Raw genomic sequence first — 115343 nt, 5'->3', positions numbered from 1 at the left:
GTTTAATCGCCAGCCTATTTTCTCAAGCCAGTCCTGTTCGTCAAGAAAATGCCCTTCAAATGATGTGAGCAAAGGATATGTTTCGACAAGCTGATCCCAAGCACGTTTCGCTCCTGCGCTTCTTTCCAAAAGGTCAGAAACGGCAGCGGAAAACCATGGAAGATCAATTTCCTTAACCGTTTTATCCTTCGGCTTCCAGCCCATCTTTCCTTTTTGCCAAGATGAATAGTCAGGCATGAAGTTACCGGTCTGAACAAGCTGAAAAATCAGTTCAGCTGTTTGCAATGTATAGGCAAGATCGCTGGAAAAGGAAATATTGAGCAAAGAGTTGACCGGTTGTTTGCCAAAAAATTCGACCGCCTGCCACGGCGAAAGCAGAATACAATTGTCTGATACACGCAAATCGGTGCCATAAAAGGAAGAAGTATGCCAAATAAATGCGTATTGCTGCCATTGCTTAAGCGAAAGAAAGGTGCCAGCTTCATCTGTACACCAAATGCTGTATTGATGATCTCCGATTTTCTCAGCACAAATCACAAGACTAGTTGTGGTGAACATGTCCCCACTTCCTTTTCTGTTGAATACTTTTGATATTTAAGCTGTGTATTACATCAATTTTCCTTTTACGAGCTCCTCTTGAAAAGCGCGAAGGCGTTTATACTCGCTCGTAATATGCTGAAAATAGTGTTCCCAAGTGTCCATATCGCCCATTTTTTTATAAACGCGTTTCAGCCTTTTTAAATATTTCACAGCGTCTTTGTAGCTTGATCGGTTTTTTGCAGCGATTTTGCCGGCAATTTCTTGATGCAATAGGGGAAGCAGCACACCGGGTGCTTTTTTTTCAATGACAGTAAGAAGCCGGCTCTCTACATCATCTAGAGAGAAACCGATCGAAAGCTGAAGCTCCGCCCATGTATGAAACAGGCCTCTTTCAATTAAATATTCATGATAAACTGCATAGCTGTACGGAAGAAGCTTTCGGCAAGCGTGTTCGAACGTCTCGTCATCCCCAACTTGAGCACGGTAATGTTCAAACTCATTTAATAAATAATATATCGTTTCTTGTCGATCGTAAAAATATTCTACTTGAATATACAAATTGGCTTGATCAAGAATTACCGGAACCCATTTTCGGAACCGTTTAAATTCTTTTCTTTTATTCATCGATATAATCCAATCAAACAATAACGGCAAAAGTGGAAGCTCAGTTTCGTTCAAATAATGGATGATGCGGTCATCGTTTTTGTCCAAAAAATCAAAATGGAAAATAGCGAGTTCGCATTCAAGAATGAACAAACCGCCTTTTTTCATTTCATCATCTTTTCGATGTTCAAGAATCGTCCGCTCTTCTTCCATCCACTTTTTTCGGTTCAGTAAATACTCCCAGATGATCCGGTAAATAACGACTCGCTCATAGAGAAAAGCTTTGCCGCAAAACAAAAGCTCGCGGATGTGATCCCTCATGTCATGTAAAATGGGATCAGCGGAAAAAGGTAAAGGCGTTGTTTTTATTTGCTTTACATGTTCAATGATCTCAAGCTGCAATTCTTCTATCACTTGAGCAGCGTATTGGAAAAGAGCTGGCGAATTTGTATTTGTTTCGTTTTGATGGCAAAAGCGGCAAATTTCAACAAGCAGACTACTTGCCAGCATGATATGGTAGAGAGGTTTTAACCCTCGGTTTTTAGGCTCCTTCTTTTTCAGAAGAGGATACACTTTATACCAAATCGCGTAAATTCTTTGTGTACCGAAGAGTGTTTCAACATTGTCCAGTTCGCCTTTAAAAAGCTCCGCCCAATCGTCGGCCGGTTGTTCACTCGGCTTCATTCCTTTTTGAATCAAGCCTTCCTCCTTCAACACGGCCAGCTTTTTATTCGGTTTTTCTTTCCACTTGTTAAAAAAGTCACCGAGATCGTCTGTTAATGCATAAATATATAAAAAAACAGCAATGAGATGACGGCATGGAAACTCATTAGAACAGGAGCAGCTTGACAGCTGGAAATATTCCAAATCAAGCTTGACATATGCGCGCTTTACGTCCTCAACTGCCGCCGTAATAAATATTCCTTCTTGCTTGACATTAAACACGTTTCCTTGTCTATATAAAAGAAACCCTTTTTTCATCCATTCACGTTGTTCCTCTGTTTCAGGGGAAAGCATGTTTATCACTTGTTCTGAACAATGAAGCACTAATTGTTTATCGAAAATATGGGAAGGCATGAGAAGTCCGCTCCTTTGTCGTTTATAGCAACACGTTCCTTACGATTATAGCGCAAAATGCGAAATCGAACACTATTCTTGTCTAGTAAACTATTGCAACTTTGATTTGATGTTAGTATAATTGTCATATCTTGCTGTTTAATTTTGTAAAAATTTGAAGAAAGGAAATTTTTCAGAATGAAAGAGACAAAGAAGATCCAGGACGAATTTCTGAAAATTCTCCTTAATGCGTATAAGCAAGGTGAAACAAACGAACATGTCACTACGAAAGAATTATTAAAACAGCTTGAACACGAGATTAAAAAGGTGTATGTATCATAGCTGTGGGATTGTGGCATTATCCCGCAACATACTGAAAGTAGCTGGCATCCGCGAGATACTTTCAAACAAAAATAGAAATATACGAAATCAAGTAGAGAAAAACGGTTTGTTTTTCTCTACTTGATTTATTTTAAGTGACTTATCTGACATCTCCTTTCATTCTGCATGTTTTAAAAGCTAGGGAACGTTTGATTGTTCTATCTCCACCGAACTAAAAATAAGCCTTTTTTCCTGTAAACATCATAAGGCGGCTGACCGATATGGGTAATGTAGTTCTTACTTCATATTATTTTTGTAAGGATTTGTGAAGTTTTTGATGACGCTTTCTTGGTATTTGCTAGGAGAAGCGCATCAGGGGAAGGGGAGGGTGAAGGGTTGAAAGGTCAATGGTTGACACCGGAAGAAATCGAGGCGAGAAGAAAAATTAAAAAAATGTGCCTTTATATCATTTTTCCGGTTTTTGCTGTTGCCATTGGGGTGGCTTCTGCAATTTTGCTGAATACGATGTAGGAAGAAAGTGTCAGGAGGTGAATTGAAGCGATTCGCCTCCTTACGCTTTTTTCTGAAAAAGGACAAAATTCTCTATAAAAATTGTCGAATCAACTAGATGTTGGAAGAATTTAATATTATAATAAATTGATAGGTAATGACATTTTTTGCAACGGAGGTAAACATGGAAGAAACAATTAGTTTAAAAGAGATATTGGATACATTGAAAAAACGGATCAGCTTAATTATTCTCATTACGGCGATTGCAACGGCGGCAAGCGGCATTGTCAGCTATTTTTTTATTACTCCGATTTATCAAGCTTCCACCCAAATTTTAGTCAACCAAACGAAGGATGACCAAGCCGCTTTTCAATACAACGAAATTCAAACGAATTTGCAGCTTATCAATACATACAATGTCATTATTAAAAGTCCAAGAATTTTGGAGCTGGTGATTGAAGAGCTGGGTTTAAACGAGACGGTCGACGAATTAAATGAAAAAATTACAGTCGGAAGCGAAAAGGACTCGCAGGTCGTCAACATTTCCGTTCAAGATCCTGACCCGAATCACGCAGCAAATATTGCCAACACGATCGCGAGCGTTTTCCAAAAGGAAATTAAAAATATTATGAACGTTGACAACGTCAACATTTTGTCGAAAGCGGAAGTGAAAGAGAATGCTTCCCCTGTCAAGCCGAAGCCTGTCTTAAATATGGCGATTGCGTTTGTTGTCGGATTGATGGCCGGCGTCGGACTTGCGTTTTTGCTTGAGTATCTTGACAACACGGTAAAGACGGAGCAGGATATTGAGAAGCTTTTGGAGCTTCCTGTGCTTGGGGCAATTTCTGAAATGGATAATGAAATGAACAGTTCGACAATGAATCAAGCGGTAAAAAAATCGAGAGTCAGGGGTGAGACGTATGGCGCCTAGAGCGAAAGGAATGAAGCAAAAACAGCGCACATTGATCACGGCGCTCAACCCGAAATCGCCGATCTCTGAACAATACCGGACGATTCGGACAAACATTCAATTTTCATCTGTTGACCATGAAATTCGTTCGATCATGATTACATCAACTGGCCCTGGAGAAGGGAAGTCGACAACGGCGGCAAACTTGGCTGTTGTATTTGCTCAGCAAGGGAAGCAGGTGCTGTTAATTGACGCCGATTTGCGCAAACCGACAGTTCATTATACATTCCGGCTGCAAAACATTCACGGATTAACGAGCGTGCTGTTAAGAAATGCGACTTTACAGGAAGCTGTGTCGATAAGTGAAATTGATCATTTGGACGTTTTAACGAGCGGACCGATTCCTCCGAATCCAGCCGAGCTTTTGTCATCGAGAAGCATGGTGGAGCTGCTCAAAGAAGCTTATGATCAGTACGACATTGTGCTTATTGATTCTCCGCCTCTTTTAGCGGTAGCGGATGCGCAAATTTTGGCTAATCAAGTCGATGCGTCGATCATGGTGGTGGCAAGCGGAAAAACGGAGAGAGAAGCAGCGTTAAAAGGAAAAGAATCATTGTTGTCGGCAAAAAGCAAGCTGTTAGGAGTTGTATTAAACGGCAAGCCGCAGAAAGACAGCCATTATTACTATTATTACGGCGGGAAAAATTAGGTATTTTTTCCTATTTTTCTTTGAAAAAAACAGTCTACTTGTTTAAAATGAGAATATCTGATTTTTTTCCGTGATTTGAAGGATGGTGTCGTATGATGATTGATCTGCACTGTCATATATTGCCGGAAGTGGACGATGGAGCGAAGCATTTGACTGAAAGTATCGAAATGGCGCGAGCGGCTGTCCGTCAAGGGATTTCGGCCATTACCGCTACACCGCACCATAAAAACGGGAAGTTTGACAATGAATGGAGCTTCGTTAAAGAAAAGACAGAAAAATTGAATGAAACATTGAAACAGGAAGGAATTCCGCTTACAGTTGTTCCCGGCCAAGAGATCCGGCTGTACGGGGAACTGCTTGAAGACTTTTCGGCTGGGAACTGCGGCGGTTTAAATCAGTCAAACTATATTTTAATTGAGTTTCCTTCAAACCATGTGCCAAGATATGCGGAACGGTTGATATTTGATATGATGATGGCCGGGCTGAATCCGATCATTGCCCATCCAGAGAGAAACAGCGAAATTGCGCAAAATCCCGACCTTTTGTATAAGCTTGTAAAGCAGGGAGCGGCAGCCCAGCTGACAGCAGCAAGCATTACGGGAACGTTTGGCAGCAAAATTAAAAAATTTTCTTTCGAGTTGCTAAATTCCAATCTTGTTCATTTTATTGCTTCAGATGCGCACGATTTGAAGTATAGGAGCTTTCACATGCAGGAAGCTTTTGCGGAAGTGGAAGAACAATTTGGCATAGATGCGGTCGAATATTTCAAAGAAAACGCCGACTGCGTCATTCGAAACGAATCGATTTACAAAGAACCTCCCGAGCGCATCAAAAAAAAGAAGTTTTTTGGAATTTTCTAAACTACAATATATGACTGGCTATTTGACAGATTGTTTTGTGAAATAAAAGATGCCTTAAAAAGGTGATGTCTCTTTACCTTTATCAATAGAGGCACTCGGCCGCGCTGTGGGTGCATCAAAAAGAACACCTTAGACGCTAGTCGTCGATGGTGCGGTGTGAGGGCGGGTTAGATGCCCGGTTTATTAACAAAAGAAATTCATTGGTGGGTGCCAAAATGAACCAACACCTGCAAAGTATCCTTTGATCTGTATTAAAGAAGGATAATACTAATTCATGATGATAAATGTGAAACAAGTGCAAAAAATAGAAAACGTCGAGGAATGAAGCATCGTAATACATAAGAAAAAATTTTTTGATAAAAACTTGCTCAAAAAGATATTAAGCTTTGATCATAAATGAGATGCCTGAAAAACATACAGAATAGAAAGCAAAACAATTACTGAACTAGGGAGAGCTATGGATGGTGTATTTTAGCAAAAAATGTTAAAACTAAGAAGTAAACTGGAAAACCACTGGGGACGACATCAAGTGGTTATTTTTTTTCAAAACCGATATGTATCTACGTATGCTCTATGGATGAATAGATTATACGTAGGTCCGTATAAACAAAAAGTACAAAGGGAAGAGAGTGAGTATGTTGAAAAAAGTGAGGAAAGCCATCATACCAGCTGCGGGGCTCGGAACAAGATTTTTGCCCGCAACGAAAGCGATGCCGAAAGAAATGCTGCCGATCGTTGATAAACCGACGATTCAATACATAGTAGAGGAAGCGATCGAATCCGGAATTGAGGACATCATCATCGTCACCGGAAAAGGAAAAAGAGCGATCGAAGATCATTTTGACAACAACTTTGAGCTTGAACACAATTTAGTGGAAAAAGAAAAATTTGATCTCTTGGAAAAAGTGCGCCAATCTTCCAAAGTAGATATTCATTACATACGGCAAAAGGAACCAAAAGGGCTTGGACATGCCGTCTGGTGTGCCCGAAAATTCATCGGCGACGAACCGTTTGCGGTGCTTCTTGGAGATGACATCGTGCAGGCGGACAAGCCTTGCTTAAAACAGCTGATGGACGAATATGGAAAAACGGGAGCATCGATCATCGGCGTACAGCCTGTTCCTGAAGAAGAAACACACCGCTACGGCATCATCGAGCCGCTCGAACAAACGGACCGCCGATACGAAGTCAAAAACTTCGTCGAAAAACCGGCAAAAGGAACCGCGCCATCCAATCTCGCCATCATGGGTCGGTACATACTGACACCTGAAATTTTTCTGTTTTTGGAAGAACAAAAAATCGGAGCCGGCGGCGAAATCCAGCTAACAGACGCCATCCAAAAACTGAACGAAATTCAGCGTGTCTTCGCCTACAACTTCGAAGGAAAACGGTATGATGTCGGAGAAAAGATCGGATTTATTAAGACGACGATTGAGTTTGCGCTGCAGCATGATGAATTAAGAGATGATCTTATTTCATTTATGGAAGAAATACTAAATGATGTGAAAGCAGAGGTGAAATAAAGGGGGGAGATTGTTGAAAAAAGTACGAAAGGCAGTCATTCCAGCAGCAGGGCTCGGCACGCGCTTTTTGCCAGCAACGAAAGCGATGCCGAAAGAAATGCTGCCAATCGTTGATAAGCCGACGATTCAGTATATTGTTGAAGAAGCAGTAAATTCCGGAATAGAAGATATTATAATTGTAACAGGGAGAAGCAAAAGAGCAATTGAAGATCATTTTGATAAAAACTACGAATTGGAATCTAATTTGGAAGAAAAGAATAAAATAGATCTCCTCAAAGTTGTTCAAGATATTACAAATATGGTTGATATTCACTATGTCAGACAAAAGGAAACGCTAGGTCTTGGGCATGCCGTTTGGTGTGCACGTAAATTTATTGGAGATGAGCCATTTGCAGTATTATTAGGTGATATGGTGATCGACAGTGAAGTCCCTTGCTTAAAACAGATGATAGACATTTATGAAGAGAAGCAAAGTTCGATAATTGCTGTTGAACCTGTTGAATGGTCAGAAGTTCATAAATATGGTGTAGTAGATGGTTACAATGTAGGAGATAATTTAACTCTTATAAGAAGTTTAGTAGAGAAACCTAAGCATAATCCTCCTTCAAATTTGGCTATTATAGGAAGATATATTTTAGATCCTATAATTTTTGATATATTAGAGAATACAAATCCAAGTGTAGGCGGCGAGATACAGTTAACAGATGCATTGCAGGAGTTAGCGTTGCAAAAAGAAATGTATGCTTTCCAGTTCAATGGTAAATTATATGACGTTGGTAGCAAGTTAGGTTTCTTACAAGCTACAGTTGAATTTGCTTTAAGAGATAATACTTTAAAAAATGAATTTTACAATTACCTTATTAAATTTTTGGAAGAAGTCAAAGTGCAGGTAAATAGATAGGATTGGTTATGATGAAAGTCACTTTTTTAAATAATAAAATCAGTAATAATATCACTAATATCGTGATTAAAAAACCTGAGGGGGCTTATTTTAATATCATAAAACCAACTTTAGATATTTTAGCTGCAATTATTTTACTAGTTATTACTTTACCAATTTGGTTAATTATATCATTATTTATCAAATTAGATTCCCCCGGTCCTATAATCTTTAAACAAGTTCGAATAGGAAAAGATGGGAAAGAATTTTTAATTTATAAATTTAGAACAATGTATCAGGATGTTCTCTCACAGGGACGTTCTCCGACTAGTGATGATGACCCGAGAATTACGAGAGTAGGAAAACTTTTGAGAAAAACAAGTTTGGATGAATTGCCACAATTAATAAATATTATAAAAGGTGAAATGAGTTTTATTGGACCAAGGCCGGAACAAAAGTTGATCGTTGATAAATATTATACAAATTATGAGAAACAAAGATTTCTAGTTAAACCTGGAATAACAGGGTTATGGCAAGTAAGTTTAGATAGAACTAAGCCAATTCATGAAAATCTACAATATGATTTTACCTATATTAATAACGTATCATTGTTTATGGATCTGAAAATACTTTTTAAAACTATAGTAATTATGTTTAGAAGTAACACATTTTGATGATTTTCGGAAGAAAGAGACGGTTATTATGACAATTGCTAATGAAAGTGTTTCACATAATTTAAAAGAAAAAGTGTTACAGGGTGGCTTATATTTATTTTTCAGGCAATCTATGGGGTTAATTATTAGTGTAGGCGGGATGTTTCTTTTAACAAGAATAATAGGTCCCAAGAACTATGGAATATATTCCTCTGTTATAGCGATTTTAATGTATGGTGTTAGCATTGGTGGTCTTGGTATAAATGTATATTTAGTTCGGAATGAAAAAAAATTATTAGAAAGTGATTACAATCAGGCTTTTACTGTTTTATTCTTTACCAATACCATTATTACCATTTTAGGTTTATTATTTGCTAATTATTTAGGAAAATGGTTAAGTAATCCAGATATAATATATCCTTTTGTAGTATTAGTATGTACACTGCCATTACAATCTTTTATAATACCAGGTACTGCTAAAATTGAGAGATCGCTAAATTATAAAGCAATAGCATATATTGAGTTAGTGGGTCAAATAACATATTATTCAACAGCAATATTTTTAGCGTATATGGATTGTGGAGTTTGGGCGCCTGTTGTTGGTTATTGGATACAGCAGATTATGATATCAATAGGAACATTGTGGGCATCTAGGTATATGCCCCGATTAACTAAAAATTTAAATGATTTAAAAGATATGGTCCAATACGGTATTGGTTATTCGTCTTCTATGTGGGTTTGGCAGATCAGGAGCTTGATTAATCCTTTAATCGTAGGGAAGTTTTTAGGTGCAGAGGCTGTGGGGATAGTTGCTTTAGCTATAAGGGTAGTTGAGGCACTAAGTTTTGTAAAAAAGATAACATGGAGAATATCTATATCTGCACTTGCTAAAGTACAAGGTGATAACAAAAAACTAAAAGATGCAGTAGATGAAGGTATGATGGTGCAAGTAATAGCTGTTGGTCCTTTTTTAGTTGGATTTTCTTTACTGTCACCCTATATAATTCCTATTGTATTTGGACAGAAATGGATGTCACTAAGTATAATTTTCCCTTTTATTGCTTTAAGTTATTTAATTAATTCTGTCTTTAACATGCACTCTTCGGTCCTTTATGTTAAGAAAGAAAATTGGTCAGTAACGTTATTCCATATGGTTCATGTAATTATTTTTTTCATCTCTTCGATTATATTTGTACCGCTACTTGGAGTTGCAGGATATGGTTGGGCTGAAGTTGCTGCTTTTTTAGGGTACATTGTTATTCATTATAAATTATCAAAACATATGAAAGCTTCCTATAAAAAAGCTGTTCCTTGGATTATTGGATTCATTCCTTTATTATTTGTGAATTTTGCCAATAATATATTTGTTATCTTATTAATGTTTCTACCATTATTAATGGTAATTATTAACAAAAATTCTAGATATGCTGTTTTGAAATATAAAAACTATATAATTAGGAGATCGGTATGAGAGATAAACCATTAGTGAGTATACTTATAAATAATTATAATTATGGAAACTATATTTCGGAAGCAATTAGGAGTGCACTAAATCAAACATACCGTAATATTGAGATAATAGTTGTTGATGACGGTTCAACTGATAACTCAAGGGACATAATCAATAGCTTCAGGGGTATATTACCAGTTTTTAAAGAAAACGGTGGCCAAGCTTCTGCTTTTAATATAGGTTTTAAGTATTGTAAAGGTGAAATAATTTGTATTTTGGATTCAGATGACATATTTCATCCAAATAAGGTGGAAATAATTGTAGAATACTTCAAAAATAATCCAGGTTATGATTGGCTAATTCATAAAATGAACCATATTGATAATAACTCAAATAATGTATTAATTGCTGAACATGAAGATATATCTAAATTGCTATCAAAATCAGGAGATTACAGAAAAAAAGCAAAGTATGGTCAAATTGATTTTTATTTACCTGCTACATCTGCTCTAGCATTTAGAAAGTCTCTCATACAAAAAATTACACCTATTCCTGAAAAATTAAGAATAACTGCTGATAACTATTTGAAGTATGCATCTTTAATGTTAAGTCCTGTACTTGTATGTAATCAAGTATTAAGTTCACAACGAATTCATGGAAACAACCTTTATACAAATCAAAATCGTAAGACAAAGGATTTTAGAAAAAAGTCTAGGTTTATTAGATATCATGTAGCCTCTGGTTTATGGAACCTAGAAAAAAAACAATTACAATCAGGTAGAATTGCCTTTCAAGTGTTAAAGTCATCGATTCGTGATTTTGATGTGCCAATGTTGATAAAATCAGGATTTTTATTAATTAAATGTCTTATAGGAAGGATTTTCAATGAAGAAAGATACTAATAATGCAATATTAATATATAGGGATAGAATACTTCCACCTTCTGAAACCTTTATCCTTGAGCAGGTTAAGGGATTACAAAATTTTTATCCTTATTTCTTAGGTTCTCGCTTAGTTGAAGGTTTAGATATTCCATATGAAAAAATAATAATAAATAACGGTGGATACCTAGGGAGAATGCAAGAAATATATTTTAAATTAGTGGGTAGAAGTCCCAATGTTGAGAAAAAGCTTAGGTTGATAAATCCAAAACTAATTCATGCTCATTTTGGTTTTGGGGGGGTCTTATCTTTAGAACTAGCAAAATTATTTGGTATTCCACTTTTAATTACATTTCATGGGTCTGACGTAACAATAAAAGACCATTACCTAAAAAAAATGTCCTATGTGCATAATCTCTATGTAAAAAAACGTGAAAAAATACAAAAATATGGTACGTTATTTATAGCTGTTTCTGATTTTATTAGAAACAAATTAATCGAACAAGGATATCCTCCTAATAAAGTGATAAAACATTATATAGGTGTGGATGTAGAATTTTTTTCTCCTAATCTTTATAATAACAGAGAACCTATCGTATTATTTGTAGGACGTTTAGTTGAAAATAAAGGGTTAGATTATCTTATAAAAGCTATGAGGGAAGTTGAAAAAAAGGTACTTAATGTGAAATTGATTATTATTGGTGATGGTCCTCTACGTGAAAAATATTATAAGCTCGCAAAAGAAAACATAAAAAATTATGAATTTCTTGGTGTTCAGTCACATGAGAAGGTTCGTTTATGGATGAATAGAGCAAAAGTATTTTGTGTTCCGAGCATAACTGTTGAAACAGGAGCATCCGAAGGGTTTGGAATGGTTTTTGCTGAAGCTAATTCAATGGGACTACCAGTAGTAAGTTTTAAGACAGGGGGGATTATGGAGGCCGTATCCCACGGTGAGACAGGGTTATTAGCAGATGAAAAGGATTATAAGCAATTAGCTCTATATATAGAAGAGTTATTAACAGATAATTCCCTTTGGAAAAGGTATAGCCAGAACGGAAGGGAACGAGTAAATGAATTATTTAATTTGAAAAAACAAACTAAGAAATTGGAGTCTATTTATGAAGAAGTTGTAAATAATGACAAGTAGCCTTCTAACGCTTTTTAGTTCCGGGAGGAAAATATGAATATTGCTATATGTGTTATCACTTATAAGAGACCTAAAAGTTTAGAACAACTTATTTTAGGGTTAGATAAAATGAGATTCACAAAAAATAGTATACCAAACATTAAAGTTGTGGTAGTTGATAATGACACCGAAGCTTCATCGAAAAAACTTTGTCAAGAATTAAATAAGATAATAAAATGGGAAATTATTTATGATATAGAAAGTAAACGCGGTATTCCTTTTGCAAGGAACAAAGCAGTAAATATTATAAAAGATTACGCTGATCAAGTAGTTTTTATAGATGATGACGAGATACCTTCACCTCAATGGTTAGATGAACTCTTATATACACAAAAAAGATTTAATGCTGATGTGGTTACAGGGCCAGTACTCCCCGAGTTTAGGGAAAACGTCCCGAGTTGGATATTAAAGGGAGGATTTTTTGAAAGATTTAGATATTCAACTGGAACGAGGCTCGATTATGCTGCCACTAACAATGTCATTATAAAAATGGATGTTTTTAAATCTATGGATAAACATTTCAATGAACGATATGCTTTAACTGGTGGTAGTGATACAGAATTTTTTATGAGGGTAAATCAATCGGGATTTAAAATAATATGGAGTGACGAAGCTATTGTGACTGAAATAGTACCCAATAGTAGGGCAAATCTTCGTTGGATATTACAAAGAGCATATAGATTGGGAAATACAATTGCTAGATGTGAGGTAGATGTCATTTCATCAAAAAAAGTATTGATTATTAGGTTTTTAAAGGCCTTTATAAGGCTTGTACAAGGATTAGTATTTCTTCCGTTTAGTGTATTTTTTGGTAAGCATAAAATAGTTAAAAACTTAAGATATATTTGGAGGAGTATAGGTATTTTTAATGGCCTATTAGGAATTAAGTATGAAGAATACAAGAGGCATCACGGGGAATAAATAAATTTGCTCTAAAATTAATTATGTTTTTTAGTTTCTATATAAATCTAACTTAAAAATCCATCATATGAGTAGGTCTGACTTTTTGAAATACTTTTTCATCTAAAATAATATATTCTAGAATTGGGAAATATAAGATTGTGAACATGATGAAAAGTCAAATTGGACTTATATAGTAATGTTCTTTGCCTAATATTCGTTGGAGGGAATTATGAAATTATTGTTATTTAACAGAGAAATAGAAATCAAACAGATACCGTCCGTATTATTTACTATATTTGGTATAATATTATTTTCTAAAGGAATTACTTTACTTCTTTTTAACTTAGATCCCGTTTTTGGTAAAATAACTCAGATACAATGGTATATTTTATATTTTATAAGTCTGTTTTATGTTATCACAAATTATAAAAAAACAGTTCAAATAATAAAGAAATCATTAGGGATTTGGATATTAACGTTTTTGTGTTTTATTTCTATGTTATGGTCAAATGATCCGAAAATATCACTTATAAGCACTTTTGAACTAGTAGGTTCTACTCTTTTTGCGTTATTTTTAGCAACAAAGTATAAATTAGAAAAATTTTCAAAAGTAATTTTCATCTCTTTTGCAGTTATGTGTATATTGTCTGTTTTTTTTTCAATTATGTTACCTGATCTAGGGGTTCATCAAGATGTTTATCATAGTGGTGCTTGGAGAGGAATCTTTTTACATAAAAATACTTTAGGAAGAATTTCGATACTAAGTTCAATCTTCTCTCTAATTTACTTTTTAGAATACAAAAAGACTAGTGGGTTGATTTTCTTTATTTTATCCGTACTTCTTGTAATTTTGTCAACATCAAGTACTGCGTTAATTATGCTAATAATTTTAATAATTGTGATACCATTTTTTAAATTTGTCCGAAAAACCTCGAGAATTATTATTCCTTCCTTGATATTAGTTAATATTTTAAGCGGATTAGTCTTCTATTTAGTTATTAGTAACTTATCAGATATCTTGGACTTATTAGGAAAAGACATAACCCTTACTGGGAGAACAGAATTATGGTTAGTGGTATGGGGATTTATAGAAAAACGCTTATTTTTAGGATATGGTTATAATGCTTTTTGGTTAGGATGGGAAGGCTTGCAGTCCAACTATATATATAGAGTAATAGGTTGGACACCTTACTACTCTCATAATGGGATACTAGAATTATTATTGCAGGTAGGTTTACTTGGTACAACCATTTTCCTAATAATTTATATTAAGACATTTTTTAAGGCTGTTAAGTTAATAATATTAGGAAAAAACTATTATTTAATGCTGCCTCTGTTATACTTGTTTTACGAGCTTACTGGCAATATAACTGAAAGCGATTTGTTGAGTATTAACTCTATTTATTGGATAATATTTGTTTACTTTTATTTTATACTTAGTTCAGATAAAGGAACATTTCAAAAATGATTTTTGAACTCGACAGTCGATCTGTCATATAAGGTTGGTAGAGAAAGTCAATCGATGTATTGAAGTAAAGCCTGTAAAAGAAGAAAATTTTTTGCTATTCATTGCATGCTCGATAACAAAATTGGAAATCATGATCATGTCTGTCTCTTGGAACTTTGTTTTTTGGTTAATGTAATATACTCAACTTTCGCACACAGAAATATTTAAGCATTGCTTGATATAATTAGGTATAGTGGCCAACCATTTATTCATTTGATTTTTAAAGATGTCCATGTTCAAAGAAACCTCGGCTTCCGCCAAAGTTTGGAAAAGGTCAATAAGTGATTGAAGGGCAGTAATAAAATCTATGTCTTTTACATCTTCGCAAAGGATGTAAAAAAGGTTGCCAAGCGTCTTAGGATCCTCCTCTTTGCGCATTTGCCAAGCAATGAGAATATATCGTGTAAAAACAATGGTTGTATGGCTAATTAACATGTCGTAGGAACGTCCCTGGAATTCTTTCTCTAAATTTAAAAGGGATTTATTGCATTTGAAGAAGACTTCAATGTCCCAACGCATGCCGTAAATACGAATGATCTCTTCATTTTCTAATGTTGTATCTGTGCTGAGAATGGCAAGCCATTCGCTCCGTTTATTACGGTTTCGTACAAATAGAATTTTTACTGGAATTCCATTGTCTAAAGTAGCATAAACGGATCCGAGAATGTCTTTTTTACCCATGTGAGGTTTTGCCAATTTGTAAAGTTGATTCAGTGTGAAACGTTCACCATTGTAAACGTATCGCTGCTTTAATTGCTTCACCATGCCAATGACAAATAACCCTTTGTTCGTAATCTTCTCAATTAAAGGCGCTTGTGTAAACCAGGAATCCATGAGAACATAGTCAGCTATAATCCCTTTTTCAAGCGCATGATCAAGTAAAGCTGAAGCCACGTCCGGTTTTGATTTCAGAGCTTCCTGGCGACGCTTATAGCCAGATGTTCGTTTATCAATATTGGGATTGATTTCTTGCAGGCGATTTTCCTTTTTCGGTGAACTTAGAAGAGCAAAATCAACGGGAATAAAAGTAAAACTATCGGTCCAGCCAAGGGTAAGCATTTGAAACCCTTTCAAGTACTGATGGGTAGAGTGATCAAAAACCTTAGCCAACAGTTCAACCGACTTACTACGGTTTCTTGAAAAGACAGAATCATCAATCACAAAAGCTGTGACACGATCTTTTGAAGTTAATGGTTGAAGCAGACGGATCATTTCACTGCTTAATGAAAGTAGAAACTTTCTCCAATGATAGGTTGGTGTATTTAAAAAGCGATAGACTGTATCCTTTCCGGGCAGATCCTGAGATCGTTTACTCATAAAAGCACGAAACCAGTTCTTATATTGGAAGACTAAAAGAAAAATCAGTTTGAAAACAGTAAGACAAGAATACCCGGAAAGTTTCGTAATATTCGCTTTTCTTAAATGATATCCAATATTTAATTCGGAAAATCCTTGTTTAATTTCTTTTGGTAATTGCGCAAAGTAGTCTTTATTCGTTATCATAGTGGTGACACCTTTCTTTTGGATTTGGTTTCGTCACCAATATTTTACCAAAAGAATAGGTGTCTTTCTTTATGTTTTAAAAAATGTCAAATGATAATTTTGTACTTCCCAAAACCATTTACATCAAGCATTTAAACAAGATTTTGGACTGCGAAAGCTGAGTAGTATATTATGTTTGAGGAGGATTTTTTTTGAAATACAAAATTTTAACAATTCATAATAGGTATTTAATAAGGGGAGGAGAAGACGAAAGTGTTGACTCGCAAATAAGGTTACTTAATGAGAAAGGGCATAAAAATGATTTACTTGAGTATTCCAATAGAGAAATTGATAAGATTGGAAGGGTAAAAACTGCATTAAGAACTATATGGTCATTTAAAGCCTATCATGAGGTAAAAAAAATACTAGCTAGTGGTGAGTATGACATTTTAGATTGTCAAAACACATTTCCTTTATTTTCTCCTTCTGTTTATTATGCTGCTTCTAAACTGAAAATACCTGTAATTCAGACTTTAAGAAACTATAGACCGCTTTGTCCTAGTGCGCTTTTTTATAGAGATGGAAAAGTATGCGAAGACTGTCTAGGAAAGTCTGTACAATTTCCAGCAATAAGACACAAATGTTATAGAGAAAGTATTTTAGGTAGTGCTACTTTAGCATCAATGAACTATTTTCATAAGAAAGTTAAGAGTTGGGAGAATAAAGTGGATTTGTTTGTCACACTAACAGAGTTTGCAAGGAACAAATATATACAGGCAGGTTTTCCAGAAGATAGAATAGTAGTTAAACCTAACTTTGTATACCCGGATCCCGGTGTTGGTCAAGGATTAGGGGATTATGCTCTCTTTGTAGGTAGGTTAACAAAAGAAAAGGGGATAAAAACATTAATAAAAGCATGGAAGAAAATTGGCTCAACACTTCCTTTAAAAATTATTGGAGAAGGGCCTTTGGTAAACTTAGTAAAAGAGGATTCAAAAACCTATCAAGGGATTGAGTACCTAGGGAAAAGAGATGTCAATGAAGTATATGATTTTATGGGAGAAGCCAAAGTTCTAATCTTTCCTTCTGAATGGTATGAAACTTTTGGGAGGGTTGCTGTTGAGGCTTTTGCTAAAGGTACCCCAGTTATAGCATCTAATATAGGTGCAATATCCGAAATTGTAAGGGATGGGGTAACGGGTTTATATTTTAAACCTGGTGATTCTGAAGACCTAGTAGAAAAGGTGAAAATATTTTTAAGTGACCCCCACAGAATTAATAAAATGAGAGAGTTTGCAAGAAAAGAATATGAGGAGAAGTATACAGCTGATCGCAATTATGAAATGTTAATGGAAATATACGAAAAGGCTATAAGCTTGGCGAACGTAAGACATAAAAATTAAAAAGAATAGGAGTGTAAAAAATGTCTGTAGTTGTTGTTACCGGTTCCGCAGGTTTAATTGGATCTGAGGCTGTTGAATTTTATGCCAGTCAAGGTTATGAGGTAGTAGGTATTGACAATAATATGAGACAGACCTTTTTTGGTGAAGAAGGTTCAACCATTTGGAATCGTGATCGCTTAAAAAATAAGTGTGGTAATAAATATGTACATTATGATATTGATATCCGAGATACCGAGAAAATTAATAAACTATTTAGCAAATATAAAGATAATATTTCATTAATCATTCATACCGCTGCACAACCTTCTCATGACTGGGCAGCCAAAGACCCGATTACGGATTTTACGGTAAATGCAAATGGAACACTTAATTTACTTGAGGCGATGAGAAAACATTGCCCGGAAGCTGTCTTTATTTTCACATCTACTAACAAAGTTTATGGTGATAATCCAAATAAATTACCACTTATAGAAAAGGAAACACGTTGGGAAATCGATCCTAGCCATGAATATCAAGAAGGTATACCTGAGACTATGAGTGTAGACCAAAATATGCACTCTTTATTTGGAGCATCAAAGTTAGCAGCCGATATTTTAGTCCAAGAGTATGGACGTTACTTTAATTTTAAAACTGTGTGTTTTAGAGGCGGGGTATTGAGTGGTTCTCAGCAATCAGGCGTAAATTTACATGGATTTATTAATTATCTTATGAAATGTGTAATGACAAATACTCCTTACACTATTTATGGCTATAAGGGAAAACAAGTACGAGATGTTATTCATGCTAGCGACGTCATAAGAGCATTTGATGCATTCTTTAAAAATCCTAGACGCGGTGGTGAAGTATATAACTTAGGCGGTGGAAGAGAATCAAATATTTCTATGATAGAAGCAATTAATTACGCTCAAGAGTTAACAGGTAAAAAGCTAAACTATGAATATTCGGATGTTAATCGTGCTGGGGACCACATTTGGTATATTAGTGATATGACTAAATTTAAAACTCATTACCCAAACTGGTCTCAAAAATACAATGTATATAAATTAATGGAAGAGATTTATGAATTAAATAAAGAACGTTGGAGTAATGTGAGATGATTAACAAAGGGAAATATCCGATTCTTGGAGTAAATATATCAGCTGTAGATTATGAGTATAGTGTAGAAGCAATCAAAAAAGCTGCGAAAAATGGTTATCCACTAGCTGTAACTGCTTTAGCAGTTCACGGAGTAATGACAGGTTATTTGGATAAACAACATCGTAAACGCCTTAATGGTTTAGACCTCGTTGTCCCCGATGGACAACCTGTTAGATGGGGATTAAATTGGTTATATAAAATTGGATTAGAGGAACGCGTTTATGGCCCAGATTTAACTTTAAAAACGGCAGAAATGGCTGCCAAAGAAGGCATTCCAATATATTTATATGGAAGTACAGAAGAAACATTAAACAAATTTAGTGAGAATCTTAGAAGGAAATTTGCCGGTTTAATTATTGCTGGGCAAGAACCTTCAAAATTTCGAAGATTACAACCTGATGAAAAACAAGAAGTAGTTAATCGGATTAAAAACAGTGGCGCCCGAATTGTTTTTGTAGGGTTAGGTTGTCCGCGCCAAGAGGTTTGGGTATATGAGTATAGAAATTTATTAAATATGCCATTACTTGCAGTGGGAGCGGCTTTTGATTTTCATGCAGGTACTTTAAAACAAGCACCTTCTTGGATGCAAAAAAGAGGTCTAGAATGGTTTTTCCGACTTACACAAGAACCTAAACGTTTATGGAAAAGATATTTGTATTTAAACCCGTACTATTTGATAGTCTTATTTGGTGAAATATTAGGAATAAAACGTGTAGAAGCTATATTACCAGATGGAACAGAACCTGAAGAGTCATTTGGTTAATTTGGTTGGGGAGGATAAAAGATTTATGAAAAAAATAGTAGTTACAGGAGCCGCTGGTTTCTTAGGATCTCATTTAACAAAAAATTTGTTAAAAGAAGGTCATTTTGTTATAGGGATTGATAATTTATCTACTGGCAAGCAATCAAATATAGATGATATTTTAGAAAATGAAAATTTTTCATTCTATAATCATGATGTTTCTAATAATGAAGTTTTAGACTTACCAGAACTTACAAATATCGATGAAATCTATCATTTAGCATCACCAGCTTCACCCAAGTTCTATCAAGCTAAACCTTTTGAGACAATAGCTGTTAATACAATAGGTACCCAAAACATGTTAGAATTGGCGATGAGATGGGGTGCTAAGATGTTATATACTAGCACTAGTGAAGCCTATGGTGATCCGGAAGTACATCCGCAACCGGAAGAGTATAGAGGTAATGTAAATACTTGGGGGCCAAGAGCTTGCTATGACGAGGCAAAACGCTTAGGTGAGGTTTACTGCTATGAGTATTACACAAGATATAATGTTCAAGTGAAGGTAGCGAGAATCTTTAATACATACTCAGCAGGGCTTAGAAATGATGACGGACGTGTTATTTCAAATTTTGTTACCCAAGCATTAACTGGTCAAGACATTACTGTATATGGTGATGGAAGTCAAACGCGTTCATTCTGTTATGTAGATGACAATATCCGTGCCCTTAAGTTAATGATGGAAAAAGATGAAGCAACAGGAGAAATTATTAATATTGGTAACCCTAATGAATATACGATACTTGAGCTAGCGCATATGGTTAAAAGATTAACAGGGTCTAATAGTAAAATAACATTCCGCCCGCTTCCAGAAGATGATCCGAAAGTACGACGTCCAGATATTAGCAAAGCGAAAAGAATTTTAGGTTGGGAGCCTCAAATAGATTTAGAAGAAGGTTTAAAAAGAACAATTGAAGCATATAGAGAAAAGCTTTTTGTCAAAAACTAGAGTTTCTATATGGAGGATAAGTAAATGAATGTAGTATGTATTGGTTCTGGTTATGTAGGAAGTGTTACGGGTACAGCCTTTGCCGTTCTAGGACATAAAACGACTATAATTGATATTGATCAGAATAAAGTAGATTTAATGAATTCGGGCAAGAGCCCAATTTATGAACCTGGACTTGATGAGTTAATCCAAAAATATATTGGAAAAACATTGTTTGCTACTACTTCCTATGATGTTGTTATGGAGGCAGATGTTATTTTTATTGGTGTCGGTACACCTTCTAAAGAGAATGGTACAGCAGATTTGAAATATATTAAGCTGGCTGCTCAAAGTATCGGAAAAAACCTAAATCCATTTAAGTTTACGGTCATTGTCGATAAATCTACAGTTCCAGTTGGCACGTCTGATTTAGTAGCGTCTATTATTGAAGAAACCTCTGACTTAAATTCAGGGGAGCATTTTGCCGTTGTAAGTAATCCTGAGTTTTTGCGTGAAGGTTATGCATTAGAAGATGTGTTTTTTCCAGATAGAATCGTAATCGGTACAAATGATGAAAAAGCTCGAAAAGTGATGAGAGAGCTTTTTCATAATCTGGTAGAGAGAGTAAATTATGATATTATTTCAAAAGATTTTGTTTTTAATTATAACCTGAACTCCCCTAAAGCCGTTTATTTTGAAACGGACGCAAAGAGTGCAGAAATGATTAAATATGCAGCAAATGCGTTTTTAGCTGTTAAAATTAGCTATATTAATGAAGTAGCTAGATTATGTGAAGCATTAGGCGCTAATGTCCTAGACGTTGCTAAAGGGATGGGACTGGATTCCCGTATCGGTGAGAAATTTTTACAGGTATCGAGTGGTTGGAGTGGTAGCTGTTTCCCTAAAGATACAGCGGAATTTTTGGCTGCTAGTCAGAAATACGGGGTTGAACTTTCTATTGTAAAGGCAGCTGTAGAATCTAATACAAAGATGCATTTGTATTGTGTCGAAAAAGTACAAAAACGACTAAAATCTCTAAATGGAAAGAATATTGGTATCCTCGGTTTAACATTTAAGCCAAATACAGATGATGCCCGTAAAACCCAGGCTTCAGTAATCATTCAGAAGTTACTCGAATTAGGTGCAAACGTAAGAGCACATGATCCGAAAGGTACAGAGATGTTTAAGGCACTAAATGGCGATTTGGATATTCAATATTGTGCTAATTCAGAAGATGTTTTCGAAAAAGCAGATGGTGTAATCCTTCTAACACATTGGGATGAATACTTAGAGATTAATTGGGAGAAATTAATACAAAAAATGCGTATTCCGTATGTCTTAGATACTAGGAACTATCTAAGAGATTTACAGCTAAGTAATTTAGGATATTTATATGAAGGTTTAGGTATTGGTTCTGACTCTAATATCTTAGAAAAAAAGAGGGTTCTAACTAAATAAGCGTTTTATGTTGAGGGGGAGCTCATAGTGTATGAGTTCCCCTTTTTTAATTTTTTTATAAGTAAACCGTAACACATGTACAGGTACAAGTCGAGCTTGCTGTTGTAAAAACGTAAGCGTAAAATAGTCCACACCTACCTTTAGATGTGGACTATTGTTATGATTTATTTAGCTTTATTAGGAACACGACATTCTTCTGGAATTGTTGTGGACCAAGGAAGGAGTTGATCTAATTTTTCTTTGTCAGTCAGATTAATATTTGGAAGCTGTTCAAATAAATATTTAAGATAATTGAATGGGTTTAATCCGTTTTCCTTCGCAGTCTCCACAATGCTATAAATGATTGCGCTGGATTTAGCTCCCTTTATGGTATTGCTAAACAGCCAGTTTTTCCTCCCGATTACAAACGGTTTAATGGATCGTTCTGCGCGGTTGTTATCAATCTCTAAACGACCATCCTCTAAAAAAGCTACTAAACGGTCCCATTGATTACGACAATATTTAATGGCTTGCCCAAGTGCACTTTTTGGCAACACTCTTGGGGCTTGTTCATGAAGCCATGCCAAAAAAGCCTCCAATACCGGTTGGCTGCGTTCTAACCGTTTCTTATAACGTTCTTCAGGACTAACATCCTTTAAATCCCGTTCTATCGAGAAAAGTTGGTTACAGAATGCAAGACCTTCTTTGGCTTTTACGTGAGTAGTTTTAGCCGATTCAGGAAGAGCCTGCAAAGCTTCTGTGAATTTACGTCTGGCATGAGCCCAACAACCGACCAGACTGACATCAGGGATTCCGTTATAACCGGCATACCCGTCCACATGTAAATATCCACGGAAACCTTCCAAAAATCGTAAAGGATGCTTGGATGCACGGGTTCGCTGGTAGTCATACAAAACAATTGGAGGCCCCATTCGTCCTGTCCGATAAAGCCACATAAATGATTTGGAAGTCGCTCGTCGGTCAGGTTCTGAAAGAACCTGTAAGGTGGTCTCATCCGCATGGAGGATATCCTGATTCAATAGATGGTTACGCATTTGGTCGTAAACAGGACTCAACCAGGTGTCGGCTCCATACAAAATCCAATTGGATAAAGTTTGCCTGGAAATGAATATGCCAAATCGCTCCAGATGTTTTTCCTGGCGATACAAAGGCATACTTTCAACGTATTTCTGCGTCATCGTATAAGCCATTGACGATGGAGATGCCAGACTTCCCGGAAAAACAGGAGCCGGCATTTTCGCCGTGACAATAGGCGTTTCTATTTCATGGCGTTCACAATGACGACAACTATAAACATATTGGACATGCTTTTTCACTTTTACTTGTGCTGGAATAACTTCTATTTCTCTGCGTACTTGCGTACTCATTTCGTGTAGAGGTCCAGCGCAACACGAACAAACCTGTTCCTCAGCTGGCAAACGGTATTCCACCGTTTCAGTAGGCAGGTTTTCTAGTTTTTCATCTCGACGATTTCGCTTCTTCTTGCGTGTATATGTAATGGTTTCAATCGTCGGTTCTTCATCATCAGGATTTGCGGTAGCTTCAGCTTCATTGAAAAGGGACAGTTGGTCTGAATTGGTCTTCTCACTGGAAGAACCAAAACGACGTTGTTGACTTAACCGAAATTGCTCCTCATACCATTTTAGCTTCGCTTCCAAAGCTTCCTTTTCTATTTCAAGCTTTTCGTTACGCGCTTTATAGTATTCAATTGTTTCTTGAGTTTTCATGTCCATGTTTTTCATAGTTCCAGTATACGCAAAAGAATCCGGCTTGACCAGTCGGATTCTCAAGTTTTTTAATTTCATAGAATCGTGCGTGCTTTCACTGTGGGATGGGCTTGTTTTTGTTCGATGGATAAGCCATCTAATAACCAGCGTAGCTGACGAGGACTGATATCCATCGGCACTCCTTCTTGTTCAGATGGCCAGTTGAAAGTTCCTCTTTCTAATCTTCTATAATGGAGCCAAAACCCATTATTATCCCACTGTAGAATTTTAAGTTTATCCCTTTTCCGATTACAGAAAACAAATAAACAAGGGGAAAATGGATCCAAATCGAAGCATTCTTTGACGATGACTGCGAGACCATCAATCGATTTCCGGAGATCGGTGCTTCCACGTGCAAGGTACACTCGTTCAAAATTTGCGTTAGATATCATCGATTTTGAATCACACGCACTACATCGGAAAGTAGATTCAAATCGGTGCCTGGACGTACTTCGATGGACAGTGCACCGTAATGAATAAGGACAGATTCCTGACCCGTATGATGGGAGGAGATTTCTTGGACATCCACCGTCAACCATTTTGATTGATGCTCGTTCGTAGAAATTTCTTCCTCTCGAAACTTTCGAATCCAGTAGTACATCTGATGTATATTTACATCATTGATGCGAGACCACTCAGAAGCACTCAATCCACTTGTTTTCCAAGCATCATACCTGGATTTCCATTCTATTCTTTTGTCAGCATCATTCATAGCATAACCTCCAGCATTTTTTCTATGGAGATTATCTCATGTAACATTCACAACTAGAAGGTGCTGAGTATTTGACGCTTACGTAAAAACAGTAGGAGCGATGATTGCGACATTTGTTCAAAATGAGTATTTTACCGTTTATAAATGGGACGTGCATGAGCAGCTTGAACTAGAACAAGCTGAACCGTTAATGCTTATGAGTGTCATTGCTGGAGAAGGAATGATGGCGGCGGAAGAAGAGGAATGGTAGGTTCGTAAAGGAGATCATTTTATCAATCCTTACCAACTCGGAACGTTTCATATCAAAGGGAACATGCAAATGATTGTATGACATCCGTAAACAACAAAGGGGGGACAGAAATATGATGGTTCGGTGCCTGTCACCGCCCGAAATTTGTCGAAATATTGGTAATTGAAAGATAAAAGGGAGGGTATTACAATAATGGGTAAGAACTAATGTTCTGTGATTGGGAGGGATGGACGATTGACGGTGAAGATTTTAAGCATTGGGTTAAGAGGGTTAGAAGGGTATCGAGTGCAGGTGGAGGTGCAGGAAGTGCCGGGGATTGCGGCGATGGTGATTGTTGGGTTGCCGGATGCATCGGTGAAAGAGGCAAAGGAACGTGTTCTTGCTTTGGGGGCGGTGCCTGTCACCGCCCGAAATTTGTCGAAATATTGGTAATTGAAAGATAAAAGGGAGGGTATTACAATAATGGGTAAGAACTAATGTTCTGTGATTGGGAGGGATGGATGAGTGACGGTGAAGATTTTAAGCATTGGGTTAAGGGGGTTAGAAGGGTATCGAGTGCAGGTGGAGGTGCAGGAAGTGCCGGGGATTGCGGCGATGGTGATTGTTGGGTTGCCGGATGCATCGGTGAAAGAGGCAAAGGAACGTGTTCTTGCTTCGCTTTATGCTTTCGGATGCGACTTTTTTGATAAAAGGCTTGTTGTTCATTTGTCTCCGCCGGAGCGGAAAAAGCATAGCCCGATGTTTGATTTGGCGATGGCGATTGGGATTTTGAAGGCAATGGGCAAGCTGACAGCGCCGGCTTCCTCCGATGCAGCGTTTTTAGGTTCGTTATCGTTGGATGGAACGATTCAGCCGGTGGATGGCATGCTTCCAGCGATATTGGCAGCAAAGAAGCTCGGTTTTCAAAAAATATACCTTCCGTATGATCCCACACTTCCGCTTCATCATTTGAAAGATCTCGATTGTATCTTTGTTCAGACGTTGGAAGAAACGGTGCAATATCTGCATGGACAACGTGTTCTTTCGTTACCCCCAGTTTTTCGCTCTCCTGAAATTATGGACTCCCCTCGAAAGCATCATCGAGATTTTCAATCGATTATTGGCCATCATCAAGCAAAGCGTGCATTGGAGATCGCAGCGGCAGGCGGACATAACGTGTTAATGGTTGGACCGCCTGGGTGCGGGAAAAGTTTGTTAGCGGAAACGTTTCCGTCGATTTTGCCGGGTCTTTCTCATGATGCGCAGTTAGAGGTGATCAGTTTGTACCAGCTGGCAGGAGAAAAAATCGAGAGTGGCTATCCACCTTTTCGTCATCCGCATCATTCCGCTTCATCGGTTTCTTTAATTGGCGGGGGAACGCACCCAAAGCCTGGCGAAGTGTCGCTGGCACATCGCGGTGTTTTGTTTCTCGATGAAATGGCGGAATTTGCGAAAAAGACGCTGGATATGCTTCGCCAGCCGTTAGAGACGGGGAAAGTGACGATTAGCCGTATTTCGTCGACGGTGACATATCCTGCGGACTTTATTTTGCTTGGGGCGATGAATCCGTGTCCGTGTGGATATTTAGGCTCAAGAACACGCTATTGCACATGTAGTCCGAAACAAATTCAAGCGTATCGAAATCGTGTTTCCGGGCCGATTTATGACCGGATGGATGTTTTATTACCATTGGAAGTCATTGATTTTACCAAAGAAACGAGGGTTTCGGAATCTTCGGAAACCATAAGGAAAAGAGTAGAAGAAGCAAGAAGAAAGCAATATGAACGTTACGGAAAAGAAATAACGAATGGGCGTGTTCCTTTTGAGTTATTAATGGAAAAAAGCCCGCTTGCTAAAAGGCAGCAACACCTGTTGCAGCAATGGGCATCCCAGCATCAATGGAGCAATCGTGTGCAAACGAAAATCATTCGGCTGGCAAGGACTATTTCCGATTTAAAGGGAACCGAAGAGATAGCAGATGAATCGCTTTGGGAAGCGATGACGCTAAGATGGCTGAAAACATATACGAAGCAACAGGCAACAGCGAGGTAAAAAGAATGGGACGGCAAAAGCGGATCTGGGTGCCCCATCGGTTTTATCATATCGTTTGCCGCGGCAATCGGCGTGATCCCCTATTCAAGGAAACAAATGATTTTCTCGCTTTTCTTCATATCCTCCACCAGCTACATGAAAAAATCCCGTTTGAAATAGCCGCATATTGCCTTATGACGAATCACTTTCACCTGCAGCTGCGCTCAAAACAGGAGCCGATTTCGAAAGTCATGGCGCTCATGAACAAACGGTATGCAAATTATTATAATACTCGCTATCGTTTGACGGGACATGTATTTGAAAAGCGTTATTATGGTAAATTGATTGACAATGATAGCGGAATGTTGGAAGTGAGTCGATATATTCATCTCAACCCGGTAGAAGCTCATATGGTACATGCGCCGGAACTTTACCGATGGAGTAGTTTTTATTTGTATATGCATCCAAAATCGCTGCCTCCGAAATTTATGAATATGGATGCATTATTAGATTACCTTTCAGGCACAAAAACAGAGCGGAAGAAAAAATATGCTGAATTTGTGAGGGGGTGAGGCTGCCTGTCACTTGTCAGCCATCGAAAGCGCGTGGAAATGGCATCAGTGGAAAGGGTCCAAATGGTCGAGACGCCCTTGATGGGGCGGTTTGTTTTTATGGGTGCTGTTAACTGAATATTCGGTCTATTAATTGGTTAATAGGGCGTGCTGGCGGTCGGTTATGGAGCAGTCCATACGTCACAGGTATATTTTCGTAAAAAGTTTATGGAGGAAAAAGGATTAAGAAGAAACGTGTAGGAATAAAGGGATTGATGTCCATATCACGAATATGGGAAGATGAACTAGGAGTGATTGGCGTAACAAATGTGGGCAGTTCTGTTTAGGTGATACGCATGAGTGTTTATTGCTAAATAAAAATACAGAGTTCTGCAACAAAAAAATGCAGAACTTGATTGCATAAAAAAAGGCTTGCCAGCTTAGTGGCCCAAGGAAGCAACCTGCCCACCCCTAAAATTGGGCTAATTTAAATGTTTTCACAAAAAAACGCATCCAGCAACAAACAGCGTTACTGGATGCGATCAGTAGGAGTATTTTTAAAACGGATTATAAAACCGGCTTCCATCATGGAATGTGATGATTAAGGTGACAATGAACAGAATAGTAAATAGAGCGATTGCAAAGTAGTCACTTTTTTGAAAAGGTCTTGCACTATACCATGTGCGTTTTTTGTTTTTGCCAAAGCCGCGCAGTTCCATTGCGTTGCTGATGGTGTCAATTTTGTTTAGGCTTGATAAAATAAGCGGTGCAAGGATGGAGGCAGCATTTTTGATCCGTTTAGGAAGTTTTTCTTTGCGGGACATGTCAAGGCCTCTAGCTTGTTGGGCGCGTGCTATATTCCGAAAATCCCGCTGTACGTCCGGTATATATCTTAATGCCAAAGAAACAGCATACGAAATTCGATAACTCACACCGATGCGATTGAGGGAAGCGGCGAATTCGCTCGGATGAGTCGTCACAATAAAAAGCAAAGCCGCTGGGATCACTGTGAAATATTTTAACGTAATATTCAATTGGTAAAAAAGTTGTTCCAATGTGACGTTATACCTTCCTGATATTTCAAATAACACATGGCTGGAGCCGTAAATTTTTACTCCTTCTTGCGGTGAAAAGACATAAATGGCAACATTGTTTATGAAAAGAAATACTAAAATAAATACAAGAACAAACAATATCTCTTCAAGTTTAATTTTTGAAATAATAAAAATGAGAATACTAATTAAAAATAAAAATAGTAGAATACGAGTGTCGTATGTCAGCATAGCTGCAGTCGACCATAAGATAAAGCATATTAGCTTTGTTACACCTGTCAACTGATGAACAGGAGATTTTCGGTCAATATAAGATAGCATCTCGGCTGCCAACCTGCCTTACCTCCCGATCATATTCTATGAAACGTTCCACAAACTTCCTCGGTTCTGGTATTCCTGTTTTTAATGCCAGATTATAAAGAGACGTTTCCTTTAAATTTGCCTGTTCGATGATGTCAATATCAGAAAGGACATTGACAGCTGAGTCATCGGCAATTTTCCTGCCTTCTGCAAATACAATCGCTCTTTCTGTATACTCCAGCATTAAATGCATATCATGAGTAATCATCATAATCGTGACGCCTTGCCGATTTAATTGAACAAGAAACTCCATAATATCAGTATAATGGCGAAAATCTTGTCCGGCAGTTGGCTCGTCCAAAATAATGATGTCTGGTTCTAACACTAAAATGGAAGCAATCGTAACCCGCTTTTTTTGACCGAAGCTTAATGCTGAAATCGGCCAATTCCGAAATGGGTACAGCCCGCAAATTTTTAATGTATTGTCGACGCGTTCTTTTATTTCAGCTTCCGCTACGCCGCGAACCTTTAAGCCTAAGGCTACTTCGTCAAAAATCATATGCTTTGAAATCATATGATTTGGATTTTGCATGACCATGCCGATTTTTAACGAGCGTTCTTTAATCGTTTCGTTTGTTATATCCTTGCCGTTAAACAATATGCTCCCTGAGGAAGGCTTTTCAAATCCACAAATTAATTTTGTAATTGTAGATTTCCCTGCTCCATTTTTTCCAACAATGCTCACCATTTCCCCTTTGTTAATTGAAAAAGAAACATCCTTTATCGTTTCGTGACCTGATGAATAGCTAAACGAAATATTTTTCAGCTCTAAAATTGTTTTTCCTTCTTTACTTGGCGTTTTTGGATTTGAATCTTCAAACCATTCCAACAAGTTTTTTCGGCATAAATCCGCTTTAAACTGATTGAAATCAGCAGGATGCATATCTTCAGTTAGTTCGCAACCGGCATATTTGACCGCTTTAATATATAACGGCTCCCGTATATTCGTCTCTTCTAAAATGTTAGTTGTTAAAAGCTGGTCAGGACTCATATCAGCTACTATTGAGCCGTCATTGACCACAATAATGCGATCGACATGGCGATATAAAACATCTTCTAAACGGTGTTCAATAATGACAACGGTTGTATTTGTTTCTTTTTGGATTTTGTCGATTAAAGCCATTGCATACTTTCCAGTAGCGGGGTCAAGGTTTGCGAGCGGTTCATCAAACAACAGGATATCCACTTTGTCAACCATTACACCAGCGAGGGAAACCCTCTGCTTTTGCCCGCCTGACAAATGATGGACAGAGGCAGGCAAATAATCATCCATTTCGACCATTTTGGAAGCATCTTTTACGATCTCGAACATTTCCTTTTGCGGAGTGCAATCATTCTCCAGTGCAAAAGCTATGTCTTCACCAACAGTTAATCCTATAAACTGGCCATCAGGATCCTGTAAAACAGTACCAACCATTTTTGATAAAGCAAAAATATTTAACTCCTTTGTTTCCTGACCCATTACTTTTAAACTTCCGGTCATTTCTCCTTTATAAGAGAAGGGGATTAGACCATTGATGCAGTGGCCAATGGTGCTCTTCCCAGATCCTGAAGGACCAACGATTAAAACTTTTTCTCCTTCGTAAATGTTGAAATGAATATTTTTTAATGTTGGATTTTTTTGGCTATGATACTTAAAGCTAAAATTATGAAATTCAATCACTCGTTTTCTCATTCGTAAAAGCTCCTGTAAGTAAATATGTTGTCAAAACTCACAATGTGCTTTTATTCTTTATCAAGACTTCCTTTTTGACTGCGTGTTTTTGCATAGAGTAAAAGAAGAAGTGTTCCAATGACGGCAACTGTTACCATATTGGAAATTCCAACAACTAATCCTTGCAGGAAGACTTTATTTGCTGGCTCAGCATAAACCAGTATATCAAGAGAAGGTGCGACAAGGAACCAGCCGATTGCTTGAACAATCACCTGAACAATATTAAATGTAATAATTTTTTTAGTGCCGAATTCACCAGATTCGATATCGATGCTTTTGGAAGCCAGACCAATTAAAAATCCGACAAGCAAGCTGACAACAACCCAACTCCACCAAATAGATCCATAAAATATTAAGTCTTTTAACGCATGACCGATAAGTCCGATGAAACCGCCTGCGACAGGCCCAAAAATAATTGACATAAGTGCTAAAAATGCATAAGTTGTTTCAATATTGGAATTTGGTATCCCTGTTGGAATGGACGCAAATCTTCCCAGAATAACAAAGACAGCTGCTCCAATTCCGATTGCTACGATTGTTTTGATCGATAGATTGTTTTCTTTCATGAACTTCCTCTCCTTTTTTTATTTTTATGATTATATTGAATTTCCATTATATACGAAATTCGGTACTTTGCAGATAGTGATTTTCCATTTGGCACCTGCTTCAATATGGTAGGCCTTCGCAAATGATCCTTGATTGATTGCCACACCGATTTTGTCGAGCGAATTGACGTAAAGCAAAGGCTCGCCCAAATGACTATCCGCAAATGATCTGCCAAACGTCATAATATTTTTATATACTTGTCTTGTTTCATTTTCAATCGTTACTTCAAAAGAATCTCCGTAATCTACGTCTAACTTCTGAAACAAGCTGCGATCAATATTGGTCCATAAGTTTCCAAAGCGGACATCAAGTATATCAATATTCCCTTTAATCGCACCATTTTGAATATAGGCTTCTAAAACCGGCAGTTCAATTAGCGAATCGATTGGAATTTCCGGTCCCACCTGTTCAAACGTAATCACTTCGGATGCAAGCCGTGCGCCGGTATAAGCGTAAATATCACGTCCATGGAAGGTATAAGAATGCCCGGAATTTGGCAGCCGGTTTACCTTTTCATCGATCAGCCTTGCTTCTTCGATCCCAATATACTTCTTTATATGTGTGATCGTTCCATTGTCGGGTGTCACAATATATTGGTTTGATTTTGTCTTCACAACAATGCTTCTCCGTTCTGAACCGACACCCGGATCAACAACAGAAATAAATACCGTCTCCTTTGGCCAATACGATATCGTTTGGTACAGCCTATAAGACGCTTCCCAAATATTATATTGGGGAATATCGTGGGTCAAATCAAAAATCCTCAGGCTGGGATTAACATTCAAAGCGACTCCATACATTGCACTGACAGCTCCATCGCTTAATCCAAAATCAGTTTGAATAACTAAAAAACGATTCATAAATTTTCCCCCATACATTGTTGTTTTATAAAAAAAACCACGTCTTTATCTATATAGATAAGGACGTGGTTTTGCTCACGTGGTACCACCTTACTTCACTGTTTGCTCGCACAAAACAGCCTCTGCCAGTACTACGGGCTTAATCCCTTCATACTGTGGTATTTGTAACGAGTACCAAACTCGGCGGAACCTACTCGTACCTTCGTGCTTTGTTGGGATAAAACACGAAAATAATACTTTCAGCACGCAACTCAGAGGCCATTGTTCGGGTTCGTATTTTTGCTTCTTCTCAGCTACCGAAGCTCTCTGTGAAAAATAACTGAACCTTACTTTTCCTCTTCATAGTCATTGTAAGAAAATTATTAACAATTTTTTAATTAATTATAATCACCGCCGCGAACATGTCAAGCGTTGGAATACGAAAAGTATGGAATGTGGCGGGGATTTGGTGTGGAGTGCTGGGTATTAGGCTTGATGTGGAACTTTTTTAGGTCTGATGTGGAAAAGATTTAGGTCGAATGAAAAATATGTTTGTGCGTATGTGGAACAAACTTGGTTCGGATAGTGAACAACCTTTTGCACGGCTGTACTTCACCCGTAGTGGGCTTGAAAACGCAGATATGCTTCATTAAACCAACATTTTACTGTTACGAAACCAAATGAAGTATGGGTAGCTGATATCACATACATTCTAACGGATGAAGGTTGGCTTTATCTAGCTAGTATGATGGATTTGTATTCAAGGAAAATAGTCGGCTGGCATATAGACTGTTCCATGAAAAAGGAGCTAGTGTTAAGTGCTTTAAAGCAAGCCTATCAGCGTCAACAACCACAGGGTTCTATCCTCCATCATTCTGATCGAGGGAGTCAATATGCTTCAAATGACTATCAAGCTAAGCTAATGGAATACGGAATGAAATGTAGCATGAGCCGCAAAGGAAATTGTTATGACAACGCTTGTATTGAATCATTTCATGGGATAATTAAAAAAAGAACTAATTTATCAGACTCGTTATAAAACAAAAAAGAGCATATTTGAGTATATAGAAATATTTTACAATAATAAACGTATTCACTCCGCAACAGAGTATTTTTCACCATCTGAATACGAACGTATGTACGAAAAAAGGAGCTTAATTAGCATATTATAGTTAGACCCGAAAATTACCTTTAAAAATAATTAGGACAACGTCGTAATTATTTTTAAAAGGCCACCAAGCGATAGCGCGGTAGCTGCGAAAAAAATTTATAAATTTTTGTGTCTACTTTATTGACCTAATATCAGAATCCCTCAAAGACAAACTTCTGAGAATAAAATATGTAACCGATATTAAAAACACATAGGTGACAAACAAAAACAATCATAAAACAAAAAATAGACCTCGCTTGAACGAATGAGGTCTAGTACTTGTATTCATACACTAATCTTTGTTTCTCAATCAAACTGCCTGTTTTTTGCTTACAAAAAATAATCTTCAACTCACTTGAGGAAGCCCATGCTCTGTTTTTTAAATAAAGATTTATTTTTAACCCTTTCCAATCGAAAGAAAATTTTCAATCGCAAATGCTGATACTCCCAGTGCTGCGGAGTAAATCGATAGTTTTGAAAAGTTTATTTGTAAGTCTTTTTGGTGAAAATCTAATGTATGCTCGTTAATGGATTTTATAGTTGGTTGCTCGATTAAGTGTTTCGCCTTAGCTAGCCTATTTCCGATAATGATTTGTTGTGGATTAAATGTTTTAATTAAATTGGAAATACCTATCCCTAAGTAGGAGCCAATTTGCTGAAAAATGTCTTTAACGTTTTTGTTTTCTTCGGCCATTTTGATAAGCTCCTCTAGTGTCGCGTCTGGTAAAATATGTTTCGCTTGATGGAGTAATGCATGCTCAGAAGCATAAGCTTCCCAGCAACCAGAATTCCCACACCGGCATTTTTCTCCATCGACTACAATCGTCATATGTCCACTTTCACCAGAATAGCCATTCATCCCCTTGTATAGTTCTCCTTTCAGTATAATACCTACCCCAATACCGATTCCTGCGCTAATATAGATAACGTTATGGAAATTTACACCAGCTCCAAATCGAATTTCTCCATACGCGCCCGCATTTGCTTCATTTTCAACAATGATTGGGTAGTCAAATTCATGATAAATGATGTCCAGCAAATCGACATTCTTCCACTTTAAATTCGGGGCAAGCAATACTTTTCCGCTTTTATCTACAATACCTGGTACGCCAATTCCGATCCCAATAACCCCATACCTGCTTTGAGGTGTATGTTCGATAAGGTTTTTAATCGTTTCTATTGTTAAATGAATAATTTCGTCAAAGGAAAGATTGTGTATTGATTTATGTTTTTCGTACACCACGTTGCCTTCTAAATCAGTTACAATTCCTAAAATATAGTTCACACCAATATCTAATCCGATGGAGTAACCGGCCTTCTTATTAAAGAGCAGCATAACCGGTCTTCTTCCTCCGCTAGATTCCCCAGGCCCTGACTCATAAATGAATTCTTCTTCGATTAATTCATTGACTAACGAAGAAACTGTAGCTTTATTTAGACCTGAGTGTTGCGCGATATCTGCACGTGAGATGGGAGCATTTGTGATGATCGTTCTAAGTACGATTTCTTTATTCTTTTTTTTCACGATTTGTTGGTTCCAAGTAGTTATGGTCAAAAGTTCTTCAGTCCTTTCTTCACTTAATATAAATGATATAGAAAAATTATATAACAAACTTTGTTTATTGTGTAGACAAACTAAGTTTTCGGTGATAAGATTGAATTGTAAAAAAATTTATATTTATTAGAAGAGGAGGTTCTCTTTGTGAGGAAATGTAAGGGCTTTCTATCCATTCTTTCTTTTCTATTCGTATTTGTATTAGCAGCTTGTGGTCAAGATGTCAGCAATGAAAGCGGTAACAAGAATTCTGAAGGCGAAAAAGATAAACTCACCATTGGACTATCTGTATCAGATTTAACATTAGAGCGTTGGCAGCATGATCGGGATTTTTTTGTAGAAAAAGCGAAAGAGTTAGGAGCAGAGGTTTTAGTTCAATCCGCGAATGGTGATGAAGCAAAACAATTATCACAAATTGAAAATATGATCTCACAAGGTATTGATGCGCTTGTTATTATTGCCATCAACTCAGATTCACTAACGACCGTTGTTGAGCAAGCAAAAAGTAAAGGTATTCCCGTTTTGGCATACGACCGATTAATAAATGGTGCAGAAATTGATGCCTATGTATCATTTGATAACGTTAGAGTGGGTGAAATGCAAGCAGAGTATCTAGTTGAAAAAGTCCCTAAAGGTAAATATTTTCTAATGGGCGGTTCTCCAACAGACAACAATGCAAAAATGTTTAGAGAAGGCCAAATGAATGTTCTTCAACCGCTTATCGATAAAGGGGATATTGAAGTTATAGGGGATCAATGGGTGAAAGGCTGGGACGCAAACGAAGCGTTAAAAATTATGGAAAATGCATTAACAGCTAATAATAATGACATTGACGCAGTTGTAGCATCAAACGATAGTACAGCTGGAGGAGCTATCCAAGCCCTTGAAGCTCAAGGCTTAGCAGGGAAGGTTGTTATTTCCGGTCAAGATGCTGACTTGGCAGCAGTCCAACGCATTGCGGAAGGAAAACAGTCTATGACAATTTATAAACCTATTAAAGCCATTGCAACAAAGAGTGCGGAAGTTGCTGTTCAATTGGCAAAAGGTGAGAAGGTTACATCCGATTCCACAATAAATAATGGAAAAGTAGATATCCCATTTATTAAATTAGATCCAATTAAAGTGGATAAAGAAAATCTTATTGATACAGTAATCAAGGATGGGTTCCATTCTTACGATGAAGTATATAAAAATGTACCAGAAAGTGAACGTCCACCACGCCCATAGTCAGGTTTTAAATCATAACAAAGCGTATAAAATGGGAGGAAGTTTCCCAGAGCTATCAAGTTAAGAAAATCTCTTTTCAGCATCAGTGTTCTTTTATCCTTTCGCGTTTCAATTTCTTTTCTTAATGCGATTGAAATATCGAAAAAGAAAGAGTTATTTCACTAACTTGGCGTGTATGGGAAAGCTCCCCCCATTTATCTGATTACTTTATTGCAGGTGGTGAAAAAGGATTGGAAACGTTTGCGCTTCAAATGAAAGGAATTACGAAAGATTTTCCTGGTGTACGTGCATTAGATAACGTCACATTTTCAGTACGTAAAGGGGAAATCCATGCTCTATGTGGTGAAAATGGAGCAGGAAAATCAACTCTAATGAAAATACTTAGCGGTGTATACCCTCATGGAACTTATGAAGGTCAAATATTGATAAACGGGAAAAAAGTTCAATTTAAATCGATCAAAGAATCCCAAGACGCAGGAATTGCTATTATTTATCAGGAGCTGGCATTAGTTGGTGAAATGACAGTTGCAGAAAATTTATTTTTAGGCCATGACTTAATGAGATCTAAAATCATTAACTGGAACAAAATATATGCAGAGGCTCAGAAATGGTTAGATCAAATTGGATTAGATATTGATCCGGAAACAAAAGTTAAGGATTTAACAGTTGGTAAACAACAGTTAATAGAAATTGTAAAAGCACTTACAAAGAAAGTAGATATTTTAATATTGGATGAGCCGACAGCAGCTTTAACTGAAAGTGATGTTGAAATATTGATGAACCTTTTACATGATCTGCGTTCAAAAGGGGTTACCTGCATTTATATTTCTCACAAGCTCGGTGAAGTGATGTCATTGGCCGATTCAGTTACTATATTACGAGACGGGAAAACAATTAGCACGGATTCTATTGAGAATTTAACTGAAGATATGATTATTACGAAAATGGTCGGTCGAGAATTAACAGAACTTTTCCCATATGAACCTCATCCAATTCGTAATGAAAAAATACTGGAAGTGAAGAATTACTCTGTTTTCGATGAAAATGGAAAACAAGTGATTCAGGATGTATCCTTCTCGCTAAAAAAAGGTGAAATACTCGGTTTTTCTGGATTAATAGGGGCCGGGAGGTCAGAATTATTTATTAGTCTGTTTGGCGGATTTAAGGGAAAAAAAACGGGAACAGTCCTGATCGATGGAAAACCAACAAATATACAAAAACCTGCTGATGCAATCAAGGAAGGTTTAGCCTATGTATCTGAAGATCGAAAACGATACGGTTTAGTTTTAGGGATGGATATTACGAAAAACACGACTCTTACAGCTTTAAACAAAGTTATGAAGTTGAAAGTGATTGATGAAGCTTTAGAAATAAAAAGTACTGAGGACATAACGAAGAAAATGAATTTAAAAGCTCCAAGCTTAGAAGCAGCTGTAGGTCAATTAAGCGGTGGAAATCAACAAAAAATCGTTTTAAGTAAATGGTTACTAAATGATCCGAAAATCTTAATACTTGATGAACCGACAAGAGGAATTGATGTCGGGGCAAAGTATGAAATATATAAAATCATGAATGATCTTGTTAAACAAGGTGTCGGTATTATTATGATCTCATCTGAGCTGCCCGAAGTAATGGGAATGTCCGATCGTATTCTTGTCATGTCAGAAGGAAGAATCACCGGAGAATTTTTAAGAGAAGAAGCGACTCAAGAGAACATTATGAGATGTGCTACTGGAGGGAAAAAAAGTGTCCAGACAACTATCAACAGTTAATGTAAATGAGCAAAGGAATAAAGGTATAAGTTTTAAACTTGATCTGCAATCATACACGCTTATGATTGCCCTTGTGTTAATAGCTGTTATTTTCAGCATTTTTACAGGAGGAGAATATTTATCTTCTCGTAATCTCTCTAATTTATTTACGCAAATGTCTGTCATTGCTGTGCTTGCGGTTGGTATGACACTTGTTATAGTAGCAGGTCATATTGATTTATCTGTAGGTTCGTTGGTTGGGTTAACTGGAGGCATTGCTGCTATTTTACAAGTTTGGCATGGCTGGAGTACTTTTTCAGTCGTTTTCGCTGCGATCATCATTGGAGCGATTTTAGGTTTATGGCAAGGATGGTGGGTAGCTTATCGGGCGGTGCCTGCTTTTATTGTAACACTCGGGGGTATGCTTGTTTTTCGAGGTATTCTAATTGGATTAAGCAAAGGACAAACTATTGCACCAATGAGTGAAAGTTTTAAGCAAATTGGGAACAGTTATCTTCCTTATGTACCGGGGTATATTTTAGCATTAGTTAGTATAGTAATTCTTGTTTTTTGGACTATTAGAAATCGTTCTAAAAGAATGAACATGGGACTTATGATACCAGCTGCAACCGTAGATTACGGAAAAGTTGCCGTATACTCTATTTTCATTCTCCTCATTACATATATGTTAAATCGATATTACGGTATCCCTGTTCCATTTTTAATTGTTGCTTTGTTATCGATTATTTTTATCTTTATTTCTAATAAAACAGCGTTCGGGCGTTATATTTATGCGATTGGAGGGAACCAAGAAGCTGCAGCTCTTTCTGGTATCAATATAAAGCGTAATATACTTTGGGTGTTTATTATAATGGGAGGGCTTTCTGGTGTTGCAGGTGTTTTATTAACTAGTAGATTAAATGCAGCGACAGTAAATGCAGGTAATATGTATGAGCTTGATGCAATTGCAGCTTGTGTAATTGGCGGTACTAGTTTAATGGGTGGTAAAGGTAAAATATTTGGAGCCCTTATTGGAGCTTTAATTATGGCTAGTATTGACAATGGCATGAGCATAATGAATATTGAAACATTCTGGCAATACATTGTTAAGGGTCTCATTCTCATAATCGCAGTATGGATTGATATTTCTAGTAAAAAATAAATAAAACTAGTTTAAGAATGGGAGGAAATGAATATGACATACTTTGAAAATGTAAATGAAATCAAATATGAAGGACCTAAATCTTCGAATCCTTTAGCTTTTAAATATTATAATCCTGATGAGGTTGTCGGTGGAAATAGGATGGAAGACATTTTCCGTTTTAGCGTTGCATACTGGCATACATTTACAATGGACGGGAGTGATCCTTTCGGCCACGGAAATATGATTCGTCCGTGGGATAAATATACGGGAATGGACTTAGCAAAAGCACGTGTGGAAGCTGCATTTGAATTTTTTGAAAAGCTGAACATACCATACTTTTGCTTTCACGATGTAGATATAGCGCCGGAAGGAAGTAATTTAAGAGAAACTTATAAAAATTTAGATGAAATTGTTGCGATGATAAAAGAATATATGAAAACAAGTAAAACGAAGCTTCTTTGGAATACAGCCAATTTGTTCTCACATCCTCGTTTTGTTCATGGAGCGGCAACTGCGGTAAATGCCGATGTGTTTGCTTACGCTGCAGCAAAAGTGAAAAAAGGGTTGGAAATCGCAAAAGAACTTGGGGCAGAAAACTATGTATTCTGGGGTGGACGGGAAGGCTATGAGACCCTGTTAAATACGGACATGAAGTTAGAGCTAGATAATCTTGGACGCTTTTTGCATTTAGCTGTTGATTATGCGAAGGAAATAGGTTTTTCTGGTCAATTTCTCATTGAACCGAAACCGAAGGAACCTACAAAACATCAGTATGATTTTGATGTAGCAACGGCTTTAGCGTTTTTACAAAATTATGGTCTTAAAGACTATTTTAAATTTAACATTGAGGCCAACCACGCTACATTAGCAGGTCATACTTTTGAACATGAACTTCGTGTAGCAAGAATTAATGGTATGCTAGGTTCTGTTGATGCGAATCAAGGAGATCCATTACTAGGTTGGGATACAGACGAATTCCCAACAGATTTATATTCTACAACGTTGGCGATGTATGAAATTTTACAAAACGGCGGGCTTGGCAAAGGCGGATTAAACTTTGATGCAAAAGTGAGAAGAGGCTCATTTGAACCAGAAGATTTATTCTATGCACATATTGCGGGTATGGATAGTTTTGCAATCGGTTTAAAGGTTGCTCAAAGATTAATAGATGATAAAGTTTTAGAAAGCTTTATTGAAGAACGCTATAGTAGCTATCATCATGGAATTGGAAAAGATATTGTAGAAGGCAAGACTGATTTCCATAAATTAGAGGAATATGCGCTGCAACTTGGAGATATTCAAAACTCTTCTGGAAGAACAGAACGATTGAAGTCGACAATCAATCAGTATTTATTATCTGTTCTTTCTGAATAGATTTTATCTTCGTTAGGACGTACCTGGTTTAAATAAATAACAATCTGGTATGTCCTTTTATTTAATAACAATAAAGGGTGATCTCAATGAAATATGTGATTGGTATTGATTTAGGGACTAGTGCGGTAAAAGTTTTATTAATGAACCAAAACGGTGAAGTATGTAAGGAAATTTCCAAATCTTATCCGCTTATTCATGAAAAATCGGGGTACAGCGAGCAAGATCCGGCTGAGTGGGTAAAAAAAACAACGGAAGCATTAGCAGAGTTAGTGAAAGATTTCGATGGTCATGTTGAGGACATTGAAGGAATAAGCTTTTCGGGACAAATGCATGGGTTAGTATTGCTGGATAAAAATTACCAAGTACTACGGCGTGCAATTTTATGGAATGATACAAGAACGACTCAGCAATGTAAGAAAATTTATGATGTGATCGGAGAGGAAAAGCTACTTAATATCACAAAAAATCCTGCATTAGAAGGCTTTACACTACCGAAGCTTTTGTGGGTGAAAGAGAATGAAAAAGATATTTATGAAAGAGCATCTGTATTTATGCTGCCTAAAGATTATTTACGTTATTGTATGACTGGTCAAATACATAGTGAATATTCAGACGCTGCCGGTACTTTATTATTGAATGTTCACGAAAAAGTGTGGAGTAAAGAAATATGCGAGTTGTTAGGTATTGATATTTCTCTGTGCCCGCCTCTTGTCCATTCTTATGAATGTGTAGGAACAATCACATCATCATTGGCTGAAAGTACCGGGCTATCAAAATCGACTAAAGTTTATGCCGGTGGCGCTGATAATGCGTGTGGTGCAATTGGTGCCGGCATTTTATCAGAAGGAAAAACGTTATGCAGTATTGGAACATCAGGTGTCATCCTTTCTTATGAGGAAAATAGTGATCGGGATTTCAAAGGTAAGGTTCATTATTTTAATCACGGAGAAGAAAATGCTTATTATACGATGGGAGTGACTCTATCAGCTGGTCACAGCTTAGAGTGGTTTAGAGAAGTTTTTGCTAAACAAGAAGATTTTCATACATTACTTTCAGGTATTGAAAATGTACCAATCGGATCGAATGGACTAATTTTTACTCCATATTTAGTTGGAGAACGGACACCTTATGCCGATTCTGTCATTCGGGCAAGTTTTATTGGGATGGATACTTCCCATCATAAAAAAGATTTTGTACGAGCAGTTCTAGAAGGAATTACAATGTCTCTCAATGAATCGATCCAGATCTTTAGGGAAAGCGGAAAGAAAATAGATACTATTGTATCAATTGGTGGGGGAGCAAAAAATGAAACTTGGCTGCAAATGCAGGCAGATATCTTTAACGCCAGAATTGTAAAATTGTCGAGCGAGCAAGGTCCAGCTGTTGGGGCAGCTATGCTAGCAGCAGTTGGGGCTGGTTGGTTTGCATCTTTAAACGAATGTGCAGAAGTTTTTATTAAGCATTCTAAAGTGATTGAGCCTATTCAAGAAAATGTTGATAAATATAGAGAGCTATTTGCCATTTATCAACAAGTCTATGCAAAGACAAAAGAATTAAATGAATCATTAGCATTTTTTAGGAATTAATACATAGATGGGAAGACCTGTTCAATATTTCATTTAAATTTGGAGGTGAAAAATGAAAAAGGTTCGCTGGGGTATTTTAAGTACGGCAAATATCGCTAGAACACAATTCATTCCAGCTATGTTTAGAGCTGAAAATGCAGAAGTCACTGCCATTGCAAGTAGAGGCAGTAAAGTTCATGCGATTGCACAAGAATTCAATATTCCAAAAGCATACGAAAGTTATGAGGCGCTTCTTAACGATCCGGAAATAGATGCAGTATATATACCGCTGCCTAATCATTTGCATAAAGAATGGGTGATAAAGGCGGCAAGGAAGGGAAAACACATTCTTTGTGAAAAACCCGTTTCATTGAATGCAGAAGAAGCTGTAGAAATGGACAAAATTACGCTTGAATGTAATGTGAAGTTTATGGAAGCCTTTATGTATCAGTTCCACCCGCAACATGATCGTGTTCGTGAAATCATATTATCTGGGGAAATTGGCGAAGTAAAATTATTTAAATCGAGTCATTCTTTTTATTTAGAAAACAGAGAAGATGATATCCGAATGGTTAAAGAGATGGGCGGCGGAAGCTTGTATGATGTAGGCTGCTATTCGATCCATGCTGTACGATATATATTAAATACTGAACCAATTGAAGTTCATGCAATTGGGAATATAGATCCGATTTCAAATGTTGACCTATCTGCATATGTGCATATGAAATTAGAAAACGGTGTGACTGCATTAATGGATTGCAGCTTTGATATGACGGAAAGAAATGAATACGAAGTTGTCGGTACAAAAGGAACGATTAAAGTATCTTATGCATTTCGTCCCGATCGAAATGGAGGAGTTGGGATTCTCATAGTAGAGAGGAATGGAGTAACGCGAGAAGAAAAAATTCATGGCGACATTTATAGACTTGAGGTAGAACACTTTTCAAGAGCCATATTAGAAGACTTGAAAGTGAAGTATTCTGGAGAATCGTCAATAAAAAATATGAGGGTGATTGATGCTTGTTATGAATCCATTCGAACAGGAAAATCGATAAGAATCAATCAATAATTCATGGTGGCTTTGATAACAGGGGTCTTATTGAACCTTGTTTCAGATCATTCAAAATAAATGATAAATAAAGGCGATGGAAACTATGAAAATTCGAAAAGAATTATTTGGATATAAACATAACCAGCCAGTATACTTGTTCAAACTAAGAAACGATCATGGATTAGAAATTTCTTGTATCAATTATGGGTGTATTATTACAGAGATTCTTGCCCCCGATCGAGAAGGGAAGCTTGAAAATATCGTATTAGGGTTCGATAGTATAGAAGAATATGAGCGACACTCCTCTCCATACTTTGGTGCTGTGGTAGGGAGATTTGCAGGCAGAATAAAAGAAGGGAGATTTACCTTAGACGGTCAAGAGTACCAAGTAACAAAAAATGAGAATCAAAACCATTTACATGGCGGAAACAAAGGGTTTAGCAAAGTATTATGGGACTATAACGTTGGGGAAGAAAAGGAAAACGAGATTTCAATCGAATTTTGTTATTTTAGCCCTAATGGTGAGGAAGGATATCCGGGTAGCCTTGATGTGAAAGTCATCTATTCGTTAACAAATGAGAATGAGTTGATTATCACTTACTATGGTAAATCTGATAAGAAAACATTACTAAATATGACGAATCACACTTATTTTAACTTAAGTGGTGATTTAAAACGAGATATCTTATATCATGAACTGACTATAAAAAGCGATACATTTATAGAATTGGATCGTGAATTGCTTCCAACCGGAAACTTGATTGATGTAACAGGTACCGTCTTTGACTTTCGAATGGGAAGGAAAATCATTACTGGAGTGAATTCGACTCACCCTCAGATTCTTTTAGCGAATAAGGGCTATGACCATCCATTTTTATTAAATACGAATCATCAGCAAGAAATTATTTTATACGATAAAGAGAGTGGGCGAAAACTAGTAATTGAAACGGACGAACCAAGTGTCGTTCTATATACTGGAAATAAGTTAGGAGAACAACGATATAAAATTCGAAATGTGAATTCTAAAAATTATTTAGGGTTATGCTTAGAAACACAGGCTCCACCGGATTCCGTGCATCATCCTCATTTTCATTCGTCTATTTTAAACGAAAATAATATTTATCGAAAAAGAACTAAATATTTGTTTGCGTCAGATAAATGAATATTAAATTATAGTAGAATAATAATGTGTTTAAATGTAATCTTTTAAAAATTATTGTATATATGGAATAATCGTTTAATACGATTGTTCCATTTTTATAAACGAGTGTAATGCACTTCTCCAAAATTTACCTAAAATTGGTAGTCTAGCAGAAAAGATTTGTTGTTTACCATATGGTTTCTATATGACGAAGCTTGTGAAAAGGTCATTGGCCATAAAGAAGTTATTGAATACACCAACCGCCGATCGAGCAATCTGGCTCGTTTTGTCGCCTCATCGCAGAAAATTTACGGAGAATTTGACTGGAAAGCGCGGAATACTCATTGGAAAAAATCATCGTCTCTCCTTGAAAGTGGCAAAGTACAAATGTTAGGTAATCACGTAAGCCTCCCTGCTGAATTGTTTTCAGCGGGAGGCTGCTTTTTTATACATCATTATAGAACAAAGCCATCAGGATCAGAAAAAATTTTATAGTTTGATAATACAGAGCTAAAAATACTTATTTGCACGCTCATTTTCTCCATTAGTCTCTTCCTTTCACCAAGATTGAGTAAGAACCATTTTTAGTTTGCTTACTACAGGATCATCAGAAAGCACGCTTGGAAGAAATCTTAAAAGAGTACCCAGAACTTGCTTGTGCTTACGATTTAAAGGAACTATTTCGAGATTTCTATAAGTTGACCGATTACGGGATGCCCATGATCTTTTAGAAGAATGGATTCAATTAGCACGGAATAGTCCATACTCATCTTTTCATAAAGTGGGCAACACTTAGAAAAGTGGAAAGTACCCATACTCCAATATTTCTTATCTCCATACACGAATGCCCGAACAGAAGGAACCAATCATAAAATCAAACATATAAAACGGAGGGCTTATGGATATCGGAATCTAAAGCGTTTTCGACTTCGTGTATTTTTGGAATGTACAGGGAATACGAATGTTGATTAAATTGCTTAAGGGCTCTTTTTCAGTAGCTAACATGATAGTTGGTAGAATAGAAGCCGTCAAGGAAGGCACTTGACTACTCCCATTCTACCAACTTAGTGGTCAGTAAGCTGAAGAAGGAGACGGTCTGATTGACATCTAAATCCAGCTAACATGATGGCAAGGTTTGTGTACAAATCACAGAAAATGGAGAAGAGACCTTATTTATGAAATGGGTGCGATTGTGGAGCAATATAGGTAGGAAATAATCAAACTTTATTTTGAAGGAGTGGAAATATATTGAATTTATGTAAAATAATATGTTAATATTATGTTAGGTTGTTATAATCAAAAAAGTCCTGCGGTAATATGTCAAGGTGAAAAATCATAGAAATTGGAAATTCCCTTGTCCGATGATCCGAAAAAAGGCAATACTGAAGAAACCCAGTATTGGTACATGTAATAAACTGGGTCTAAAGGTTGATATTGGTATACCAGATCGATCCTCTTATCGATCTTCCCCCTTTCTTGGCGTGTAGATTTGACCGTTGCGTAGCAGCGCATCGATCACACGCACGAGTTTTCTAGCGGTGAGGACGAGGGCTCGTTTATGTTGGTGTTTGGGCACTTCCTCATACTTCTTCCGGTAGTACGCACGAAACGTCGCATCATGCCGTTGCACCGAGTTGGCAGCCTCCACTAGGTAGTAACGGAGATAACGATTGCCGGAACGAATGAGGGAGGTGACCTCGGCTTGAAAACGGCCCGATTGGTGCTTGGACCATGTCAAGATGGCATATTTTGTCAAGGCGGCCTGATTGTGAAACCGCTCGATTTGCCCGATTTCGGCCAGGATGCCTGCGGTGTAAACCGGTCCGTTGCCTGGGATGGTTTGCAGTGTGTTCGGAATGCCTTCAAGATGGCGGGTAATGGCTTTATCGAGCTCTTTCAGCTGCGATTGCAGGCTGCGGATTGATTGAATCGACAGCCCTAACAGCAAGTCGATGGAATCCTCGACACACTTGGACAACCGATACGACGAACGGGCCGCCTTTTGAATCGACTTGGCGATGCATTCCGGATCGGCAAAGCGATTGCGCCCTTTTTGGCGCAGGAAGTCGGCCAACTGCATGACATCCATTTGGCAGATGTCATCGAGGCTCCACGACTCAAGGTATTAATGAGAATAGTAGTGTTGAAGATATGCTGGAAGAAATGCAGAAATATATATATCAAGATGAAGATGGTAAACTTATATTTAATGTAGATAAAGCGATAGAAGAAGAACAAAGTGATTTTATTATTGATTCAGGGAAAGAATTCAATGCTTTAAGTAATCATGTTGAAAATAAAAAAGAGTCACAATCTGTATCTCAAATATTAAGAGGTATGCCAGTTTGGGGAAACTGGTGCGGACCTGGACATGGTGGCGGTGTACCAAAAGATAAATTAGATTCTTTACGTATGACACATGATCTTTGCTATAAAGTAAAAGGATATTTCGATTGTGGCTGTGATAAAGCTTTAGTAGCTGGGATAACTGCCGCTCTTCCATTTATGAAATATGACGAAAAAAGAGCTGCCTTAGCAGTAGCAGCTTACTTTAGTATAGCACCTTGTAAAAAATAATAGAGTGGGGAATTAAATGATTTATAAACTTATCATGTTTATAATATTTTGTATTTTAATGTTTATAGGATATTTAATTGAATGGATTACAGGAGGAAGACCTTGAATTTAGGATCATTATCCTAGTCAGTTCTTGAAAAATACAAAACATCAGCTAGTACTTTCGCTTGTTGACAAAGTCTCTGCTTAGACAGTCTACAAGCTTTATTACTATATCTAAAAGTTTGACAGAGTACACTAAAGAAAAGCCCGAAAATACTGGTGTTTTGGACTTTACCCACAACACGGGGGTGTCTAATAAGTTGTTTTTACGGCATGATTTTACGTAATAGCCGACCAAGCCCTAACTTTTCCCATATCTTTCGGAACAGATAAACCGGCCCAAACTCTTTTGTCCAAAGCACGGAGACAGAAGAGGAAGAGCCTTGCCCGTGAATTCGGTCAAAGTAACGCTCTGAAAATTTGGCTAATCCCTCGATTATGTTATCGACAGAGCCATTCTCTAATAAATGTTCTAACCTCCCTAGATTACAAAGCGTTTGTTGCCGAACTTTATTGTCTACACGAAATGTACGACATATTTGTAGATATTGACGAACAGAACCATTTTTATTTTTTTGCTTGGGTCAGGTGCCTGTCACCACTCGATGCCCTGTCTGAACTCAAGGGATGGTAAAAAAAGTATACATATCCGTCTGTCATGACAAGGGATGAGAGTCCAAAAGCACTTACGCAGGAAATTCAAAAAATGGTTCGCTAACCTATGACTTACACCTGTTTTCAGCGAACCAAAAAAGCTCCAACAAAGTCTTGACTGACTCCGGAAAACGATGCTCATACACAAATGCACATTTATTTGTTAAAATATTAATTATATTCTGACAAAAATGAAACCTATCGTTTTCGGAAGCAAGAGGTATTCTTTCGAAAAATTTACATCCATGAAACAAAATCATTAAATATACAAAGTAATCTATATATGGAATAAACGGTTTGCGGCCGTTTTATCACCGACAGAATGGGGGAGGGTGCAGTGGAGAAGATTGCCTCGCATGCGTATGAAAAGCCGGGCTGGAAACTGTATGTTTCGTTGCCGATTTTATCGTGGGCGTTGTATGATTTTGCGAATACGATTTTTTCCTCGAATGTGAATACGATTTTTTTCCCGCTTTATGTTTCGGAAACGGTGGGAAAAAGCGAGAGCTTGAACCAAATCGCCAGTACATTTATTTCGTATGCAAATGCGTTAGCCTCTTTCTTTTTAGTGATATTTTCCCCTTTATACGGCACATGGATTGACCGGACCGGGAGAAGAAAGAAATGGCTTGGGATTTTTACGACTCTTTCGGTTACGGCAACTTTGCTTATGGGTGTTGCCGGATATTCGAATCTTGGGAATGCCATGTTTGGAATGCCGGCGTCTTTTGTCATAATCGTGCTTTTATTTGTCGCAGCAAAGTTTTTTTACCATTCGAGCCTTGTTTTTTACGATTCCATGATTTCCAGTTTGGGGAATAAACAGGAAATACCGCTTATCTCCGGTTTTGGCGTTGCTGTCGGATATGTCGGAACGCTTGTCGGGCTCGCTGTGTATCCGTTTGTTGGAGAAATGGATTACTATCGGGCTTTTATTCCAAGCGCCCTTTTGTTTCTCCTCTTTTCTTTCCCGCTGTTTTTCTTTGTCAAAGAAGAAGCCGAAAAAGCCGATGCCTTAAAGCGAAAGGCCGGATTTTTTGCAGGTTATCGGGATATTTATGCAACATTGAAAGAAATGAAAAAGTATCAAAACATTTTTACTTTCATGATTGCTTATTTCTTTTTGAATGATGCGGTGGCGACGACGATCGCCATCATGTCCGTTTATGCCAAAGTCATTGCCGGGTTTACGGCAGGGGAGTTCATCCTTTTATATTTAGTCTCCACAGTTTCGAGTATTATCGGTTCCTTTCTTTTTGGCTATATTACGAGAAGCAAGGGAGCCAAAAAAGCGGTTTTGTATGTCGGCATCGTGATGTGCATCGCACTGGCGATAGGGGTGCTTGCTTTTTCCAAGCTATCTTTTTGGATTGCTGGGAGTTTGTTCGGCGTCAGTTTAGGAGCGATGTGGGTCACTTCGAGAACATATATAGTCGAACTTTCCCCGCCAGATAAGCAAGGGCAATTTTTCGGACTGTTCGCTTTTTCTGGAAAAGTGTCAGCCATCATTGGTCCAGCGATTTATGGAAGCATTACCCTCCTTTTTCATTCATATGGAAACATTGCCAATCGGTTGGCGATGGGATCGCTTTTGATGATGGTGCTCCTTGGCATTTTCTTTTTGCTGAAGGTAAAGCCACAGAAGCCTGCCGCGCCGAAAAGCTGATGAGAGGTTTTAAGGAGGACATTGCCGAAAGCTATTCCGTCATTGAAATCATGGAAACAGAAATAACTACCAGCCGCCATCTGGGCGCTCTTGTTCGTCTTTCTTGTTGCCTCATCGCTAAAAATTTATGAAGAACTTATTTTAAAAATTGGTTCTTAAATGAATTGACTTAACCGGACAAAAAATTAAGGTCAAGTAGATGAACACCATATCCGAGCATACTGCTTATTTAGCATAAATGATCCGAATAGAAATTTTACATGGAGTGGCGGACATGTTAGGCTTGATGCCTTGCGAAGCAAGGATTGGCGCTCGCTCCTTTCGCTAGGAAACATGTCCGCAGAGGCTCCGTGTCAAGCGATATAGACCTAAAATTTTATACAGGGAATGGAATATTCGTATTTTGTCATTCATACATTTTTTAATTGCCAAAAACAGATAAATAAAGCAAAAAGGTGGGTGTTTAAACTTTCGGTCATACGACTGATCGTTGCAGGAGAATAAGCATTTCCTAAAATTCGCTCAATAAACTTGCCAATTCACGTGTACTCATTCCACTTTGAAACATCTTAATGATCGCTTCCACGAGCCAGCCGGTATGGCGTTGGTAAGGGGGGATCAACTGCGTTTGAAATTCCCCATTTCGATCTCTTGGGACTAAAAGCCCTTCATCCGACCGTATTGCGTATCTAGATTTCGCTGATAGTAGCCGTTTTTCATATTCGACGTTTCAGTCTGTTCCATTTCGAGGAAATGTTTTATTTCTTCACGCAGGATGTGCTCTAATTTTTCCTTTACAAACTGGCGAATCGCACTTTCGAGTTAATTGACCCAGTCTACATTCGGTATACTTTTAGACATAGGTAGGGTTCTCCTTTCTCTGTAATGTTGGGCAAATCAGAGAATACCCTACCTTTTTCTTTTGGTCTAGCAAAATGCTTTACACAAAATTTTATACATCATCAATTTTTATTTTGACTCAACAAAATATAGGTTGTCTTGACGTTATAATTTTTTAGGTTTTCAAAAGATGTTTAAGTGTACGATTTTCTTTCTCTTGATGGTGAGGAACAAATAGATTTTCCAATATAAATAATTTTTTAAACATACCGATATTTAATAATAGAAATATTAATAAATGCAGTTGAAATGAGATTCTTTCAATCGATGCTCGAAAAAAATGTTAAAAATACAAGGGGGTATTGGTGATTGGCATTTGAAAAAGAGAAAGCTGCTTTATTAGAAATAGTTTCTGAAAGTTTAAAAAGGGAAAAGTTTAAACATATCAATACGGAAAAAATTAAAATTAATAAAAGAGAAGGGGGAAAAAAGACTGATTCATTCATTGAAAAATTTCCTAAGTTACAGTATGGGGGTTGTTCTGTTCCTTTTTTTTTAGGAGATGGAGGTGGGAATTTTCCCGCAGGCCCGTTTTCATTTGCGCGAGCTGTTGTTTTTGTAGCCTGATGGTCAGAAAAGGCGAATGAATTGTTTGTCCGTTCAGTAAAGCTGGATTTGTTGGAGGAATGGTGGGGAAATGATACTTTGCGGAATTTGACCTTGCGTCTTTGCGAAGAAAGCTGGGGCTTTTTTTGACCACACAAAAAATGTATCAGCGGAAGATTACAAAGGAGGAATTGCGGCAGTTTTGTCAGCAAACCTTTGTTCATCCGTTTTTAGCAGAGAAACAGTTTCTTTATATTATTTATGGTAAGCTCATCGTCAGTGAAGCTATTTCCCTTCAGGGAGCTGAGAAGGTGAAGAAATTCCATAGCCATCGGCTCGCAATGAAACTGTCTGATATGATTAACGGGATTGGAAGTTACGATTTATTGCGCTATAATTTTACTCACTATGCCGATTTGGAGGAAGCTTGTTCGTATTTTTCATCGACTAGAGAAGGTAAGGACGGTCATGAGAGCCGTTCCTGGACTAGGTGAGGGTGACTGTGTTAGGTGGGAGAGAAAAGATCGGTGGTTCATCTATACTTGTGTCGGTAGAAGATCATCATATTTTGTTAGACGCCGGATTTCATATAGGTGAAGGAAATGTTCTTCCTGACTATATCCCCTAGATCGATTAAATGTAAAGTGGGAAGATATTGACGCATTGATTATTACCCATGCCCATATGGATCATAGTGCGGCAGCTCCATATTGTTACCGAAAGTGTCCGAGGAAAACATAGTATAGTAGAAAGGAGCAGTCTACCATTGAAAAAGAAAAATCTATTATACGCAGGTGTAATAGTAGTTGCATTTATTGTTATTTTATTTTTTATTTTTGGTCGTTCTGCTTCACCGTCTGATTTGGTGAAAGAGTTTCAGGAAAAGGTTCAAAGCAATGATGCCAAGGGTTTAGTGAGATTAGTCAAGCCTGAAAATGATGAGGTGTCATGGAATGAAAAGGATGCCCAAAGCATCATTACATATTTAAAAGAAGATAATTCCGATTTTGATGACTTAGTGATGCTCTTAAATGCTCAAGCTAGTTATTATGAATCTAACGGAGCGGCAAATAATATGATTTCTCAGATATATCCAGGAGACTCCATTTCTAATGTGGGGCCGTTTTTTATAGCAAGAGAAAAAGGACTTTTTGGAGATAAATATTCTATAAAGGCTAGGGGATATAAAGTAGAAATTAAAGCTGATAAAGGCGCGACTGTTACTTTTAATGGGGAAAAAATTGATATGAACAATAAAAGTTCTAAGGTGTTAGGCTACTATGGCCCGGGCGTGTATGAGGTAAAAGGAAAAAAAGATTTTGAGTATATCACAGTAAGTGACGAGGACAAATTGATTTTATTCGATTTTGAAGATTTCGAAGGAACAGCAAGTCTCGATTTTTCTGGACAGACAGTAAATATCACTTCTTCAGTACCTAATACTGAATTAGTGGTGAATGGGAAAAAAACAGGACAACAGATTGATGAATATTCTTCTTTTGGCCCTGTTAAGGACGGAATAGCATTACAAGGATTGGTTGAGTTTCCTTGGGGTGAAGGCAGAAGTAAAGAGGTTAAGGTAAACACCAGTTCATCAAGCAGTTATGATCTCACTCCTAATCCAATTGTAAATGATGAGGTTAAAGAAAATATTAAGGCTATTATTAACGACTTTGCTAAAAATAGAATCGCAGCCAAGGCAACCAGAGACGTGAATAATCTCAAAGGTGTATCTGAAAACCTTAAAAAATCATATGCTGAAATAATTGCTAACTACGATTCAAAGAACTATTTTGAAGGAAAAGCCCTTGGTACAAGAATAGATTTTTCAGCTGTCACTTATGAAAATGCGAGTGGAGGAAGTCATTTGATTCATATTCCTGTTGAATTTCACGATCGAACAAGGGAAGTTTACGAATTTATAGATTCTGAAATGAAGGAAGACTATACCGAAAAAATTATTACATTGGAGTACGATGAAAACAAAAAAACTTGGATTGTTAAGGATGAAGAAAATGATTTTTCTTCTGCCAATGATGATTACATGACAAGTAAAGAAGTAGAAAAAACAACATTTTAGTGGATTTCATATTTTGAGTAGGAGGGGAGTGATTTACTCCCATCCTCTTACACAAACGATATTGACTGCAACAATTATCCTTAAAACATAGTTGTATTTCTAAGATAAGTTATTGGATCTGTCGCAAGAAAATTGTTCATTAATCGTTGATGCTTGCCAGGCTTCATCCAATTCACTGTCTAGCAATCGGAATTTTTTTAATCTTAATTTTGATCTTAGTTTTTGCTAACTTTTTATTTTGCATTGAAAGGTTAAGCCTAGATAGTGTCTCTGTATTTTTGGGGTGTAAGATTTTCTGATTGAATACAGATAAAAAGGTCATCTTTACCTATAAAATTCTTTGAATGGAATAAGTTGCTTCAGAGCTGTTGTTCTTTTCCCAACACTCGTTGATTGAAAAGTGATGGAATAGCAGACAGTGCCAGTACGGTTAAACATGTAGTCATTTATAAAAAAGTAAGCGTTCAGACAATAAGGCGTGCTGTTTGCAATATTAACAGCTTCTTCTAATACCTGAAACGTTGTGATTGGCAAAATAGGTCCAAATGTTTCCTCTTCATAATCTTCATGTTTTCATTGACATTTTTGAGAACCGTAGGATAAACAAAGAAATAGCCTTTTTCCTTATTTGCATTGTATTTATTGCCGCAAAGAACTTCAGCACCTTTACTGATTGCATCGTTGACCTGCGAGACAATCTTATGAAAGCCTTTTTCATTAATAACTGGTCCAATTTGAGTGCCTTTTTCCAAACCATTTCCAACTTTTAATTTTTTAACTTCATTTGTTAAATTCCTCTACAATGCTTTCATGCACTAGAACTCTGTTTGCACAAATACATGTTTGACCGGCATTTCTGAACTTGGAAGCTATCGTTTGTTCTACCGCCAAGTCATTATCAGCATCATGTGCAACAATGACCGGTGCGTGTCCGCCTAATTCCATTGAAACCAAGCCCTTGATGGATAGATCGCATATATGTATATTTATACATAATTTTGATATAGGTATACTGCAACACTCTGTTTTTTTTCTTGCAGAAAACAGTTTTTTGAGTCACGAGATTTATTTTCATATGTAATGTCCAGGGATTGTTGTTCTTTACCGAGAGTTAAGGCTAATTCTTTTAAACCGGGGTAGGGAGCAATCAATAATGTTTTTATTTTCATGTTATCAATCCACCCATCTCATTTGTTTCTGCTACCATTCATTATAGCCTAGTTTCACTTTGAGGTAAGTTTCCTTATTGTTATTTTAGCTTTTGTCCTCTATCTCTCCCGACCCGGAATGATGGTTCCATTTTTGTAAATGTTGATGAATATTTTGGAAAGGCTGACAGTGGTGAACGGCGTCTTTGCACAGAATTTTGTACAGCTAGCAAGAAATAGGGATATAAAAATGTTTCGTGATGTAGATCTATGGCAATTAGTCGACTTAGCCGGCTTATGAGTGAATCATAACCGTTGTAGATGTAAGGAGATATTTTCGGGAGAGGATAAAGGAAAGCAAATAGAAAATATTTCGTTAGTGAATTTATTGAGGATTTGACAAGATAAGAGATTGAGGTAAAAGAGAATTAAAAGAAGAGGTAGTTTTTTCGGTTGTGTGCTTCGTTTTCTAGCATGACTAGTGGGAAAAAGGCTTTTAAGAACCTTCCCCATGAGTCATGCCAGATCGAAAAATTTTAAATAAAATCATTTCTTTTGCTCTTAAATGGGTTGTGCGTATAAAAGCTGATAGTTCTCTTTTAACTACGGACAGATATTATAAGTGAAAGGGGAAAGGTCACAGCGGAAAATAGAAATTGAGCATTCTTATCCAAGATGAATCATTTTAAAACATTATGGCATTGTTCCTAAAGCGGTTATTCGTCCGATGTAAAGTTAATAAATAACACGGTACAATCTATCTACGGCAACTGGTATGTCTTCATTTTTTATATTGGCAAATCCGATAACCAAAATAATTTTTTTTCCTTCTTCGATATTGCCTAGTAAATTGAACCTCTTCATGGAGTATATTTCAAGTTTTTCTTTTTTTGCTCTTTCTTCAATTTCTTTATACCCTTTATCTGTTTTGAATTCCGCAATGAAATGAAGTCCTGCCGGCACATTTTTAATCTTAATGCCATTTCGAAATTTCCATTTCAATTCCTTAATCAGGTTTTCTCTTTTCATCTCATAGTGATTGTTCATGCGCTTGACGTGTTTTGCGTACTCGCCGCTTTCAATAAAATAGTGAAGCGTAAATAAATTCAGTGTATTGCTTCCCTGTATCCAATATGAAAAATGTCTTTTGTACTCTCTTAATAAATCGGTAGGCAAAACGAGATAACTGATTCGGAAACTCGGCATGATCGTTTTGGAGAATGTTCCTGCATAAATCACGCGTTGATTCCGATCTAGGCTTTGCAGCGACGGAATATTGTCCGTTCCGTATTTAAATTCGCTATCGTAATCGTCTTCTACAATATACCTTCCTTCAGAAGCCGAGGCCCAATTCAAAAGTTCAATTCTTCTTGAAATAGGCATAATGATTCCGGTCGGGAATTGGTGTGACGGGGTGATAAAAAGGAAATGTGGATTCAAAGCTTCCACTTTCTTGATGTCTATTCCTTTTTTATCAAGATCGATTGGAAAAACTTCAAAATTCATATCTTTTAATAATTGGTAGATGCGAGAATACCCAGGGTTCTCAATTGCAGCTTTTATATTTTCCCTCTGCATGCCCAACACTTGACGTAACAAGGGCTGTGTCCCGGGGCCGATAATCACTTGTTCTGGTTCGCATTTAACACCGCGTGTAAGCGCAATCATACGCGAGATGGTTTTTCTCACAAGGTAAGGACCTTGAGGATGAGAAATGTCCGAAAGTTCGTTTTTGTGATTTTTTATTGCTATTTTTTCACACTTCATCCATTCTTTAAACGGGAACATGGAGATGTCAGCCGTCATATGTGATAAGGAAAGCCATCCCTCATCTTTCTTGGAGAATTCTTCTTTTAAATCATCTGGAAAGTTCATTTTAGCCTCTTTTTGATTGTTGAACTGTGTAATATTTTCCACATAGTAGCCTTTTCTTTCAATTGCGTAAATATATCCTTCAGCCAGGAGCTGCTCGTACGCATTTGAAACCGAATTAATGCTCACTCCTAATTTTTCTGCTAATTTTCTTTTGGAAGGCAATTTCTCATTGGTAGGGATCTTTCTCTCTAAAATCGCTTCTTTTAACGATTTATAAATTTGTTGATAGATATGATTTGACTTATCCTTTTTATCTATTTGAAAAAATATCATGATCTATCTCTCCCTCTGGTACCTGAAAAATCAGAAAACTGGTACTTTTCTTTTAATATATTTATCATAATATTATTAAAAAGTAATGTAAAGGAGGACAACATTGAATGTTAGGAATATTGACGACTGAAGGGCTGTAAACTAATCGGAAGAAATGTTTCAAGCGGTTTCACGGAAATTGTGCCTATTAAGCAGTCGTCCTATTTGCCGAAGGGTTTTACGGAAGAAACGATATAACGTTCGGTATGAGAAGCTGAGCAATATAAATATGGATCAAACATTTGATATTGTCCCGGATTTTGATGATCGTTTCCAAGTCGTCGGCTGCGGGTTATTAAGCAGTGTAGCAGGCAAGACGGGAATTTGAAAGGCTGCCCGTACTGGGTGAAACGCATGCCGGAAATCCGTCAGCATGTGCTCTTTCATTGGCGATGATGGGTATCGTTGAAAAGGAGAATTTGCTCCCAATTTCTGAAATACTTGAAAAAACTGCTGGAATGACAAGTGGAACATAATAGATGAAGGGAAATTCGCGGCATACATCCTATAGTAGCGGCGGAGATTATTGAAGACCACACGGACCATAAAAAAAACGAACCAAATTCTGAAATACCCGAATGAATGTGACTTTTTATTTCTGACGGTATTGATGGAAATTTATAGACCTTTTAACACAGTTTGTTGTTTCAAGTTGAGGGATAGAAATTCCTGTATTGGGAGTAAAGGTGGGTCAATGGCATAGAGCCGGAGATAAAATAAATTAATGAGTGTTTACTAATTTGCTGTGGAAAAAGGTTTGGTAAAAAATATTTCATTTAACGGAATTATATATATTTTAAACTATGAAAGTAAGAGGTGGTGTGAAAATGACTCGTTATGAATATGGTGGCGACGAATTTATATTTGTCGAATTAAGTGAAGAGATGAGTTTGGAAGTAAACTTTAAAGCAATGGCTATTACGAATCGATTAAAGGAGGAGAGACTTCCAGGAATAATAGATATTTGTCCATCGAATTCTTCGTATATGATTCGTTTCGATCCAGATCGTACCCATCCGAACGATTTGATTTCAAAATTGAGAGAACTAGAGGAATCTGTTTCTTCTGATGACATTGAAATATCTTCACGTGTTGTAGATGTCCCCATCCTATTTGATGATCCATGGACACACGAGGCATTAATGCGTTTTAGGGACAGGCATCAAGATCCCTCATCAACCGACTTGGAATATGCTGCACGTATCAATGGTTTCAAATCGAAAGAAGATTTAATAAAAGCAATAACTGATTTCCCTTTTATTGTATCGATGATTGGATTTGTGCCGGGGCTTCCATGGTGTTATCAAATGGTGCCTCGTGAGCAGCAAATAGAAGTACCGAAATATGTTCGGCCCCGGACATATACTCCCGAGCGGGCATTTGGTTTTGGTGGAGCGTTTGCTGTTATATATCCAGTTCAAGGGGCAGGAGGATATCAATTATTTGGTATTGCGGCAGCCCCCATCTTCGAGAAAGAACAGCGCAATCATGATTTTAAAGATTCAATGACTTTCCCAAAACAAGGAGATATATTTAGATACCGCAGTATCACCATGGAAGAGTATGAGGAAATTCGTAAAAAAGTAAATGATGGAACCTTCCGCTATTTGACGAAGGATATTACGTTTTCAACAAAAAAAGTACTAGAGGATCCTAAAGCATTTTCTGAAGATGTGTTAAGGAGGTTGTATTCATGATAAAAGTCATAACCCCCGGACTGCAAACGACTATTCAGGACAATGGCCGTATTGGCTACTATGAAGTTGGAATGCCTCCGTCAGGTGCGATGGATAAGTTCTCTTACATTGTAGGCAATTTACTTGTCGGTAATAATGAAAATGCTGCTGCATTGGAAATCACATACATGGGGCCAACTCTTGAATTTCAAGAAGATGCCATTATTGCTCTAACCGGCGGGGAAATTCCTCCAAAAATAAATGGACAATCCGTTCCAATGTGGGAAGCTTTGGCTGTTAAAGCTGGGGATCAACTTTCTTTTGATTTTGTCAAAAATGGCGCAAGAGTATACCTCGCTGTAGCGGGCGGTTTTGATGTTCCTTTAGTAATGGGCTCGCGTTCTACATACACGCTATGCGGCATAGGGGGGCTGGATGGGAGACAACTGCAAGAAAATGACATACTTAAAATAGGAAATGAAAATATACGCCCTGCAAAAATTGGGGCACGCATTGACGATTCATTTATTCCGCAATTTTCAAATCAACATGAAATCCGCGTTGTTTTGGGGTTATGCAGTTATCGTTTAACGGAGGAGAGTAAGGAACGCTTTTTTTCCATTGATTGGACTGTTTCAACAGAAGCAAATCGGGTGGGCTATCGCTTCAGAGGGGAACGTTTGAATTTTGTTGAACGCAAACAGCCGTTTGGGGCTGGAAGCAACCCTTCGAACGTAGTCGATTTAGGTTATCCGATTGGATCCATTCAAGTGCCAGATGGTATTGAACCAATTGCATTATTAAATGATGCCGTTACAGGCGGAGGATACGCTACAATTGGTACAATCATAAGCGCCGATTTAAACAAATTGGCACAAGTCAAAACAAATGAATCCGTAAGATTTGTGGCTGTTGATATCGAAGAAGCCCTTTCAGCAAGAAAAGAAATAAAAAATATATTAAATCAAATAAAACAACAACTTTGTTAAATTGGAGGAATCTAATATGGAAAGTATCATTGTATCTGCGATCCCTGGAATATTTTATCGAAAACCGTCGCCTGAAGAAGATGAATTTGTTAAGGAAGGTGACCGTATTAAGGCAGGAGATGTTATAGGATTAGTTGAAGTCATGAAAACTTATTACGAAATAAAGGCAGAAAAAGATGGAATTATTGATAGATTTTTAGTTTCAAATGAAGAACCAATTAATGCCGGACAAGAGATAGCAGTGATTAAAGAAGAAAAGTGAAAGAATGGGGTGAACAAACAAATCAATGAGTCTTTTCAAAAAAGTATTAATCGCTAACCGTGGAGAAATTGCCAGAAGAATTATCAAAACTTGCAATCGGATGGGCATTCAAACCGTTGCAGTATATTCTGATGCAGATGCGGATGCACCGTTTGTAAAGGAAGCAGCTGAAGCAGTTTACATTGGAGAAAGCCAAGTAAAGAAGAGTTATCTGAATATGGAAAGCATAATCCGGGCAGCAAAAGAAACAAAAGCGGAAGCAATTCATCCTGGATATGGTTTCTTATCTGAAAATGCTGATTTCGTTAAGAGATGCGAAGAAGAAGGTATTGTTTTCATTGGTCCTAGTGCACAGGTAATGAAATTGATGGGAAGCAAAGTAGAAGCCCGGATCAAGATGTCTGAAGCGGGGGTTCCTGTAGTCCCTGGATCGGAAAGAAGTTTGGATTCAGTGGAAGAAGCGTTATCTATTGCGAACCAAATTGGTTATCCCCTTATGTTAAAGGCGAGCGCAGGTGGCGGGGGAATCGGGATGAAACTGGTTCGAGACGATAAAGAACTGGAAGAAGCCTTTCACTCAACGAGGCAACAAGCAACATCTTTCTTTGGAGACGGAACGATTTTTCTGGAAAAATGGATTTCAGAACCACGTCATATTGAAGTACAAATAGCTGCCGATCATTATGGCAATACTGTCCACTTATTTGAAAGAGAATGTTCTATACAAAGAAGACATCAGAAAGTGATTGAAGAAAGTCCATCCCCATTTCTTGATGAGGAACTTAGGGAAAAATTGTTAACAACAGCACTTCGGGGAGTAAAGCATATAGGATATACCAATCTAGGTACAATGGAATTTATCTTTGATGAACATAAAAATTTCTACTTCCTTGAAATGAATACAAGGCTGCAAGTAGAGCATCCGGTAACTGAAGAAATTACAAGCCTTGATTTAGTTGAATGGCAGCTGCGGATTGCCGCTAAACAACCTCTTCCGTTGCAACAAGATCAAATTCACAGAAACGGCCACGCCATTGAGTGCCGGTTGTATGCGGAAGATCCGGTCACTTACTTTCCTTCTCCCGGGCAGATCGAACGTTTGACTTTGCCTGTTCATCAAGCAAGATTTGATTTCGGTGTAGTAGAAGGGAATCATGTTACTCCATTTTACGATCCTATGATAGGGAAGATAATTGTACATGGCAGCAATCGAAGAGATTCGCTAGAAAAAACAAAACACGTCCTTGAGCAAATCGAAATTCAAGGAATTAAAACAAATCTGCCATTATTGAAAAAAATTATGCAAAATGATCTGTTTGCTAAAGGATATTATACAACCAAGTTTCTCGATCATTTTAATTTGAATCAACAAGTGAAATGAGGGGATCAACATGTATAAGGTAGATATCAATTGCGATATGGGTGAAAGTTTTGGCCTTTATGAACAAGGAAACGATGAAGAAATGATGAAGTATATTTCTTCAGCAAATATCGCATGCGGTTTTCATGCAGGAGATCCTCATGTCATGAGGAAAACAGTTGAATTGGCGAAGAAATATAATGTAGGAATTGGTGTGCATCCCGGATTTCCTGATTTGCTTGGTTTCGGCCGACGCGCAATGGCTTGTACACCGTCGGAAATTAAGGATTATATCATTTATCAAATGGGAGCATTGAGAGAATTTGCAAACATTTTTGATGTAAAATTACAACATTGCAAACCGCATGGAGCTTTGTATATGAGGGCAATGGAGGATAAACAGGTGGCACGTGCCATTCTTGAGGCTATCCATGCTGTGTCAAAGGATATGATTGTGTTTGCTTTAAATAATTCAGAATTTATGAAAGAAGCAATAAAAATGGGTATCCCTGTAGCCAAGGAAGCTTATTCGGATCGTGAACATACGGAAAATGGGTCTATTATATTAACTAGAAAAGGCTCCGAAATAAAGGACTATGCTGCAATGGCTGATCGTGTTGTTAGAATGATTAAAGATAAAAAAGTCATTACTCACGATGGAAAAGAGGTTTCTATTGAAGCAGATACGATTTGTATTCATGGAGATACTCCTGGAGCACCGGAACTAGCAAAGGCAATCGTAGAAGCATGTAACAAAAATGATATACAAGTTCTGCCTATAAATAAAATTCTTAATTGAGTTATGAATCTGAACAGGAAGTCTCCCTTTATGTGTAAAGCAAAGATTCTGAATTAGGAAGTAATGCTTTCACGTGAGCTTTTCATATATAGGCGATACAAGATGTTAAGTGTGGTTTAAAAAATTGTTGCGTAAATCAGGAAATTTATCAAGTGAACCTTAAGGGATTTGATAAAAAAGAATATTTGGACCGTGGAACAAAATCAATGAAAAAGAACTTTCTTGTAGGCTTTTTCAAAAGCATGTTTGGTAACTTTCTAAGCATTTTTAAAACCATTCTAAGCCTCGTTTTGTCTGTTTTGAAGGGATGGCTAGGATCCGTGGTATCCGTCAGAAGATGTGCCATCTTTTTGGCAAACAAAAAATAATATCAATACGAGCTCAAGCCAATACCTTATATTGGCTCAACGCTTAGGTAAATTGGAAAGTGACAGACGTCAGTGAAACACTCGGACACCAGAGGTTTTTTTCATAAATAATGTGGTATTAAGTTAGGGACAAAATACAAGGAAGAAACCTAACATAACGTTTTTAGAAATGTGCCGACAAAAATTTACCGACGGTGTCATTACTGGTTTAAAGTGGTGGGACTATATGTTTTCTGTGCCATATTTTAAAATAACTAATTAATCAATCTTTTTTAAGAGTCAGCGTTTAATTTAGCTGACCAATTCTTTTTGAAATAAAAGTTATCCTGCAGGTTTGAAGAATATGTTCTTAGGTCGATCATTACTCGTTTCAGTTCATATACACTCTCTTTTGTAAGCGTCGCCATTTCTGGCTAATCACAAAGAAAACTAATAATTCTCTTTTTCCTGTTTGTGATTCTAATGTTAAACATTGTTTAAAAGGAAGGATGGAAATATCAGCAGGTATATGTAAAAGAGAAAGCCAGCCTTCCTTTCTTCATAAATGATTTTATTTACCGGAAATTACATTGTAATTTTTAACTTTGTAATATTTTCTTCATAACATCTTTTTCTTTCAATTGTCGTAAATAGCTTCTTCATCTAGGAACTGCACGAATGTTACTTCCCCCTGATTTTCTTTTAGAAGGTAATTTTTATTTGGTTAGAATCATTAAAATAGATTTATTTACCGTTTTTAGAAATTCCCTAATGAAAATGATTGGAATGAGAGTATTTATTGAAAAAAACATGATCAATCTCTTCTACTGGTACCTGAAAAATCAGAAAACTGGTTCTTTTCACTATAACAGAAAATTGACATAATTCGTATATATATTGATTTTGAGGAGGCAATGAAAAAATGGCATCATCGACAACGATGGAAGACTTGCAAGCTAAACGGAAAAAGTATGTTCCTAAAGGGGTGAGCAATGGAAATTTAAGTATTGCGCATCATGCAAAAGGGGCTACCATCGTAGACATTGACCAGAATGAATGGATAGATTTTGCAGGGGCAATCGGAACTTTAAATGTAGGGCATAGTCATCCTAAAGTAACGGCTGCGGTAAAAGAACAGGTTGATAAATTTTTGCATCCTGGTTTTAATGTGATCATGTACGAAGGATACATTAAGCTGGCAGAAAAATTATGCAAGATTACTCCAGGCAATTTTGATAAACAAGCAATTCTTTTTAATTCGGGGGCTGAAGCAGTTGAAAATGCAGTTAAAGTGTCCCGTAAATTTACAGGCAGACAAGCGGTCGTTTCATTTGTCAGAGGGTTTCATGGAAGAACGAATCTGACGTTGAGCATGACGAGCAAAGTCAAACCATATAAATTCGGATTTGGTCCTTTTGCTTCAGAAGTGTATCAAGCTCCTTATCCATACTTGTACCGAAAACCGGATCATATGACAGATGAACAATATATTGATTGGACGATTGAAGAATTCAAGAGGTTTTTCGCTGCTACTGTGGCACCTGAAACGGTTGCTTGTATCGTAATGGAACCTGTTCAAGGGGAAGGCGGTTTTATTATCCCACCGAAGAAATTTGTCAAATTTGTCAGGGACTTCTGTGATGATCACGGTATTGTTTTTGTGGCAGATGAAATTCAAACTGGTTTTGGCCGTACAGGCAAATTATTTGCAATTGAACATTTTGATGTTGTCCCGGATTTGATTACTGTTTCCAAGTCATTGGCTGCCGGGTTGCCTTTAAGCGGTGTAGTAGGCAAGGCGGAAATTTTAAATGCTGCCGATCCGGGTGAACTGGGTGGGACGTATGCTGGGAATCCTGTAGCTTGTGCCGCCGCACTGGCAGTCATTGATATCATCGAAGAAGAGGATTTGCTCACAAAATCAGAAATACTGGGACAAAAGATTGAGAAAAAACTGCTGGAATTACAAGCGAAACATGAGTTTGTAGGGGAAATTCGCCGCTTAGGTGCTATGGTAGCGGTGGAGATCGTAGATAACCGCCAGAACAAACGACCGAATAAAGAGAAAACGAATCAAATTCTGAAATATGCGAATGAACATGGTCTTTTATTGCTTTCAGCTGGTATTGATGGAAATATTATACGCTTTTTAGCTCCGTTGGTTATTACTGACGAGGAATTAAATAAAGGGTTATCCATATTGGAAAAAGCTTTTGCTCAATGAACTGGGTGAAGAAACTGAGGATAAAATTGCCGGGAATCCATTAACCAGTGGCGTTATATATTATTATATCCCGGCAAAGAAAAACCCAGAGGGAGGTAAACCTTGATGGCAGCGACGATTAAAGTCACGAATCCTGCAACAGGTGAGTTGATCCAGGAAGTAAAGGCAGATACAGAAGAAGAGATTCATCTTGCATTGCGGAGAGGGCATGAAAGTTTCCAAAAGTGGTCCAAAACAAATGCACATGAACGATCGAGACTATTAAAGCTTTGGTCTAAAAAAATCCAAGAACATAAAGATGATCTTGCAAAGATCATGACAATGGAAAGCGGTAAACCTTTGCACGAATCATTGGGTGAAGTTGACTATGCAACTAGTTACATTGATTGGTATGCAGAAGAGGCGAAGCGGCTTTATGGACGAACAATTCCTGCAAATACGGAATCCAAACGTATCATTGTCAGCCGCCAACCGGTAGGATTGGTTGCAGCCATTACTCCTTGGAATTTTCCAGCCGCAATGATGACAAGAAAAGCTGCACCGGCATTGGCAGCTGGATGTACATTCGTTGTGAAGCCAGCAGAAGATACCCCGTTAACCACGATGAAATTGATTGAGCTCGCTCATGAAGCCGGAATACCAGCGGATGTAATTCAATGTGTGAATGGCTATGGCAGTGAGGTAGGAAAAATATTTACGGAAAGCAAATATGTCAGAAAAATTACGTTTACCGGCTCGACTCCTGTAGGAAAATTATTGATCAGAGACAGTGCCAGTACAGTTAAACATGTTTCAATGGAATTAGGCGGCCACGCACCGGTCATTGTTGCACATGATGCTGATATTGATTTGGCGGTAGAACAAACGATAGCTTCCAAGTTCAGAAATGCCGGTCAAACATGTATTTGTGCAAACAGAGTTCTAGTGCATGAAAGCATTGTAGAGGAATTTGCTGAAAAATTAACAAATGAAGTTAAAAAATTAAAAGTTGGAAATGGTTTGGAAAAAGGCACTCAAATTGGGCCAGTTATTAATGAAAAAGGCTTTAATAAGATTGTCTCGCAGGTCAACGATGCAATCAGTAAAGGTGCTGAAGTTCTTTGCGGCAATAAATACAATGCAAATAAGGAAAAAGGCTATTTCTTTGTTTATCCGACGGTTCTCAAAAATGTCAATGAGAACATGAAGATTATGCAAGAGGAAACATTTGGACCCATTTTGCCAATCACAACGTTTCAGGAATTAGAAGAAGCTGTTAATATTGCAAACAGCACGCCTTATGGTCTGGCCGCTTACTTTTTTACAAATGACTATAGAACAGGCATCTATCTGCATGAGCATTTAGATTTCGGAATTATCGGCTGGAATGACGGCTCTCCATCTGCTGCCCACGCTCCTTTTGGAGGAATGAAAGAAAGCGGAATCGGCCGTGAAGGTGGAGTGGAAGGCATTGAACCGTATTTGGAAACGAAATATTTGTCAATCGGGGATATTTATAAATAAAAGACTTTTTGCAGGGAGTTTTTAACATCTGTTAATTTTCAATTTGATAGAAACTAATCGGTTTTTCATAAAGTTGGTTACATCCACCATCCATGATCAGGAATTCGACTTGGAAATTTGTACAATCTGTCACATTTCCGATCAATGTTGGATCGACTTCTCCATCGTTTACATGAGTTGGAGTTACTTCGATCGCAATCGGTAATTCACTGATGGTATCTACAGAAAGATGCACTTTATGGCCAAACCAAGTGATTTTATTGCTAAAAGAATCAAACTTTGCTCCCCAATTTGCATTGCCTGTTTGTTTTTAGACTTGTTATTTTCATAGGCGTTAATGGCGGCACTATCGATAGCCTGATGCCCTCCATTGATACGCCTTCAGCTTGGCCTATCTGGACAAGATCATATAAAGATTTTTTCTGCTAGATTTTTTTGGGTGTGTTCATGGAAAATACTGTACTAAAAGTAGAGGTAGATGGTGCAGGTCGACCGATTTAAACCGCATTGATAACGGAATGAATGTCTTAATCCAATCGGTTACGAAGGGCTGTAAACGTATCAAAACCTTCTAATGGAGCAGCAATAAGAGCTCTTAAAATTCCTTTCCTTAGAATGACCTTCAGCCCCCCCTTGGGGTGAAGAATTGCTTAGCAAAGGGACGTAAATCAACACTAAAAAAGATTTGGCAAATTTTCTTTAGAATCTAAAATTTACAGTTCTTCAAAAAGGAAAATAGACTTTCTTGTAGAATGTACAAAGTGACTTCCCCCTAGCGAATTATTGTGTTTAGGTCACATCAAAAATTCTACAAATGAGGGGTGAAGTCCTTTTTTCTTTTGAAAGTCTTATGGCTCTTAGAACAAAAAAATGTAAAATGTTCAAATAAAAAACTTGATTAGAAGTTAAAATTTTTTTATTTTTGTTCTTAATTTCTCTAAATTTCAAATGGTTCAGGTATCAGTATTTGGATTTCCACAACCTAAGTTTAGTATCCTTGATAACTGGGCACTTCATAGTACAGCTTCCAGTTCATTAGGGTTCCTGTTTTTTCTAAAATAAAAGGGCAGAGAATTGCAAAATCCATATGCAGTGATATGCAAAGGGGCTATACATGGAGAGAGCTTTAGGTTTTGCTAAAATTATTGAAGCTGACGCTTGACTAAAGAATCATGGCTACAGAGGATCCACGCCAAGCCCTTGATGGATAGATCGCATATATGTATATTTATACATAATTTTGATATAGGTATACTGCAACACTCTGTATTTTTTCTTGCAGAAAACATTTTTTTGAGTCGTGAGATTTATTTTCATAGAATGCAAGAGTTTTCCTGATGAATTCATGAAGAAGAATATTTGTTACAGCCTGAATACGTGTTTTGATTTGCCGCAAGTCTTCGTACCCATTCATACACTCTCCCTTTCAATAAGTACATGCAGTCAAAGGAATGCGGAATATGATGAAACTTGTCTAATGCTTCTTCGCATGAAAGTCACGGATCATGCTTGCCTCTTCTAAGATCCTGTCTGCTATTTCGATCGAGTCAAATAAAATAACGCCTTTATTTCCGCCTCCATTTGAAAAATAAGGAAGGATTACTCATCTAGAAAATAATTAGGATCTATTTTCAAGGGAAAAAGAACTTATCACAATTTATGGTAAAATGGAAGAAATATAGACGTGATGTGAAGCGATCTTCGGAGTGGCCCTGGTTAATGATGCTGTCAGCGGTGGATGCCCGGAAACAAGAGATCGATGAGACGATTCTCAAGGAACTGGAGGTGTTGGCGATGAACGAGCAAGAAATTCGCGAAGCATTGGAAGAGTGGGAGAAGCTAAGCGTCAGTTCGGAAAATCGCTACGCGTATGAAATGCGGCTGAAATGGCTGCGGGATCAATTGTCCAATCTTCTTGGCGAGCGGCGTGCGGGGATGGAGGAAGGGTTGGAAAAAGGATTGAAACAAGGGTTGAAACAAGGGCTAAAGCAAGGTCGGGAGGAAGAACGGAAGAACATGATCCGGCATATGTCGGCGAAAGGAATGGCAGCGAAAGATATTGCCGATCTCACTGGACTTGCGGAAGAGGAAGTGCGAAAGTGGTTGAAATAGATTGCCTGTCATTTGTCGAAGCCGTTTGGCATTCATCCGAAGAAGTAGTGGAAACGTTAGAAAACCTGCCGCCTAATAAGGCTTTGCTGCTCCATCGAAAAAAACAGATGTATCACTCGGAACTAGGAAATCGGAATATCTGCTCGAACGAATCGTTAAACAGGCGGTGGATGCCCGGAAACAAGAGGGCATGAATCGATTCTCAAGGAATTGGAGATGTAGCCACTGGAAAATTAGAAAGGCTACAAAATATATATTACGAAATAAGAACAGTAAAAAATAGAAAAGGCAGAGTTGTTGCTAAACGAAAGAATCCCACAGATGAATTAATACGTGTTGTGAAAAGGAATTAAGAATTGAGTGTGATGATGAAACAACTGAATAATGGCATTTTTTCCTGAAAGGTTGCTAGGGAAAAAATGTTGGAAATGTCAAGTTTATGGATAGGATGGCTAAAAATCCATTTGCAACCAGTCGATCTAAAAAATAAACAGGTTGTTCGTACACAGCCAAAAACGAACAGGAGGAAAGTAAAATGTTGAAAAAACTTTTTTCATTTACTGTTGCGACTGGACTTATTTTCGGTTTGTTTTCATCATCACCAAGTATTGCAAGTGCAGGAGAAAAGAAAGGTACAGGAAAATGTTCCATTACGATTACGACAGACAATACTTACAACAACAAAGCACAAGCAACAGGACTTTGTAAAGGTTACATTTATGGTTACTATGTAAGTGGTCAATTTGCATTAGAGGGAGCTTACGGTGGACCAGTTGTAAATGGACAAAAAGTTACGTTTTTTTTGCCACCATTTGTTAGTGACTATGAAAATTACGAATTGACGGTTAAAACAGTTGTAAAAAAAAAGCCAGTGGAACCAGCACCAAAGCCGGAGCCAAAACCGGAGCCAAAACCGGAAGTGGAAAAACCGTCAAAGCCAAGCCAAACACCACAGCCAGCAAATCCAAAACCAGCGCAAAATCCAAAGCCAACACAAAAGCCAAATCAAGCAACAAGTCAAAATCAAACACAAAAGCCAAATCAAACTCAAAAGTCAAATCAAACACCAAAGCAAAATCAAACACAAAAGCCAAATCGAGCAACAAATCAAAATCAAGCAACAAGTCAAAGTCAAGCGCCAAGGCAAAATCAAGCAAGTCCAGCACCAAAAAATGACAGTCATGAATCCAAAACTTCTTCTAACGTAGCAATGAACAAAGTAGAAGGAGATAAAAAGATCCCAGATGAAAAAGAAGTAACATCATGGACAACAGAAGATCTTAAAGCAAAAGGCGCAAAAGTCGTTGAAAAAGATGGAAAATTATTTGCATTTGTTGATGGTGTTTATGTGGAAATAACGGAAGATCAAGCAAAAGAACTAGGGTACAAAAAGGAAAATGAAACACAAAAAGCAGAAAATGATGATGAAGAAGAAAATGTAGTAGAGGACAAAAAAGATGATGAAAAACAAAACAGCGAAAAGAAAGAAAAAAAGAACAATGCAGGTAAAGTTCTTCCTATTGTAGCAGGTGCGACAACAATTGCAGGTGCAACAATTGCAGGTTTGTACTACTTCCACCCATCTACAAAGGAAATCATCAACAAGATTATACAATACATTTTGAATCTCTTCAAAAAATGAAAAAATAAATATTTTTAAATGAAAAAAGGGAAGTGTTTTTTCAATCAGAAATGGTATTGTCCCCTACAGGTAGACAGTAAAAAAAGAGGCTATTTGATATAACACCTAGGAGGGGATTTTTATGGCTAAAAAAGTCGAAGACACTATGATGGAAATGCTAATTTAACTATGTACAAACATGATTGTTTAAAGCTATATAGTTTCTCTCATTGCCTTAGGGCAATTTTACATGGAGAGGCGGGTATGATAGCCTTGTTAGGCGGAGCCAGCTATTGATATTGCTGGCTTCTTGGCTCGTACGTAAGTCATGCCCGTAGAGGCTCCATGTCAAGTTATTACTATCCACCACTTAATAACATAATTATCCATAAAATCATTTTTGTACATCACTTTACAATCAAAATTGTGCATTCTTATTTTGACATTTACACTATGATAGCCGTGTAAAAGAATTGTATCCAGTAAAATATAATCAGTTTGGAGAACTCTAACCGGAAATCAAGGGAAAACAAGATAATCCTATGAAAAATAGATCAAAGCGTCATTACGGAATAATCCAGACTGACTGATTATTGCTGAAACAAGGGGTTCAGAGCTTATGATATGTTTAGATCAAGATGCTTTAAATCAAACTATTGAAACGATGGAAAAGGAAGCTGTTTTAAAAACGGATCATTTTAACAAAATTCAGTTCTTGTTTACCTAATCATTTGTGCTGCTTTCATGCTCATATCACCGTAATCTTTCGCTGGCAGCAATAGCATCATTCACATTTCTTGTTGTGAATAGGTAAGTTTTCCGCGGCAAAATGTCATTACTACTTCAAGGCGGTCATTTAAAACAACTAAGTCAGCATCTTTTCCTTTTGCAATGCTTCCTTTGCGATCATAAACGTTTATTTGTTTAGCAGGGTTAACGGCTGCCATTTGAATAATGTCTTGAAGCGTACATCCGGTGTAAGCCATCATGTTTTTGGCTGCATCGTTCAGCTTCAAAATACTTCCTGCCAGCGTCCCATCCCGCAAAACTGCCCGATCTTCATTCACTCGGACTTCTTGGCCTCCAAGTTCATAGATTCCTTTACCGAGGCATTTCGCTCTCATTGCATCCGTGATTAAAATAAGCCCGTCATTTCCTTTATTTTGATAAGCAAATTTCACCATTTCCGGACACACATGAATGCCATCTGCGATAATTTCGCACAACACCTCATCATGCATGAGCACTGCTAGAGCAGCTCCCGGCTTGCGATGGTGCAATCCGCTCATTCCATTAAATAAATGGGTTGCATGGGTAATGCCAGCTTGTATGCTTTTAGCAGCTTCAGCATAAGAAGCATCTGAATGCCCGATGGAGGCGACAACTCCTGTTTGTTTTAAATAATCGGTTAATTCTATTCCACCTTTTCTTTCAGGCGCCAATGTCACAAGCTTTATCGCTCCGCTGGACATATGCTGCCATTTTTTAAATAACTGCAAGTTCGGTTCGAGAATATTTTCTGAGTGCTGCGCCCCTGCTCTTTTAGGGGAAATAAACGGACCTTCCAAGTGGACTCCTAACACTTCTGCATATCCGGGTTCATTCGCTGTTTCCATGTACTTTCTTACATTGATCAGAGCTTCTTCAATCCGCTGTTCAGAGCTTGTCATCGTTGTTGCTAAAAAACTCGTCGTTCCTTCCCGGGGGAGTGCCGCTGCCATTTTGCGAATTGCCTCATCGGTTCCATCCATCGTATCAGCGCCTGCTGCTCCATGAATATGCAAATCGATAAAACCAGGAATGACTGCATAATTGTTTTTGCTTTCAATTTTTTCAACCCGTTCGTCTGTAACAGCCAGCTTTTCTTGAGGACCAACGTCAAGAATTTTCCCATTTTCTATTAATACATATCCATTTTTGAAAACTCGTTCTTCAGCATATACCGTCATATTCGATAATAAAATCTTGCTCATAAAGATCTCCTTTTTCTAGTAACAATCTCTATTTAAATTGTATGTATGTGGAACAAAATGTTAAATGACTTTTATGGGATTTTTAAGCACATATATTGGGTCTATCCGGAAAATTGAAAAAATATGAAACTACTGCTTCCAGATAAAGAAGACTTTAATAATTCTTTTTAGCAGCTTTTCCTTTAAACCGCAGTCGTTTCAGTATTTTGAAGCAAACATATCGTTCATCTGCATGCCGGAATACACATTATATCACAATCGCTTATTCGTAATGTAAGCTTCCGTTCTGAAAGAAACGTTTTTTCGCTAGTGTGCATAAAGCAGACCGGTCCAATCAGTAAGGATATGTCGTTAAGCGTCGCCTGCAAAGCTCCGAACAATCGAGAGGCTAGCGGCTGGATCTGGATAAAGAGGCTGAATAATTTTTTTGATTTTCGCAAAACTTTTTATTTATTATTTGCGAATATATAGGTAGTGATAGAAGTTTTGAGCTTTGGGATTGGAAGTGAAGCTTCACGATGGATCAAGAGAAGAAATGGATAAAAGCAATACAGAAGCGGGCAAGTGAAAAAGCGGCAAATAAGCTGATCTCTTATTATTACAAAGAGATTTATGCGTTCGTATTTAAACAAACGTTTGATCAAGAATTAGCGAAAGATTTGACGCAGGAGATTTTCATCAGCATGCTGCGCGGCATTCACCATTATGAGGGGAAAGCGGCGTTCCGGACATGGCTGTATAAAATCGCAAAGGCGAGAATCATCGATTACTATCGCTCGAAAGAATATAAACAGCAGAAGAAAACGGTCAATTTGTTAACAGATCAGCGGGAAAGTGATGATGTGCTTTTTACAATCGAACAAAAGGACGAGGTAAAACAGGTTTTAAACCTGCTTGAACGATTTGATCATGAGAATCGACGAATTGTGCAAATGAAAATTTTTGCAGGCCAAACATTTGCCGAGATTGCCGCAAAGCTCCAGATAAAAGAATCAACCGTAAAAACGAAATATTATTCTACATTGCGAAAAATCAATGAGCAGTTAAAGGAGGATGTCCATGGCCATTGATAACGAAAAAATTCCTTTTCCTAGCGATAAGGAGATCAAACAAGAAATTCAGAAGATTATTGCAAAAGGCATGAACAAAAAGCCTTCCTTTTGGCAATATATGTTCACTATGTATCGCGAAGTCGGTTTCCGCAACGTCTTTCGTGATCTGACGGAAATCGCTTTTACGATTGTTTTAACTATCGCTGTTTTTGCTATGTTTGTTCTTTCAACAGCAGAATATTTTTCATGGACAGCCTTGGATGTATATACATTCATCTTTTGTTTTTCACCTGTTATTTATTTTGTCATCGTTTTTTTCTTTTTTATTTGCCAAAAGCAAAAGCCGGCGTTTGAGGTGGAAATGACTTGTAAATACAATGTGTATCAATTAGCAGCATTCCGTATGTTCATGTTCAGCATTTTCGCTATGCTCGCCAATGGAGTCATCATTTTCTGGCTGGCAACAGAGTTTTCCATTCATTTTCCTTTTGCCTTTTTATTATCTGTTGCATCTTTATTTCTTTTTGCTGCTGCTTTTTTGTATGTATTGCTTTATGTACCGACAAAAAGTGGGAAAATTGCTTTATTTATCAGCTGGATTGCCGCAAACTTGTTTCTTTCTTACATGAACAGCTATGTTTATCAAGCCTTTTTGTTAAACGTTCCGTATTTTATTTACATCATCATCGGGATGGCTGCGATGTATATATATGTTCATCAGCTTAAGCTGTTTTTCGTCAAAACCAATATAAAAGGAGTTTTGTAAAGATGCTAATTGTCGACCATGTTTCCAAATATTACGGCAATTTTATTGCTCTTGAAAATGTTCATTTACAGTTTGACAACGGAATTTACGGACTATTAGCTCCAAATGGCGCTGGGAAGACAACATTGATGAAAATGCTTGTCACACTCATCTTTCCGACAAAAGGAGAAATTCGTTACAACGGAGAAAATATCATCCATCTCGGCAGCAAATACCGCGAGCTTCTCGGTTATTTGCCGCAGCAGTTCGGATATTACAAGCATTACACCCCTGCAAAATATTTGCTTTACCTTTCAGCATTAAAAGGGATTTCAAAGCATGAAGCAAAAGAAAAAATACCGGAGCTTTTAAAGCTCGTTGGACTTGAAGATGTCATGCATAAAAAAATGAGGAAGTTTTCCGGCGGGATGATTCAGCGGGTCGGCATCGCCCAGGCATTGCTGAACGATCCAAAGATTTTGATTCTTGATGAGCCCACTGCAGGTCTTGATCCGACCGAACGCGCCCGTTTCCGCAAGCTTTTAACCCAATTAGCAAACGATCGGATCATTATTTTATCAACGCATATTGTGTCTGATGTCGAATCGATTGCCAATGAAATCATTATGATTAAAGATAAAACGATTTTATATAAAAAGCCGATACGTGAATTATGCCAATTATTGTCCGGCCGCATTTATGAGACCGCAGCTGATTTTCAGGATGCAGAAATCTTTCGGAAGCGATTTGCAACAATTTCGGAAAAGCAAGAAAATGGCCAGATGATCTTTCGGTTTGTTAGCGACGAACAGCCAAATGAAAATTGGAAAAGTGTTGAGCCGACATTAGAGGACGTATTTCTTCATGTATATGGAGAAGGAGCGCTGGCATAATGATCAAATACGAATTAATAAAAGTTGTCAAGTCGCCGATTTTTATCATTTTACTATTATTTTTTGTGGCGTTGAATGGTTTGATTATTTTCGACCATAAAAATGAACGGGAAAATTTACCTGTTTTACAAAACATAGTTGAGCTATACGGGACGAAAATCGATGATGAAGCATTGGCAGGTATGAAAAAAGAAATCGATCATGAAATGGTATGGGTGAATGAGCTGAATCCAAAAAGCGGGAAGCAGTATCAGTTTCCATATGAGTTTATAAAAGGCCATGAAGCGTTTCTGTACCAACATCTTACGGATCGTGAATTAAACAGGCTATTCAATCTCAACTTGTTCACTCAATATTATGAAACCGCTAAAAGCGTCGATGATATTTACAGCGAGCTGGATGCGACAGAGTTTGCCCGGCAACAAATCAAGAAATACGGATTAAGCGGGGAGGCAGAAGAAACGGTGCTGAACCAAGCCAATCTTTTAGAAAAGCGGCTGCAGCAGCTAGTGAAAAACGGTGAACATCGCCATTTCTTTTATTTAGGATCAGTCTATGAAATGCACTCCCTGTTATTTAAAAAGCTTGGCCGAGCGATCGCTTTTGAAGGAATGATCCTCGTCGTTTTAATCACAGCATTGTTAGCTAATTATGAGTTTGAACACCGTACATTCTTTGTTGCATTTACGAGCAAACGCGGGAGAAATTTGCTATGGGACAAGCTTGCTGCAAGTGTAATCGCTAATGTGTGTGCTGTTATGTTGTTAATCGCAGCGACATTGATCATTTACTTTTCTGTCTATGATTATTCTAATCTTCTGTTTGTGCCGATTAGCAGCTATTTTAATAGCGAAACGCCTTTTCCTTACATATCGTGGTGGAATCTATCATTCTTGCAGTATGTTTGTTTATTTGTCGGCTGTTTACTATTAAGCCAGCTGCTGTACATGTTGCTCACCTTCAGCTTATCTATATGGCTGAAAAACAGCTATCTTGTTTTCTTTACATTTGCTCTGTTCGCTGGTGTTAGTTTATGGCTTCCAAGCGTTGTTTCACTGAATAGTAAATTTATCTTGATCATGCATGTGAATCCTTTTTATTTAATTATGAATCCGCATGTATGGTTTATGGGAAACAACATTTTTACGATGTTTCCATATTTTGAAGCTGTAACGATAGCAGCGTGGGCGGTCATATTTATTCTATTAGGATTCTTCAGCATGTACAAATTTAAACGGCAACCATTAAATTAGGGGGAAGAATATTGAGAGTTTTTTTATACGAACTAAGAAAATTGTTCAATTGGAAGGTGCTGCTGCTTATTTTGTTCATCAGTTTTCTGTTTTACAAGCTGTTTTTAAGCTTTTATTTTGAAAATTTCCCTAATGGACGGCCTGCAAAAGATGAGTTTATGATTACGAAAGAAATGATCAATAAATATGGGCATGAAATGGACGAAAAAGAGTTTCAACATTTTAAAAACTGGTATAAGCAAAAAAAAGACGAGGCCAATGCTTATTTGCAATCACAACAAGATGCGGAAAAACTAGGCATTACAACATATGAACAGTTTCGACAATTGGATTTAACAAATAAACAGTATGCAGATTTTCATGAAAAAGTCGTGTTTGTTGATCAAGCAGATGTTTTTTGGGAGCTGCAAGCATTCGAAAATATCATTGAACAATATGAATCGAAAGGGAGGGATATTGAATCTTATACCGATGAAGATCAGCAAGAACGTGTAAAACAAATCATGGCTAACAAGGATGTCAATTCTGTTTTTCCATATCTTGTCTATGAAAATTACAATGAGCTCACCCGATTTTGGACGGTTTTGATTATTATAAGCGTTGTCATGGTAACATGCCGCGTTCATATTACAGACAGACTAAACAATGCGATCAGTCTGCAATACACGACGAAAACCGGTCGGAATTTGTTTTCTTTAAAACTTCTTGCTGCTTTAGCAGCCACAGCATTGATCACAACTGTGCAGATCGTCATTTTTTGGTTTTTCTATCTTGGGAATGGTACGCAAGCTTTTTTTCCGCTTTCCATCAATTCGTTCTATAATTTTTACCATTTTTGGTTTGACTTCACATTTGAAGGCTATATCATCACAACGGTGATTGCTACTTATATTGTTGCCATTGTTGCGGCGCTCTTTTCAGTATTTTTCTCACGGATCGCACAAAACTACATCACATTGATCGGCTCGCTTGTCCCGATCGTTGTGCTGCTAAGCTATTGTACTTTAAAATACCTTGTTGGCGAACTGTTTGCGATTCTTCATCCGCTTATGCTTACAATCGGCACCTTTCTTGTATTGATCGCGATCAGTACGATATTCATCATTTACAGAATGAAGCAGGAAAAGCTTGTTGATCTTATATAAGCCAAGCGATAGCGGACAAAGCACGATCTTGCTGATAGCGGGCTGGAGATCGATGAAGCAGGAATTCGCGGGGTTGCTTCCTTCTTCTGATTTTCCTTCCTCCAGACTCGATAAAATAACAGACAGTCTGATACGATTTACATTCATTTTTTAGAGCTTCGGCAAGCAATCAGAAACATCATGCCGCTATACCTTCTGATTTTTATCTGCCTATTTTTTGACTGATTTCTATAAATCCCTACCATTTTGAAATTTGATTGATCGAGAGGGGCTCGAAACTTTAAGACAATCAATCTCATTAGAACAATTTTAGTATCGGCTATTCAGTTTATGGGATTCGAAAACTTTAAGACGATGAATCTTGGACTTTGCCAGCATTTTTTTCTACCTACGCTATATGGTTTAAGGTGGACATTTCAGGAGGCTGGCAAGGTCTTTTTTATTGAAGTGCATTACTTTTGGACACCTGTATCAAGCGGAACGATGAAGGTTTCCGTCATTTCTGTTTTTTTCTTAATCTAAATGTTTTTCCTCTTTTATCTTCATTGTTCATCATTGGTCATCATGTGGTTTACTTTTCATTTTCATATGATAAAATTTCTTCAAAAAAACTGACTAAACTAATATGTATTATATGATATCCGACCGGATGACCGGAGGACACAATCCTCAAAGTATGGGAATGTGTCCTTTTTTATATATTTCCATACTTTGATGAAATCAAGAAAGGAGGCTATGAGATTGGTATAAGACTTCCTGTATAAAAGCTAATTCGGAAATAAAAAAGATTGTGCTGAACATCGTTTAAAACGATTGTTATGCTCCATCGGAGACTGATTGAAATGTAGGCAATAACCGGCTAAATTCAAAACTCAGCATGATGGGATAGTCTCCCAAAGAGGCAATCTGAACGGTCCCTTTTAAGGTGGTCCAGTCGACAAATATAAAATTTATAAATTTAGTCGGATTTGGTTTGTAAACACAATCTAACATGAAGAATCTTTGATTACAATGCTTTGATGATTAATGACTTCCAATGATGAACTATGAAGAAATAAGAGGGGGTGCTTCACTCCAATCCGCTGCGTTGATTACTTTTCGTTGTCATCCTCTTTTTCATCGAGGGAATGAAACCCGAATGCTAGGGTGAGAGATATGAAATTTGGTTTAGCAAGAAGGAGACTTGTACCCGTATTGAAAATCAAGTAAGGCTATCAACCATATGTCTAGTGAAAGAATCAAAATAAAGAGGATGCTGCCCGTTATGATACGGATACAGATGATGAAAAAAGAAGATGGCTCACGTTCGGGAAAAGTCGTGAAATCGTTTGGCTGCAAACTTCATCTAAATAAATACATCACAAAACTCAGGACATTTGGTGGAAGATTTGGTTGAGATGCTGTCCCATTGACCGCCAGAACGGTCAATGGATATGCAGTGAGGCTTTAACAGCATTACTTGAGCGTTTACAGTAAAACTGAAAAAAATGCCTTTCTCTGCTGTTTTGAATTGTAGCGGCTGGAAGCGTTCAAAAATCTAGTAAAAAACTTCATTATTTAAATTCCTATTAATAAGTTTGAAATTTTAGGTTGACATTTCTTATAGGTAGTTTTATATTATTTGCAGAACATATGTTCTTTTTGGTAAGAATATTAATACTTGTCCTAGCTGTTACGATTTTTAATCTTTCCCCCTCTTATGTTTTCCTCTTATTTTTATTCTCCCTCGAAAGGACGATCTTCACTATGAAAGAATACCTCGATTTGAAGATAGATTTCATGTTTAAGCAGCTGTTCGGCAACCCGAACCGCAAGTCGCTTACCATTGCCTTTTTGAATGCGATTTTACATCGGAGCGAGGCAGATCGCATTGTCGATATTCAGTTTGAAAGCACAGAGCTGACGAAAGAGACAGAAGATGGAAAAATGAACCGGCTTGATATACTGGTGCTGACGGATCGAAGCGAGCGCATCAATGTGGAAATTCAAATCGTAAATCAGCACGATTTACCGGAACGAATTTTGTATTACTGGGCGAGGGTTTTCTCCCGGTCATTAGCAAAAGGACAGCCGTACAGCATGCTTCCCCCTACCTTTATGATTACCATCCTTAATTATCGGCTTTTTCCTCATGAAACGGAGCGATTTCATACGGTTTTCCATATACGAGAAGATGAAGAACATTTTCTTTGGAGTCCGCACCTTGAATTTCACGTCATTGATTTACAGCAGTTTATGGTAAAATGGAAGAAATATAACAGAGAAATAAAACGATTGCCAGAGTATCCGTGGCTGATGATGCTGTCAGCAGTAGACGCCAAAAAGGGGAAAATCGATGAGTTTATGCTCAGTGAACTGGAGGTGTTTGCGATGAATGAGCAGGAAATTCGTGAAGCGCTGGAAGAATGGGAAAGCTTAAGCGTCAACCCGGTAAACCGTTATGAATATGAAATGCGTTTGAAATGGCTGCGGGACCAATTGTCAAACCTTCAAGGCGAACGGCGGGCAGGATGGGAGGAAGGGTTGAAGCAGGGCCGGGAAGAAGGCGTTCGACAGGTAGCTATAGAAATGCTTCGTTCAGGGCTAGAAGAGGAAGTTATTATGTCGGTTACAAAAATAACTGAAGAAGAGCTCGATGAGCTGAAGAAGAAACTATTGGATGAATGACTTTTTTGACAATGAGTAGAATAGTTCATTTTATGTGAAATGAGGTATGAACTAAATTTTTTTTCATGTCTCCAGTGGATGGCGAAAAGTGAAAAATCGAAACTGGAGGTGTTTGCGATGAATGAGCAGGAAATTCGTGAAGCGCTGGAAGAATGGGAAAGCTTAAGCGTCAACCCGGTAAACCGTTATGAATACGAAATGCGTTTGAAATGGCTGCGGGACCAATTGTCAAACCTTCAAGGCGAACGGCGAGCAGGATGGGAGGAAGGGCTGAAAAAGGGAATGGAAGAAGGATTGAAAAAAGGGTTGAATCAGGGCCGGGAAGAAGGAGTTCGACAGGAAGCCATAGACATGCTTCGTTCAGGGCTAGAACAGGAAGTTATTATGTCAGTTACGAAATTAACTGAAGAAGAGCTAGATGAACTGAAAAAGAAACTATCCTCCAACTCCTTTTAAGCGGGAAGGAACGAGACTCTCATTACATGACTAACTATTGCCAGCTGTTCAGGTCAATTTTGTAAAAAGGAAGTTACCTGAATTTTGTGGACGAGATAGAGGAGTTATACTTGTTATTCCAGTAAAATGGGAGAGTGGGTAGCTGCTGCAAAGCATGTGCCAACATTGAAGGCGCCTGCCAGCGCGCACGAACTTGAAAACTTTCCTCCCTTGACGGGGATTCACGGAATCAGACGTATGCAATCGATGAGCTGACAGGCGAAATGATTTATTGGCTCTGGTGCCAGTAAATGGTTGATAACAATTTATTCATTATTCGTGTGATACTCCCATTTAGCTTTCTACCCGATCCACTGTTTCGCAATGGGAATTCTTTTAATGACGAAATAATCCAAAACCCACACTATCAATAGTGACGCGCCTACTAATGGGAAGAAAAGACCTAGAACAATGACAATGACGGCTACTCCCTTTAACATTTTAAAGTTTTCTGGCAAAGCCGGAGCACCCAATTTGCCTTTCGGTTTTCGCTTCCACCACATTATAACGCTACTTACAACAATCATTATAATGCCAATAGTTAATGCAAGCATGAACAGCTGGCTAATGAATCCAAATTCTCCTTGATGAAATGCAATGCCTAGTGAAATTAATTTTCCCAATGCACCATAGTCACTCCATGCAAATTTAGCTAAAACTTTTCCGCTGTATTGATCTATATGCAGCGTTTGTTGTGCCCAAGGCAGTGGGCGGTTAGGATAGACGTCAGCAGGATCTAAAAAGATCGTATATACACCGGTTTCTCCATCAGGAAATGCAATTCTATATCCCGGTTGGACGTTGTTTTTTTCTGCAATTTGCATAACTTTATCAACAGAAATTGTTTTCACCCCATTGGGACTTGATTCGGGCACAGGTAAGTTTTCAGCTGCCCAAGGAACATCTGCTATTTCTTTTGTTGGAATTGTTGATTTAGGAAATGCATATTTTTCCCATGGTTGATCTCCTTCCGGGTTTCCGGAAATGGGATCAACGATACGATGTGCCATGCTTCCCCAAACACCGGACCACATGAGTCCAGAAAACAATTGTACGACGATAAAAAGAGAAAGCCAGATTGCTGTAACGGCATGCATATCGCGCCAAAACGTGCGGTTTCTTTTACTCAGGTTTATTCGCGGAATCAATGTCCCAAAAAGAGATTTTCTATTTCGCGGCCACCATAAGTAAACACCAGTAATAATTAGGATAATGAACCAGCAAGCGGAGAGCTCTACTAACCAGTTTCCAATGGTGCCGCCCCATAATTCACCGTTATGCAAATCTTTCACCCATGCCATGAAGCGTGCATTCTCATTTAACTTTCCAATAATGTCGCCGTTGTATGGATTGACAAACACAGATATACTTTCCCCGTTCACCATTATTTCAACCTCAGATGATCTGTCCGGTGCAAAGGAAGGTGTAAAACCTGTAATTTTTGCATGTGGATAATTCTTTTTCACTTCATGAATCTGTTCTGTAGATGAAATTTTTTGCTGACCTTGTTGGACGTAATAAAGATCATGGTACATGTAATTTTCAATTTGCGGTTTAAACAGGTAAATTCCTCCGGTAATAGACAAAAAAATAATCAACGGTGCGAAAAAAATCCCTGCGTAAAAATGCCATCTCCAGACTGTTTTATATAAAGAAGCTTTCGTTTGTTTATCAGTGAATGCTTTTGAATCCTTTGCTACTGCATCTATTCTTTCAAATTCCATTTTTTTCACCCTTTTTTTAAGCAATGACAAAACTTTTATAGATCATGTCGATATAACCTCAACAATTGCAATGCGGTTTTTTCCTTGTGAATCGTATTTTTCATATGGTCAATAATAGAGCCTTCCTTTATAAACAGAATTTGATCGCCTGCTTCTGCGGCAACATCCATCATATGAGTGGAAAAAATGATGATTGTGCCTTTCATCTTTTGTTCTTTTATCAAATTGACAAACTGATCAATCCAAAATGGGTCTAAACCATTTGTTGGTTCATCTAACAAGAGCAGTTTTGGATTTCCTAACAATGCTTGTCCTAATAATAGTCTTTGCCTCATTCCTTTTGATACATTTTTCACTAGTTCTCTTTTAAATTCTTCCAAACCTATTTTTTTTAAAATGTCTTGTACAGATGATTGATCTTTTTTCCGCAGTTTGGCATAAAATGATAAAAATTCTTGAAGCGTCATGAATTGCTGAGCATGAAAATCATCAGGCATGTAGCCGATCTGCTCGATATAGTTTTTTCTGTTTTTAATTAGACTGATATTGTTTAAAACAATGTCCCCGGAGGACGGATTTGAAATACCCGCCAAAATGCGAAGAAGCGTGCTTTTTCCGGCTCCGTTTCCGCCGCATAATACGATGCATTCCCCTTTTTTTGCTTCCAGTGACATGGAAGAAAGCACAACTTTTGTTTTATATTTTTTTGAAACGTCGGAGACTTGTAATGTTGTCATTGTCTTTTCTTCCTTTCAAGCTTCCAGACGGAAAATGCAAGCATGATGCTTGAAAAGATGAACATATAACAGACGAACAGCACCCATAACGCTTTTGTTTGCATAAAAGAGATGAGCTCGTCGTATGATTGTCCAAAAACAGCTCCGCCGTCAAGCTGAACAACAAATACTATACGGAGCAATTCCGCCGGATTACAGAATAAAGATGCCTTTAAAAGCGGAGCTATCATCGGATAAGGGACAAAGCTCAAAACGGAAATGACTGCAGTCGGCCATATCATGATAAGAAAGAACCACACGCCGACCGAAAGTATGAGAGCTTGCCATCTCGTTTCTGAAAACGAGCCAATGGTCAAGCCGATGACGAGAAAAAACCATATTAGCGAGATAGAAAAAATATATAAAATGAGCACCCATTTCAAAGATAATGAACTTCCCAATAAAGTGCCGACCAAAAGGCTCAAACTGAAGCTTAAGCTGAAGATGGCAGATTGTGCGGTCAATTGCCCGCAAAGCTTCCCAACCCAATAGGCAATAGTCGGCAACGGATACGTGCATAAAAGACTCCACTGGGCATTTTCCATTTCATTCGCGATGGAAAACGATCCAGCCACCAGCATAAACAGTGGTACGATGTACAGCACAATGTTGGCGATTGTGCCTGTCATGTTTGTATAGCCTGTGAGAGCAGGGTTATTCCGCTCTAACAAAAATAGTAATGATAAAACGAAAATCCATAGAAACACAAACGTGTAAGAAGAACGCTGCCTGATTGTCAAACGCCATTCGGCTTTCCATATGTTCCGCATAATTCCTCCCACTGTAAAAAAAGGGCACTTATAAATTTGCCCTTCATTCATGTGAATGATCATTGCCCTCATCCATGTGGCTGTCGCCATTCATATCCGTATGACCATCCTGCATATTCTTTTCCATCATTTCTTTATTCATTTTCCATTTATGATCTTGCAATTGATCGAAGTTTAATATTTTTCCGCTATTTTTTGATATGAAGGCTTCAGCATCTTTTTTATCTTGGAAAGAAATGACGTTGTAGGCCATTGGCGTCCGTATCGATTGATCATACACGTAGGTTGCTTTATCAGATTCAACCCATTCTTTCGAATGATAATCTCTGACGAATTCCGCTTCGATGTTTTCATTTTTATTTTCGCTTTTCCATTTATACATACATCCGATATCATCAAAAATGAATGTTTTGCCATTTTTTAAAATAAGCTGTGTTGCAAACTGATTATCCATTACAGCCATGTTACATTGAGCGCATTTATCGTTTTTTTCATCAATGGCTCTTGGCGACACTTCCTTTTTTCCGCACGCAGCAGTGATAATCAGTAGAGCGCATAACATGAAAATGAAATACATTTTACGCATCCTCTTTTTTCCTCCCTATCCTCCATAAAGTAATGCTTCCTAAAAACAAGAGAAGACTGAAAACAATGATCACTCCAGAAGATGACTTTGATTCATCTTGTATTGGAGCTGTCATAAGCGGCGAGTCATCCGTCATCGCTTCATTGTCTGGACTTTTCCATAATTTTTGCAATACAACCATGCCTGGTGAATGGAAAAACAGCTGGTATTCTGGAATATCCTTCGTCAAACTTAAAAAGAACGGATTCGTTTTATAAGGTATGTCGCTATAACCGGATCCATCGGCATCAAGCTTTAGAGAGGCGTCCCAATAATTCCTTTTCACTTCATTGTCCGAGCTGCTCAAAGCTTGAGCTTCATTTACATTGCTAATAAACGTATTGTTTGAAACGATGTTTCCGTTCGCCTCTTTGAATTGAATGCCAATAAAATTCCCACGCACTTCATTGGATAAAATAAGGTTATTGGAGGCGCTTTCGGCCAAAATACCAACTCGATTATAAGAAATATTATTGCGAACCACCTTTGTCTCTGTCGCATCAAATAAAAGAATCCCCTGAGCATGAACATTGCGGTTGTTAAAAATGAATTCATTATTTTCGATTTTTCCACCCTTTGTTTCCATGACCATCGCTCCTGCCACGTTATTTTTGGAAATGTTTTTTTGAATTGTTATGTGGTCAGAATACATAATGTGTATGCCGTAATTTGATTGCTGGATGAGGTTTTGGACGGCCGTTGTATAATCGCTTTGCTCCATATAAATCCCATCTCTCACTTTTTCGATTCTGACTTTTTCAATGACATTTTGTTCTGACTTCCATAAATCAATCCCGTTATGTTGTTTTTCACCTTTTATCGAGCTTTGTGTGATGACGGTGTGATAGGCGTGTTCAAGCTTTAACCCGATCCCCTTTGTACGAATATGAACGTGTTCAATTCGGTGATGATTTCCTGATACTTGTATAGCGGCAGCGTTTTTCTCTTGGCTGCATTGAATGACCGTTACGTTTTTTACTGAAACGCGTTGACCTTTGATGGAGATGACGGGTTCTTTACGGCAGGATTGAATGGTTACTTGTCCATTTCCTTGTAACGTAACAGGTTTTGAGAGCACAATTGATTCATGATAAACGCCTCTCGGTATTCTCACGATTGAGTGCTCTGGAGCTTGATCAATCAGATATTGCAATGTGCTTTCGGCATGGATGCTGGATGGATGTGTCCAAAAAAGCATCAAAAAAACGATTAAATACCATAATTTTTTCATGACGGAATCCTTTTTTCAGTGTCATTGTTCTAATTGAAGGTTAGCGTATAATTGTGTGAAAACTATGAAGCCTATTTGGATATTTTTTTACATTTGTTTCCTTTCTTACATTCATTTACTGACCTTTGCTTTTAAAATTGGCAATTTGTCAAATCCAATCGCAGGAGGTCTAAACATGATGGACAGTCATGTGAAACATTTGCTTGCCTTTCTATCGCTCGGAGCTTACTAGGACAAATTTATGAAAAACTTCAAACAAATTTCATAATTTCTGGTTATAATTAATAAATTAGAAAATTCATTTAACTAAGTTGAGAGAAGGTGTCAAGTGGCTGATGTCTTTAAAGGTGTTAATCGTTGATGATGAAGAAAAGATGCGAAAGCTGATTAGAACGTATTTGACAAGAGAAGGATATATATGTTTGGAAGCAAAAGACGGGTTTGAAGCACTTGAAAGATTAAAAAAGGAAAACCCGGATATGCTGATCGTTGATGTCATGATGCCTTACATTGATGGTTTTACTTTAGTCGAGGAAATGCGGCAATATCTTCAAATTGATTCTCCAGTCATTTTTTTAACGGCAAAAGGGAATGAGGAAGATAAGGTGAAAGGTTTAAAGATTGGGGGAGATGACTATATAGTAAAACCTTTTCATCCTTCAGAGCTTTTGGCGCGTATGGAAGTGATTTTTCGCAGAACACATCGAATTGCAAGCGATGTAAAAATAGCAGCTATTGGACCGTTGCAATTTGATCTTCAAGGCCGGATTGCCACTGTTGAAGGCCGCAGGCTTGCGCTCACACAAAAAGAATTTGATCTATTATTCCTTTTAGCCAAAAATAAAGGAAAAGTATTTACACGTGGTCAATTGCTTGACCAAATATGGGATTCCGATTATGCAGGAAGTGAACGAACCGTTGATACTCATATTAAAACGATTCGTCTAAAATTAAAGGAGCACAGCCATCTAATTCAAACCGTTTGGGGAATCGGTTACAAGTTTGAGGTGCCGTCTTGAAAAAAATAAAACATTTTTCAGTTAGTCAAAAAGTATTGCTGCTCTTTTTCATCAGCATTATTTTTTCCATCTTGTTTTCTTTTCTGTTCATTCACTTCCTATATAAAGAGCTTTACATTCGCAGTGTGAAAGAGCGGCTTATTTTTGAAGGAAAGCAGACAGCTGCTCACTTTCATTACGGCTCGCTTAGTGAAGATATTAAAGAAAAAATTGAATGGTATAATCTCATTTCACCTTATGAAGTAATAGCTGTTGATCAATTAGATGAGCTTCATCAACATTTTCCGTATCAAATTGATTACAAACATCTGATCAGTCAAGAAGATGAGAAAAAGCTCTCATCCGGGCAATACGTAGTTAAAGAGGGCTATGTTCATGAATTGGATCGAAAGATTGTCGGAGCAATATTCCCGCTAACCCACGAACAGAACTTAATAGGTTTTATATATATTTATATTCCTTTAGCCGAAATACCAGAGGTTTTTAGTAAAGGCATTCCGATTTTAATCTTGTTCGGTTTAATCTTTTTCGTATTGATCTATTTTGTTATCACGTACTCAATTCATTCGATCTTTCGTTCGCTGCGAACTATTCAAACGATTGCAAAAGAGATCAGCCGCGGAAATTTTTCTAAAAGAGTTCCTATCCAAACGTCAGATGATATAGGAGAATTGGCGAGCGCCTTCAACAAAATGACGGAATCTCTTGAAAAACAAGACGAGCGCAAGAAAGAATTTTTATCCAACGTGGCTCATGAATTAAGAACCCCTCTCACATATATTGGAGGATACACGCAAATCTTGCTGGATGAAGCTTATTCATCAAAAGAAGAGGCGAAAAATCATCTTCTGCTCATCAATAAAGAAACAACGCGAATGCAGAAGCTCATAAACGACTTATTACAATTAAATGAGCTGGAAAACAAAGATATGACTCTTGAAGCAGAGCCGATCGCCTTTTCCCAATTGATTCTTGATTCATTAGAACTGTTTGCGCCTGCGCTGAAGAAAAGGAATATATCCATCAAAACAGATTTAGATGATGAAATCATCATTATGGGAGATATGAACCGGCTGCATCAAGTTTTTTGTAATGTGATTGACAATGCCATTAAGTATTCCTTCGAAAACGGGATGATCAACATTGCATTGTATCAGAAAGAGAAGCGGGCTGTTGTTATCGTTCGGGATAATGGAATAGGCATACCGAAAAAAGAATTGGATCGTATAGGGGAACGTTTTTACCGGACAGATAAATCGCGTTCAAGAGAAACAGGGGGAACAGGCCTCGGGCTTTCCATCGTCAAACAAATTGTTGCTTTACATAACGGGACGATGAAAATTGAAAGTGAAGAAGGGCAAGGAACATCGGTTATTTTGTCATTTCCGATAGTAGAGTAGATGTTTAAAAAGGCTATACGAAATGTGGCCTTCAGGCAGTACGATAAAAGTTTCCTCTGGTCTGCAAATGCTTTTGATCAATCTTTTTTGAGGTTTCGCATTTTTTAACCTACTGACGAATATTTCAAGAAATTTTTTAGCTAAACGTCGTTCCTGTTTAAGATTCCTAAACAACCATCATTGAAACTCATCAGTATATTTATCCTTTTATTTCCGTGAAAAATCCCTCTGTGAGACAGGTTAGGTGTTTTTTGCAAAATAAAAGTGCAGAGAATTGCAAAATCCTTATGCAGTGATATGCAATGGGGCTTTACATGGAAGAGGAGCCATGATAACCTTTTTTGGTTTTGCCAAAACTTGCTCCTCTTGCAATTTCATTTCTTGTCGGAGCTTGCATGATAACCTTTTTTGGTTTTGCCAAAACTTGCTCCTCTTGCAATTTCATTTCTTGTCGGAGCTTGCATGATAACCTTTTTTGGTTTTGCCAAAACTGTTGAAGCTGGCGCTTGACTAAAGAATCATGGCTACAGAGGATTCACGCCAAGCCCTTGATGGATAGATCACATATACATTTATTCAAAATTTTGATAAAGATATACTGCAACACTCTGTATTTTTTTCTTGCAGAAAACGAAGGTTAAACTTTTTCCTAACTGTCTGCACAAGAGGGATCATAATAAAAGCCGGGTTTAATTTGTAAGATTGCTTATATGTTGTTGTTCAACATTTATTTTTATGTTCTTCATGGAAAATCTTTTGCCTTCAACATCCTCGCTCTCAGATAATTTGGAAGTGTTGACTGCTACATAATATGTTCCCGTTTTATCTATAGCTATATGAAATTTCTCCTCAAATTTTTGATTAGGCTTGATTTCGTCTTTATATAAAACTCTGTTTGAGGTTTAATCTTTTGAATAAATTACTTCACCTCGCTTATCCTTTATAATGAATGATTCTATTATTGGTTTTCTATGAAATAAAGTTGTTTCAGCTCCGTTATTTTTAAAAGCTGTAATGATATCAAATTCTTGTTTGTTTTTTAACCACTTTGGGGATTTTTAATTTCAGCTCAAAATTTCTGTAACTTGCAGTTTTCTCATCTTTCTTTAATTCATTTACATTATTGCAGTCAACCAAAAAAACCATAATGAATAATAAAATGATGTTACGCAATCTTTTCACTCCTGAATCTATATTCATTTAAAACTAGTCTAATTTCTAATTGGGCATTAATAGGTATATAAATGATGACCTCACTTAATATTCCTATAAGTCTATTTTGCCGCTCACAAGTAATTAAGCTTGTCTCATTCCCTTACGTATGATGCCATAATAAACTTTTTTGTAATATTATGTAAATAAAAATCAGCAAATTAGAGTAATTCAAAAGCATTAAATCTTGCAAATTCAGTCCACACATTTGATAGTGTAAAAATGAAAACATGAAGACTGCTTCCCGTTAGTGAATACAAGGAGGAATACAATCGTGGTTCAACACCCATTGCCTTTGAAATGATAAGTTTTGCATCGTTTTTTGACTAAAAATTAGGGATTTATAGTCTAATCCTTCATTTGATAAGAAAGATTATTTTTTCGTTAATAAATGATAGATTTCCTGTAGTCTAAAATTCATGCAATAAAAATAAAACAGTACGATTCATTCATATATTTATCAGCTGCTGAAAGCGTGCGGTTTACACCATTTTGCTTTCATGAACGAATATCGCTTCGTTACGTCGTGCGCTTGCGTTCATTACGGTATTTCCTCTGGAACGTTGAACGTCTTTTTCTCGTTACTCCGTACTTTTATATGTCTTTTGGCTTATAGCCACCCTTGAAAGCAGGTAAGACTTTCTTTCATTTCTACAACTCCAATCTGTTTCCACCGTTTTGTCCGCTCATACACCACTTTTCAATTTTAAGTGAAAAACTGTGTATTAAATAAAAGGTTAAAACATTTTACACTAAAAGCATCTAATGAGCAGAGACTAGATCAAAAGGAGGAGATCGTAATGAGTGACTCATGGCTTGAATTAGAAGGAAAGGTGGCGATTGTAACAGGCGGCGCTTCCGGGATCGGATTACATATCACAAACGAACTGATCCGAAATGGGGCAAAAGTTGTTGTAGCCGATTTAAATGGAGAAGAAGGACCGCAAGATAATGGTTCTTATTTTCTAAAATGTGACGTTACAAAAAAAGAAAGCGTTGACAAAATGGTGGCCGAAACCGTGAAATTATTCGGCTCAGTCGATATTTTAGTAAATAATGCCGGAGTCAACCTGCCAAGACTGTTAGTCGATGTCAAAGGTGAAAAACCTGAATACGAGTTGAATGAGAAAGATTTTGACTTTATGGTAGCTGTCAATCAAAAAGGTCCTTACCTTTGTGCACAGGCGTCTGCCAGAGAAATGATTAAGCAAAATAAAGGAGTTATTATCAATATTGCTTCCGAAGCCGGACAGGAAGGATCATCTGGACAAAGCTGCTATGCCGCGACAAAGGGAGCATTAATAGCTTTCACTCGTTCGTGGGCAAAAGAACTCGGCAAATACAATATCCGGGTTGTTGCGGTGGCGCCTGGCATCAACGAACCGACAGGCTTGACGTCAGATGCTTATAATGAAGCGCTTGCCTATACTCGAGGAGTCACAGTTGATCAATTGTCAACGGATTACAGCAATTCCATTCCTCTTGGGCGTCCGGGTAAACTAAAGGAAATAGCCGATTTAGTTTCTTACTTGGCTTCAGACCGTGCAAGTTATATTACTGGTACGACAGTTAATATTTCTGGAGGCAAATCCCGCGGTTAAGATCACAGCAGCCTAAAAAAAGGTCCTATAACGAAATATCACAAAATTCCAATCACTACCTTTGACTGATAGACGAAACTATGTCACTTTATTTTTACGTAAAAGGTGGTGAATATTGTTGGATTTTACAATTGATGGCCGTGTTGTTCAAATGCTAGAAACGTTTCAAAAAAAATCCTATTGTTCTTTGGATTATCTTGCCAACTCATTGGGAGTCAGCACGAGAACAATCCGCAATTATATTAAGCTACTTAACAGTGAACTGAATGGGATTGCAGCCATCAAAAACGAAAAGGGAAAAGGCTACCATTTGTTTATTGAAGATGGCCATATGTTTGATGATTTCATTGAAACCGTTTCTAAGAAGAAAAACATGCTGGATTCATCACAAAGGCGTATCGCTTTTATCATTGATCGATTAATCAACAGCAAAGGAAGGAATACGCTGGATGAGCTCGCTTTTGACATGAATCTGGGGAGAACAACTCTTGTAAATGAAATAAAAAAAGCTGCCGTAGCGTTGGAATCTTACAATTTAGCCATTCATGGAAAACCGAACAGCGGGATGAGCCTAAAAGGAAATGAACTGGATATCCGTTTTTTTATATTAGATAACGTCTATGACTATTTATACGGGGATTACCCGCTGGATGAAGATATTAAAGAAGAAATAATGAAGATTGCCAATCACTACAATTTAGAGTCTACCACCCAAAAAAAGTTAATGCAATTTATTATTGTCATGTTGGATCGTTTTATAAAAAATCATCCTCTTACGGAATTGGATGAAAAATATAACAAACTATTAAATACACAGGACTATTCGATTGCTTCAGAAATCGTTTCCGTAATCGAACGGCATTTGCCGGTTGAAATTTCACAACCTGAAATACTGTTTATAACATTGCCGATCGCGGGAAGAAGAACGCCGACAAACATTCGAACAATTGCAGATATTAAAATTTCCGATGATATTAAACGTCTCTTGGACTTAATAATCGAACAAGTAGGGTTTGATAAAAGCATTATTTTCGAAAATGAAACATTTTTTAAAGATATTCTGTATCATTTAACCTTTATGCTGAATCGCTTGATGTTTGATGTGCGTTTGAAAAATCCGCAGCTGGCTGATGTGAAGGAGAAGTATCCTGTCGCCTTTAAATTGGCCGAAATTGCCGGGCAAGTAATTGAGAAAGAGTATGGACTGAAGGTTCCTGAAGATGAGCTTGGCTACCTATCCTTGTATTTCGGAGTATTCATTGCCCAACATGATGAAATAACGAGAGCATTAAAAAAAGTTGCAGTCATTTGCGGAACCGGGCGGGGATCTGCCAAATTAGTCTCTATTCAACTGCAGCGCATATTAAATCCAAATACTCAAATTGATATTTACTCTGAAATTGAAATTTCAAAAGAGCTTTTGAATCAATACGATATGGTCTTTTCAACAGTAAAGCTTCATTTTGCAATTGATCCACCTGTCATCATAATTAACGAAATCTTTGACGAAGCGAGTGTTTCTAGGCAAATTGAAAAGATGACCTATCGGAAAAAATTTAAAATGAAAGATTTTGGCAATCACCGTTCAATTTTAAAACTTTTACTCAACAAAGATAAATTCTTCGTCTTAGATACAAATAAAGGCTACCACGAAAATGTGAATGATATGATCGACGTTTTAGTCAAGAAAGGCTATTTGGACGAAGGGTTTAAAGAGAGGCTGAGAGAAAGGGAAGAGAAAGGATCAATGGTTTTTGACCGGTATATATCCTTGCCGCATACAGTTAACTACAAGTCCAATCAGATTGAAATGGCGATCGGTGTTTTTCCTGAAAAAGCAGTGGTTGACGGGAAGGAAATCAAGCTTGTCTTTCTGTTGGGAATACCGGAAAAAGCCGATAATGATGCAAGCCTCCTGATTAAAATTTACGATGAAATCATCAAAATCGCCTCTGATCAGAAACAGGTAGAGGAATTGGCCGGTGCAGCCAGCTACGAAGATTTTACAAAATGCCTCGAACAAGCGAGCAGTTCATCATCAATCTTAGGGATGTGATAGGATGCAATTGATCATCATTATGCTTTTTATAGCAGGAGCATTTATCGTGCAATTGGCATTAGGTTATTTTCAAATTAAACATTTTGCCAAAGCGTATATAGAGCTGCGAAAGATTGGAAAAGTGGCAATCGGAAAGCGCCCCGGCAGAATTCGGGCGGGCACCATTGTATTATTTGCCGTTTCCGACAGCGGGAAGATTCTGAAAGCAATGAAAATACAAGGGGTTACAGTTTTAGCGAAAGTTCGGGAATTGAAAGGCTTTACGGGCAAAAATATAAAAACGCTTGGAGAAGCCGATATGGCTCATTGCAACAAGCTATTGAAATCAGCTATTTTGGATGCGGTCAGCAATTATAAGATTATTATGAGCGGCGGGGAAATTCCCGAAAAGCCGAGTATCTTTAAACGAATCATGATGCAGGCAGAAAACATTGTTTCGGTAAAAAAATCATGAAGAGGTGAGGAACGTGGATATTATTGTTACGATTGCTGAAGGTTTTATGAATTTGTTTAAAACTGGCGCAGAAACATTTATTTCGTGGATGCAAAGCATTGTTCCGCTTGTGTTGCTATTGATGGTTTGTATGAATACATTCATTCAGCTTATTGGAGAAAAGCGGGTCAATAAACTTGCGATGGCATCTTCTAAAAACCCGTTGTTAAGATATTTAGTCTTGCCGCTTGTCGGTTCATTTATGCTAGGGAATCCAATGGCGTTGTCATTAGGACGTTTTTTGCCGGAAAGATATAAACCGAGCTATTTCGCTTCAGGTGCATATTTTTGCCATACCAGCAACGGTTTATTTCCACATATAAACCCAGGGGAATTATTTATTTGGCTCGGTATTGCGGCTGGAATTGAGAAACTAGGTTTGAGCACTGCAGAATTGGCTGTCCGTTATTTCCTTGTCGGTCTCGTGATGAACTTCTTCGCAGGCTGGATTACAGATTTTACAACAAGAATAGTAGAAAAACAGCAAAATATTAAATTGAAAACAGAAGTAACGTTACATCATCGTTAGAAAAGGAGGAGGAATGGGAAATGGCTAAATATCGGTCGATAAAAATTGTGAAGGGCAGCGGCGGTTTTGGCGGACCGCTCATCATTACACCGACGGAAAAAAGAAATAAAATTGTTTATATTACCGGAGGAGCAAAGCCTGAAATTGTAGACAAAATTGCTGAACTGACAGGTGCCGAGCCGGTCAACGGTTTTAAAACATCAGTACCGGATGAAGAGATTGCGCTTGCAATTATTGATTGCGGCGGTACATTACGCTGCGGCATCTATCCGCAAAAACGCATTCCAACTGTCAATATTATGCCAACAGGAAAAAGCGGACCGTTGGCCCAATATATTACGGAAGATATTTACGTTTCAGATGTGGGGTTGGATCAAATTCAGCCCGTTGAAGAGAGTGCTAGAGAGGCGGCTCCGGCTGAAGAAAAAATTCCGGAAGAAAAACCTGAAAGAGAGTTTAAATATAGCAGTGATAAAAAGATTTCTGAAACAATGGCAGCAAGCTCCAATAAAAACTTATTAACGAAAATTGGACTTGGCGCAGGAAAAGTCATTAGCACGTTCTATCAAGCAGGACGTGAAGCAGTGCAAACAATGATTAACACGATTATTCCGTTCATGGCTTTTGTATCATTGCTGATTGGAATTATTCAAGGTTCAGGAATCGGAAACGTATTTGCTAAGATCATGTCGCCGCTGGCTGGCGATATATGGGGATTGCTCTTAATCGGGTTTATCTGTTCATTGCCATTTTTATCACCTTTGCTTGGACCTGGAGCAGTAATCGCTCAGATTATCGGGACGCTGATTGGAGTGGAAATTGGCAAAGGGAATATCCCGCCAAACTTGGCGCTGCCAGCATTGTTTGCCATCAATACGCAAAACGCCTGTGACTTTATACCTGTAGGTTTGGGACTTGCAGAAGCGGAACCTGAAACAGTAGAGGTCGGTGTACCGTCCGTCCTTTATTCAAGATTCTTAATCGGGGTTCCAAGGGTGTTTGTCGCTTGGCTGGCAAGCTTCGGACTTTATGATTCGTAAATTTGTAATTATAACATCATGAGTTTTGTAAAAATCTGACATATGGGAGGGAAGGCACAACCGTAACAGGTTTGTGCCGACTTTATGACAATCATTTATAAGAATAAAATAAAAGGAATCGGAACAATGGCCGATCATTTTTTGAAAGAGAAAATGATTATTTTATTTGGTAATGAAGCTCCACAGGATCTGAAAGATTTTTGTTATGTCATTGATGTCGTAAAGGCGGAAGGAGTAATTCAAGCTGGACAGAAGCTTTATATTAATAATGAAAAATTTGAAATCACGTCTGTCGGCGATGCTGTGCAAAGAAACTTAACAACATTGGGGCATATTACTTTGCGCTTTGACGGATCGACAACACCGGAACTGCCGGGCACTTTGTACTTGGAAAATAAAGATATCCCTGAAATTGGATTGAATACCGAAATAAAGATTGCAAGTGAATAAAAATTTTGATATTTTCCATTCATCATTGGCTATTCATCCGACTTTTTTCAATAGGAGGGAAAAATGAGGCTGAATAGATTTAGTGAATGAAACATATACATAAAAGATTTTTTGCAGCTTAAATGGATAAACTGTGAAAGATTTAAGTGAAACAAGTAAATAAGACAGCAAACCGGGCACCCATTTTTTGCCCGGTTTTTTTGGCTTTTTAATTCTTTCTCTTAACAGCAGTTTGCTTGCCGGCAATAATTTATGATCACTACGCCTTGACAACATTGAAAATAAGAAAAAGTCACGCCAGTTGTCCGGAATCATTTTTCTAATATGGAAGATTTGAGGCGCAATTAAATTGGCAGAATTAGTAAGAAAAATTCCAAATCTTCTTTGGTTAGATGGGATTTGTTCACTGTCCATTCAAGCCAACTCAAAGATTATGATGATCTGCAGGCGGGAGCTTAAGATGAAAGGAAAGATTGGACAAAAAGTCCAGCTGGCACTAGTGGTTGAATACTTATAAGTATGGAACGGTTGAAGGAGAACTTTTGCCTGCTTACTTTATCACTTTAACACAAGAAATGAATGAAGGAATTAGTGAGTGTATCTAATTACAACTTAAATGCGAGCGCCGGAAAATAATCAATACTTGTGAAGGCTCGAGTTATTTAGGAAATATATATTTTCAAAAATTAATGGATTCCGCCGAGAGCTCCCAAATTTTTATAGTAAAGGAGGACTAAGGCAGCCATTCTAAAAACATCAATGCTTCAAATTGAAAAAATAGGCGGGCATTCACCTTCTTTTTGATTCAGGAAAAAAGTTTCCAAATTTGTAACTGAGAGCAATTTTTTTTGCGTGATAATATTTTTATATTATAATAATTATAACTTAATAATAGATAAAGAGGTGTTTCCCATGTCTATTTATCAATTTGAAGTAGAAAAAGCAAACGGCGAAAAAGTTTCTTTAGCAGAATTTAAAGGTCAAGTGCTCTTAGTGGTGAACACCGCTAGTAAATGTCGATTTACATACCAGTTTGAAGAACTGCAAAAGCTATATAAAAAATATCATGATCAAGGTTTTGAAATACTAGGATTTCCATGCAACCAGTTTGATCAACAGGAGCCGGGAACAAGCGATGAAGCAGCTTCTTTTTGCCAATTAAATTATGGCGTTACATTCCCGATGTTTGCAAAAATCGACGTGAACGGAAAAAACGCTCATCCATTATTCGAATATTTGAAAAATGAGGCGCCGTTCCGCGGATTTGATGAATCGAATACGGCAGAAAAACTATTAAAAATCAAACTAGCGAATGAATACCCTGAATGGCTGGTTGGCAACGATATTAAATGGAATTTTACAAAATATTTAATTGGTGAAAACGGCCAAGTCGTGAATAGATATGAACCATGGGACGAACCGATTGATTTTGAACAAGATATTCAGAAATTATTGAAAAACTAACTTCCGGTTGAATCGTTTTTTCATTCGACCGGATTTATTTTATGTATAAGAATGCTAGCAAGAAGCTGCTAGTTCTTTTGCCTGTTTCGGACCTAGATCAACATGTAAAAAAGAATTTATGAATTTTAATGTTCAAGCAGATTTCCCCTTTTCCATTGAAAATAAGGAAGGGGGTTATTTATAGGAAATGGCGTAAAACCCCTATGGCTTTAGCCTAGGGGATGTAAGCTCTAATGACCTTGTTCTTGAATATATTTTTGGATAATCTCTTTGCTTACATTTCCAATACTACAAGAAAAATATCCATCACTCCAAAAGGTTCTTTCTTTCCAAAAATGTTGAGAAAGATATTCGTTATGCTTTTGCCATATTCGATAGGTTGTAAGTTGCTTCAATAATCTAACGATTTCAAGAATGCTCCATTTCGGAGAATAACGAATCAAAATATGAATATGGTCTTGGTCTATTTCTTGCTCGATAATTTGCCAACCATAACGATTAGATATAGATTCGATTTCGGTTTTAATATCATCACCAACTTTTAATAATAACTTTTTTCGATACTTACAAACAAATATCAAATGGCACAAAAGTAAATGCTTACTGTGATTTTCAGAAATGTATTCCATTATTTTTCTAAACCTTTACGAATTAATTCGTAAACTGCAACTGAAAAATTTTTAATATTGTTCTTTTTTTTGTACTCTTCGATTCTTGTTACTAAATCGACAGGAAATTTAATTAATTTTGGTATACGTTCCATTTTACAATCCTCCTCGGTATATACAATTGACATATATTTTAATTAAGTATATACTTTTAGTATATATTAAAGGAGGTGAAAAATCAATGATTGTAAATAAAGCATATAAGTTTCGGCTCTATCCGAACAAAGAACAAGAAATATTAATTAATAAAACCTTTGGGTGCTGTCGATTTGTATTTAATCATTTTTTAGCAAAATGGGATAATACTTACAAAGAGGCAGGAAAAGGTTTAACTTATAATTCTTGTTCTGCTCAGTTAACACAATTAAAAAAAGAATTAACTTGGCTAAAAGAAGTGGATAGTATTGCACTTCAATCGTCATTAAAAAATCTTGCTGACGCTTATTCCCGTTTCTTCAAGAAACAAAACGATAAACCACGTTTTAAGTCCAAGAAAAATCCTGTTCAGTCTTACACGACAAAGTATACAAATGACAATATTGCTATTGATGATAATAAAATCAAGCTGCCTAAACTTGGATGGATTCGTTTTGCAAAGAGTCGTGAAGTAGAAGGTCGCATTCTCAATGCAACAATTAGACGTAATCCAAGTGGAAAATATTTTGTATCCATTCTTGTAGAAACAGAAGTTCAGGAATTACCTAAAACTGACTCTGCTGTTGGCATAGATGTCGGCTTGAAAGAATTTGCTATTCTTTCAGATGGAACGATTTACTCTAATCCTAAGTTTTTTCGAAGATTAGAAGAAAAATTAGCAAAAGCACAACGGATTCTATCAAGACGTAAAAAAGGTGGTTCTAATTGGAACAAACAACGAATTAAAGTTGCTCGTATTCATGAAAAAATCACAAACGCTAGAAACGATTACTTGCATAAAATCTCCACCTATATTGTCAAAAACCACGACATTATCGGGATGGAAGATTTGTCTGTAAGTAATATGTTAAAAAATAACAATCTTGCTAAAGCAATTAGCGAAGTATCATGGTCACAATTTAGAACGATGTTAGAATACAAAGCGAAATGGTACGGAAAGCAAGTTGTTACCGTATCGAAAAATTTTCCATCCAGCCAGCTTTGTTCGTGCTGTGGCTACAAAAACAAAGACGTTAAAAATCTTGCATTGCGTGAATGGGTGTGTCCTAATTGTCATACCCATCATAACCGAGATATTAACGCAAGTTTAAATCTTCGCAAGGAAGCCTTGCGATTAACCGTAGGAACTACGGGGATAGCCTAATCAATTAGAGTTCGGTAGAACTCTGTACTTAGGAATCCACTACGGCTTTAGCCTAGTGGTAGTTCAATTTTCAGTAAAGAGCTTTGGTATTTAATATGAAGCGCGTCAATTTACAGTACCTTGTCAGCCGGCTGGCGATGGGGATTTTTGATGTAAAATTAGTGTGAAATCAGCGGCCGTACTACCGGATCTATATTTGTTATTGCCTTACATGTTACAAATGGAAAATAAATTGGCAGCCTCTCTTTTACAAACCTTTTTAAAAAAACATATAATATGTTTATACAGTTCTAAATTTTCCAAAGGGTATGGCAAAAATGGGGATTTGGTTAAAGTAAGCGTCTGCACTGCAAGGACTGAAATAAATCACATAACTTTTTTTTCGCTTTGTATCAAATTTTAAAGTCGGGGGTTTTAAGCGGTTTATTTGGTTTGTCAAAACAAAGGGGGAGTAAAAATATGGAGCTTCGCAAGCAAAATTATGAAATCATCCCGATTATCGTCGATGTTCCGTCTAATTTAAGAACGATCAACTTTTTTTTAGTGAAAGCAAAAGAATCCCTTGCTTTAATAGATGCTGGTTTGGATCATGAGGCTTGTTGGAATGCATTGTTGGAAACGCTGCAAAAAAACGGGTTGGCTTTGCATGACTTAACCGAAATCATTTTAACTCACAACCATATAGATCATGTCGGATTAGTGAATCGAATCATTGCGGATCACCCCATTCAAGTTTATGCCCACAAAAATGCGATCCCGCGCTTAAAGAGAGACCGCCAATTTCTTGAGATGAGGGTGGAGTTTTTTTCTAAATTATATGAGGAAATGGGATGTCATGAAGCAGGGAGAAAGCAGGTCGATTATTTAAAAGAATCGATTGTGAAAAACAGAAAACTTGCTATCCAAGCGGAGATCATTCCAGTCGAGAGCAGCCATTTGGATTTTCAAATTGTCGAGGTGCCCGGACATGCTCCGGATCAAATTGCGCTGTATGATCCAAAGCATCGTTGGATGATTTCAGGTGATTTGCTGATTCAGCATATATCCAGCAACGCACTTGTCGAACCCGATTCTTTTGGACGGCGGATGCCGACTTTACTCCAGCATAAACATTCTTTAGAGAAAGTTTCGGATTTGCCTCTCGATCTCGTATTTCCGGGACACGGCGTATTCATTCAAGACCCGAAAGATTTAATAAATAAAAGATTAAAAGGGATTGAGAAAAAAGCAGAAAAAATTATGAATCTCATTTTAAACGGGGTAACAACCGCGAGCGGTCTAGCCCAAGCCTATTATGGAAATAAGTATTCGGAGCAGTTTTCGCTTGTGATGTCTGAAATTATAGGACATCTAGATTATTTAGAATTCAACGGAAAAATTAGAAAGGAGATGGAAAAAGGAGTTTGGCATTATTCCATTAATAAAGAATAATAGAAGGTTTTTGATTGGCTGTTGACGATGAAAATTTTTTCTTGTATTTCGCAAGCTGCAAAAGTAACAAAGTTTCATTGTTTGCAAGCATGATACTAATTATTGAGGTATGAGGAATGATGGGAAGAAAAAGGAGAAAAGATGCACCTTTAATTAAAAATATTGCAGAGCACAAGGAGTGGCAGAAAAAAGATCGTACTCGGACATCTCTTACTCTTTTGCAGAATCAGGGAAAAATCCGCCAAAACACGAAGTTTTATTATGATCCAGAAAAAGATAAAAAAGATATAGAGCATTATTACAAAAATGTCATCGGAAAAGAAATCAAGGGGCTGAACCTATTTTACCATTATCATAATCTAGTGAAAAAAACACATAAAAATCAGCTGCCGTATTTTATATGCAAAGATCATTATTTGTATACGTGGGTCGATTTGCAGCCGGATGGAACAGTGAAAAGCATCTATTCTGGCGAAAAAAGCGATCCTAGCCGAATCATACAAGAAGATTTCGAAATAATTCAAAAAAGATATGAGCAATTTCAAGCTCTTTTAGAAATAGTCAGCAAAAAGGACATTTCTTTATTGAAAAAGATGAAAAGCATTGACTTGCGTTTAAAATATAATACAGAACATATTGTTCCGCAGTCTTGGTTTCATGCACGGGAACCGATGAAAAGCGATTTGCATCATTTATTTGTTTGTCATCCGGAGTGCAATGTCAAACGATCCAATTATCCTTTTCATGATTTTTCTTTTTATCAGCCGGAATCGCCAAAAGAAAAAATCCGCAATCGCTGCGGAGTTGTCAAAGACGGCCGATTCGAACCGGAACATGGCAAAGGTACTGTTGCGAGAGCAATGATGTATTTTTTATTGCGATACCCGAATGAAATAAAAAAAAGCAGCCTTAAACAAATTAATCTTTCTTTACTGATTCACTGGCATGAATCGTTTCCCGTTTCCATCTATGAAAAGCATCGGAACCAATCGATTTATTATATACAGGGAAACCGCAATCCTTTTATAGACTTTCAAGAGTTAGCGTATAAAATAAAGTTTCCGTTTCGTATTGGATAAATGTGGCGGTCTAGGAATCGTGAAATCATAGACTATAGGAGCATACTTAGAGCCCCTCGTTTTGCAAAATAATCACAAGAAGAGCCGTTCTTTCGAAATGTCGATTGTAAAGTTCCTGATTTTTTTACTTAACTCTGAGCTAAAATTTCAAGAAGCTCTTTCCATACAAGATGACGGTCAATGGCAGCTTGCGGTCAGAAGCATTTCGGATTTTGTTTGTCCCTGTTTTTTTGCAACCTGCTGATCCATAATGGTTGCTGGTCGGCGATTTATAATGAAGAACAGCCGAATGTTCGTTCGTTTGAAAAATTGGCTATATTTCTGTCATTCAGACAAACTCCCTAGTTTCGAGGAAAACAAGGGAGTTTTTGTGTGCATATGCTTATAATGATTGACTTTTTCCCTTAGGCAACGCTTCACTATCTGCTTGCTCTTGTTTGTTCGTAACTAAAGTACGATCATTGATATTATATTTGAAATACGTTACTTTTGATTTTGTCACATCATAAGTGTGAACACCAGAATTCGGACCGAAAGAACAAAGACACATGGTTAATTCCCCCTTGTAAATGCATGAACGGCTTCGCGCTGAATTTCTGATAATCTTCTGCTGAGCTCATCTGATTCACTGCTTCGAAGATTTTGTTCTAATTGCTTTAACAAGTTCATTATTTGATCAACAGATTGTTGATCATGACCACTTCCATTCTTCGGATTACTAATGTTATTGGCATTGTTCATATCTCGGAGCACTTTATAAGGCTCGCGGTTTAACAGAAGACTAGTCACATCAGGTCGTGAATAATGTCCGGTGGCATCGTGCCAATGTGCCATATCAGCAATTAATTTCATATCAACTTCAGCGTACAAAATACCTTCCTTTCCTTTTAAAGGACCGGATAATATCGAACCACCGGGTGCGATAATCGCCGTCCAGCCCCCTCCAGGCTTTATCCACTCTTTTTAATAATCAATCTGTGTTAACTTTTCCACATTGTCCTTGTCGACTGTACTTTGACAATTGATAACAAAACATCCGCCTACTTGAGCATGATAACGCGCAGATAGTTCAGTAGACATATCAAATAATGTATCCCAACCCGTTATACTTGAAAATCCTACCCATACGGCACAATGCAGCTGGGAGCGTTGTGCGATAAGGGAATGACGTACCAAATCCATAGTATGCTCCCAGCAGACCAGCCCGCTCATTCGTCCCAGCTCTGTGTCATAAACATTAAGATAACTTCCATCTCCCATGCCCCAATGAACACGCTCAACATGAGTCGGCACCAATTTCCTGTGTTTGCCAAAAATTTTCCCTTTATTATCAATAAATAAAATTGTGTTATAGCATGTTTTGCCATCTCGCTCTGAAATACCAATAACGACATGTATATTATGTTTTCGTGCAGCTTCACATAAAGCATCAGTTGTTTTACTAGGTACTTCTACAGAATTGAGAAACCATTCCTTAAATAGTTCATGATACCACATTGGTGTTCCTAACCAGATGTGATACGGATAGCCAGGAATATAAGACTCAGGCAATACAACTAATTGAGCCCCTTGTTTCGCCGATTCTTCAATTAGCGAAATAGCTTTTTCCAAGCATTTTTCCCTGTCATATAAAATCGAAGAGGCTTGTACGGCAGCAACCGTGAATTTCTCATTTGAAAAATCGCTCATCAGCTAATCCCACCCCATAGAATTTTTAATTATAAGAATAATTAGAATATACAGTAAATTTCATTTGAGTTCAATAAAAAAATGACGTTTTTTATACGAATGAATAATAAGAATTTGTATTATGATTTCATACATCTTTCCTTAATTTATGATAAAATATGGATTTTTTATAATTATATTTTAAAATTTAGATAAAATTTTAAATATTTTTCATTATGTTTCTTTTATGAAATTATAAATAACATTATGTAATTGTGTTAGTATATTAGCTGATTCCTAACAAGACGGTTAAGAAGAGCTCGTACATCCAAGGACATTCGATTTTACAGTAAGTGTCAAACGAATCCCGTCTTATCTTTTCCGGATGGACAGTTTTTTCGTCGCTGTTGATTACAAGCGACTGGGTAAGATCTTTGACCTTGTACTTCTTTATATTCTAAATCCTTGTTGGGAAGTCTATAGATAAATTAAATAAGTAATTGGATTTAAATCCATTTACTTGATGCAGCATCCATTTCGGACTGCCTTAATGCCTGAAAATGAGACTTATCAGAAGGAGGATGTCATTCGTTCAGAAGGTGTCCTTAATATTTGATAATAACGAGAACAGATCAGTTCATCCCAAAATTGTAAAGCGAAAATTCAAAAAAAGGAATGAAAGCGTAATCAATTTTAGGAAAAGTGGCCTAAAATTGTGCTTAGAAAGGAGGTACAAATGCTACTAGACATTCGAAGCAATTGTCTTTTGAAAGAAGTAATCAAAAATCCAAACATTAGTAGCAATGAACTTGCTCAAAAATTCAACTTGAGCAAGAGACAGATCAATTATAGTTTTTCCAAGATCAATGATTGGCTTTATGAACAAAATTTCCCTCAGATTGAAAGGACAAATCACGGCTATTTTGTTGTAGATCCGAGTTTACTAAAAGTATTGAGTGAAAAGGAAAATACTCAATCAGTCGATTTTTATGATTTATCGAAACTGCAGCGCGTCCATTTCATTATATTGATGATTTTAACGAGAATGGATGCCTTATCGTTGGCTCATTTCACATCTGAACTAAAAGTGAGCAAGAATACCGTTATTGACGATTTGAAAAAAGTAAAGGATATTGTCGAACAACACGGCCTTGAATACAAGTATTCAAGAAAATATGGATACGTCATTGAGGGAGACGAATTTCAATGCCGGAAACTGTTAATCTCTATCACGAACAGCATCTGGACAGCAGATCAAGGAAAAGAAAAGATCATTCAGATTTCGCAATTATCTGTAGATGAGTTAGAGGAATTTAAAAATCGCCTCGAAAAAGTGGAGGCATCGTTAAATCTGAAATTTACAGACGAAAAACTTGAGTTAATGCCTTATATTTTAATTTTTATTTTAAGAAGAATACGGAAAGGCCATCATATCGGTTCTTTTAACCTTAATTATAATGAGATTTCCGGCACAAAAGAATACTTGGCAACGGAAGAACTTTTGCATGATTTTCCAAATGTTTCAGAGGAAGAACGGCTCTTTATTACTCTGAATTTGCTGACAACGAATGTTTATTGGTCTAAAGAGGAGATTGATAAAGAAATTCCTGAATTAAAAAGCGCGCTAAGTCAAGTGATCGACAACTTTGAAAAAAATACGTTCATTTTTTTGAAGGATAAAGAGCAGCTTCTTCAAAAGCTCGTCCTTCATATGAAGCCCGCCTATTTTCGAATTAAATACAATTTAACTGATACAAATGATGTTCTTGATGATATCAATAAAAATTTCAAGGAATTGCATCATCTTGTTAAAAAATCGGTTAAACCGCTGGAAGATTTAATCGGTTCAGCTATTCCGGAAAGTGAGATTGCTTATTTAACAATTTTAATCGGCGGGTGGCTTTCCAGGCAGGGCGACAATATTAGCCAAAGAATGAAAGCCATAGTTGTCTGCCCAAAAGGAATATCAGTTTCCAGATTGATGTATGGGACGCTAAGAGAACTGTTTCCTGAATTTATTTTTCTTGATTCATTGTCTGTGCGCGAATTCCAACAATATGAAATGGATTATGACATTGTCTTTTCTCCAGTTTATTTGAAAACAAATAAAAAGTTCTTCCTTGTAGATCATTTTATTGGTGCTGAAGAAAAAAGACGATTGCGAAAAGAAGTGATGTCTGACTTATATGGGTTTGTACCTGAAGTAATAAATGTTGAAGAATTAATGGGAATTATTGAAAAGCATGCTGTCATTAAAAATAAAAAAGAGCTTTACAATGCGATTCAAAGCTATATTCACCAAGGCTCTAACAACAAGTTAGAAAATCATTCTATTAAAAATCCGAATTTATGCGATTTAATTACTCCTTCAACGATAATATTCCGCCATTCGGTTCGTAGTTGGGAAGAAGCGATTAAACTGGCGGCCCAGCCTTTGCTGAAGGATAAAAGCATTAAAGAACAATATGTTGAAGCAATGATCAAACATTGCCAATCAGATCCTTATTTTGTCATCAGTGAACATGTAGCTATTCCACATGCTTCACCTGATGAAGGAGTAAATCGTTTATCGATGAGCTTATTGAAATTGCGAAAAGGAGTAGCCTTTGAAAACTATCAGTCCATTAAGTTAATCATTGTGATTGCAGCTTTAGATAAAGATCAACATTTAAAAGCATTCATGCAATTAATGAATTTAGTGAGAAATGAACAGGATTTGAATAAAGTATTGAACGCACAAAGCATGAAAGACTTACATGAAGTTCTGAAATTATATGCACAAGAATAAAAGCTCTTTTATTAATGGAGTAGGTGATATACCAGTGATTGATTTGCATTTTGATGAATCTTTGATTTTTTGCGACTTAAAAGCGAAGGATCAGGAAGAAGTTTTGAAAGTAATGGGAAACCATCTTTACGAAAAAAACTTTGTAAAAGAGAGTTTTATAGATGCAATTATTGAGAGGGAAAAAACCTTTCCGACCGGTCTCCCAACTTCCAGTAATATATCTGTCGCCATTCCCCATACGGATTCCGTTCATGTCAATAAAAAGGCGATCAGCTTGGCGATACTAAAAGACGCTGTTGAGTTTGGAATCATGGGGGAGCAGGAGGCAAAAACTCCGGTAAAAATTGTGTTTTTATTAGCGATCGACAAGCAAAATTCTCATTTGAAAATTTTGCAAAAACTGATAAGCATCTTTCAAAACGAGGATGTCATCAAGTTTTTAACAACAGAAAAAAATAAAACATTAATCAAAACAAAAATTATAGAATGTTTAGATTTAAAGGAGATGAATTGAAATGAAGAAAAAACAAGTATTAGTCGCATGTGGTGCTGGAATTGCTACTTCAACTATTGTTAATGATGCGGTGCAACAGCTTTGCAAAGAACATAACATTGAATGTGAAATTATTCAAATAAAAATTACAGAAGTTGGTTCTTATGTGGACACGGCTGACTTATTAATTAGTACAACAATTGTACAGCAGGAGTACCCGTTCCCGGTTATTAATGCACGCGCTTTCTTAACAGGCATTGGACTGGATGAAGTGAAAAAAGAAATTTTGGAAGCGCTGAAAAATTAAACAAACGTTTGATTATTTTGGTAGGGGTTTAAGGAGGGGAAAAATATGCAAGGTTTTGTTGATGCGATACGAGCATTTTTAGATTTAGGTGCAACAGTTATTTTGCCCGTGGCGATTTTTATACTAGGGTTAATTTTCGGACAAAAACCCGGAAAAGCCTTTCGGGCCGGTTTGACGATTGGTGTTGCATTCGTAGGGATTTTCTTAGTAGTTGATCTTTTAGTCAATAATCTAGGGCCGGCAGCTCAAGGAATGGTTGATCGATTTGGAATCGAACTGAATGTTATTGATGTAGGTTGGCCGGCTGCTGCATCGATTTCTTGGGCCTCCCCAATTGCAGCCTTTATCATTCCTCTCGGATTGTTAGTAAATGTTTTGATGCTTGTGACAAAAACGACAAAAACAATGAATGTAGATATTTGGAATTTTTGGCATTACACTTTTACCGGTGCAATTGTATATACGTTATCAGGCAGTATTATTCAAGGCTTAATTGCCGCGGTATTATTCCAAATTGCTTGCTTGAAAATTGCAGATTGGACAGCTCCGATGCTTGATAAATATTTCGGGCTTCCGGGAATTTCTGTTGCAACGGGAAGCACGGTTTCATACGCAGTTCTTGGTATCCCATTGATCCAATTGATTCAAAAAATACCAGGTCTTAAAAATTTAAATGCTGATCCGGAAACGATTCAAAAAAGATTTGGGATCTTTGGTGAACCGATCTTTATGGGGCTAATTTTAGGTGTCGCATTAGGATTATTGGCTGGATATTCTGTCGGAGATACGATCGAAATCGGGATGTCTATGGCAGCAGTTATGGTGTTAATGCCGAGAATGGTGAAAATTTTAATGGAAGGTTTAATGCCGATTTCTGAATCAGCTAGAGAACTGCTTCAAAAGAAATTCGGCGCACAAAATATTTATATCGGGCTAGATGCTGCCGTTGCAATTGGTCACCCGTCCGTAATTTCAACAGCTCTTATTTTAGTACCGATCACAGTAGCAATCGCCATTATTTTACCTGGAAATAACGTTCTTCCGTTTGGGGACTTAGCTACCATTCCTTTCATTGTTGCATTTATTGTCGGTGCTGCAAGAGGAAACATTGTTCATTCGGTAATCGTTGGTACGTTGTTAATCGCCCTGTCACTGTACATGGCGACAGATTTGGCGGCGCTCCATACTGAGATGGCTGTAGAATCTAAATTTAACATGCCTGAAGGAGCGAGCAAAATCTCTAGTATCGACCAAGGTGGAAATCTGATCAATTACGTCATCTATAGAATTTTTGCGCTATTCAATTAATAGTCTCCAATATTGCAGCTTGCTGGAGGGATAAAGAAATGAAAGCTTTAGTAAAAAAAGAACTAGGATTTGGGAACTTGGAAATAGTAGATGTGGAAGAACCGAAAGTCGGACCGGATCAAGTCAAAATTTTAGTGAAATACAGCGGAATATGCGGTACGGACATTCATACGTATGAAGGACATTACAAAGTGAAAGCCCCCGTTACGTTAGGCCATGAATTTTCCGGTGTAGTAGCAGAAGTCGGGGAGAATGTAACTGAATTTCAGGTAGGAGATCGGGTAACCTCTGAAACTACTTATTATATATGCGGAACATGTAAATACTGTCAGTCCGGTGATTACAATTTATGCAGCAACAGAAAAGGGCTGGGCACGCAGCAAGATGGAAGCTTTGCAACCTATTTGATTGCACGTAAAGAAAGTGTTCATAAGCTTCCTGAAAATGTAGATTTTCTATCTGCAGCGATGACGGAGCCGCTTGCATGTGCACATCATGCAGTTAAGAAAGCTACGATTCATCAAGGTGATGTCGTTTTAGTACTCGGCCCCGGTCCGATTGGTTTATTAGTCGCTCAAGTCGTAAAAGATTTAGGAGCTAAAGTTATCATAACCGGATTAAGCAATGACAAGCTGCGGCTGGAAAAGGCAAAAGAGCTTGGACTGGATTATGCCGTAAACATTCAAGAAGAAGACGTCAAACAATTAGTCAATGAATTGACGGATGGCTACGGTGTAGACGCAGTATTTGAATGTACCGGTGCTGTACCTGCTTTGAACATGGGGCTCGATTTATTGAAAAAGAAAGGCCAATTTGTACAGGTTGGCATTTATGCAAAATCTGAAATCCCTATTGATATGGAAAAAATTATTCAAAAAGAAATTGTATTTACCGGATCTCGCAGTCAAAAACCAAGCGATTGGGAACCGTCTTTAGCCTTGATGAATGAAAATAGAGTAAATACTAAAACACTTGTAACACATCAATTCAACATTTCTGAATGGGATAAAGCATACGAAGCAATTAAAAGCGGCGATGCAATTAAAGTTATTTTAACTCCTGTTCATGAATAATCAGTTGTTCCCCACCGCATAGCAGGTGGGGATATGTCTCATGTAAGTCTTGGCAAAGGGGAAGAAGTAAAGTATTGACAAACATGTCAATAAGAAGGTGAAAAAATGATTGAGAGCATCATAGATTTTATTCTTGGACCGTATGGGAGAATGGTCAGCGATTTTTATATTGAACATCAATTTATCATAAATTCAATCGTGTTGGCAGTTGCATTTTACAAGCTTTTCAAAAATAAATCTAAAGGTGTTCGTTCGGAGCAAGATATGAAGGTTCATAACGAAAATTAAACCATGCGGGAAAGGGAATAGGAAATGAAAGCACTAAAACTTTACGGAAAACGAGATCTGCGGTTCGAGGATGCTAGTGAACCAAGGATAGAAAATGAGAACGACGTGATCATTAAAGTAAAAGCAACAGGCATATGCGGTTCAGACATTTCAAGATATGCAAAACTGGGACCTTACGTACAAGGGATGATTTGGGGACATGAATTTTCCGGTGAAGTGGTAGAAGTTGGTCCTTCTGTCTCTCATGTAAAAGCAGGAGACAGGGTTGTCGGCTGTCCTGCTTTATATTGCGGTAAATGTGAAAGCTGCAAAAAAGGGATTTTGTCCCAATGTGAAAGCTTGCATGTTATTGGAGCCTTACAGCCGGGATCCTTTGCCGAATATGTGAAATTGCCTAGTGAAAATGTGCTTTTAATACCGGACGAGATAAGCTATGACTCCGCTGCTTTGATTGAGCCGTCATCCGTTGTCGTACACGGGCTTTACCGGACATCGTTGCAGCCGGGTGACAGCGTTGCTGTCATGGGATGCGGAACTATCGGGCTTCTCGCAGTCCAATGGGCAAAAATTTTTGGAGCAAGTGAAATCTTTGCGATTGATATCGATGATCAGAAATTAAATATTGCCAAAGAAATGGGAGCGGATTTTACGATTAATCCTCTTGAAAAATCGGCATATGATCAAATCATGGAGCTGACGAATGGAAAAGGAGTAGACATTGCTGTAGAATCAGCGGGATCCCCTGTAACTTCCGCCCAAGTTTTTTCATTAGCGAAAAAGAGAGGGCAGGTTGTATTTATGGGAATTCCATACGGAGACGTCCTAGTCGAAAGATTTTACTTTGAAAAAATCGTCCGAAACGAATTAACCGTATTAGGATCTTGGAATGCCATATCGTCTCCGTTTCCGGGAAAAGAATGGAAAACGACAATCGATTGTATGAGAACCGGAAAAATAAACGCTGAGGCGCTGATCACACATCGCATCACGTTAGAGGAAGGACCGAAAATGTTTGAAAAAATTTTAGAAAAAAAAGAGTTCATCGGCAAAGTATTGTTTTATCCGGAAATTAGGCTTTAATTTTCAGCCGCTGTTTGAGCTATGCGGAAAGCTTATTCTTGCCATTTGAACTATTGTTACCTGCTTGGAGCTTCATTTGCAAAATATACAAATGAATAAAAACAGCTGAACAAAGTCTAGCCTTCCTTATTTGGGAGGCATTCAGACTGTCGGCGAATGCTTTCATCCAGCGTCACTGGCCTCGTCCGCTCATGAACTTTTTTGGTTCGATTCGCATCTTCTCTAAAGATCAGTTCCTTGTCTGCCAAGCGTTTTTAAGACAGACTAAGGTGGAAAAAATCGAAATGAATAGACGCTTAGATGGTAGGGCTGTCCAAAAAGTCAGGGTTAACTGACTTTTTGGAGCCATTCATTTGGTACAGTCAAAATATTCCGTTGGAGAGGTGCCCAAGTTAACTGACTTTTTGGAGCCCCTTCATTTTAGGGATTTATCGGACAAACCATTTTTTCCTATCTTGTTTAATCCTTCAGAAGTCTTATGAAGGATTTTTCTTATGTTCTCTTTCTGAATTACGTTCTTCAAAAGTTTTATGATGGACATTCAGCACATACAATTGCTTCTTGTTGGACTTCATTGCCTCTATGAAGGACATTTACAAATTTTATTCGATTATTTTTGTCCTTTACAGTAGTATTTCTCCCCAATCCTTCATTTTAGGAACCCATCGGACTGTCATTTTTATATAGAGAATTTTGTTTGAATTTGCTCTGTACACCCCTTGATAACCATCCCTGTCATTATGCAGTATGTCAATCTTTCGTTTGTTTTGTCACCATAAAAATAATGGCTCATCTTTCAATACATAAGTGCTGCGTTTTGCCTTGCCAATCCATTCAAGAGGTGTTTGTGGATTTTTGGACAGCTGGATTTCATGCTTTAACTCTTACCTTTGATTGAAAATTGCCATATCAACCTTGATTTTTATTCTGAATATTTATATTAGCGACGCTGTATAAATGAGATGTTCTTTGGATAGATAATTCAAACGTTGATCATGGATTGTTTAACATTCGATCACAATTGGTAACAGGAATTGAAAAGGGGACATTGAAGAAAAATAACATGGCAATTCAAAAAACTTCCTAGATTTTTTTAAAACAGGAGGCATTGGTTGTGAAAGTTTTTCGTTTTCCAGAAAATCCACTGATTGCTCCGGACGATGTAAAACCTTTTCACCGTGGACATGAAGTAATAGGAGTTTTTAATGCTGGTGTTGCCCAGTTGAACGGCGAAGTGCTTTTATTGCTGCGCGTTGCTGAACGTCCTGTCTGTACTGATCCAAATGTCGTGAAAATTTCTTATATCGATTTTTCTTCAGGAAAAGGAAAGCTGAAAGAGATGGAATTGCAAAAAAATGACAAAAGATATGATTTTTCTGACCCAAGAATGATTTTTTACAGTGATTCCATGCATAGAGCTGCCTATGTCACATCTTTATCTTATTTTCGACTTGCCCGCAGCAAAGACGGACGGAATTTCACCATTGATGATAAACCTTTCATGTATCCGGAAACTGAACGTGAAGCATGGGGAATTGAAGACCCAAGAATTACTAAGATTGGTGCATCTTTTTACATTCAGTACAGCGCAGTGTCGCCTGAAGGCATTGGAGTGGGGCTTGCCTCAACAACTGATTTTAAAACATGCAGGCGGCTAGGGTTAATTTTTCATCCTGAAAACAAAGATGTGGCCATTTTTCCTGAAAAAATTAATGGCAAGTACTATGCGCTGCATCGACCTGTACCGAAAGGAATCGGCAGACCGGAAATATGGATTGCTGAATCGGACAATCTTTTATATTGGGGAAATCATCGGCATTTGCTTAGTCTTAGCGAAAAAGGATGGGACAGCTGCCGCATTGGCGGGGGAGCAGTTCCATTTAAAACCGATAGAGGCTGGTTGGCTATTTATCATGGCGCTGATCAAAACGACTGCTATTCTTTAGGTGCTCTGCTTCTAGACTTGAATGATCCTGGGAAAATGTTAGCTAAGACGGAGGAACCCATTTTAAAGCCTGAAGCGGATTATGAAATGAACGGATTCTTCGGTCAAGTTGTATTTACATGCGGAGCTTTGACGGAAAATGGTACAGTTCGGATTTATTATGGTGCATCGGATCAATCGGTTGCAGGTGCGGAAATTTCTCTTGAAGAAATAATGGAAAAACTTTGCAAACGTTTTATTTGAAATAGGGCAGGGCATATAAATAATTTGCTGATCTTTGTAAATGATATAATTGACGAAATACTTTTGTTATGTAAAATAATTAAAAGAATTCTTTTGAAAAGGTAAATAATATGATGAATCCATTTGTAAAATATTTTTCCCCCGTTACACATCATTGTCAAGCATCATTGGAATTGAATATGATAAAACATCAGAAAGTCTTTGCTAGAAACAGAAATGCAAAAGTGTGGAGGGAGCTTTTGTGCGGTTGGAGAAAACGGGCATTAAGTCAAGCGCTAAGCTGCTAAAAGAATTTGAAAATGCTCCTCAGCCGATCAATCCACAAAAGTTAATTTTCAAAGGTGTAGGAAATAGGGACGTATATAATATCTCGGCGCCGTTTTTAGATGATGGGGAACTTGTCATAGCAGGTAGAGTAGAGCCTCGAAACAGCGAGCATTCAGAAGTATATTTCTTTGTAAATCGGGATGGAAAGTGGATTCCGAAAGAAGGAGCGCCGAAATTTCAGCTGCAGGATCCGTTCGTGACGAGAATTGGCGGAGATTTAGTTTTTGGCGGAGTTGAAATTTTTCCGCATCCCACTTTTAAAAGCTCACTTTGGTGGAGAACGCTTTTTTATAAAGGGAAAAATATTGCAGATTTAGAAAAATTCGCTAAAGGTCCTGAAGGCATGAAGGATATCAGAGTGATTGAATTAAAAGACGGATCAATTGGAGTGTTGACAAGGCCTCAAGGCGAGAAAGGCGGTCTCGGCAAAATTGGGTTTATCCGAATACCGACTCTTGATGATCTTAATCCCGAAAATCTCGAAAAAGCCACGCTTTTAGAGGGCCAATTTACGGATGAAGAATGGGGAGGAGCAAACGAACTGCATTTGCTTTCTAACGGTCTGATTGGTGTGCTCGGACATATAGCAAGAAAAGATGAACAAGGGAACCGCCATTATTATCCGATGGTGTTTGTATTAGATCCTGATACAATGAAATTTTCTGATATGGAACTCATTGCAACGAGATCCCATTTTTTGAAAGGCGCTGCCAAGCGGCCTGACCTTGTCAATGTAGTTTTCAGCGGCGGTTTAATCAGAAAAGGGGATGGAACAGCTGATCTATATGTAGGCACCAGCGATGCAGAAGCGCAAAAAATTACCATTGCTGATCCGTTTGTGAAGTATGAAAAATAAGGAAGATTGCAAAATAAAAGGTTCATCATCAAAAGGCGGGGGTGACAAATTTCCTTCCCGTTTCTAGGCGGATACGAAAGAAAAGATGTTCGTTGTTTCGGTATCCATCCCCCCTTTTTGATGAGTTTTATTTTATTTTTTCCCAAAGCAAATGGGACAAAGAATGCATGGAAGTGCTGCTTGGGTTGGAAAAACAGCAGGCACTTCATCAGAAGGCATAGAAACCATAAAAAAGATGGTAATGGCAGAATAGATTTGATAAATTAGTTTGTCTAGTCAACAATTACGATACTAGAGTTTTCGCTTTTTTATACCTATTAATGGAAAAATTATTCATTTTTATATTAACAACCCCAAGTATGGTGAGAAATAAAGCCCAGATTATCCACATGGAATGGAATAATCTGGGCTTTGTAATTTTCTTAAGCCTTTATTTGTACTTTATCATTCAGCTCTCTATTCGCTCCATCTTTTACAGACCAAATAGCTATGAAGCTGATCAATGCAGCGAAAATAATATAAATGGCAACAGGAATGTAGGAATTGTTAAATTCCACTAATAAAGCGGTTGCAATTAACGGTGCGGTCCCTCCGGCAACTGCAGCCCCAAGCTGATAGCCTAGAGATATTCCCGTATATCGAACTTTGGCCGAAAAAATTTCTGAAATCATTGTGCCGAGAACTGCATTCACAGATCCCCAAATAACGCCTAGGCCGATCACCGTTGCTAAAATTAATAAAAACACCGAATTTTGTTGAAGCATCCAAAAATATGGGAACGCATATAAAATAGTGAGTATAATTCCGCTAATATAAATCGTTTTTCGTCCGATTCGATCTGATAAGCTTCCGACGAGCGGAATGACGATTGTAGCTACGATAGAGCCTATCAGTACAGCATTTAATGCATCTGTATTATCAAAATTCAAAGTTGAAGTGGCATACGATACAATAAACGTACCAAATATATAAAACGGTGCAGTTTCCACGACTTTTGCACCCATCGCAATTAAAACCTCTTTCCAATGGTAGCGAAGAGTGTCTACCAATGGAATTTTAGCAACCTCTCCTTCTTGTTGAGCTTTTTTAAAGGCAGGCGTCTCATCAATTCCTTTTCTAATCCACAGCCCGAAAATTACAAGCAATGCACTTAACAGAAATGGAACACGCCAGCCCCATGACATAAATTGATCATGCGGCAAAAGTGACATAATTGAAAGGGCAAGGGTGCCTAAAATCAATCCTAAAGAAATTCCCATTTGAGGTGCACTTCCAAAAAAACCTCTATTATTTTTTGAAGCATATTCAACAGCTAGTAAAACAGAGCCTCCCCATTCTCCGCCAAGAGCTAAACCTTGTATGAAACGCAACAGAGTCAAAAAGATAGGAGCCCAAATTCCGATCACTTGATACGTAGGCATTACCCCCATGCCAAATGTGGCAATTCCCATTAAGCTAAGGGTTAAAACCAATGTTTTCTTTCTTCCTAACCTGTCGCCAATATGGCTGAAAATAATTCCGCCAACAGGTCTGAGGAAAAACGCTAAAGCAAAAGAAGTATAGGCAATTAATAATCCGACTGTAGGGTCTTCATTAACAAAAAACAATTGGTTAAAAACTAATGATGCAACTGTTCCATAAAGAAAGTAGTCAAACCATTCAATCGCACTTCCTACTAAACTGGCAATCAATATTTTCCATTTACCCTTGACCATGGCTTTCTCCCCTTCTTCAAATTTTTCGTTATAAAATCGAATTGTTTAAACGCTTTCATTTTCACGAAGCTTTCAGTTCATTTAGAGCTTTGTCCGCCTCCTTTCATTTTATTAAATTTTCTGACAACAGATAAACAGGTCATCTGATGACCGGAAAATAGAAATATCTTTTTTTATATTAACTCAACTTTCGCACACAGAAATATTTAAGCATTGCTTGATATAATTAGGTATAGTGGCCAACCATTTATTCATTTGATTTTTAAAGATGTCCATGTTCAAAGAAACCTCGGCTTCCGCCAAAGTTTGGAAAAGGTCAATAAGTGATTGAAGGGCAGTAATAAAATCTATGTCTTTTACATCTTCGCAAAGGATGTAAAAAAGGTTGCCAAGCGTCTTAGGATCCTCCTCTTTGCGCATTTGCCAAGCAATGAGAATATATCGTGTAAAAACAATGGTTGTATGGCTAATTAACATGTCGTAGGAACGTCCCTGGAATTCTTTCTCTAAATTTAAAAGGGATTTATTGCATTTGAAGAAGACTTCAATGTCCCAACGCATGCCGTAAATACGAATGATCTCTTCATTTTCTAATGTTGTATCTGTGCTGAGAATGGCAAGCCATTCGCTCCGTTTATTACGGTTTCGTACAAATAGAATTTTTACTGGAATTCCATTGTCTAAAGTAGCATAAACGGATCCGAGAATGTCTTTTTTACCCATGTGAGGTTTTGCCAATTTGTAAAGTTGATTCAGTGTGAAACGTTCACCATTGTAAACGTATCGCTGCTTTAATTGCTTCACCATGCCAATGACAAATAACCCTTTGTTCGTAATCTTCTCAATTAAAGGCGCTTGTGTAAACCAGGAATCCATGAGAACATAGTCAGCTATAATCCCTTTTTCAAGCGCATGATCAAGTAAAGCTGAAGCCACGTCCGGTTTTGATTTCAGAGCTTCCTGGCGACGCTTATAGCCAGATGTTCGTTTATCAATATTGGGATTGATTTCTTGCAGGCGATTTTCCTTTTTCGGTGAACTTAGAAGAGCAAAATCAACGGGAATAAAAGTAAAACTATCGGTCCAGCCAAGGGTAAGCATTTGAAACCCTTTCAAGTACTGATGGGTAGAGTGATCAAAAACCTTAGCCAACAGTTCAACCGACTTACTACGGTTTCTTGAAAAGACAGAATCATCAATCACAAAAGCTGTGACACGATCTTTTGAAGTTAATGGTTGAAGCAGACGGATCATTTCACTGCTTAATGAAAGTAGAAACTTTCTCCAATGATAGGTTGGTGTATTTAAAAAGCGATAGACTGTATCCTTTCCGGGCAGATCCTGAGATCGTTTACTCATAAAAGCACGAAACCAGTTCTTATATTGGAAGACTAAAAGAAAAATCAGTTTGAAAACAGTAAGACAAGAATACCCGGAAAGTTTCGTAATATTCGCTTTTCTTAAATGATATCCAATATTTAATTCGGAAAATCCTTGTTTAATTTCTTTTGGTAATTGCGCAAAGTAGTCTTTATTCGTTATCATAGTGGTGACACCTTTCTTTTGGATTTGGTTTCGTCACCAATATTTTACCAAAAGAATAGGTGTCTTTCTTTATGTTTTAAAAAATGTCAAATGATAATTTTGTACTTCCCAAAACCATTTACATCAAGCATTTAAACAAGATTTTGGACTGCGAAAGCTGAGATATTAACATAAATGACATTTTTGTAAAAAGTATCTTTTTAAAAAAATTCCATTTCACGAATTATTTAACTAAATACGTAAAAAAAAGCAGATCATCCAACGTCCGATCTGCAAATAAAAACTAGCATCCATGACTGCTGAATGCTTTAAGAAAACGATTTGATTATTTCAGCACAATCATCAGCAGCGAATGAAATATAACAGAAAAAGCAGCCCATTGCAAAAAGAGTGGAGC

General features: G+C 37.5%; 102 protein-coding genes, 7 pseudogenes and 1 other annotated feature (1 of these 110 cut by a window edge). Of the genes and pseudogenes, 76 read left to right on the top strand and 33 right to left on the bottom strand.

Going from position 1 to position 115343, the window contains the following annotated elements:
* Together NSQ71_RS17255 and NSQ71_RS17250 are read right to left on the bottom strand one after the other, a co-directional pair.
* Window positions 1–558 carry the 5' portion of a DEAD/DEAH box helicase gene (locus NSQ71_RS17255; RefSeq protein WP_340734322.1) on the bottom strand. Its footprint begins 2190 nt before the window's first position, so the window shows 558 of its 2748 coding nt (coding positions 1–558); it begins with the start codon at window positions 556–558; its stop codon lies off the left edge, out of view.
* 48 nt (window positions 559–606) lie between these two features.
* Window positions 607–2220, bottom strand: a complete 1614-nt coding sequence (locus NSQ71_RS17250) for an SWIM zinc finger family protein (protein WP_340734321.1) — start codon at window positions 2218–2220, stop codon at window positions 607–609.
* Window positions 2221–2397: 177 nt separating this feature from the next.
* Here NSQ71_RS17250 and NSQ71_RS17245 point away from each other — a divergent pair, with 177 nt between their 5' ends.
* The 13 genes from NSQ71_RS17245 to NSQ71_RS17185 all read left to right on the top strand — a co-directional run bounded on the left by NSQ71_RS17245 (window position 2398) and on the right by NSQ71_RS17185 (window position 14456).
* Window positions 2398–2541, top strand: coding sequence for a hypothetical protein (locus tag NSQ71_RS17245; RefSeq protein WP_186439282.1), 144 nt, complete (start codon window positions 2398–2400; stop codon window positions 2539–2541).
* A gap of 375 nt (window positions 2542–2916) precedes the next feature.
* Window positions 2917–3051 carry a hypothetical protein gene (locus tag NSQ71_RS17240; protein ID WP_339210625.1) on the top strand — a complete coding sequence of 45 codons (135 nt, stop codon included), beginning with the start codon at window positions 2917–2919 and terminating at the stop codon, window positions 3049–3051.
* A 163-nt stretch (window positions 3052–3214) separates the two neighbouring features.
* Complete coding sequence (locus NSQ71_RS17235; protein WP_066248041.1) at window positions 3215–3961, top strand: YveK family protein; 747 nt, start codon at window positions 3215–3217, stop codon at window positions 3959–3961.
* A complete protein-coding gene (locus NSQ71_RS17230) occupies window positions 3951–4649 on the top strand; it encodes a CpsD/CapB family tyrosine-protein kinase (RefSeq protein ID WP_340734320.1) in 699 nt (232 codons plus the stop codon). The genes NSQ71_RS17235 and NSQ71_RS17230 overlap by 11 nt, the downstream gene beginning before the upstream one ends.
* A 95-nt stretch (window positions 4650–4744) precedes the next feature.
* Entirely contained in the window at window positions 4745–5509 is a 765-nt protein-coding gene (locus NSQ71_RS17225) for a tyrosine-protein phosphatase (RefSeq protein WP_340734445.1), read from the top strand.
* Between the two features lie 635 nt (window positions 5510–6144).
* The gene (gene galU / locus NSQ71_RS17220) at window positions 6145–7032 is read left to right on the top strand and encodes a UTP--glucose-1-phosphate uridylyltransferase GalU (RefSeq protein ID WP_340734319.1); all 888 of its coding nucleotides are present in this window, start codon (window positions 6145–6147) and stop codon (window positions 7030–7032) included.
* A gap of 10 nt (window positions 7033–7042) precedes the next feature.
* On the top strand, window positions 7043–7933 hold the full coding sequence (gene galU, locus NSQ71_RS17215; protein ID WP_445684700.1) for a UTP--glucose-1-phosphate uridylyltransferase GalU: 891 nt from the start codon (window positions 7043–7045) through the stop codon (window positions 7931–7933).
* 8 nt (window positions 7934–7941) lie between these two features.
* Window positions 7942–8586, top strand: a complete 645-nt coding sequence (locus NSQ71_RS17210) for a sugar transferase (RefSeq protein WP_340734317.1) — start codon at window positions 7942–7944, stop codon at window positions 8584–8586.
* Between the two features lie 28 nt (window positions 8587–8614).
* Window positions 8615–10036 (top strand): oligosaccharide flippase family protein, encoded by a 1422-nt coding sequence (locus tag NSQ71_RS17205; RefSeq protein ID WP_340734316.1) that lies wholly within the window; start codon window positions 8615–8617, stop codon window positions 10034–10036.
* Complete coding sequence (locus tag NSQ71_RS17200; protein ID WP_340734315.1) at window positions 10033–10917, top strand: glycosyltransferase family 2 protein; 885 nt, start codon at window positions 10033–10035, stop codon at window positions 10915–10917. The genes NSQ71_RS17205 and NSQ71_RS17200 overlap by 4 nt, the downstream gene beginning before the upstream one ends.
* Window positions 10901–12046, top strand: a complete 1146-nt coding sequence (locus tag NSQ71_RS17195; RefSeq protein ID WP_340734314.1) for a glycosyltransferase — start codon at window positions 10901–10903, stop codon at window positions 12044–12046. The genes NSQ71_RS17200 and NSQ71_RS17195 overlap by 17 nt, the downstream gene beginning before the upstream one ends.
* Before the next feature lie 33 nt (window positions 12047–12079).
* Window positions 12080–13006, top strand: a complete 927-nt coding sequence (locus tag NSQ71_RS17190; protein WP_340734313.1) for a glycosyltransferase family 2 protein — start codon at window positions 12080–12082, stop codon at window positions 13004–13006.
* Between the two features lie 211 nt (window positions 13007–13217).
* Window positions 13218–14456 carry an O-antigen ligase family protein gene (locus tag NSQ71_RS17185; RefSeq protein WP_340734312.1) on the top strand — a complete coding sequence of 413 codons (1239 nt, stop codon included), beginning with the start codon at window positions 13218–13220 and terminating at the stop codon, window positions 14454–14456.
* A 180-nt stretch (window positions 14457–14636) separates the two neighbouring features.
* On the opposite strand, the gene NSQ71_RS17180 is transcribed toward NSQ71_RS17185, so the two are convergent.
* Entirely contained in the window at window positions 14637–15998 is a 1362-nt protein-coding gene (locus NSQ71_RS17180; RefSeq protein ID WP_340734274.1) for an IS4 family transposase, read from the bottom strand.
* A 191-nt stretch (window positions 15999–16189) separates the two neighbouring features.
* Here NSQ71_RS17180 and NSQ71_RS17175 point away from each other — a divergent pair, with 191 nt between their 5' ends.
* The 5 genes from NSQ71_RS17175 to NSQ71_RS17155 are packed head-to-tail and all read left to right on the top strand — an operon-like array spanning window position 16190 to window position 21705.
* Window positions 16190–17380: a glycosyltransferase family 4 protein gene (locus tag NSQ71_RS17175; protein ID WP_340734311.1), complete on the top strand. Its 1191-nt coding sequence runs from the start codon at window positions 16190–16192 to the stop codon at window positions 17378–17380.
* A gap of 20 nt (window positions 17381–17400) precedes the next feature.
* Complete coding sequence (locus NSQ71_RS17170) at window positions 17401–18477, top strand: NAD-dependent epimerase/dehydratase family protein (protein ID WP_340734310.1); 1077 nt, start codon at window positions 17401–17403, stop codon at window positions 18475–18477.
* The gene (locus NSQ71_RS17165; protein ID WP_340734309.1) at window positions 18474–19280 is read left to right on the top strand and encodes a WecB/TagA/CpsF family glycosyltransferase; all 807 of its coding nucleotides are present in this window, start codon (window positions 18474–18476) and stop codon (window positions 19278–19280) included. Before NSQ71_RS17170 ends, NSQ71_RS17165 begins: the two co-directional genes overlap by 4 nt.
* 25 nt (window positions 19281–19305) lie before the next feature.
* Window positions 19306–20268, top strand: a complete 963-nt coding sequence (locus NSQ71_RS17160; RefSeq protein WP_340734308.1) for a UDP-glucuronic acid decarboxylase family protein — start codon at window positions 19306–19308, stop codon at window positions 20266–20268.
* A 24-nt stretch (window positions 20269–20292) separates the two neighbouring features.
* Window positions 20293–21705: a UDP-glucose dehydrogenase family protein gene (locus NSQ71_RS17155; protein ID WP_340734307.1), complete on the top strand. Its 1413-nt coding sequence runs from the start codon at window positions 20293–20295 to the stop codon at window positions 21703–21705.
* A gap of 164 nt (window positions 21706–21869) precedes the next feature.
* Here NSQ71_RS17155 and tnpC read toward each other — a convergent pair whose 3' ends face one another.
* From tnpC to tnpA (NSQ71_RS17140), 3 genes are read right to left on the bottom strand one after another with little or no spacing between them, the layout of a single operon-like run.
* A complete protein-coding gene (gene tnpC, locus NSQ71_RS17150; RefSeq protein WP_094246405.1) occupies window positions 21870–23447 on the bottom strand; it encodes an IS66 family transposase in 1578 nt (525 codons plus the stop codon).
* 59 nt (window positions 23448–23506) lie between these two features.
* Window positions 23507–23863: an IS66 family insertion sequence element accessory protein TnpB gene (gene tnpB, locus NSQ71_RS17145; protein WP_063389611.1), complete on the bottom strand. Its 357-nt coding sequence runs from the start codon at window positions 23861–23863 to the stop codon at window positions 23507–23509.
* Window positions 23860–24183, bottom strand: a complete 324-nt coding sequence (tnpA, locus tag NSQ71_RS17140; protein WP_063389610.1) for an IS66 family insertion sequence element accessory protein TnpA — start codon at window positions 24181–24183, stop codon at window positions 23860–23862. The genes tnpB (NSQ71_RS17145) and tnpA (NSQ71_RS17140) overlap by 4 nt, the downstream gene beginning before the upstream one ends.
* Before the next feature lie 100 nt (window positions 24184–24283).
* On the opposite strand from tnpA (NSQ71_RS17140), the gene NSQ71_RS17135 reads away from it, so the two are divergent.
* The 4 genes and pseudogenes from NSQ71_RS17135 (at window position 24284) to NSQ71_RS17120 (ending at window position 27015) form a co-directional block, all read left to right on the top strand.
* Complete coding sequence (locus NSQ71_RS17135; protein WP_340734305.1) at window positions 24284–24433, top strand: hypothetical protein; 150 nt, start codon at window positions 24284–24286, stop codon at window positions 24431–24433.
* A 234-nt stretch (window positions 24434–24667) separates the two neighbouring features.
* Window positions 24668–24817, top strand: a pseudogene (locus tag NSQ71_RS17130) (YifB family Mg chelatase-like AAA ATPase); the annotation flags it as partial.
* Window positions 24818–24937: 120 nt separating this feature from the next.
* A complete protein-coding gene (locus tag NSQ71_RS17125; protein ID WP_311066627.1) occupies window positions 24938–26464 on the top strand; it encodes a YifB family Mg chelatase-like AAA ATPase in 1527 nt (508 codons plus the stop codon).
* Window positions 26465–26469: 5 nt separating this feature from the next.
* Window positions 26470–27015, top strand: a complete 546-nt coding sequence (locus tag NSQ71_RS17120) for a transposase (RefSeq protein WP_094244295.1) — start codon at window positions 26470–26472, stop codon at window positions 27013–27015.
* A 536-nt stretch (window positions 27016–27551) separates the two neighbouring features.
* Here NSQ71_RS17120 and NSQ71_RS17115 read toward each other — a convergent pair.
* From NSQ71_RS17115 to NSQ71_RS17100, 4 genes are read right to left on the bottom strand one after another with little or no spacing between them, the layout of a single operon-like run.
* Window positions 27552–28379 carry an energy-coupling factor transporter transmembrane component T family protein gene (locus tag NSQ71_RS17115; RefSeq protein ID WP_327856127.1) on the bottom strand — a complete coding sequence of 276 codons (828 nt, stop codon included), beginning with the start codon at window positions 28377–28379 and terminating at the stop codon, window positions 27552–27554.
* Window positions 28351–30081 (bottom strand): ABC transporter ATP-binding protein, encoded by a 1731-nt coding sequence (locus NSQ71_RS17110; RefSeq protein WP_340734303.1) that lies wholly within the window; start codon window positions 30079–30081, stop codon window positions 28351–28353. The genes NSQ71_RS17115 and NSQ71_RS17110 overlap by 29 nt, the downstream gene beginning before the upstream one ends.
* A 50-nt stretch (window positions 30082–30131) precedes the next feature.
* Window positions 30132–30686, bottom strand: a complete 555-nt coding sequence (locus NSQ71_RS17105) for an ECF-type riboflavin transporter substrate-binding protein (RefSeq protein ID WP_327873717.1) — start codon at window positions 30684–30686, stop codon at window positions 30132–30134.
* A gap of 30 nt (window positions 30687–30716) precedes the next feature.
* Complete coding sequence (locus tag NSQ71_RS17100; RefSeq protein WP_094244298.1) at window positions 30717–31586, bottom strand: SAM hydrolase/SAM-dependent halogenase family protein; 870 nt, start codon at window positions 31584–31586, stop codon at window positions 30717–30719.
* Between the two features lie 56 nt (window positions 31587–31642).
* Window positions 31643–31938: a binding site (T-box leader), on the bottom strand.
* Window positions 31939–32214: 276 nt separating this feature from the next.
* Between NSQ71_RS17100 and NSQ71_RS17095 the strand changes: the two are divergent.
* Window positions 32215–32737, top strand: a pseudogene (locus NSQ71_RS17095) (IS3 family transposase); the annotation flags it as partial.
* A gap of 375 nt (window positions 32738–33112) precedes the next feature.
* Here NSQ71_RS17095 and NSQ71_RS17090 read toward each other — a convergent pair.
* The gene (locus tag NSQ71_RS17090; RefSeq protein WP_311066625.1) at window positions 33113–34240 is read right to left on the bottom strand and encodes an ROK family transcriptional regulator; all 1128 of its coding nucleotides are present in this window, start codon (window positions 34238–34240) and stop codon (window positions 33113–33115) included.
* Window positions 34241–34417: 177 nt separating this feature from the next.
* On the opposite strand from NSQ71_RS17090, the gene xylF reads away from it, so the two are divergent.
* The 8 genes and pseudogenes from xylF to NSQ71_RS17050 all read left to right on the top strand — a co-directional run.
* Entirely contained in the window at window positions 34418–35497 is a 1080-nt protein-coding gene (gene xylF / locus NSQ71_RS17085; RefSeq protein ID WP_340734302.1) for a D-xylose ABC transporter substrate-binding protein, read from the top strand.
* 251 nt (window positions 35498–35748) lie between these two features.
* Complete coding sequence (locus NSQ71_RS17080) at window positions 35749–37269, top strand: xylose ABC transporter ATP-binding protein (RefSeq protein WP_063388727.1); 1521 nt, start codon at window positions 35749–35751, stop codon at window positions 37267–37269.
* Window positions 37244–38410: a sugar ABC transporter permease gene (locus NSQ71_RS17075; RefSeq protein WP_066249365.1), complete on the top strand. Its 1167-nt coding sequence runs from the start codon at window positions 37244–37246 to the stop codon at window positions 38408–38410. Before NSQ71_RS17080 ends, NSQ71_RS17075 begins: the two co-directional genes overlap by 26 nt.
* Window positions 38411–38443: 33 nt before the next feature.
* Entirely contained in the window at window positions 38444–39766 is a 1323-nt protein-coding gene (gene xylA / locus NSQ71_RS17070; protein ID WP_066249361.1) for a xylose isomerase, read from the top strand.
* An 86-nt stretch (window positions 39767–39852) separates the two neighbouring features.
* Complete coding sequence (gene xylB / locus NSQ71_RS17065) at window positions 39853–41352, top strand: xylulokinase (protein WP_340734301.1); 1500 nt, start codon at window positions 39853–39855, stop codon at window positions 41350–41352.
* Between the two features lie 52 nt (window positions 41353–41404).
* Window positions 41405–42400: a Gfo/Idh/MocA family protein gene (locus NSQ71_RS17060; protein WP_340734300.1), complete on the top strand. Its 996-nt coding sequence runs from the start codon at window positions 41405–41407 to the stop codon at window positions 42398–42400.
* A gap of 85 nt (window positions 42401–42485) precedes the next feature.
* Complete coding sequence (locus tag NSQ71_RS17055) at window positions 42486–43544, top strand: aldose epimerase family protein (protein ID WP_066249350.1); 1059 nt, start codon at window positions 42486–42488, stop codon at window positions 43542–43544.
* A gap of 575 nt (window positions 43545–44119) precedes the next feature.
* A pseudogene (locus tag NSQ71_RS17050) lies at window positions 44120–44495 on the top strand (ISL3 family transposase); the annotation flags it as partial.
* 484 nt (window positions 44496–44979) lie between these two features.
* Here the strand turns inward: NSQ71_RS17050 and NSQ71_RS17045 are convergent.
* A pseudogene (locus tag NSQ71_RS17045) lies at window positions 44980–45648 on the bottom strand (transposase); the annotation flags it as partial.
* A gap of 26 nt (window positions 45649–45674) precedes the next feature.
* Here NSQ71_RS17045 and NSQ71_RS17040 point away from each other — a divergent pair.
* Window positions 45675–46100, top strand: a complete 426-nt coding sequence (locus tag NSQ71_RS17040) for a hypothetical protein (RefSeq protein WP_340734299.1) — start codon at window positions 45675–45677, stop codon at window positions 46098–46100.
* Window positions 46101–46414: 314 nt separating this feature from the next.
* Here the strand turns inward: NSQ71_RS17040 and NSQ71_RS18650 are convergent.
* A pseudogene (locus NSQ71_RS18650) lies at window positions 46415–46681 on the bottom strand (IS1634 family transposase); the annotation flags it as partial.
* A gap of 437 nt (window positions 46682–47118) precedes the next feature.
* Between NSQ71_RS18650 and NSQ71_RS17035 the strand changes: the two are divergent.
* Entirely contained in the window at window positions 47119–48462 is a 1344-nt protein-coding gene (locus NSQ71_RS17035) for an MFS transporter (RefSeq protein WP_311066616.1), read from the top strand.
* A 470-nt stretch (window positions 48463–48932) separates the two neighbouring features.
* On the opposite strand, the pseudogene NSQ71_RS17030 reads toward NSQ71_RS17035, so the two are convergent.
* Window positions 48933–49272: pseudogene (locus NSQ71_RS17030) on the bottom strand (transposase); the annotation flags it as partial.
* A gap of 399 nt (window positions 49273–49671) precedes the next feature.
* On the opposite strand from NSQ71_RS17030, the gene NSQ71_RS17025 reads away from it, so the two are divergent.
* From NSQ71_RS17025 to NSQ71_RS17010, 5 genes are all read left to right on the top strand, one after another.
* Window positions 49672–49929 carry a hypothetical protein gene (locus NSQ71_RS17025; RefSeq protein ID WP_340734298.1) on the top strand — a complete coding sequence of 86 codons (258 nt, stop codon included), beginning with the start codon at window positions 49672–49674 and terminating at the stop codon, window positions 49927–49929.
* Between the two features lie 125 nt (window positions 49930–50054).
* Window positions 50055–50402: a hypothetical protein gene (locus tag NSQ71_RS17020; RefSeq protein ID WP_340734297.1), complete on the top strand. Its 348-nt coding sequence runs from the start codon at window positions 50055–50057 to the stop codon at window positions 50400–50402.
* 8 nt (window positions 50403–50410) lie between these two features.
* The gene (locus NSQ71_RS17015; RefSeq protein ID WP_340734296.1) at window positions 50411–50536 is read left to right on the top strand and encodes a hypothetical protein; all 126 of its coding nucleotides are present in this window, start codon (window positions 50411–50413) and stop codon (window positions 50534–50536) included.
* Window positions 50537–50571: 35 nt separating this feature from the next.
* Complete coding sequence (locus NSQ71_RS18645; RefSeq protein WP_445684715.1) at window positions 50572–50649, top strand: hypothetical protein; 78 nt, start codon at window positions 50572–50574, stop codon at window positions 50647–50649.
* Between the two features lie 25 nt (window positions 50650–50674).
* Window positions 50675–51988 (top strand): TcaA 3rd/4th domain-containing protein, encoded by a 1314-nt coding sequence (locus NSQ71_RS17010; RefSeq protein WP_340734295.1) that lies wholly within the window; start codon window positions 50675–50677, stop codon window positions 51986–51988.
* Window positions 51989–52312: 324 nt separating this feature from the next.
* On the opposite strand, the pseudogene NSQ71_RS17005 reads toward NSQ71_RS17010, so the two are convergent.
* From NSQ71_RS17005 to gabR, 3 genes and pseudogenes are all read right to left on the bottom strand, one after another.
* A pseudogene (locus NSQ71_RS17005) lies at window positions 52313–52933 on the bottom strand (aldehyde dehydrogenase family protein).
* Between the two features lie 41 nt (window positions 52934–52974).
* On the bottom strand, window positions 52975–53157 hold the full coding sequence (locus tag NSQ71_RS17000; RefSeq protein ID WP_340734294.1) for a hypothetical protein: 183 nt from the start codon (window positions 53155–53157) through the stop codon (window positions 52975–52977).
* Between the two features lie 714 nt (window positions 53158–53871).
* The gene (gabR, locus tag NSQ71_RS16995) at window positions 53872–55287 is read right to left on the bottom strand and encodes a MocR-like transcriptional regulator GabR (protein WP_445684714.1); all 1416 of its coding nucleotides are present in this window, start codon (window positions 55285–55287) and stop codon (window positions 53872–53874) included.
* A gap of 863 nt (window positions 55288–56150) precedes the next feature.
* Between gabR and NSQ71_RS16990 the strand changes: the two genes are divergently transcribed.
* The 7 genes from NSQ71_RS16990 to NSQ71_RS16960 all read left to right on the top strand — a co-directional run bounded on the left by NSQ71_RS16990 (window position 56151) and on the right by NSQ71_RS16960 (window position 64483).
* Entirely contained in the window at window positions 56151–57020 is an 870-nt protein-coding gene (locus tag NSQ71_RS16990) for a 5-oxoprolinase subunit B family protein (RefSeq protein WP_117017414.1), read from the top strand.
* Window positions 57017–57988, top strand: a complete 972-nt coding sequence (locus tag NSQ71_RS16985; protein ID WP_117017413.1) for a 5-oxoprolinase subunit C family protein — start codon at window positions 57017–57019, stop codon at window positions 57986–57988. Before NSQ71_RS16990 ends, NSQ71_RS16985 begins: the two co-directional genes overlap by 4 nt.
* 16 nt (window positions 57989–58004) lie before the next feature.
* Entirely contained in the window at window positions 58005–58250 is a 246-nt protein-coding gene (locus tag NSQ71_RS16980) for an acetyl-CoA carboxylase (protein ID WP_066248799.1), read from the top strand.
* 25 nt (window positions 58251–58275) lie between these two features.
* Window positions 58276–59631: an acetyl-CoA carboxylase biotin carboxylase subunit gene (locus NSQ71_RS16975; RefSeq protein ID WP_340734293.1), complete on the top strand. Its 1356-nt coding sequence runs from the start codon at window positions 58276–58278 to the stop codon at window positions 59629–59631.
* Window positions 59632–59641: 10 nt separating this feature from the next.
* Complete coding sequence (locus NSQ71_RS16970; RefSeq protein WP_130157662.1) at window positions 59642–60409, top strand: LamB/YcsF family protein; 768 nt, start codon at window positions 59642–59644, stop codon at window positions 60407–60409.
* A gap of 1269 nt (window positions 60410–61678) precedes the next feature.
* A complete protein-coding gene (gabT, locus tag NSQ71_RS16965; protein ID WP_066248811.1) occupies window positions 61679–62980 on the top strand; it encodes a 4-aminobutyrate--2-oxoglutarate transaminase in 1302 nt (433 codons plus the stop codon).
* A 105-nt stretch (window positions 62981–63085) separates the two neighbouring features.
* Window positions 63086–64483, top strand: coding sequence for an NAD-dependent succinate-semialdehyde dehydrogenase (locus NSQ71_RS16960; RefSeq protein ID WP_340734292.1), 1398 nt, complete (start codon window positions 63086–63088; stop codon window positions 64481–64483).
* A gap of 31 nt (window positions 64484–64514) precedes the next feature.
* On the opposite strand, the gene NSQ71_RS16955 is transcribed toward NSQ71_RS16960, so the two are convergent.
* On the bottom strand, window positions 64515–64718 hold the full coding sequence (locus NSQ71_RS16955; protein WP_340734291.1) for a hypothetical protein: 204 nt from the start codon (window positions 64716–64718) through the stop codon (window positions 64515–64517).
* Window positions 64719–66202: 1484 nt separating this feature from the next.
* On the opposite strand from NSQ71_RS16955, the gene NSQ71_RS16950 reads away from it, so the two are divergent.
* The 3 genes from NSQ71_RS16950 to NSQ71_RS16940 all read left to right on the top strand — a co-directional run bounded on the left by NSQ71_RS16950 (window position 66203) and on the right by NSQ71_RS16940 (window position 68237).
* Window positions 66203–66595 (top strand): Rpn family recombination-promoting nuclease/putative transposase, encoded by a 393-nt coding sequence (locus NSQ71_RS16950; protein ID WP_327873706.1) that lies wholly within the window; start codon window positions 66203–66205, stop codon window positions 66593–66595.
* Entirely contained in the window at window positions 66583–66789 is a 207-nt protein-coding gene (locus NSQ71_RS16945) for a hypothetical protein (protein WP_340734290.1), read from the top strand. Before NSQ71_RS16950 ends, NSQ71_RS16945 begins: the two co-directional genes overlap by 13 nt.
* A gap of 341 nt (window positions 66790–67130) precedes the next feature.
* On the top strand, window positions 67131–68237 hold the full coding sequence (locus NSQ71_RS16940) for a hypothetical protein (protein ID WP_340734289.1): 1107 nt from the start codon (window positions 67131–67133) through the stop codon (window positions 68235–68237).
* Between the two features lie 767 nt (window positions 68238–69004).
* On the opposite strand, the gene nagA is transcribed toward NSQ71_RS16940, so the two are convergent.
* Window positions 69005–70189, bottom strand: a complete 1185-nt coding sequence (nagA, locus tag NSQ71_RS16935; RefSeq protein WP_340734288.1) for an N-acetylglucosamine-6-phosphate deacetylase — start codon at window positions 70187–70189, stop codon at window positions 69005–69007.
* A gap of 518 nt (window positions 70190–70707) precedes the next feature.
* Here nagA and NSQ71_RS16930 point away from each other — a divergent pair.
* The 7 genes from NSQ71_RS16930 (at window position 70708) to NSQ71_RS16900 (ending at window position 78400) form a co-directional block, all read left to right on the top strand.
* Window positions 70708–71259 carry an RNA polymerase sigma factor gene (locus NSQ71_RS16930; protein ID WP_063388899.1) on the top strand — a complete coding sequence of 184 codons (552 nt, stop codon included), beginning with the start codon at window positions 70708–70710 and terminating at the stop codon, window positions 71257–71259.
* A complete protein-coding gene (locus NSQ71_RS16925; protein WP_144597791.1) occupies window positions 71249–72007 on the top strand; it encodes a hypothetical protein in 759 nt (252 codons plus the stop codon). Before NSQ71_RS16930 ends, NSQ71_RS16925 begins: the two co-directional genes overlap by 11 nt.
* A 2-nt stretch (window positions 72008–72009) precedes the next feature.
* Window positions 72010–72879, top strand: a complete 870-nt coding sequence (locus NSQ71_RS16920) for an ABC transporter ATP-binding protein (protein ID WP_063388897.1) — start codon at window positions 72010–72012, stop codon at window positions 72877–72879.
* A complete protein-coding gene (locus tag NSQ71_RS16915; RefSeq protein ID WP_340734287.1) occupies window positions 72879–74132 on the top strand; it encodes a hypothetical protein in 1254 nt (417 codons plus the stop codon). Before NSQ71_RS16920 ends, NSQ71_RS16915 begins: the two co-directional genes overlap by 1 nt.
* 11 nt (window positions 74133–74143) lie before the next feature.
* Window positions 74144–75277, top strand: a complete 1134-nt coding sequence (locus tag NSQ71_RS16910) for a hypothetical protein (protein ID WP_340734286.1) — start codon at window positions 74144–74146, stop codon at window positions 75275–75277.
* 1746 nt (window positions 75278–77023) lie between these two features.
* Window positions 77024–77944 carry an Rpn family recombination-promoting nuclease/putative transposase gene (locus NSQ71_RS16905; protein ID WP_340734285.1) on the top strand — a complete coding sequence of 307 codons (921 nt, stop codon included), beginning with the start codon at window positions 77024–77026 and terminating at the stop codon, window positions 77942–77944.
* Window positions 77945–78061: 117 nt separating this feature from the next.
* Window positions 78062–78400, top strand: a complete 339-nt coding sequence (locus NSQ71_RS16900; protein WP_340734284.1) for a hypothetical protein — start codon at window positions 78062–78064, stop codon at window positions 78398–78400.
* A gap of 341 nt (window positions 78401–78741) precedes the next feature.
* On the opposite strand, the gene NSQ71_RS16895 is transcribed toward NSQ71_RS16900, so the two are convergent.
* From NSQ71_RS16895 to NSQ71_RS16875, 5 genes are read right to left on the bottom strand one after another with little or no spacing between them, the layout of a single operon-like run.
* Window positions 78742–80163, bottom strand: coding sequence for a PepSY-associated TM helix domain-containing protein (locus tag NSQ71_RS16895; protein WP_311066600.1), 1422 nt, complete (start codon window positions 80161–80163; stop codon window positions 78742–78744).
* Between the two features lie 35 nt (window positions 80164–80198).
* Entirely contained in the window at window positions 80199–80900 is a 702-nt protein-coding gene (locus NSQ71_RS16890; protein ID WP_117017156.1) for an ABC transporter ATP-binding protein, read from the bottom strand.
* Window positions 80897–81709 (bottom strand): ABC transporter permease, encoded by an 813-nt coding sequence (locus tag NSQ71_RS16885; RefSeq protein ID WP_340734283.1) that lies wholly within the window; start codon window positions 81707–81709, stop codon window positions 80897–80899. The genes NSQ71_RS16890 and NSQ71_RS16885 overlap by 4 nt, the downstream gene beginning before the upstream one ends.
* Before the next feature lie 43 nt (window positions 81710–81752).
* Window positions 81753–82295, bottom strand: coding sequence for a nitrous oxide reductase accessory protein NosL (locus NSQ71_RS16880; protein ID WP_117017157.1), 543 nt, complete (start codon window positions 82293–82295; stop codon window positions 81753–81755).
* Window positions 82288–83565, bottom strand: coding sequence for a right-handed parallel beta-helix repeat-containing protein (locus NSQ71_RS16875; protein ID WP_311066599.1), 1278 nt, complete (start codon window positions 83563–83565; stop codon window positions 82288–82290). Before NSQ71_RS16875 ends, NSQ71_RS16880 begins: the two co-directional genes overlap by 8 nt.
* 335 nt (window positions 83566–83900) lie before the next feature.
* Here NSQ71_RS16875 and NSQ71_RS16870 point away from each other — a divergent pair, with 335 nt between their 5' ends.
* A complete protein-coding gene (locus NSQ71_RS16870) occupies window positions 83901–84584 on the top strand; it encodes a response regulator transcription factor (protein ID WP_063388886.1) in 684 nt (227 codons plus the stop codon).
* Window positions 84581–85984 (top strand): sensor histidine kinase, encoded by a 1404-nt coding sequence (locus tag NSQ71_RS16865; protein WP_066251154.1) that lies wholly within the window; start codon window positions 84581–84583, stop codon window positions 85982–85984. The genes NSQ71_RS16870 and NSQ71_RS16865 overlap by 4 nt, the downstream gene beginning before the upstream one ends.
* 1020 nt (window positions 85985–87004) lie before the next feature.
* On the opposite strand, the gene NSQ71_RS16860 is transcribed toward NSQ71_RS16865, so the two are convergent.
* On the bottom strand, window positions 87005–87157 hold the full coding sequence (locus NSQ71_RS16860) for a hypothetical protein (protein ID WP_340734282.1): 153 nt from the start codon (window positions 87155–87157) through the stop codon (window positions 87005–87007).
* An 839-nt stretch (window positions 87158–87996) separates the two neighbouring features.
* On the opposite strand from NSQ71_RS16860, the gene NSQ71_RS16855 reads away from it, so the two are divergent.
* The 6 genes from NSQ71_RS16855 (at window position 87997) to NSQ71_RS16830 (ending at window position 93368) form a co-directional block, all read left to right on the top strand.
* Window positions 87997–88797 (top strand): SDR family oxidoreductase, encoded by an 801-nt coding sequence (locus tag NSQ71_RS16855; protein WP_066251157.1) that lies wholly within the window; start codon window positions 87997–87999, stop codon window positions 88795–88797.
* A 115-nt stretch (window positions 88798–88912) separates the two neighbouring features.
* Window positions 88913–90853 carry a BglG family transcription antiterminator gene (locus NSQ71_RS16850; RefSeq protein ID WP_340734281.1) on the top strand — a complete coding sequence of 647 codons (1941 nt, stop codon included), beginning with the start codon at window positions 88913–88915 and terminating at the stop codon, window positions 90851–90853.
* Between the two features lie 4 nt (window positions 90854–90857).
* On the top strand, window positions 90858–91310 hold the full coding sequence (locus NSQ71_RS16845) for a transcriptional regulator GutM (protein WP_186439333.1): 453 nt from the start codon (window positions 90858–90860) through the stop codon (window positions 91308–91310).
* 13 nt (window positions 91311–91323) lie between these two features.
* Window positions 91324–91878 carry a PTS glucitol/sorbitol transporter subunit IIC gene (srlA, locus tag NSQ71_RS16840; RefSeq protein WP_066251165.1) on the top strand — a complete coding sequence of 185 codons (555 nt, stop codon included), beginning with the start codon at window positions 91324–91326 and terminating at the stop codon, window positions 91876–91878.
* A gap of 20 nt (window positions 91879–91898) precedes the next feature.
* Entirely contained in the window at window positions 91899–92918 is a 1020-nt protein-coding gene (srlE, locus tag NSQ71_RS16835; RefSeq protein ID WP_063388882.1) for a PTS glucitol/sorbitol transporter subunit IIB, read from the top strand.
* An 84-nt stretch (window positions 92919–93002) separates the two neighbouring features.
* A complete protein-coding gene (locus tag NSQ71_RS16830) occupies window positions 93003–93368 on the top strand; it encodes a PTS glucitol/sorbitol transporter subunit IIA (protein ID WP_063388881.1) in 366 nt (121 codons plus the stop codon).
* Window positions 93369–93401: 33 nt separating this feature from the next.
* Here NSQ71_RS16830 and NSQ71_RS16825 read toward each other — a convergent pair whose 3' ends face one another.
* Window positions 93402–93782, bottom strand: coding sequence for a hypothetical protein (locus NSQ71_RS16825; RefSeq protein WP_340734280.1), 381 nt, complete (start codon window positions 93780–93782; stop codon window positions 93402–93404).
* A gap of 498 nt (window positions 93783–94280) precedes the next feature.
* On the opposite strand from NSQ71_RS16825, the gene NSQ71_RS16820 reads away from it, so the two are divergent.
* Window positions 94281–94832 (top strand): glutathione peroxidase, encoded by a 552-nt coding sequence (locus tag NSQ71_RS16820; protein WP_339210530.1) that lies wholly within the window; start codon window positions 94281–94283, stop codon window positions 94830–94832.
* Window positions 94833–95062: 230 nt separating this feature from the next.
* On the opposite strand, the gene tnpA (NSQ71_RS16815) is transcribed toward NSQ71_RS16820, so the two are convergent.
* Both tnpA (NSQ71_RS16815) and NSQ71_RS16810 read right to left on the bottom strand, forming a co-directional pair.
* Window positions 95063–95461 carry an IS200/IS605 family transposase gene (tnpA, locus tag NSQ71_RS16815; protein WP_339193942.1) on the bottom strand — a complete coding sequence of 133 codons (399 nt, stop codon included), beginning with the start codon at window positions 95459–95461 and terminating at the stop codon, window positions 95063–95065.
* Window positions 95461–95595: a hypothetical protein gene (locus NSQ71_RS16810; protein WP_264467635.1), complete on the bottom strand. Its 135-nt coding sequence runs from the start codon at window positions 95593–95595 to the stop codon at window positions 95461–95463. Before NSQ71_RS16810 ends, tnpA (NSQ71_RS16815) begins: the two co-directional genes overlap by 1 nt.
* Window positions 95596–95681: 86 nt before the next feature.
* On the opposite strand from NSQ71_RS16810, the gene tnpB (NSQ71_RS16805) reads away from it, so the two are divergent.
* The 3 genes from tnpB (NSQ71_RS16805) to NSQ71_RS16795 all read left to right on the top strand — a co-directional run bounded on the left by tnpB (NSQ71_RS16805) (window position 95682) and on the right by NSQ71_RS16795 (window position 99310).
* Window positions 95682–96800, top strand: a complete 1119-nt coding sequence (gene tnpB, locus NSQ71_RS16805) for an IS200/IS605 family element RNA-guided endonuclease TnpB (RefSeq protein ID WP_339193944.1) — start codon at window positions 95682–95684, stop codon at window positions 96798–96800.
* 459 nt (window positions 96801–97259) lie between these two features.
* Window positions 97260–98231: an MBL fold metallo-hydrolase gene (locus NSQ71_RS16800; protein WP_063388871.1), complete on the top strand. Its 972-nt coding sequence runs from the start codon at window positions 97260–97262 to the stop codon at window positions 98229–98231.
* A 116-nt stretch (window positions 98232–98347) separates the two neighbouring features.
* A complete protein-coding gene (locus tag NSQ71_RS16795) occupies window positions 98348–99310 on the top strand; it encodes an endonuclease I family protein (RefSeq protein WP_340734279.1) in 963 nt (320 codons plus the stop codon).
* A 382-nt stretch (window positions 99311–99692) separates the two neighbouring features.
* Here NSQ71_RS16795 and NSQ71_RS16790 read toward each other — a convergent pair whose 3' ends face one another.
* From NSQ71_RS16790 to NSQ71_RS16780, 3 genes are all read right to left on the bottom strand, one after another.
* On the bottom strand, window positions 99693–99860 hold the full coding sequence (locus NSQ71_RS16790; RefSeq protein ID WP_157727840.1) for a hypothetical protein: 168 nt from the start codon (window positions 99858–99860) through the stop codon (window positions 99693–99695).
* Window positions 99861–99862: 2 nt separating this feature from the next.
* Window positions 99863–100180: a hypothetical protein gene (locus NSQ71_RS16785; RefSeq protein WP_340734278.1), complete on the bottom strand. Its 318-nt coding sequence runs from the start codon at window positions 100178–100180 to the stop codon at window positions 99863–99865.
* A gap of 93 nt (window positions 100181–100273) precedes the next feature.
* Window positions 100274–100999, bottom strand: a complete 726-nt coding sequence (locus NSQ71_RS16780) for a carbon-nitrogen hydrolase family protein (protein ID WP_340734277.1) — start codon at window positions 100997–100999, stop codon at window positions 100274–100276.
* A gap of 715 nt (window positions 101000–101714) precedes the next feature.
* Between NSQ71_RS16780 and NSQ71_RS16775 the strand changes: the two genes are divergently transcribed.
* From NSQ71_RS16775 to NSQ71_RS16735, 9 genes are all read left to right on the top strand, one after another.
* Window positions 101715–103766 (top strand): BglG family transcription antiterminator, encoded by a 2052-nt coding sequence (locus tag NSQ71_RS16775; protein ID WP_339197781.1) that lies wholly within the window; start codon window positions 101715–101717, stop codon window positions 103764–103766.
* 34 nt (window positions 103767–103800) lie between these two features.
* Window positions 103801–104280 (top strand): PTS sugar transporter subunit IIA, encoded by a 480-nt coding sequence (locus tag NSQ71_RS16770; protein ID WP_082829602.1) that lies wholly within the window; start codon window positions 103801–103803, stop codon window positions 104278–104280.
* 1 nt (window position 104281) lies between these two features.
* Window positions 104282–104566, top strand: coding sequence for a PTS sugar transporter subunit IIB (locus NSQ71_RS16765; RefSeq protein ID WP_063388867.1), 285 nt, complete (start codon window positions 104282–104284; stop codon window positions 104564–104566).
* A 45-nt stretch (window positions 104567–104611) separates the two neighbouring features.
* Window positions 104612–105874 carry a PTS galactitol transporter subunit IIC gene (locus NSQ71_RS16760; protein ID WP_063388866.1) on the top strand — a complete coding sequence of 421 codons (1263 nt, stop codon included), beginning with the start codon at window positions 104612–104614 and terminating at the stop codon, window positions 105872–105874.
* Between the two features lie 38 nt (window positions 105875–105912).
* On the top strand, window positions 105913–106947 hold the full coding sequence (locus NSQ71_RS16755) for a zinc-binding dehydrogenase (protein WP_063388865.1): 1035 nt from the start codon (window positions 105913–105915) through the stop codon (window positions 106945–106947).
* A 105-nt stretch (window positions 106948–107052) separates the two neighbouring features.
* On the top strand, window positions 107053–107235 hold the full coding sequence (locus NSQ71_RS16750) for a hypothetical protein (protein WP_066251194.1): 183 nt from the start codon (window positions 107053–107055) through the stop codon (window positions 107233–107235).
* Window positions 107236–107259: 24 nt separating this feature from the next.
* Window positions 107260–108315, top strand: coding sequence for a galactitol-1-phosphate 5-dehydrogenase (locus NSQ71_RS16745; RefSeq protein WP_066251196.1), 1056 nt, complete (start codon window positions 107260–107262; stop codon window positions 108313–108315).
* Between the two features lie 1114 nt (window positions 108316–109429).
* Window positions 109430–110503 carry a BtaManbiosPhlase gene (locus NSQ71_RS16740; RefSeq protein ID WP_066251199.1) on the top strand — a complete coding sequence of 358 codons (1074 nt, stop codon included), beginning with the start codon at window positions 109430–109432 and terminating at the stop codon, window positions 110501–110503.
* A 241-nt stretch (window positions 110504–110744) separates the two neighbouring features.
* Window positions 110745–111686, top strand: coding sequence for an MTP-1 family protein (locus tag NSQ71_RS16735; RefSeq protein ID WP_340734276.1), 942 nt, complete (start codon window positions 110745–110747; stop codon window positions 111684–111686).
* A 422-nt stretch (window positions 111687–112108) separates the two neighbouring features.
* Here the strand turns inward: NSQ71_RS16735 and NSQ71_RS16730 are convergent, their stop codons facing one another.
* Together NSQ71_RS16730 and NSQ71_RS16725 are read right to left on the bottom strand one after the other, a co-directional pair.
* Window positions 112109–113401 (bottom strand): MFS transporter, encoded by a 1293-nt coding sequence (locus NSQ71_RS16730; protein ID WP_340734275.1) that lies wholly within the window; start codon window positions 113399–113401, stop codon window positions 112109–112111.
* Window positions 113402–113584: 183 nt separating this feature from the next.
* Entirely contained in the window at window positions 113585–114946 is a 1362-nt protein-coding gene (locus tag NSQ71_RS16725; RefSeq protein WP_340734274.1) for an IS4 family transposase, read from the bottom strand.
* Between the last annotated feature and the right edge of the window lie 397 nt (window positions 114947–115343).

Source organism: Aeribacillus sp. FSL M8-0235 (genome assembly GCF_038000355.1).
GTDB classification, from domain to species: domain Bacteria; phylum Bacillota; class Bacilli; order Bacillales; family Aeribacillaceae; genus Aeribacillus; species Aeribacillus composti.
The sequence above is the reverse complement of the archived record's forward strand: the minus strand, read 5'-3'. Positions and strand labels throughout refer to the sequence as shown.

Coding starts and splice junctions, on each gene's coding strand:
- tnpA (WP_339193942.1), bottom strand. CDS start 95,461: ATGGAATACATTTCTGAAAATCACAGTAAGCATTTACTTTTGTGCCAT.
- NSQ71_RS17165 (WP_340734309.1), top strand. CDS start 18,474: ATGATTAACAAAGGGAAATATCCGATTCTTGGAGTAAATATATCAGCT.
- xylA (WP_066249361.1), top strand. CDS start 38,444: ATGACATACTTTGAAAATGTAAATGAAATCAAATATGAAGGACCTAAA.
- NSQ71_RS17205 (WP_340734316.1), top strand. CDS start 8,615: ATGACAATTGCTAATGAAAGTGTTTCACATAATTTAAAAGAAAAAGTG.
- NSQ71_RS16985 (WP_117017413.1), top strand. CDS start 57,017: ATGATAAAAGTCATAACCCCCGGACTGCAAACGACTATTCAGGACAAT.
- NSQ71_RS16960 (WP_340734292.1), top strand. CDS start 63,086: ATGGCAGCGACGATTAAAGTCACGAATCCTGCAACAGGTGAGTTGATC.
- NSQ71_RS17225 (WP_340734445.1), top strand. CDS start 4,745: ATGATTGATCTGCACTGTCATATATTGCCGGAAGTGGACGATGGAGCG.
- NSQ71_RS17195 (WP_340734314.1), top strand. CDS start 10,901: ATGAAGAAAGATACTAATAATGCAATATTAATATATAGGGATAGAATA.
- tnpB (WP_063389611.1), bottom strand. CDS start 23,863: ATGATATCTAACGCAAATTTTGAACGAGTGTACCTTGCACGTGGAAGC.
- NSQ71_RS16905 (WP_340734285.1), top strand. CDS start 77,024: ATGAAAGAATACCTCGATTTGAAGATAGATTTCATGTTTAAGCAGCTG.
- NSQ71_RS17120 (WP_094244295.1), top strand. CDS start 26,470: ATGGGACGGCAAAAGCGGATCTGGGTGCCCCATCGGTTTTATCATATC.
- tnpA (WP_063389610.1), bottom strand. CDS start 24,183: ATGAATGATGCTGACAAAAGAATAGAATGGAAATCCAGGTATGATGCT.
- NSQ71_RS17155 (WP_340734307.1), top strand. CDS start 20,293: ATGAATGTAGTATGTATTGGTTCTGGTTATGTAGGAAGTGTTACGGGT.
- NSQ71_RS16975 (WP_340734293.1), top strand. CDS start 58,276: ATGAGTCTTTTCAAAAAAGTATTAATCGCTAACCGTGGAGAAATTGCC.
- NSQ71_RS16970 (WP_130157662.1), top strand. CDS start 59,642: ATGTATAAGGTAGATATCAATTGCGATATGGGTGAAAGTTTTGGCCTT.
- NSQ71_RS17210 (WP_340734317.1), top strand. CDS start 7,942: ATGATGAAAGTCACTTTTTTAAATAATAAAATCAGTAATAATATCACT.
- NSQ71_RS16900 (WP_340734284.1), top strand. CDS start 78,062: ATGAATGAGCAGGAAATTCGTGAAGCGCTGGAAGAATGGGAAAGCTTA.
- NSQ71_RS16930 (WP_063388899.1), top strand. CDS start 70,708: ATGGATCAAGAGAAGAAATGGATAAAAGCAATACAGAAGCGGGCAAGT.
- NSQ71_RS17180 (WP_340734274.1), bottom strand. CDS start 15,998: ATGATAACGAATAAAGACTACTTTGCGCAATTACCAAAAGAAATTAAA.
- NSQ71_RS17100 (WP_094244298.1), bottom strand. CDS start 31,586: ATGAATCGTTTTTTAGTTATTCAAACTGATTTTGGATTAAGCGATGGA.
- NSQ71_RS16875 (WP_311066599.1), bottom strand. CDS start 83,565: ATGAAAAAATTATGGTATTTAATCGTTTTTTTGATGCTTTTTTGGACA.
- galU (WP_340734319.1), top strand. CDS start 6,145: ATGTTGAAAAAAGTGAGGAAAGCCATCATACCAGCTGCGGGGCTCGGA.
- NSQ71_RS16800 (WP_063388871.1), top strand. CDS start 97,260: ATGGAGCTTCGCAAGCAAAATTATGAAATCATCCCGATTATCGTCGAT.
- NSQ71_RS17080 (WP_063388727.1), top strand. CDS start 35,749: ATGAAAGGAATTACGAAAGATTTTCCTGGTGTACGTGCATTAGATAAC.
- NSQ71_RS16890 (WP_117017156.1), bottom strand. CDS start 80,900: ATGACAACATTACAAGTCTCCGACGTTTCAAAAAAATATAAAACAAAA.
- NSQ71_RS16885 (WP_340734283.1), bottom strand. CDS start 81,709: ATGCGGAACATATGGAAAGCCGAATGGCGTTTGACAATCAGGCAGCGT.
- NSQ71_RS16775 (WP_339197781.1), top strand. CDS start 101,715: ATGCTACTAGACATTCGAAGCAATTGTCTTTTGAAAGAAGTAATCAAA.
- NSQ71_RS16950 (WP_327873706.1), top strand. CDS start 66,203: ATGATGCTGTCAGCGGTGGATGCCCGGAAACAAGAGATCGATGAGACG.
- NSQ71_RS16990 (WP_117017414.1), top strand. CDS start 56,151: ATGACTCGTTATGAATATGGTGGCGACGAATTTATATTTGTCGAATTA.
- NSQ71_RS16810 (WP_264467635.1), bottom strand. CDS start 95,595: ATGGAACGTATACCAAAATTAATTAAATTTCCTGTCGATTTAGTAACA.
- NSQ71_RS16940 (WP_340734289.1), top strand. CDS start 67,131: ATGTTGAAAAAACTTTTTTCATTTACTGTTGCGACTGGACTTATTTTC.
- NSQ71_RS16920 (WP_063388897.1), top strand. CDS start 72,010: ATGCTAATTGTCGACCATGTTTCCAAATATTACGGCAATTTTATTGCT.
- NSQ71_RS17000 (WP_340734294.1), bottom strand. CDS start 53,157: ATGAAAATAAAAACATTATTGATTGCTCCCTACCCCGGTTTAAAAGAA.
- NSQ71_RS17170 (WP_340734310.1), top strand. CDS start 17,401: ATGTCTGTAGTTGTTGTTACCGGTTCCGCAGGTTTAATTGGATCTGAG.
- NSQ71_RS17190 (WP_340734313.1), top strand. CDS start 12,080: ATGAATATTGCTATATGTGTTATCACTTATAAGAGACCTAAAAGTTTA.
- NSQ71_RS16760 (WP_063388866.1), top strand. CDS start 104,612: ATGCAAGGTTTTGTTGATGCGATACGAGCATTTTTAGATTTAGGTGCA.
- NSQ71_RS16765 (WP_063388867.1), top strand. CDS start 104,282: ATGAAGAAAAAACAAGTATTAGTCGCATGTGGTGCTGGAATTGCTACT.
- gabT (WP_066248811.1), top strand. CDS start 61,679: ATGGCATCATCGACAACGATGGAAGACTTGCAAGCTAAACGGAAAAAG.
- NSQ71_RS16870 (WP_063388886.1), top strand. CDS start 83,901: ATGTCTTTAAAGGTGTTAATCGTTGATGATGAAGAAAAGATGCGAAAG.
- NSQ71_RS16925 (WP_144597791.1), top strand. CDS start 71,249: ATGGCCATTGATAACGAAAAAATTCCTTTTCCTAGCGATAAGGAGATC.
- NSQ71_RS16790 (WP_157727840.1), bottom strand. CDS start 99,860: ATGTGTCTTTGTTCTTTCGGTCCGAATTCTGGTGTTCACACTTATGAT.
- NSQ71_RS17135 (WP_340734305.1), top strand. CDS start 24,284: ATGATTGCGACATTTGTTCAAAATGAGTATTTTACCGTTTATAAATGG.
- NSQ71_RS16750 (WP_066251194.1), top strand. CDS start 107,053: ATGATTGAGAGCATCATAGATTTTATTCTTGGACCGTATGGGAGAATG.
- NSQ71_RS16895 (WP_311066600.1), bottom strand. CDS start 80,163: ATGGAATTTGAAAGAATAGATGCAGTAGCAAAGGATTCAAAAGCATTC.
- NSQ71_RS17055 (WP_066249350.1), top strand. CDS start 42,486: ATGAAAATTCGAAAAGAATTATTTGGATATAAACATAACCAGCCAGTA.
- srlE (WP_063388882.1), top strand. CDS start 91,899: ATGGCTAAATATCGGTCGATAAAAATTGTGAAGGGCAGCGGCGGTTTT.
- NSQ71_RS17040 (WP_340734299.1), top strand. CDS start 45,675: ATGCTGGAAGAAATGCAGAAATATATATATCAAGATGAAGATGGTAAA.
- NSQ71_RS17105 (WP_327873717.1), bottom strand. CDS start 30,686: ATGAAAGAAAACAATCTATCGATCAAAACAATCGTAGCAATCGGAATT.
- NSQ71_RS16845 (WP_186439333.1), top strand. CDS start 90,858: ATGCAATTGATCATCATTATGCTTTTTATAGCAGGAGCATTTATCGTG.
- NSQ71_RS17230 (WP_340734320.1), top strand. CDS start 3,951: ATGGCGCCTAGAGCGAAAGGAATGAAGCAAAAACAGCGCACATTGATC.
- NSQ71_RS17235 (WP_066248041.1), top strand. CDS start 3,215: ATGGAAGAAACAATTAGTTTAAAAGAGATATTGGATACATTGAAAAAA.
- NSQ71_RS16795 (WP_340734279.1), top strand. CDS start 98,348: ATGATGGGAAGAAAAAGGAGAAAAGATGCACCTTTAATTAAAAATATT.
- NSQ71_RS17160 (WP_340734308.1), top strand. CDS start 19,306: ATGAAAAAAATAGTAGTTACAGGAGCCGCTGGTTTCTTAGGATCTCAT.
- NSQ71_RS17200 (WP_340734315.1), top strand. CDS start 10,033: ATGAGAGATAAACCATTAGTGAGTATACTTATAAATAATTATAATTAT.
- NSQ71_RS16980 (WP_066248799.1), top strand. CDS start 58,005: ATGGAAAGTATCATTGTATCTGCGATCCCTGGAATATTTTATCGAAAA.
- NSQ71_RS16755 (WP_063388865.1), top strand. CDS start 105,913: ATGAAAGCTTTAGTAAAAAAAGAACTAGGATTTGGGAACTTGGAAATA.
- NSQ71_RS16855 (WP_066251157.1), top strand. CDS start 87,997: ATGAGTGACTCATGGCTTGAATTAGAAGGAAAGGTGGCGATTGTAACA.
- tnpC (WP_094246405.1), bottom strand. CDS start 23,447: ATGAAAAACATGGACATGAAAACTCAAGAAACAATTGAATACTATAAA.
- xylB (WP_340734301.1), top strand. CDS start 39,853: ATGAAATATGTGATTGGTATTGATTTAGGGACTAGTGCGGTAAAAGTT.
- NSQ71_RS16745 (WP_066251196.1), top strand. CDS start 107,260: ATGAAAGCACTAAAACTTTACGGAAAACGAGATCTGCGGTTCGAGGAT.
- NSQ71_RS16725 (WP_340734274.1), bottom strand. CDS start 114,946: ATGATAACGAATAAAGACTACTTTGCGCAATTACCAAAAGAAATTAAA.
- NSQ71_RS17250 (WP_340734321.1), bottom strand. CDS start 2,220: ATGCCTTCCCATATTTTCGATAAACAATTAGTGCTTCATTGTTCAGAA.
- NSQ71_RS17035 (WP_311066616.1), top strand. CDS start 47,119: ATGGGGGAGGGTGCAGTGGAGAAGATTGCCTCGCATGCGTATGAAAAG.
- NSQ71_RS16825 (WP_340734280.1), bottom strand. CDS start 93,782: ATGGACAGTGAACAAATCCCATCTAACCAAAGAAGATTTGGAATTTTT.
- NSQ71_RS16915 (WP_340734287.1), top strand. CDS start 72,879: ATGATCAAATACGAATTAATAAAAGTTGTCAAGTCGCCGATTTTTATC.
- tnpB (WP_339193944.1), top strand. CDS start 95,682: ATGATTGTAAATAAAGCATATAAGTTTCGGCTCTATCCGAACAAAGAA.
- NSQ71_RS16780 (WP_340734277.1), bottom strand. CDS start 100,999: ATGAGCGATTTTTCAAATGAGAAATTCACGGTTGCTGCCGTACAAGCC.
- NSQ71_RS16880 (WP_117017157.1), bottom strand. CDS start 82,295: ATGCGTAAAATGTATTTCATTTTCATGTTATGCGCTCTACTGATTATC.
- NSQ71_RS17185 (WP_340734312.1), top strand. CDS start 13,218: ATGAAATTATTGTTATTTAACAGAGAAATAGAAATCAAACAGATACCG.
- NSQ71_RS16830 (WP_063388881.1), top strand. CDS start 93,003: ATGACAATCATTTATAAGAATAAAATAAAAGGAATCGGAACAATGGCC.
- NSQ71_RS17110 (WP_340734303.1), bottom strand. CDS start 30,081: ATGAGAAAACGAGTGATTGAATTTCATAATTTTAGCTTTAAGTATCAT.
- NSQ71_RS16730 (WP_340734275.1), bottom strand. CDS start 113,401: ATGGTCAAGGGTAAATGGAAAATATTGATTGCCAGTTTAGTAGGAAGT.
- NSQ71_RS16820 (WP_339210530.1), top strand. CDS start 94,281: ATGTCTATTTATCAATTTGAAGTAGAAAAAGCAAACGGCGAAAAAGTT.
- NSQ71_RS17060 (WP_340734300.1), top strand. CDS start 41,405: ATGAAAAAGGTTCGCTGGGGTATTTTAAGTACGGCAAATATCGCTAGA.
- NSQ71_RS17245 (WP_186439282.1), top strand. CDS start 2,398: ATGAAAGAGACAAAGAAGATCCAGGACGAATTTCTGAAAATTCTCCTT.
- nagA (WP_340734288.1), bottom strand. CDS start 70,189: ATGAGCAAGATTTTATTATCGAATATGACGGTATATGCTGAAGAACGA.